The organism is Glutamicibacter sp. NPDC090743 (assembly GCF_044769125.1).
Taxonomy (GTDB): Bacteria; Actinomycetota; Actinomycetes; order Actinomycetales; family Micrococcaceae; genus Glutamicibacter.
This window is the reverse complement of record NZ_JBIVXE010000005.1, coordinates 56,591-170,183: the sequence shown is the minus strand read 5'-3', so window position 1 is coordinate 170,183 and position 113,593 is coordinate 56,591. Positions and strand designations below refer to the sequence as shown.

The window sequence follows — 113,593 nt, the reverse complement described above, 5'->3', positions numbered from 1 at the left end:
CGGCTACACCAAGGCGTTGGGCCAGGGACACCGAACCATCCGCATGGACCTGCGAGGGCATGGCAAGTCAGCCAAATCCCATGACGTAGCCGACTACACCATGGACAAGGTGGCCGGCGATATCCGCGCGGTGATGGATCACCTGGGCATCGGACGTATTCACATTGTCGGCTACTCTTTTGGCGCACGCACCGGGCTCCACCTGGCCATGCACCACCCAGAGGAGGTGATCTCGCTGATCATGCTCGGCGGCACCTACGAAATTACCCCCGGCGAAATCGGGAAGCTCTTCTTCCCCGGCTACCTCGAGGTCCTGCGCAATGGCGACATCGAAGGATTCGTCACCGGGCAGGAAAAGAATGGACGCCTGGATCCAGCTACCCGCATGGCCTTCAAGTCCAACGACCCGCTGGCCCTGGCTGCCTACTACGAGGCCGCCGAGACCCTGCAGAACATCAATCTGTCCGAGCTGGGCAAGATCAGAATCCCGACCTTGCTGCTGATCGGCACCCGGGACCAGCCGCGCTTCGACCAGAACAAGATCATGGTCCGCACCTTGCCCAATGCGCGCATGGTGGCCTTGCCGGGGCGAACCCACGGCAGCACCCTGTTCCCGATTGAGCCTGTGGTCAAGGCCATCGAGTCCTTCTGGGCTGGACGCCAAGCATGAGTTCGGCCCGCTTCGACCTGAACAGGATTGCTTCAGGGCTGGCTTTCGGTTCCAGCAGGGAGGAACTCCATGAATCCTTGGCGGCTAATCCTGCCCAGCCGTTGGTGATCCAGGCGCCACCGGGATCCGGCAAGACGACGATAGTTCCACCCACGGTAGCCAACGCCCTGGACCAGGCAGGACTGGCTGGCAAGATCATCGTGACCCAGCCACGTCGTGTCGCTGCCCGGGCTGCTGCCCGTCGCCTCGCCCAGCTTGATGGATCGGTTCTGGGGAAGAGCGTTGGCTTCGCCGTGCGCGGGGAACGGCAGTCTTCGGCGCAGACCCGCGTGGAATTCGTGACCGCAGGCCTGATGCTGCGCAGGTTGCTGGCCGATCCGGATCTTGCCGGTGTGAGCGCGGTGATCATTGATGAGGTCCACGAGCGGTCGATCGATACGGATTTGTTGCTGGCGATGGCCAACCAGGTCAGCGAATTGCGTGATGACCTGTCGCTGATCCTGATGAGTGCCACCTTGCACGCCGGGGAACTCTCGGCGCTGCTGGCCCGTGGCCATGCCGCTCCAGTGCTCAGCGCCCACACCGCGCAGTATGCCGTGCAAGAAGCTTTTGACAGCTTCGCCGGAATCCGGAATACCGAACGCGGACTGAATGATGACTACCTGCGCCACGTTGCCGCCGTCGCGGTACGCCACAGCGCGGAAGCCAACGCAGCAAGCGCAACCCCGGTGGACACCTTGGTGTTCGTCCCCGGGGTACGGGAAGTCGACCGCGTCTGCTCGCAGATTGCTGCCTCCGGAGTGCAAGCCCTGGCCTTGCACTCGCAGATCTCTTCCAAGGAACAAGACCGGATCCTCAGTGAGCCGGAGGCTGGCAGCGCCCCGCGGATCATCGTCTCCACCTCCATTGCCGAATCGTCGGTGACCGTGCCGCGCGTGCATCTGGTGGTGGACGCCGGCTACGCCCGCGAGCCGCGCCGAGACAGCTCGCGTGGTTTCTCGGGGTTGATGACCGTGGTGGCCAGCCGTTCCGCGGCCACCCAGCGGGCGGGCCGGGCAGGACGACTCGGGCCGGGCAAGGTGGTGCGGACCTTGGACCCCAAGTCCTTTGCCGCCGCCCCGGCGCACTCCACACCGGAAATCCGCACCGGCGACCTGGTCGCCGCCGGCTTGTCGCTCGCGGCATGGGGGACCCCGCGTGGCGAGGGGCTGGCCATGTGGGAAGCGCCGCCGGCTAGCGCCATGGCCAGCGACGAGCAGATCCTGCGCAGCCTGGACGCGGTTGACGGCACCGGGCAGATCACCGCCCTGGGCGAGCAGATGATGAAGGTTCCAGCAGACCCGCGTGCCGCCCGCGCGTTGCTCGAAGGCAGCCGGATTTTCGGCACCCGGGCTGCCTCGGATGCTGTCGCATTGCTGGCCAGCTCGGAACGCATTGCCAGTGCGGACCTGAATGAATTGCTTGCCGCGGTGCGCCGGAGTTCGCATCCGGCGCACCGTGCCTGGAAGCATGAAGCGCAGCGCCTGGAAAAGCTTCTGGGCAGTGCGGAAAACCGCACCGGGCGGCAGCCTGCACCGGCAGCTGCGGCCCTGGCAGGCGTGTGCGCTTTGGCCTACCCGCAATGGATTGCGCGCAAGGTCGGCCCGGAGGAATACCTGTTGGCTTCGGGGACCCGGGCAACCTTGCCGCGCGGCAGCCAGCTGATGCATGAGGAATTTCTTGCGGTCGCCGAGGTCTCCCGTGCCGGATCCAAGGCGGTGATCCGACGGGCCGTTGGCATCGAACTTGGCACTGCCGTCGACCTGTTGCCGCAGATGCACCAGAAGCGCGAAGTGGCGGAGCTGGTTGACGGCAGGATCACCGCTCGCCAGATCGAGAGCTTTGGCGAGATCGAGCTGGCGGCCCATCCGGTCAAGGCCACCGCAGAGCTGGGCATGCAGGCTGTTGCCAGCGCCATAGCTACGCAGGGGATAGCCTTCTTCGGCACCCATGAAAAGTTTGATGCCTTGCGCCGGCGGATGGCCGTGGCCCATCGCCTGCTGGGCGAACCCTTTGCCGCGGTGGATGACCAGGCCCTGATTGCCTCGGCGGGCAACTGGCTGCAGCCGGTCTTGCGGCAGGTAGCCGCCGGCAAGAACGCTGCCAAGGTTGACCTGTATTCGGCATTGCGGACCTTGCTGCCGTGGGAGCATGCCCATGATTTTGATTCGCTGGTGCCCGAACGGCTCCAGGTGCCTTCGGGATCAAGGATTTCCGTGGCCTATCCCGAGGTCGGTGAAACCGGTCCAGCGGTCGTCGCCGTGAAATTGCAAGAATGCTTCGGGCTCGATGAGTCGCCGCGGCTGGTCAAGGGCAAGCTTGCCGTCCAGTTCCACTTGCTTTCACCCGGTGGCAGGCCGCTGGCGGTGACCGATGACCTGGTCAGCTTCTTCAATGGGCCCTATGCCCAGGTGCGGTCTGAAATGCGCGGGCGCTACCCGAAGCATCCTTGGCCGGAGAATCCATGGGACCACGTGGCAACGGCAAAGACCAAGAACCGATTGGGCCGGCAGTAGGCAAAAGCACGCCGGGGCCGGGGCCCGGAAGAACGAGCCAGGTCCCGGCGTTCTTTCCGGCGCCCAGATTCTAGGCGAACGCTGAGAAGCCGGTGATGTCGCGGCCCATGATCAAGGCCTGCACGGTTTCGGTGCCTTCATAGGTGTGGATTGCTTCCACATCGGCGAAATGGCGGGCCACGCGGTTGCTGGTCAGGATGCCGTTGCCGCCGAGCAGGTCGCGGGCGTTCGCTGCGATGGCGCGTGCGGTGCGCGTAGCGGTGTACTTGGCCAGCGACGCCTGCGGGCCGGTCAGCTCACCGGAAGTTTCGCGCTTGGTCGCCTGCATGACCAGAACCTGGATAGTAGCCAGTTCGGACTGCATGCGGGCCAGGCGCTCCTGGACGATCTGGCTGGCGGCCAGCGGACGCCCGAACTGCACGCGCTGCTTGGCGTAGCTCACGGCCGACTCGTAGCAAGCGGTCGCGTGGCCCACGGCAGACCAGGCGACACCCAGCCGGGTGGCGAACAGGACCCGTGAGGTGTCCTTGAAGCTCTTGGCTTCGGGCATCACATCGTGGTCCGGAACGAAGACGTTCTCCATGCGGATATGCGCCTGCCAGATAGCGCGCAGGGAGAGCTTGTTTTCGATGGTGGTGGCCTTGTAGCCTTCGGCATCCTGGTGCACGATGAATCCGCGGACCTTGCCCTCGTCGTCGCGGGCCCAAACGATGCTCACGCCGCCGACCGAGCCGTTGCCGATCCATTTCTTTTCACCGCTCAGGCGGTATCCACCCTCGACCTTGGTGGCACGGGTTTCCAGCGAAACCGAATCGGAACCGTGAGTTGGTTCAGTCAGCGCGAAAGCGCCTGGAAGTTCGCCGCGCAGCATGGGGATGGCGTACTTCTGGATCTGCTGGGCATTGCCGCAGTACAGCACGGAGCGCAGAGCCAGACCGCCCTGGACGCCAACAATGGTGGAGACCGAACCGTCGCCACGGGCCATTTCCATGTTGACCAAGCCGGCAGCCAGCGGGCTCATTTCCTCGTAGCCTTCCAGGTTCAGGCCATCGCGCAGCAGATCCGCATCGCCGAGCTTCTTGAGCAGATGCAGCGGGTAGTCGGCCTTGTCCCAGTACTCGTGGATGTCGTCCTTGACCTCGTCGAGGATGAATGCGCGGGCCTTGGCTCGCCACGCGTTGTCCGCTTCGCCTACTTCGGCGAAGATTCCGGTCGGATCGATATTGACGTCTCCGGACCACAGGTCGTATTCGGGTTCGACAACGCCGGCGGGAAATTCAAAACCGGTCTCCAGCTGGGACATTTCAGATGCTCCTAATAGCTACGGTGAAAAAAGCTTCACTCCTAGACTAGTGGAACGCAGTGCCATGTCAAGAAACTTGGTTTCAGAAGTTGGGTGGAATCGATTATTTTCCGTGCTCTTTGAGCGCGCGGGAGACGGCCTGGAGAATCGCCTGCTCATCGGCGCCGGCATCCAGCACGGAAACCACCACGCTGGGGGCCGCCGGCTTGGGGGCAGCCGCTGCCTGTCCGGGGTCGAGCAGATCTGCGAAGCGGTTCAGGAACTGGCGCACATCGTTCGCCAGCTTAGTGCGGTCCGTGCTATGCGCGTCTTTCAGCCAGCTGCGCAAATGATCGTTGTGGATCGCAACCAGGCCAGCGCTAACGCCCAGGCACAGCGACTTCTCCGTGGCGCTCTTTGCCAAATCGCGACGGTTCAGGAACCCGTAAAACGCCCGTTCGTAACGGTGAGTGGAGACCAGCTCGCGCTCTCGCAGCGACGGCACCGAGGAGAGCAGCTTGTGGCGCAGCTGGGCACCTTCGGGGTTGACCGTGTACTGATCGAAAACCACATGCGCGGCATCGATGAGCGTAGTGATTGCATCAACCGACGAGGCGGCCAGCGTGGTCTCGACGTGTGTAATGATCATTTCCTGGTCGGCGAAGACCATATTCTCTTTCGACCCGAAACGGCGGAAGAAAGTGGAACGGGAAATGCCAGCGGCAGCTGCCAGCTCGTCGACGCTGGTGGCATCGAAGCCCTGGGTAATGAGTAGATCAAGGGCTGCTGGGGGTACTGCGGAAGAAGCGATCATGATTCACGAATTTAGCACGATTCAAGCTGGGAAATTCTTGGGTTCAGCTATGCGCGCCGCGCAAATGATTGTGAACTACTGCGCCCATGACTACGCTGAACATCAGGGCGTTCCATGCAGGAACGCCATTCTTGGACGAAATGAAAGAGAAGTGAGGGCCCATGGGAATCTCGATTGCAAACGCCGCGCTACGTTTGGTCAGTGGTGCGTTCATTCTCAACAGCGGCATCAACAAGTTGCGCATCGATGAAGCCAGCGCCGCAGGCCTGCAGCAGATGGCAGCCAACGGCGTGCCTCAGCTGGCCGAGCTGGAACCGGCAGTTTTCGGCAAGGCCGTATCCATCGGCGAGATCTCGCTGGGTAGCGCCTTGCTGCTGCCGCTGATCCCATCGCGGCTGGCCGGCTTAGGCCTGGGCGCATTCTCCGGTGTGCTGCTGGCTTCCTACCTGCGCACTCCGGGCATGACAGAATCCGACGGCATCCGCCCAACCGCGGATGGCACCGCCCTGGCCAAGGACGTATGGCTGGCAGGTATCGCTGTGGCATTGATTCTTGGCCGCAAGGGCGCCAAGAAGATCAAGAAAGCAAAATAAGCGGACGGAATCGTTTGAGCAAAACGTTCGGCAAGCCGTAAGTTGATCTTGGAGACTGCGGTTTTCAGCGGCCACATTTGAACTACAAGCTAAGAGGAGAACCAATGGGTTTCTTAGATGATGCAAAGAAGAAGCTGGGCGAGGCAGTCGAAAACGCGAAGGATTTCGCAGGCGACGCTACCGAGAACGTGAAGAACTTCGCAGCGGACGCCCAAGAAAAAATCGGCGAGAAGGTCGATGAATTCAAGAACGGCGATAGCAACGAAGAACCTGAAGACAAGGTCTAGCGACCACGAAGCCAGCGCCTGATCCAGCGACTTTCGAGTCCTGGACCAGGCGCTGGCTTCGTTAAGAGCTGCCTCTGGCTAGTGGCGCTGCGCCTTCTTGCCATCGCTGAGGAACGCTACAACGAGGACAGCAGCCACGCCGATGAAGCCTGGCAGCATCAGTGCCTGTCCCAGGCCAACAGACGTGGCTTCCATGATCACCGCAGGATCCTTGGAATCTGCCTGCGCGATCTGTGCCGAAATGCGGGCATCCATCATCACCGCGATCAGCGCAGAACCAAGCACTGAACCGATTTGCCGGGTGGTGTTGTAAATCCCTGAACCGGCACCCGCATCACGCGCGGTCAAGTCCTTGGTGGCTGCCAGCGATAGCGATGGCCAGATCATGGCTGAACCGATGCCTTGAACCGCTGAAGGAATCAGCAGCATCCACAGCGGGATATCGGCGTGCATCATGAAGGCGTAGACCACCGTGGCACCGCCAAACAGGAAGAACCCGGGCACGGCCAAGATCCGCGGGCTGAGCTGATTGACCTTCTTTCCCAGCTGCGGCGCGAGGAAGATCGCCACGAAAGCCATCGGAGAAATCATCAACGCGGATTCGGTGGGAGTCAGGCCGCGGACATTCTGCAAGAAGAACACCATCGGCAAGGCGATGGTCGCGATGGTCAGGCCCATGAAGGTGATCGCGACATTGGCCAAGGAGAAATTGCGGACCTTGAACAATCGAAGCGGAACCAGCGGTTCAGACGTGGTCTTGGACTGCCACCAGATGAAGGCTCCCATCAGCACCGCGCCGATGATAATCAGATGCCACGAATTCAGCGGGCCAATGAATGGTTCCCAATTGGTGGCATCGCCTTCCTGGATGCCGAAGACCAAGCAGAACATGGCTAAAGCCGAAAGGATGACGCCGAACCAGTCGAAGGAATGCGCTTGGGATTCAAGGGCTGGCACGAATTTGAAGACCATGGTCAAGCTGACTACCGCGATGGGCAAGTTGATGAAGAAGATCCATTCCCAGCCGATGGAGTCCACCAGCAGACCGCCGGCAATCGGACCGATCAGCGAAGCGATGCCCGCCACTGCACCCCATAGGCCCATGGCTGCACCGCGGTGCTGATAAGGGAAGAGGCGGGTAATGAGCGTCATCGCCTGAGGGGAAATCATCGAAGCGCCAAGGCCCTGGACGGCGCGCGCCGCCACCAGCGAGCCGAGGGAATCGGACAAGCCGCACCACAGCGAGGCCAGCGAGAAGACCACCATGCCGATGAGGTAGATATTGCGCGGACCGAAGCGGTCACCGAGGCGCCCGGTGACCAGCAGCGGCACCGCGAAGGTGAGCAGGTACGCGCTGTTGACCCACAAGATGCTGGAGATATCGGCGTCCAGCGACGTCATGATGGAGGGCATTGCGGTGGACACGATCGTGGTGTCCAGCAGGATCATGAAGAAGCCGATGACCAGTGCCCAGAGGGCACGCCAGGCGGCTTTCTTGTCGAAGTGTGTTTCGGGATTCGCAGTTTCAGGCACTGGTCAAGGCTAGTCCCTATCAGCCCCGTGCGGAACGGATAGCGAAACTATGCATAGGAAATCAGTCGAAACTCACATCGCCCGAGATGCGGGTGGCGACATCGCCACTGACCCAGACGCCTTTTTCGGTAGCTTCAATATGCAAGATCGCTTCGCGGCCCAAACGCGTGCCCTGGCGCACGGTATAGCGCTGGGGTGCATAACCGGTCTGCGTCAGCCAGATGCCGAACGCAGCATTCAGCGAACCGGTGGCAGGGTCTTCCGGAACAGCCTCGCCGGGAATGAAGGCACGGACCTCATAGTCCGCCGGAGGCTGCAGCACCACATTGCGGAAGCGCTCTTCGGAACGCTCAAAATCAGAGAAGTCCAGCGGACGCAGCTCTTCGCGGGTACCGGAAACGCGCGGCATGACCGATCCGCGCGGTTGCCACACGCTCTGCGAAACGCTGGCTGCGGTGTAGGGGCCGATGACGCCTACTTCCAATCCCTGCAGCGCCTCATAGTCAGGTTCGATGCCCAGCACGATATCGGCGTCACGCACCACCAGGCCCGCAGGATGCGGACCGTTGACCAGCCACTGGTGGTCCACCACGTCTTCTTCGCGAATGCCCAGCCCGGCAATCGCCCATTGCAGGACATCTGGTTCCAAAGGGCCCGACCTGGTCAGCGGGGGTGCGAGGAAGGCCAAGCGCCGCGAGTGGCGGTCGCTGCTTTCCCGTTCCACACGCACCGGAATCAGCCCGGCACCGCATTGCTGGATCAGATGGCCTGCGGGACCAGCCTCGCCACCGGACTCCAGCCAAGCATGAGCCGCGCCCAGCGTCGGATGGCCAGCAAAGGGCAGCTCGGTGCTCGGGGTGAAAATGCGAATGGCGTAGTCCGCTTCCTCATCAGTGGGCTCGACGAAGAATACAGTTTCCGCAAGATTCATCCACTGCGCAAAGTGCTGCATCTGGTCATCGCTCAGGCTGTCGGCATTGAACACGACTCCCAGGCCATTGCCGTTGAAAGCAGTGGGTGCAAAGACATCAACCTGCTGATAAGAGAATGTGCGCGACATACTTAGCATGGTGGCACATTAATCAGCAGGTTGACCCGGTGTTACGTGGTACGTCACGCAAAAAGTTGCGAACGCATCAAGGAAATGAACCTTCTTTACCAATGGTGCGCAACATCGATGACCAAGCGTGAACCGTCGCCAGGTCCAGGCAGTGCGAACACGCGCATGGGCAGCCGTGCCCTGGTCGAGAGCCCCACTTTGGTTTGGCCTTCAAAGCTGCCCAGCCACACCAATTGGCGGAACGTCGTGTAGCCCAGATTCTTCACTTCGGCGCCCGGGTTGAAATCCTCGGTTGCCGGGGCCTGCACCAGGATTTCCAGGTTGGCACCGCCAGTGGTGTCCACCTGCAGGCCGGAACCGATTCCGGTCAGTTCGCTGACATACCTGGCTGAATGGCTGGCAGCTGGTCCTGCGAGATCGATGACCAACCGGTCAAAGCACAGGTGCCGTCCGGTCCGAAGATTTTCCACTGCGGAATGCGTGGACAAGGAGCTGGTTTTGGCCAAGGATCCCCAATAAACCGTTGGGCAGGAAGCAGACGCGAGGGCGGCCGGAGCGGGGGCCGCCGCGGAAGCGGGCGTCACCACGAGCAAGGCTGCCGCCACCGTGCCTAGAACGATTCCAATTTTTCCGTGGCGCATATGGATCACCGTCTCTCTTGGTTTGCGCCCGCAGGCAGAGCGGACTGCCAGTGAGTCAACTAAAGGCCTGGAATGCGGCAAGCGCAAGGGCAGAAAAGAATTGGAACCACTCTGAGACGCTTCTGCAATGGAGCCGGAGAACTCCCGGGCCGTAGGGCGGAAGGCAGGTTCCACACAGCATTTATTTAGCGCCATATGACATGCTTTAAACATGTCACCTACCCCCGTTGAACCCATCGGCGAAACCGTCGAGGAAGTCATTACAGCCTCAAGCTTCCTCCCCGAATCGTTGCAATTTTGGGTTGTCCTGCTCATCGGTGCGCTCGTAGCCGCAATCCTGGCGTTTGTTTTCAGCGGCGTTTCCCGCCGCGTGCTGCGCCGGATCGGCGTGGACGAAGCCGACGTGAAAGCCACCAGATTCCCGTTCTTCGGCCTGGTTACCTCGATTATTGCCAAGTCGGCCTTCGCGGTCTTCTATCGAGAACGCACTTGGTACAACCCCTGGCAGTTCGCCATCCTGATCATTCTGGTCTTCTTCCTCACCTGGTTCATCATCAAGCTGGTGCGCGTGATTGAGACCGGCATGATGGCACGCTTCGAGGTGAGATTCGGTCCAGGGCGCAGGCTGGCCAAGGTCCAGACGCAGGTCGGCCTGATGCGACGGGTACTGGTTGCGGTGCTCTGCATCATTGCAATCGCCGCGGTGCTGCTGACGATCGAGCAAGTCAGGGCGCTGGGCGCCGGCCTGTTGGCCTCGGCTGGCCTGGCTTCGGTGGTCGTTGGCCTGGCCGTGCAGTCAACCTTGGCGAACGTATTTGCCGGCTTGCAAGTGGCCTTTACCGACTCGATTCGCGTGGACGACACGGTGGTAGTCGAGGGGGAACGCGGCACGGTAGAGGAGATCACCCTCTCCTACGTCGTGGTGCACCTGATCGACGGGCGCCGGATGATCCTGCCATCGACCTACTTCACCACGACGCCGTTTGAGAACTGGTCGCGGCGCAGCACGGAGATCTCCGGAAACGTAGCACTGCAGCTGAAGCTCAATGCGCCGATTTCCTACCTGCGCCAGCGCAGCAGCGAACTGCTTGAAGCCTCCGACTGGTGGGATGGCCGGGACAATGAGCTGCTCGTGACCGACGCGCAAAACGGCTTGCAAACAGTGACCATTTATTTATCCGCGCGCAACGCCGGGGACCTGTGGAACCTGCGCAATATGCTTCGGGAGAAGCTGCTGGCCGAGCTGGTGGAAAACTACCCTGATTGCCTGCCGGATCCCCGGATGATTCCAAGCAACCCGGTCTAGCGGCATAACGGAAGCCGCTGATCCCAGTACTGTGAACTGGGATCAGCGGCTTTTGCCGTTTCCGGGGACTTAGAGCCGCAACGCAGCGGGTCCGTAGTCGTTGTAGCGCTCCTGGCGGGCCGTCGCTTCGCGCAATGCGGATATGAGCGACTCGGCCTTGCCAATGAGATCCTGGATCAAATCATCGTCGCGTTCCACCCAAAGGTATTCGGGAACCGCGCGCACCGGCACGAAATTATCGTGCTCTTCCCAAACGAACAACGTGCGTTCGGCCCCGATCACATGCTGCTGCCAGAGCACCTGGCGCAGGTAGCTCTTGGGGATCTTCTTGAAGGGCTTGTTGGTGGTCTTGATTTCAGCCAAAACCGGAACTCCCGATGCATCGAAACCCAAGCCATCGGGAGTCGCCAGATGGAGTCTCGAATGCTGCGAGTGGAAGAGCTGGGAGGAGGGGAAAATATTGAAATTCTCTTGGACCCAGGCAGCGATGACCGGTTCGCGCTTGCGCCCGTGATCGGTGTAGGGATTGCCGGAGAAGCCATTGCCGTATAGCTTGTCCCATGCGGCGTTCTTGATGGACTTCTCGGTGGACAACTTGGCCACGTCCGTTGCGGTGATGCCCTGGGCCCGTGCGCGGAGCCACTCAATGCGGTTGGAAGAGTCGGCTAGAACACGTTCGAAGCATTCATGTTGGACGCCGGGCACAGTAATCACTTGACCTATTCTTCCCCATGAATGGGCAAGAACCGTGCACCTTGGGCTTCGAGCTGGCGTGAGACTAGTCGCTGGCTTCAGCGATAGCGCTCAACAGCTGATTGATAGTCGGTGTCTGGCTGGCACGGAATTTCTCCGTGCCTTCCTGCAATAGCCGAATGACCGGGGTGCTGGTGATTCCCATTTCCTCGCCGCGCTCCACCTGCTCCACGACATTGATCTCCTCGACCTCCAACGCGGGCAGCAGTTCCTGCACGCGGGCGACAGCCAGCCGCGTGCGCACGCACGGTGCGCAGAATGGTTGCGTATACAGTTCCAGCTTCATCTGTTGGCTACTGCTCCTGCTGTCGTCGTGAACTAGCTGCCGGCTGCTCCTACCGGGGGATGAGCCTGGCCGGAGGCTACTTGGAACCCTGCGCTGATGTGCGCGGGTGCCATTTGTTGAAAACATTGGGTCATGCTTGAAAATTCCCTTGGCCAACCTCCCGTACTCGCCGCTCACGGACTCTACCGCAGCTTCGGTTCCACCACTGCACTGAACGGCGTCGATCTGCAGATTTCACTGGGCCAGTCCCTTGCCATCATGGGCCCCTCGGGTTCCGGAAAATCCACGCTGCTGCACGCCTTGGCCGGTATTGAACTTCCCGACGCCGGCAGCATCATGCTGAACATCCCGGGCCGAGCACCGGTGGATATCCAAGGGCTCAAGGATAAGGCGCGCACCAGGCTGCGCCGTGAATCCTTCGGCTTCGTCTTCCAATCCGGACTGCTGATTCCCGAGCTCACTGCCGAAGAGAACGTGGCCATGGCCTTGATGATCAACGGGGTGCCACGCAACACCGCCATTTCCAGTGCCGGGGCCGCCTTGGCAGAACTGGGTCTGGCAGGAATGGAGCAACGCCGCATCGGCCAGCTCTCCGGCGGGCAGCAGCAACGAGTAGCCATTGCCCGCGCGCAGGTCACCGGGGCGATGGTGGTCTTTGCCGATGAACCTACCGGCGCGCTGGATTCAACCACGGGCTTCGAAGTGCTGGAGATCTTGCTGCAGTGCACGGTCGGTGCCGGAAAATCCCTGGTGATGGTGACCCATGATCCCAATGTCGCCGCGCGCTGCGACCGTGTAGTGCAACTGCAGGACGGCCAGCTGATCAGCGACAGCCTGCACCCATCGGCCACCGTGGATGGCGGTGCCCAGAAGTGAATATCCTGCACCTGTCATGGATGCTTGGCCGGCCGGCGAAGTCCCGGCTGGCGCCACTGGTCCTGACCGCCAGCGCCTACGCCATGGTCAGTGCGATCCTGCTGATCGTGCTGGGAGGCGCCTACTCCTTTACCAGTTTCGAATCCGCGGCCCAAGGCATGTACCTGCCATTGGCAGCGTTCGCCGTAGTGCTGCTGGTGGTCCCATTGCTGGTGCTGGGATCGGCCGCTGCCCGGCTCTCCGCGCGGTCAAATGACCGCGCCCTGTCGTCCTTGCGCTTGCTCGGCGCGACCGGGGCGCAGATCGGCCTCGTGGCCGTGCTGCAAGCCGCCGGCACGGCGTTGGCCGGCGCACTCGCCGGAATCGTACTCTACCTCCTGGCCGCACCATTGGCTTCGCTGATTCCGTTCCAAGGTGCGCCGATCGGTTCGGCCATCTATTTGCCGCTGTGGGTGCTGGCGATAGCAGTAGTCGCTGTCGTGCTCCTCTCGGCAGGCAGTGCAGCTGCCGGCTTGCGCAAATTGGTGATCACCCCGTTGGCGGTGGCAACCCGCAGCACGGTGCCCACCCCCAGCTGGCTGCGCGCGGTGATCACGCTTGCCGGCATTCTGGTGCTGTACATGGTGTTCTCCAACATGGGCCAATTCGTGCAGTCCATCGCCGCGATCATCGCAGTGGTGGTTGGCGGTTTCGGCTTCGGCTTGCTGGTGATGAACCTGGTCGGTCCGTATCTGGTGGCGAAGGTGGGCAAGGCCAAGCTGCGCAAGGCCAGAACTCCGCAAGAGCTGCTGGCAGCCCGCATGATCCTGGAAAGCCCTGCCGAATCCTGGCGCCAGGTATCCGGGGTTGCCATGGCTTCGTTCGTCGCTGTGGTGGGCGGCAGCGGGGCCGCCTTGATGGAGCTGACCGGAAGCGAACTCGATCAGGGCACCTGGCTGGAGCATGTGCCCGCCGATGTCACCACCGGCGTGCTGGTGACCTTGGCGATCAGCTTCATCTGCGTGGCCGCTTCGGCGGCGATCTCCCAAAGCGCCAGTACCCTGGATCGCGCTGAGCTGTATCGCGGGCTGAACCGGTTGGGCATGCCCTACGAAACGATGAACGCCGCGCGCACCAAGTCGATCATGATCCCGGCGCTGGCTGCCTCGATCGGTTTCGCCATCGCCTCCACGGTGCTCGTGCTGCCCCTGGCCGGGGCCGCCATCCTGCTCAAGCCGCTGACGGTCATCACGGTAATTGTCTCCGTGTTACTCGGCTTGCTGCTGGTGCGGGGAGCAATTTTGGTGGCTGATCCGCGGAAGCTGCTAGCAACTAGAGAATAAAGTCTCTGGTCAGCCCACCGAAAAAACCGCCCGATTTGGTTAGGGTCACTTCAGGGTCGGTGATTAGGGACGTTTCGTGTTGCGTAATGCGCAGAGAAACGCGTATCGTGGCATACGGCCCGGATAGGCTTGCCTAACCTAGCTAAACAAAACGTTGACAGAACCTCGCATAGTCTGGAATCACCGACCCATGAAAAATTCACGTCGCGCCGGAATTTTCGCCGCTTCAACTGCCATCCTCGCCTTGGGCCTGACCGCCTGCGGCGCGTCGAGCAACTCAGCGGATCCGTCGGCTGACACTTCAGCCAAGGCCGCAGAAGACTTCACTCCGGTCACCATCGAGAACATCTATGGTGAAACCACGATCGAAAAAGTCCCGGAACGCATTGCGACCATCTCGTGGGTCAACGCAGATACCCTGCTGGCTCTGGATACCGTGCCGGTCGGCATGGACACCGACACCTACGGCATGAACGAGAACAACTCCACCGCATGGAAGGACGCCGCTCTGGAAGAGCAGGGCGCTTCCATCGGCTCCGAGAAGGCGCCCGTGCAGTACAAGGTGGGCGATGACATCGACTACACCGGCATCGCCGCCAGCAAGCCCCAGGTCATCTTCGCTCCATACTCGGGGTTGAAGAAGGAGCAGTACGAGAAGCTGCAGGAAATCGCTCCGGTCGTTGGCCCCATCGAGCCTAACTACCTGACCAGCTGGGAACAGGTCACCGAAGTTGCCGGCCAGATGCTGGGCAAGGAAGAAGAAGCCGACGCCCTGATCGAAGAGATCGAAGGCAAGCTGGCCAAGGTCGGCGAAGACAACCCAGCGCTGAAGGACACCACCTTCATCGCAGCTGACCTCTCGGCGCCGGATACCGCCTACGTCTACTCCGAAGGCGACACCCGCCCGCGCTTCCTGAGCGCACTGGGCATGACCCAGGCCGAGTACGTGCAGAAGAACGCCGCCAAGGACACCTTCTTCTTCACTGTTTCCCCGGAAAAGGTCAACGAGTGGGATTCGGACATCGTCTTCGCCTCGGCTGTTGCGGACAACACCATGGAAGACGTCGTCAAGGGCCAGCCGCTCTACGGCCAGATCCCTGCCGCGAAGAACGATGCCGTGGCACTGCCAGGCACCGATGAAGCAACACTGGCGATCTCCGCGGCTTCGCCGCTGTCCATCGAATGGGCACTGGATAACGTAGTTCCCGGCATCGTGAAGGCTGCCGACAACGCAGCTGCCGCGAAGTAGATCCGGCTAGGGATTCACTGACAGATAGTGCAATTGGGCTTCCAGGGAATGGGTAGCTGCGCCCACCAAGCGCGCATCGAGGTCGGGGTAGACATGCTCCAGCAATTCAGCTGGCTGCGTGTGGACCCCGGCCTTGCCGAGTTTCTGCAAAGCCGCACGCACCTTGTCCAGCCGCGCATGCCGATGCTTGATGTACATCTGCAGCAGCGGATGCGAGGAATCATGCTGCTCGCCGTGCGCCGGATGCAAAGCCATATCGGGCAGCGCGAGCAGCCGCTGCAGGGAATCCAGGTAGTCGGCCAATGTGCCGTCCGGGTGTTCCAAGATGGTGGTGCCCCGGCCCAGCACCGTATCCCCGGTGAACAAGTGGGCAGCCCCGCCCTGGCGGATGAAGCACACCGAGTCCGAGGTGTGGCCAGGGGTGAAGACCACCTGGATGCTGGCACCGGCGGCGCTGATCGTTTCGCCATCGGTGAAGACCGGGGCATCCCGGCAGTACTGCTCCAGCGTGGCACGCACCGGCGCACCGGTCATCCCGTAGAGCGCATCGATGCCTCCCGTGTGATCGGCATGCCGATGGGTAATGAGCACCAGCTGGATGTCGAAGGCCGCCAAGGCCTGCAGATGGTCCTCGAGCTCAGGGCCCGGATCAATCAGGACGACCGGAGTTCCAGGAAGAAGTTCGTCCACAGCAGGGTCGAACAGCAGATAGGAATTAGTCCCGTCCAACGTCATTTCAGAAGGGTTCTGCGCGCGAAGCAGGCCGATGCCTGGAGCGATAATAGTGGGCAAGGGAAGAAGAGCCATAGCAATGAGTGTAGGAACCAATGACCGCGACTGAAAGTATTACGCGCCAAGCACCGGGGGCCAAGTCGCCAAAAGCCGGCCGGAAGCTCGGCGCCTTGCTGCTCCTTGCCCTGTTGCTCGGGCTGGCGCTATTCGCTTCGCTGCTGCTGGGCGCGCGAAACGTCTCGATGGGCACCGTGATCGATGCCATCTGGAATTTCGACCCGTCCAATGGCGACCAGGGCGTGGTCGCGTCCCGCTTCGCCCGCACCATCGGAGCCATCGTGGTTGGCGCTGCCCTGGGTTTGGCTGGCGCCGGATTGCAGGGGCTGACCCGCAACCCGCTGGCCGATACCGGGATCCTGGGCTTGAATGCCGGATCCTCCATGGCCGTGGTGCTGGCGATCGCGTTCCTTGGCGTCAGCTCCCTGGCTGGAATCATGGTGGCCGCCTTCCTCGGCGCTGCTGGGGTGATGGCCCTGGTTTATCTCGTGGCCAACGTGGGCCGTGAAGGCGCCACGCCCATTAAGCTTGCGCTGGGCGGTGCCGCCATGGCTGTGGGCGTGGGCGCGATTACCAATGCGATCCTGATGATTTCCGATGCCACCATGGACCGTTTCCGCATGTGGCAGATCGGCACGTTATCCAGCAACGGCATCGACACCTTCCTCGGGGCCATTCCCGTGGTGGCCGCCGGCGCACTGATCGTGCTGTCCACCGCCAAGGTATCCAATGCCGTGTCCATGGGCGATGACACCGCGATCGCCTTGGGCTTCAACTTGAACCGCGCCCGGCTGATCGGCTCCATCGGGGTGGTCATTCTCGCTGGCACCGCCACCGCCGTGGCCGGGCCCATCGCCTTCGTCGGCCTGATGATCCCGCATGCCGTGCGCTTGCTGGTCGGTTCCGACTACCGCTGGCTGATGCCAGCGAGCCTGATCGCCGGGCCGATCCTGCTCTTGCTGGCTGATACGGTGGGACGAATCATTGCCCCGCCCAGCGAGATCCAAGTAGGCGTCATGTGCGCCATGCTGGGTGGACCGATCTTCATCATCATGATGCGCAGCGGCATGAAGTCGGTGAGCCTGTGAGCACGAGCGAAATGGCAGCAGCGAACATGACCCAGCCCCGCAGCACCACGGAAACGGCCGGACCGGCGACGGCCCCGGCCTCGAAAGCCGCACCGGCGCTGGCAGCCCGCCGCAGATCCCGGGTGCGCCGCACCGCCTTGTGGATGGCCCTGGCCCTGGTGCTCGCCGTGGCGGCCTACCTGTTCTGGGGGCGGGACCGCCTTCCAGCTGCCGAAGTCTTCCAGGTGCTCAGCGGTGAAAAGGTGCCGGGCACCAGCTTCATCATCATGTCCGACCGCCTGCCGCGCATCGCGGTGGGTGCCCTGGCCGGTGCCGGCTTGGGCATTTCCGGTGCCTTGTTCCAGCGCTGGCTGGGCAACCCGCTGGCCAGTCCCGACGTGATCGGCGTGGGCTACGGCGCATCGGCGGCCGCGGTTTTCGCGATGATCACCCTTGGCTATACCGACTGGAAGCTCAACGCCTTCGCACTGGCCGGCGGGCTGCTGGTCGCTGCATTGATCTACTGGCTCTCGGCCTCGGGCAAGCGGACCGGTCCCCGGCTGATCCTGGCGGGCCTGGCCATCGGCGCGATGCTCCAGGCGCTGATCCAGTACCTGCTGACCCAGGCGCAGGTGAATACGGCCAGCGATGTGATGCACTGGCTGACGGGTTCACTGGCCTCGAGCAACTGGGAAAATGCGCTGCTGCTTTTGGCGTCCCTTGGCGCCATCGGCATCCTGTTGCTGCCCCTGGTGCTTCGCCAACTGAAAATGCTGGAGCTGGGCGAGGACACCGCGGCGGCCCTGGGGCTGCACGTGGGCTGGGCCCGGGCGATCTTGGTCTTTGTTGCGGTGGCCATGGGCGCCTTGCCGATTGCGGTCACCGGGCCGATGGCGTTCGTTGCCTTCCTGGCCGGCCCGATTACTGCCGCGCTGACCCGCGGCCCGATCAACATCCTGCTTTCCGGCCTGACCGGGGCAACGCTGGTGACTGTTGCCAATTTCTTTGCCGCGAACCTGTTCGCGGATCTTTCGCTGCCGGTGGGCGTTATCACCGGCGCATTCGGTGCACCCTTCCTGATTTGGATTCTGGTGCGCGCAAACTCAACTGGAAGCGGGGCATAACCCATGGCCACTTTGCAGGCAAGCGATCTGACCCTGGCCTATGACAAGGTCACCATCGTCGACGAGCTGTCGCTGGATATCCCTGCCGGGCAGGTGAGCATCGTCGTCGGGGCCAACGGTTGCGGCAAGTCCACCCTGCTGCGCGCACTGTCGCGGTTGCTCAAACCAGCCGGGGGCCAGGTGCTCCTGGACGGCGCGGACATCCACTCCAAGCCGGCCAAGGAAGTCGCCAAGACCCTGGGCTTGCTGCCGCAATCGCCCACCGCTCCGGACGGCATCACCGCCCGCGAGCTGATCAGCCGCGGCCGCTACCCGCACCAGGGCCTGTTCAAGCGCTTCTCTGCCGAGGACGAGGCAGCGGTTAATCGCGCCATGGAGCTGACCGGCACCACCGAGCTGGCCGACCGCTCGGTGGACGAGCTCTCCGGCGGTCAGCGCCAGCGCGTCTGGATCGCCATGGCCCTGGCGCAGGAGACCGACCTGCTGCTGCTCGACGAGCCGACCACCTTCCTGGACGTGGCGCACCAGCTCGAAGTCCTGGATGTGGTCAGCGAGCTGAATCGCAGCCGCGGGATCACCGTCGTGATCGTGCTGCACGATTTGAACCTGGCCGCCCGCTACGCCGACTACCTGGTGGCGCTGCGCCACGGCAAGATCTACGCTGCCGGCCATCCCAACGATGTGGTCACCGAAAAGACCGTCAAGGATGTTTTCGGCATGCCCAGCCGCGTGATCCCCGACCCGGTGGGCGGCACTCCGCTGGTGCTTCCCATTGGCCGCCACCGGGTGCTGCGCACCGAGCAGGTGCTCGCTTCCCAGGGCATTTTCCGTACCGAAGCTTCTGCGAAGAAAACTGCGGTGAAGCAGGCGGCAAATGTGAAGCAAGCTGCCCAAGCAGCCGCCGCGCTTGATCCGCAATCGGAGCGCCCGGCCCATGAGCATGTGCCGACGTTGGCCTTTGATACCACTGTGGTCAATAGCCAGCAGCTCGCGCCATCCTTCCGCCGGGTGACCGTCAGCGGCGAGGACCTGGAGTACTTCGGCACCAACAGCCACCCGCTGGATATGCGCATCAAGCTCTTGCTGCCACCGGCCGGCGGTACTGCGTTGACCGACGAGATCGCCTCGATGCGACCCGGGGCGATGACCAGTCCTGCCGAGCAGCAGGGCTGGTACAAGCGCTGGTTGTCGATTGATCCCGATACCCGCGGCCACATGCGCACCTATACCGTGCGGGCCTTCCGCGAAGCCGGGCACCGGGACAATATCGGGGCCACAGCCGAGCTGGATATCGACTTCGTGATGCACGGGCACATGGTTGACGGCCAGCTCCAGGGCGGGCCGGCTACGGAGTTCGGCGACCGGGCCAAGGTGGGCGACCAGCTGTTGCTGCTGGGCCCGAACAAGACCCTGAACGACTCCAGCTACGGCGGCATCGAGTTCCGCCGCGGCGAGGCAACCCGCGTGGTGCTTGCCGGTGACGAAACCGCCGCCCCGGCGATTTGCGCCATCCTCGAAGCCTTGCCCTCCAACGTCACCGGCCATGCGCTGATCGAGGTCCCGGAGACCACGGATATCCTCGGTGCCTCCACCCGCTCCGGCGTCTCGGTGCAGTGGCTGACCCGTGGCAGCCATGAGCATGGTGAATTGCTGCAGTCGGCATTGCGCCAGGTAGTCGCGATTCCAGCAGCCGGCGTGGTCCATACCAACGCCGAGCCGGAAGATATCGATGTTGATGCGGACATCCTGTGGGAGACGGGCCAGGAAAATTCCGCACCGTTCTACGCCTGGATTGCCGGTGAAGCCGGCACGGTCAAGGAAATGCGCCGTTATCTGGTGCGCGATGCCGGCGTGGACCGCAAGCAGGTAGCCTTCATGGGCTACTGGCGCCGCGGGAAGACCGAGAACTAGCCAGCAGCGGCAACCAGCGCCCGAGGCCCCGGCACGCATATGCCGGGGCCTCGGGTTCTATCCGCTAGCTGGCGGCTAGTTCTCTTTCGCCGGGTTCTTGCAAGCGCCGCGCACCGGCCTCGGGTTCTCGCGGTCCAGGATTGCCAGCAGCCGGGTGAGCTCGGCGCGGTCCTCGTCGCCGAGCTTGTCGAAATAGCCGTCCATGCTCGAACGGCGCAGTTCGGCGAGCTCGCCGAGCTGGGCACGGCCCGTGGCACTGAGCGCAATCAACGTGGCGCGGCGATCGGCCGGATCGGGGGTGCGCACGACAAGCTCCTTGGCTTCCAGCTGGTCGACTACCTCGGTGGTCGAGCGCGCGGCGATGTGCAGCTGTTCTGCGAGCTGCGAGTTGCGCAGCCCGATCCTATCGGCCCGGGACAGCAAGGTCAGCACCCTCGATTGGTGCGGAGTGATGCCCAGGGGAGTCAAGCTGTCCCTCCACCTGCCGCGAAGCATGCGTGAAGCGTGGAGGAAAAGATCTGCCAAGTCAGGCTTGGGCTCTTCGTTCTGCATATGCTCAAGGATAGTGTGTTTCTCGGAACAATTTCAAGATGCAACCACATAGTGAGGTTCCCTCTGTTATTCTGGACTTGAGAAATCCAAAGGTAGAGGGGGAGCCCATGAGCGCAATGGGAATGCCGGGGCCGCATCCGGGCGGTGGCGGGCAAGGACGGTCCGGCAACGCCGCCCGGGACAAGCAGCGGCTCGCCGAGCATCCGGTGTCCCTGGCGCGCATCGCCGCGCTCTTCCGGCCCCATCTGGGGTCGGTGATTGCGGTCATGGCGCTGATCGTGGCAGCGTCGGTCATCGGCCTGGCCCAGCCGTTCATCATCCGCGAACTCATTGATGACGCGATTCCCAACAGCAATATCCGATTACTGCTCTTGGGTGCCGGGGGACTGGTGCTGATCTCCCTGGCTACCGCGATTCTGGAAGTCGTCCAGACCTGGCGGGCAACCCTGATGGGCCAACGCGTCATGCATGGCCTGCGGACCGGGCTGTTCACGCACCTGCAGAAGCAATCCCTGGGATTTTTCACCAACTCGCGCTCAGGGGACGTGCAGTCGCGCCTGGTCAATGACGTGGGGCAGATGCAATCGGTGATTACCAATTCGGCCACGAGCATTGCCTCGAACCTGACCACCGTTGTTGCCACCGCCTGCGCGATGGTGGCGATCTCGTGGAAACTGAGCCTGATCTCATTGGTCGTGCTGCCGCCAGCGGTGCTGCTCGCCAAGCAAACCGCGAAACTGCGCCGCGCCGTGACAGGAAAGCGCCAGCGCGAGATGTCGAATCTGGCTTCGCTGATCGACGAGCGCCTGAGCATCTCGGGGGTCCGCCTGGCCAAGATCATGGGCACTGGAGCCGCTGATGCGGCGGCCTTCGGAGAGTCCAGCCACAAGCTCATCGACCTGGAAATGAAAAGCGCTTTGGCCGGGCGTTGGCGCATGGCCACGATGAGCATCATTTTCGCGGCCATCCCCGCGGTGCTGTACATCGTGGCGGGGCTGCCCGCCACCGGGCAGGGAATGAGCATCGGCACCTTGGTGGCTTTTACCGGGCTGCAGGCCGGAATCTTCCGTCCGGTCATGGGCATGATGCAGATTTCGGTCCAGTGGGTCTCGGCCTTGGCCTTGTTCAGCCGCGTCTTCGAATACCTGGATGCGGACCAGGCGCTGCCGGTACCCCAGCGGCCGCGGGCGGTCGAACCCGGGAAGCTGCGTGGCGAAGTGCAATTGCGCAATGTCAGCTTCCGCTACCCCGAGGCGGACCGCGCCACCCTGGAACAGCTGGATTTGACTCTGGAGGCGGGAACCATGACCGCGGTCGTCGGTTCCACCGGTTCGGGAAAGTCCACCCTGGGGTCCTTGCTGCCCCGGCTGCTTGACCCCACCGAGGGCCAGGTATTGCTCGACGGCATTGACCTGAAGGAATTCGATCCTGAAGGCATCGCCCAGGCGGTCTCCGTCGTTGCCCAGGAAAGCTACCTGCTGCATGCTTCGATTCGGGAGAACCTCCTGTGGGCAGCGCCCCAAGCCACCGAGGAAGAGCTCTGGCAGGCGCTGGAAGCCGCGCAGATTGCACGGTTGGTCCGCAGCCTGCCACAGGGCCTGGAAACCCAGGTGGGGCAGCGCGGCCACCGTTTCTCCGGCGGCGAGCAGCAGCGGCTGGCTATTGCCCGCACCATGCTGCGCAAGCCCAAGGTCCTGGTGCTCGATGAGGCGACCAGTGCCCTGGACACGGTCACCGAGGCTTTGGTGCAGCGGGCGCTGGACGAGCTCGCACTGGGGCGAACCACCTTGCTGATCGCGCACCGGTTGAGCACCGTGATGCGAGCGGACCGCATCGTCGTGCTAGAAGCTGGCCGGATTGCTGAAGCGGGAACTTTTGACGAGCTGGTCCAGCTTGGCGGGCAATTCGCCCAGCTGGTAGCCAAGAGCGAACTGGCCGAACGAGCCAGCTAGCACTGGCCATCTTTCAGGCCCTGCTTTTCCAGCGAGGCCAGGATCTTCGGCAGCGCCGATTCCAATGCCGTGCGTTCGGAGGGGCTCAGGGAATCGAAGATGGTTTCACGCACGAAGCTCACGTGGGTTGGCGCGGCTTCCTCAATGGTCTTGCGCCCCTGGGCGGTGAGCGTAATCTGGTGCCCGCGGCGGTCGGTCTCATCTGAGCAGCGGCTGACCAGGCCCTTGGCTTCCATGCGGCGCAGCAGGTGGGAGAGGCGCGAACGGTCCCAGCGCAATGCGGTCGCCACGTCGGCCGGGCGTAGACTTGGTTCGGTTGTTTCCGAAAGGACAGCCAGCACCGAGTATTCACCGGAGAGCATGTTCGAATCGCGCAGCAGCTGGCGATCCATGCCGCTGGGGAACTGCCAGAGGAACTCGCGTATGGTGCGCCAGAGGTCCTGCTCGCTGTCGGTGAGCCAGCGGGTCTCTTCGCTCTTCATTCTCTTTCCTAACCATGTTGTCCCCAGAGGGGACATTCAAAATATTGTTGACGCATCAATCATCTCCTGTATAGTGGAATTTAGCAAGAGAAGATGACGTGTCAACTAAATTGTTGGCCGGAGAACTCCAAGGAGAGCAAGTTGTCGAAGATCGCTATCGTTACCGGTTCCACCCGTCCAGGACGTGTCAACCAGGGCGTCGCCCAATGGGTGCTGGCCAGGGCACAGGAGTTCGGCGGTGCCGACTACGAGCTGGTGGACATCGTTGATTTCAACCTGCCGATGCTCGACGAGCCGTTCCCGGCCGCCTACCAGAACTACCAGAACGGGCACACCAAGGCCTTCGCCGCCAAGATGAGCGAATTCGATGGATACATTTTCATTGTTGGCGAGTACAACCACTCCGTCCAGCCTGCATTGGCCAACGCACTGAGCTACCTGAATGCAGAGCTGAACAACAAGGCCGCCGGCATGGTCGGATATGGCTCCGCCATGGGCTCGCGTGCCGTGGAGCACCTGCGCGGGATCCTCTCGGAACTGCAGATCGCCCACGTGCAGAAGACCGGCATGTTCTCGCTATTCTCCGACTTCGAGAACTTCTCGGCTTTCGCTCCGACTGAACGGTCGGCCAACAGCGTGCAGCCCATGCTTGAACAGGTGCTCGCCTGGAGCAAGGCGATGCGCACCGTACGCGAAGACGCCTCGGTCAACGCCTAGACCGGGTCGAAATCGGCGGGGAGTGGAAAAGTGCATTGCGTCATTTCCATACCTGCCCAACTGCCATAGTCTCGAGGTGAATGGTTTATGCACGGGACTTCAAAATTCTTTGGAAGGAATGCGATGAGCGAGGAATATTCGACCAAGGGCGCCTACGTCACCGGCGGAGAATTCACCCGGGACACCAACTACATCCAGGACCGCATCGTCGCTGATGCCAGCGCCGAGCACTATGGCGAGGGAAACAGCCACAGCAAGATCGGGCATCCCAACGCGGGGCTTTCGGACGGGTCCCGGCTTTGGCCGGTGGAAGCTGGCCGCTACCATCTGGTCGCAGCCCGCGCGTGCCCCTGGGCCAACCGCACCCTGATCGTTCGCCGCCTGCTGGGCTTGGAAGACGCGCTGTCCGTCGGACTGCCCGGCCCAACCCACGACGCACGCAGCTGGACCTTTGACCTGGACCCCGGGGGCAAGGACCCTGTCCTGGGTACCGAGCGGGTCCAGGAGAACTACTTCAAGCGCTTTGCCGACTATCCACGCGGCATCACCGTGCCGGCAATCGTCGATATCCCCACCGGTGCGGTTGTCACCAATGACTACCCGCAGATCACCTGGGACATGTCCACGCAGTGGAAGGAGTTCCACCGGGAAGGCGCCCCGGACCTCATTGCGCAGGACCAGCTCGATGAGATGCTTCCGCTGATCAAGCGGATTTTCACCGAGGTCAACAACGGCGTCTACCGTGCCGGGTTCGCGGGGGACCAGCAGGCCTACAACGATGCCTACGACCGGTTATTCGCCACCTTGGACTATCTCGAAGACCGGCTGGGCACCCGACGCTTCCTGATGGGTGATTACATCACCGAGGCCGATGTCCGGCTGTTCACCACGCTGGTTCGATTCGACCCGGTCTACCATGGCCACTTCAAGGCCAACCGCAACAAGCTCATCGACATGCCGAACCTCTGGGGCTATGCGCGGGACTTGTTCCAGACCCCGGGTTTCGGCGACACCATCGACTTCGAGCAGATCAAGGCGCACTACTACGTGGTGCATGAGGACATCAACCCGACCAGGATCATCCCGAAGGGGCCGGAGTTGGCCAACTGGCTCGAAGCGCCGGGCCGAGATGAGCTGGCCGAGAGCGGTCCGTTCCTGAACGGTACGGCACCGGGCGAAGTCCGGGCTGACGAGCGGGTCCAAGCCGGGCACAACCCGTTGTACCCCGCCTAGGAGCGCTGGCGATCCGCCGCGGATCGGCTCAGGAGCCCGCTATTTCGAGGGGTCCTGGGCCGATCTGCCCTATTCGAAATCTAAGCCTTGCCCCTCGCAAGCTTCCTGGAAAGCGGCCAAGTCAATAATCCGGGGATCCCCCGATTCATCGGCGGCCACCGCAGCGCTGATCTGTTCGGTGGAAGCCTTCGCCCCATGATCAGCGGCTTTCTGCATATTCGTTGCGCCGATGCCCTCGGGGTCAACCAGGCCCCCGCCAAAATGCACGCAGGCGGTATGGCCCTGGGGATCGAGCTGGCGCAGCTCGTCGACCGAGGGGCCAGCGCATGCGGACAGGACCAGAACCAGAGTGGCCAGTACAGGCAGGATTTTCTTCACATCCCAATCCTAGGCATGGACCTGGCTGGATGCTGTGATCCATTGTGCAAGTATTCCCTGGCGACATGGCCCAATGCATGGAACCGAGTGCGGGCGTCAACGTGGCAGGATTAAAGCATGACGATCATTGCAGCTGCGGATGGATCAGCCCTAGGAAACCCCGGACCGGCAGGTTGGGCCTGGTACGTGGACCAGGACAACTGGGCCGCTGGCGGTTGGGACCACGGAACCAACAACATGGGGGAGCTCCAAGCGGTGCTCGAACTCTTCCGGGCCACCGAGCACCTGCCAGAAGAAGAACTCAGGATCCTGTGCGATTCGCAGTATGCGATCAACTGCATCAGCAAGTGGATGCCGGGTTGGAAGAAGAAGGGCTGGAAAAAGGCCGACGGCAAACCGGTCTTGAACCAGGACATCCTCAAGGAACTTGACCGGGCCATTGCCGGGCGCAAGTACACCTTCGAGTGGGTCAAGGGCCATGCCGGTCATGAGCTGAATGAAGCTGCTGACGGCCATGCGCGCGCGGCTGCCACCGCGCATCAGCAAGGCTCTGCGGTCGAGGCCGGGCCGGGCTACACCGCCGTCGGCGGCCCAGCGGCTTCCCATGCTCCAGCGGCGGAAGACGCAGTGCTGGCACCCGGCGGGCCACCCGCCGCCGCACCGGAACATGGCGTGGACATCGCGGCTACCGTCTTCGAACTGGAACAAGGTTTCCTCGACCCGCAGATCCGCACCAGCTTCGCGGAACTCAACGACTTCCTGCATCCGGGCTACCAGGAAGTGACGCGCCATGGCGGCCTGCTGGATGTGGCCACGGTCCGGACCATGTTGGAATCCGGGGCGAGCCTGCCCAGCACCGGTGCGGTGCAGGTCCTTGCGGCCCGGGAAGTGGATGCGCAAATGGTGCTGCTCGCTTACCGCATGAAGCCTGCAGAGGGCCCGGTGCTCGTCGTATCTTCCTGGTGGCAGCGCACCGAAGGCGGCCTGAAGCTTCGTTTCCGCCAGGAAACGGTCGAGCAGACCGCATAGAAAACACGCGTTAAAGCAGTGATGCCCGCCAAATGGCGGGCATCACTGCTTTAACGGTTTGGGATCAGTACTGTCCCGGGCGGGTTTCGATGACGCCCTTCTTGTAGTTGATCCGGTTGACCAACCAGGTCACGGCCCACAGCAGCACGCCGATGACCAGCAGCAGGCCGGCAATCTCGTACTGGACCCAGTCCTCGCGCGAACGAGCCCATGGGCCGGCAAGGAACAGGCAGAAGAACACGCCGAGGATCGGGATGATCGTTGGAGCGCGGAACGCATCGGGTTCCGGCTTGTCGCGGCGCAGCACCAGCAGGGCTACGTTGACTACGGCGAACACGCACAACAGCAGCAGCGCGGTCGTGCCGCCCAGCGAGCCGACAATGCTGCTTCCGTTGCTCAGGTTCACGTAGACCACCAAGGCGATGGCCAGCACGGTGCTGAACAGGATCGCAGCCCATGGCGAGCGTCGGGTCGAATGCACCTTGCCCAGGAACTGCGGCAGCACGCCTTGGCGGGCCATGCCGTAGAGCAGGCGGCTAGCCATCAGCATGTTCATCAGCGCGGTGTTGACCACGGCGAAGACGGTCAAGAACGGGAAGATCGCGTCAACTGGCAGGTTCGGCAGGCCGATGCGCACAACATCCAGCAGGATGCCGGCATCCGGGTTCTTCGGGTTCAGCAGATCGCCGGTCGGGATCACCATGATCACCGTGACGGCCACCAGCATGTAGATCAAGGCGCAGATGCCCAGGCCGATGAGCATGATCTTCGGGAAGGTCTTCTTGGGATTCTTGGTTTCCTCAACCAGGTTCACCGAATCCTCGAAGCCCACCATCGCGAAGAACGCAATGGCAGTACCCATGGTCACGGCGGCGAAGACGCTGCGGTCGGTGGGGGTCTCGAAGACCACCAGGCGGGAAATGTCACCCTGGCCCGAGGCGATCACCGCGAAGCCGATGCCGATGATCGCGGCCATGATGGCCAGCGAAACTATGGTCAGCACGAGGTTGAACTTCACGCTCTCGCCCACGCCGCGGAAGTTGATCACTGCGAGGATCACGATGATCGCAATAGCTGCCCACATGCCCGCTTCCGGGGTGTTGGGAACACCCTCGACAAACTGGCCAATGCCAATGAGCAGGTTGCGCCCCACCAAGGTGGCCGAGGTGGCGGCGCTGGTGATGCCCGAGCAAGCCACGGTGAACGCCACCAGGAAGGTGACGAAGTGGATGCCGAATGCCTTGTGGATGTACAAGGCGGCACCGGCCGCGCGCGGATATTTGGTCACCAGTTCGAGGTAGCTGAAGGCGGTGAGGGTCGCGATCGTGAAAGCGATCAGGAACGGCAGCCAAGCGGCTCCGCCCACCTGGCCGGCAACTTTGCCGGTGATGGCGAAAATTCCGGCGCCGATGATATCGCCCATGATGAGGAATAGCAGCAGCTTCGGGCCAATCACCCTGCGGAGTTCTGTTTCTTTGCCGTCGGTAACGGCCGTGTCACTGTTCACAGTCATGCGATCGAGATCATCTCCTTCAATTTTGTAGGCAAACATTACAACTTTAGGGTCAGCGCATGAAGTGGGCAAACCGGCTTCAAGGCTGGCTCACAGACCTCGGAGTCCAGCGGTAGTGAAATGTCGATTAGTGGCTAAAACAAGCTAATGCTGTGAGCTGACGTACCTATATGCTAGGTGTCGGGTCAGCGTGTGGAGCCACCGGGTCATGGGATCGAAGCGGTTAGGGTTAGTTGATGAGAGACAAGCACTTTAAAGGATTTAGATGCAATCGGTGATCACTGAATATTTCGCGCCCCTGGCGGAAGCACTAGAGGCGCGAGCCGCTGAGGAAGAAGGCTATTCGGCGCAGCTGGCCCTGTACCACCGCGGCGAATTGGTGCTCAGCCACAGCGTCGGCGAGCACCTCTCTGGTGACGCGCTGACCTGTGTCTTCTCCTGCACCAAGGGCCTAGGCGCGCTGGTCGTGGCACTGCTCGTGCAAGATGGGCTGATTGATCCGAACGCGCCAATGGCCACCTACTGGCCGGAATTCGGGGACAACGGGAAATCCCAGCTCACCGTCGGCGAGGTGCTCAGCCACCAAGCGGGAGTGCTCGGTGTGCCCGGGGGCGTGCCCAGCGAGATCCTCTTGAACTCCGCCGAATACGCCAAGGTGCTCGCTTCCATGCCAAGCGTCTGGCCGCTGGGCCAGAACATTGTCGGCTACCACGCGATCACCATGGGCGTGCTCATGGAAGAACTGGTACGCCGGGTCACCGGCAAGGAACTGAAAGAAGTCTTCGAGGAGCGCATCCGCAAGCCGCTGGGAGCCGAAGCCTACATCGGCCAGGACCCCGCGCTGGAATCGCGCTACCGCGATGTATTGCCGGGCGCTGACGCCGCACCGGAATTCTTCGATCCGTTCTCCCCGGCGGGGCTTTCGGTGAACTCGGCCTCCGGTTTCGCGCTGGAAAACGGCCCGGTCTACAACTGGCACGAACTGGCCAACGCGCCTCAGGTGCGCGAACTGGGCCCCGCATCCATGGGCGCGGTCGCCAATGCCCAAGGGCTGGCCGCAATCTATGCCGCTTCATTCGGTGCAGTGCCGGCACTGGGCACCACCCGCGGATTCCTCACCGCCGACACCTGGCCCCAGGTTTCCACCGAACTGGTCTACGGCCATGACCGGACCAATGGACTGCTGCAGGCCTTCGCCCTGGGGTTCATGAAGGCCACCGCGCGCAACAACTACGGATCGATTTTCGCCTACGGCCATGACGGTGCGAACTCCTCGCTGGCCTTTGCTGATCCAGCCCACCAGCTGGGCTTCGGATTCATCCCCTCGCGCAATGAAGGCGCCAAGGAGATCTCCACCGGAGTCAAGCTCAGCCAGCTGGCCCGCCAGCTGATCATGCAGAAGAACATGTCGGCCCAGGCTGCCGGCAGCAACGCGTAGTAAACCCATCGGGAATGGAACGAAGCAGGAGCGAAGTGAAGAAGTTTGTGGCACTAGGTGACTCGTTCACCGAAGGCGTTGGCGATGTGGATCCGACCCGGCCCAACCAGGTCCGCGGCTGGGCGGACCGGGTTTCGGAAGTGCTCTGCGCCGAAGGCGAATGGGAATACGCCAACCTGGCGGTGCGCGGCAAGAAGATCGGGCAGGTGATCAACCAGCAGCTGGACCAGGCGCTCGCACTGGCCCCGGACCTGGTCACCATCTATGCCGGCGGCAATGACATCCTGCGCCCGAAGGCGGACCTGGATGCGCTGATGCGCGGCTATGAAGGCATGGTGCGCCGCTTTGCCGAAGCCGGAAGCGCGGTCGTGCTGTTCACCGGTTTCGACACCGTGGAATCACCGTTGTTCTCCAAGACCCGTCCGCGCACGGCCATTTACAACGAGAAGGTTCGCGAAATCGCGGACGAGTACGGCGCGGTGATCGCCGATTACTGGCGGTGGCGCGAATTCTCCGATCTGCGCTACTGGGCGGTGGATCGGCTGCACATGAACGAGCTGGGCCACACGCTGATGGCCTCGAAGGTCCTTGACGTGCTCGGCACCCATCGGATCACCGAGGGAAACTGGTCCTCCAGGATCCAGCAGCCGTCCCTGCCGGAACTGGCCGTGAACTCGCGCGGCGAAAAGCTGAAGCAGGAATTGGGCTGGGCCAGGGAGCATTTGGCTCCGTGGGTCAAGCGCCGGATCACCGGCACCTCGTCGGGTGATTCCCTGTCAGCGAAATATCCTGATTACATCCGTTTAACTGCCGACGCCAACTGAACGCATTTATGACTTTTCCGGACCCCGCTCCTGTTTGACCTTGGGGGCGGGGCAGGTAACATGGTGGTGTGCTGCAGGTCTCCGGCCGGCAGCGCGCGCCATAGACGGATGGCGGGAGAGTCCCGTTCACACCATGGACGGGCGCCGTAGGAGCAATTCCTCCCCAGGAAACTCTCAGGCACCCGTACCGCCATCATGAGGCAACTCTGGAAAGAAACCGGCCCGTTCCGGTTCACCGAAGGTGCAAGTGCCCGGCTTGGTTTGCTGGATGCGTAAAACTCTCAGGTTATGCAACAGGGATGGGGAGGTAAAAAGACCTTCCTTTGGCATGCGCCAAGACAGATCCCATGGAGATACCAGCACCATGACCATCACGCAGACTTCGGCACGAGCGAATACTGAATTCGTTTCACGCCATATCGGCCCACGTCCTTCCGACGTCACCACCATGCTTCAGACCCTGGGCTACGACAGCCTGGAAGAACTGATCGACACCGCCGTTCCGGCAGACATCCGCCAGGACTCCGCACTGGATATCCCAGACGCCCTGAGCGAAACCGAAGCCCTAGCCCACCTGCGTGCGCTTGCCTCGAAGAACGTCATGAAGACCCAGATGATCGGCCAGGGCTTCTACGACACCATCACCCCAGCTGTGATCCGCCGCAACATCGTGGAAAACCCAGCCTGGTACACCGCTTACACCCCGTACCAGCCGGAAATCTCCCAGGGCCGCCTCGAAGCCCTGCTGAACTTCCAGACCATGGTCATGGACCTGACCGGCCTGCCCATCGCCAACGCGTCGCTGCTGGACGAATCCTCCGCTGCCGCCGAAGCCGTGCTGATGATGCGCCGCGCCAACAAGAAGAAGTCCAAGGGCAAGACCGTGCTGGACTCCAACATCTTCCCGCAGACCCTCAAAGTCGTGCAGGGCCGCGCTGACGCACTGGGCTTCGAAGTCGAGGTTGCCGACCTTTCCGCAGGCTTGCCAGAGGGCGAGATCTCCGGCATTGTCCTGCAGCAGCCTGGCAACGACGGCTCGATCGCGGACCACGCTTCGATCATCGCCGCCGCCAAGGAAGCCGGCGCCATGGTTACCGTGATTGCCGACCTGCTGGCCCTGACCATGATCACCCCTCCGGGCGAGCAGGGTGCCGATATCGCCGTGGGCAACACCCAGCGATTCGGCGTGCCGCTGTTCTTCGGCGGACCGCACGCTGCCTACATGGCCGTGGCCGATGGCCTGACCCGCTCCATGCCAGGACGCCTGGTGGGCGTTTCGGCCGACGACGCCGGAGTCCCTGCCTACCGCTTGGCCCTGCAGACCCGCGAGCAGCACATCCGCCGCGAAAAGGCCACATCCAACATCTGCACCGCACAGGCCCTGCTGGCCATCTGCGCTTCGATGTACGCCGTCTACCACGGCCCAGCCGGCCTGAAGCAGATCGCCTCGCGCGCCAACAACCACGCCCGGGTCATCGCCAGCTCGCTGGTTTCCGGCGGCTACACCCTGGCTTCGGACTCCTTCTTCGACACCGTTGTGGTGAACGTCGAGAACGCCGATGCCATCATTGCCAAGGCCATCGAAGCAGGCATCAACCTGCGCAAGGTGGGCGAGACCCAGGTGGGCATCTCCACCGACGAGGCCACCACCTCGGGCGTAGTCAAGACCCTGCTTGAGGTCTTCGGCGCAGAGCTCTCGGCTCCGGAAGGCTTCGAGATCCCGGCAGGGCAGGTGCGCACCAGCGACTTCATGACCCACCCGATCTTCAACACCATCTCCTCCGAAACCCAGATGATGCGCTACCTGCGCCGGCTCTCGGACCGCGACCTGGCCCTGGACCGCACCATGATCCCGCTGGGTTCGTGCACCATGAAGCTGAACTCGGCCGCCGAAATGGAATCCATCACCTGGCCGGAATTCGCCTCGATCCACCCCTACGCGCCTGCAGCGCAGACCGAGGGCTGGCGCGAGCTGATCACCGACCTGGAAGGGCGCCTGACCGCAATCACCGGCTACGCTGGCGTTTCGATCCAGCCCAACGCCGGCTCGCAGGGCGAATACGCGGGCCTGCTGGCCATCTCGGACTACCACCGTTCGCGCGGCGAAGGCCAGCGCGATCTGTGCCTGATTCCGGCTTCGGCCCACGGCACCAATGCCGCGTCGGCAGTGCTGGCCGGGATGCGCGTGGTGGTCGTGAAGACCGCAGCCGATGGCACCATCGACGCGAATGACCTGGATGCCAAGATCGAGGCCAACAAGGACGTCCTTGCAGCCATCATGATCACCTACCCATCCACCCACGGCGTCTACGACGCGGACGTGCGCGAGGTCTGCGACAAGGTCCACGCCGCCGGCGGCCAGGTGTACATCGATGGCGCGAACATGAACGCCATGGTTGGCTTGGCCCAGCCAGGCAAGTTCGGCGGCGACGTGTCGCACCTGAACCTGCACAAGACCTTCTGCATCCCGCACGGCGGTGGCGGTCCAGGCGTAGGCCCAATCGGCGTTGGCGAGCACCTGCTGCCATTCCTGCCAGGCGATGCTTCGGGCACCTACTCCGAGCGTGACGGCGTGCCGGTGGTGGCGACCGCTTTCGGCTCGGCCGGCGTCCTGCCGATCTCCTGGGCCTACATCGCGATGATGGGCGGGGACGGCTTGACCGAAGCCACCAAGCACGCGATCCTGAACGCGAACTACATTGCCAAGCGCCTGAACGAGCACTTCCCGGTACTGTTCACCGGCAACAAGGACCTGGTTGCCCACGAGTGCATCCTGGACCTGCGCGAACTGACCGCCAAGACCGGGGTCACCGCCGAGGACGTGGCCAAGCGCCTGATCGACTTCGGTTTCCACGCGCCGACCCTGTCCTTCCCTGTGGCAGGCACCCTGATGGTGGAGCCCACCGAATCCGAGGACCTGGCCGAGATCGAGCGCTTCATTGAAGCGATGATCACCATCCGCCAGGAAATGGACGAGGTCCTCTCCGGTGCCTACAGCATCGAGGAGTCCCCATTGCGCAACGCTCCGCACACGGTCTCCGCTGTGGTCAACAGCAAGTGGGACCGCAAGTACTCGGTCGAGCAGGCGGCCTTCCCGGTCCCGGCGCTGAAGTTCGACAAGTACTTCCCAACCGTGGGCCGCATCGACGGCGCCGGTGGCGACCGCAACCTGATCTGCTCCTGCCCGGCTCCCGAAGCCTTCGAAGACTAAGGAAGAGTTAGAGATGACTGAGACTACCCAAGCACTCAAGCACACCGCGCTGCACGCGCAGCACGAAGCTCTCGGCGCCAACTTCACCGACTTCGGCGGCTGGGACATGCCGTTGAAGTACGGATCGGAACTGGCAGAGCACAAGGCCGTGCGCTCCACCGCTGGCCTGTTCGACCTGTCCCACATGGGCGAGGTCTACCTCTCCGGCCCGGAAGCCGGCAACGCGCTGAACACCGCCCTGGCAGGGAACCTGAGCATCATGAAGGTCGGCAAGGCGAAGTACTCGCTGATACTTGACGCCGAGGGCAAGATCATCGATGACCTGATCGTCTACCGCCTGGAAGAGGAGAAGTTCCTCGTCGTGCCCAACGCCGGCAACGCCCCGGTGGTTGCCGCCGAGCTGGCTGCCCGCGCCGCCGGCTTCGACGTCGTCGTGGACGACGCTTCGGGCCGCCAGTCGCTGATCGCCGTCCAGGGACCGAACGCCGAGGCGATTGTGCGCAAGCTGGCCGCCGACGAGGCAACCGCCCAGGCTGTCACCGAGCTGAAGTACTACGCTGCGGTGAAGGTGGTGCTCGGCGGCATCGACGTGCTGCTGGCCCGCACCGGCTACACCGGCGAAGACGGCTTCGAGCTGATCATCGAAAACGAGGATGCGGCAGCACTCTGGGAAAAGAGTGTTGAAGCCGGCAAGGACCACGAGCTGGTTCCTTGCGGCTTGGCTGCCCGCGACTCGCTGCGCCTTGAAGCCGGCATGCCTCTGTACGGCAACGAGCTGTCCCTGGAACGCACCCCGTTCGATGCCGGATTCGGTCCGGTGGTCTCCTTCAAGAAGGAAGAGGACTTCGTGGGCCGCGAAGCCCTGGAAGCGTTGCGCGGTGCGACCCCGCCACGCAAGCTCGTCGGCCTCAAGGGCCTGGGCAAGCGCGCCGGCCGCGGCGGCTACGCCATCGTGAAGGACGGCGCAACCATCGGTGAAATCACCTCCGGCCAGCCTTCGCCAACCCTGGGCTACCCGGTTGCACTGGGTTATGTCGACGCCGAATTCGGTGCAGTGGGAACCGAGCTGGAGGTAGACCTGCGTGGTAAGACTTTGCCTTTTGTCGTAGTCGAACTGCCGTTCTACACCCGAGCCAAGTAACGTTAAACATCAGTAGGGCTAAGCAAATCGCCCGCTAATTCCCTTGGGAGAGGAAATACCGTGAGTAAAGTTCTTTCGTCATTGCGCTACTCGGCCGAACACGAGTGGATCGATGCATCGTCCCCAGCAAAGATCGGCATCACCCAGGTTGCCGCCGACGCCCTGGGCGACGTGGTCTACGTCGACCTGCCAGAGGTCGGCGACTCCGTTACCGCAGGCGAGACCTGTGGCGAAGTCGAGTCCACCAAGTCGGTTTCCGACCTGTACTCGCCAGTGACCGGCACCATCGTTGCCATCAACGACGAGGCAGTGGACAACCCAGGCATCCTGAACGAAGACCCATACGGTGCCGGCTGGCTGTTCACCGTTGAGGTCGCCGAAGAGGGTCCGCTGCTTTCGGCAGCTGACTACGCAAGCGCGAACGGTGGAAACGTCGAGTAATGAGCAACCAGACTTTTGAATCCGTTGCCGCTGCAACGTTGACCCAGTCGCTGGCTTCGCTGGACCCGGAGATCGCGCAGCGTATTGACGCTGAGCTGGCTCGCCAGCAGCGCGGCCTGGAAATGATCGCTTCTGAGAACCACACTGCGCAGGCAATCATGCAGGCGCAGGGTTCGGTACTGACCAACAAGTATGCCGAGGGCTACCCGGGCCGCCGCTACTACGGCGGTTGCGAGGAAGTTGATGTCATCGAGACGCTGGCGATCGAGCGGCTCAAGGACCTGTTCGGGGCGAAGTTCGCTAATGTGCAGCCTCACTCCGGTGCGCAGGCCAACGCGTCGGTGTACCACGCGCTGGTGCGTCCGGGCGATACCGTGCTGGGGCTGAACCTGAACCACGGTGGCCACCTGACCCACGGCATGAAGCTGAACTTCTCGGGCCGCTTGTTCAACATCGTTCCTTACGGTGTGGACGAGGAAACCTATGAAGTGGACATGGACGAGGTGGAGCGCCTTGCCATCGAGAACCAGCCGAAGATGATTGTTGCTGGCTGGTCGGCGTACCCGCGCCAGCTGGATTTCCAGCGTTTCCGCGAAATCGCGGACAAGGTCGGCGCGTACCTGTTCGTGGATATGGCGCACTTCGCTGGCCTGGTGGCTACCGGGTTGCATCCTTCGCCGGTCCCGCACGCTCACGTGGTGACTTCCACGACGCATAAGACGCTTGCTGGTCCTCGTGGCGGCATTATTCTCTCGAATGATGCGGAGATCGCGAAGAAGCTGAACTCGGCGGTGTTCCCTGGCCAGCAGGGTGGTCCGTTGGAGCACGTGATTGCTGGCAAGGCGGTGGCGTTCAAGATTGCTGCGTCGCCGGAGTTCAAGGAGCGCCAGGAGCGGACCTTGGCTGGTGCGCGTATTTTGGCTGAGCGCTTGACCCAGGAAGATGTTGTTGCCAAGGGCATCAGCGTTTTGACTGGTGGCACGGATGTTCACATGGTGCTCGTTGACTTGCGTAATAGCGAGTTGGATGGGCAGCAGGGTGAGGATCTTTTGGCTCAGGTGGAGATCACGGTGAACCGCAATTCGGTGCCGTTTGATCCTCGTCCGCCGATGGTGACTTCGGGGTTGCGTATTGGTACCCCGGCGTTGGCTACCCGTGGTTTCTCGGAGGCTGCGTTCGCTGAGGTTGCGGAGATCATTGCACAGACGTTGATTGCTGGTGCTGAGGGTAATGCGGCGGTGTTGCCGGAGCTGAAGGATCGTGTTCTGAAGCTTGCCGCGGCCCACCCGCTGTACCCGGAACTGGCTAAGGTTTCCGAGTAGCATCATCTGATTAGGATGTGGGCCCGGAAGGTGGAAATACTCGCTTTTCGGGCCCGCGGTCTTTCAACATCCAGAGGTCCAGGCGCTGCACGGTACGTGCGGTGGCCGCACGCCTCTGGAACCACACTCCACAGATCCGGGGCAGAAGCTCTCGGATTACCCAAGTTCTAAGGATGTGACCCGCTATGGCGGTTAGCGTATTCGATCTTTTCTCGGTTGGCATCGGACCGTCTTCCAGCCATACCGTGGGACCAATGCGTGCAGCACACGCATTCATTGCCCAAGTAATCCGAGAAGGCCAACTGGACGCACTGGAAAATATCCGTGTTGATGTCTACGGATCCCTGGCCGCTACCGGACGCGGCCACGGCACCTTCACTGCCATCATGCTGGGGCTTGAAGGCTTCGAACCTGAAACCGTGCTGCCATCACAGGTCGATGACCGCCTGGCGGACATGGAAGCCACTGGAATCCTCCACCTGGCCGAACAGCTTGATCAGCGCAAGGACCTGAACTACAAGGTCGAAGACATGATCCAGCATCCGCTCACCGTACTGCCACGCCACACCAACGGCGTGAAGTTCATTGCCCTCGACGCTGACGGCAACGAAATCGCCAACGAGACCTTCTTCTCCGTAGGCGGCGGCTTCATCGTGCGCGAAGGCGCCGAAGACCGCATCGAGAAGAACCTCGAAGAGAAGCTGAACAAGCAGCCCTATCCCTTCACCACGGCAGCCAAGCTGCTGGAACATGTGAAGGAAACCGGCCTGTCCATTGCCGACATCATGATGGCCAACGAAATGGCCTACCGGTCCCGCGACGAGATCCGCAACGGCCTGGTCCACATCTACGAAGTGATGGAAGACTGCAAGGATTCCGCGCTGGAACGCACCGGTGTGCTGCCCGGCGGCCTGAAGGTTCGCCGCCGTGCGCCCGAATGGCATGAACGCCTGCGCAAGGAAGACAAGGACCGGGATCCGGTCTACTGGCAGGAATGGATCAACCTCGTTGCGCTGGCCGTCAATGAGGAGAACGCCTCCGGCGGACGCGTGGTCACCGCTCCAACCAACGGCGCAGCGGGCATCATCCCGGCCGTGCTGTTCTACGCCACCCACTACGCACCGGGCGCAAAGTACTGGAATGAGGAGGAAAAGCACGACGCTGTCGTACGCTTCCTGCTCACCGCTGGTGCCGTCGGCGTGCTGTATAAGGAGCAGGCATCGATCTCCGGCGCCGAAGTCGGCTGCCAGGGCGAAGTCGGTTCGGCATCATCGATGGCTGCTGGCGGCCTGGCCGAAATTCTTGGCGGCACCCCAGCGCAGGTAGAGAACGCAGCGGAAATCGCCATGGAACACAACCTTGGCCTGACCTGCGACCCGATCGGCGGACTGGTCCAGATCCCTTGCATCGAACGCAACGCCATCGCTGCTTCCAAGGCAGTGAACGCGGCGAAGATGGCGCTGATGGGCGACGGCGAACATCACGTCACCTTGGATGAAGTCATTATCACCATGCGCGAAACCGGCAAGGACATGAGCGACAAGTACAAGGAAACTGCGATGGGCGGCCTGGCCGTCAACGTGGTGGAATGCTGATTTCCCAGTAACGCATGACCCAGTTCGGGAGGCCTGCACTGCAGGTCTCCCGAACTTTTTAAATGTGATCTTGGCCCCCAAGTCCGGCAATTCCCAGCCATAGCTGATAGAACTGGGACTAGGCCCAAAGCGCGCTAGCGCAAACCAGTTTCGAGGAGGTGAGTGTCGTGGAAGACAGTTCTAGTCGATCTATGCACACGAACTCACCCGGACGCTCGTAGCCGAATCAGCCGAATCTGGCAGCATCCTGCCATGGGATCCCAACGAGTTCGTGACTCTTGTACATGTCACCGGCGCCTGGTCCTGCACGCAAATACTGACTGATTTATCTCCCTGTATTCATGGGGTGATTGAGCGGTGAGAAGTTGCTGGCAGGCTTGTATTCACGCGCCAAATGAACCATTTGGACCAAAATCATGTTTTCTCCAGAAAAGGTAGACTTCTCTACTATTTCGCGAGCCTTGCGCTCCCATCTCAATCACGCAGAATTCCAGCTCGCGGCAGGGTTGCTGGGCGGTCTGCACATCGCCCAGACCATTGAGCACCTCGAAGCACTGGATGCCACGGAGGCTGCCCTGGCCTACCGGCTGCTGGACAAGCAGGCCGCGGTACTGGTTTTCCGGGAACTCGACGCCCCGGTGCAAGCCGACCTGGTGCGGGCGCTGCAGTCGCAGACCGTCATCGATGCCTTCGCCCAGCTCCCCGCCGCGGGACGGGTAGCGCTGTTCGATGAACTGCCAGCGATCGTGGCCACGAAACTGCTGTCAGGGCTGCCGAAGGCCAAGCGCCAGGAAACCGGAATCCTGCTGGGCTATCCGGAAGCAAGCGCCGGCAGGGCGATGTCCCCGGATTTCATCGCCACCCATCCGCAGCTGTCTGTGGCCGAAACCCTGGAACGCATCAGCGCACGCCTCGGGAACTGCGAGAACGCGCAGCTCATCCTGGTGATCGATGATGAACGCCGGCTGCTTGGCACCATCAAGCTCAGCGAGCTGCTCACCGAGCCGGCCGGGACAACGATCGGAGAACTGTGCACCCAGAGCCCGGTCGTCCAGGCCTGCGAGCCGGAGACGAGCGCGGCACGGGTGGTGGTGGATCGGAAGGCAGGGATGCTCCCGGTGCTTGATCGGGAAGATCGCCTGCTGGGAGTGCTGACCTTGCCCATGGCGATCGGGATCCTTGAGGATGCCGAAGAGCGCCGCTCCGCGTACGGCTCCGGAACGGATCCGCTCTTCCGCCCTTACTTGGGGACGCCATTGCGCCACCTGGTGAAGGCGCGCATCATCTGGCTGCTGGTCCTGGCTATCGGCGCCACCTTGACGGTCAAGGTGCTGTCCAGTTTCGAGCAGACACTGGAGTCGATGGTGGTGCTCAGCTTGTTCATCCCCTTGATCGTGGGCATTGGCGGGAACACCGGCAACCAGGCGGCGACCACTGTCACCCGTGCGCTGGCCATGGGGGATGTGCGGGGAAGCGACTTCTGGCGGGTGCTGATGCGCGAGGTGCGAATCGGAGCGGTCCTGGGACTGTGCCTGGGCGCCATAGCGCTGGTGGTGGCCGGGAGCATTTTCGAACTGCGTATCGGATTGGTGATAGGCATCAGCCTGGTGGCGCTGTGCAGCATTGCTGCCGCTGTCGGCGGGGTGATGCCGATCATCGGTAAATTCTTCAAGGTTGATCCTGCGGTATTTTCCAACCCCTTCATTTCAACCTTCGTGGATGCCGCCGGGCTGATCGTCTACCTGTCGGTGGCCGTGCTGATTCTTGGATAGCCTGCAGCTGCACTGGGGTGCGCGGAATAAATTCGCGCATCCCAGCGTCGTAACAGGTATGCCTCATAGCAAGCTCTTTACTGAATTTACTGTCCCGGCCAGAAGCGGAGAAGGCCTGAAGCTTCGCAACCGCGTCGTGCTTCCGCCGATGTGCCAGTATTCCGTGGAAAAACGCGACGGCGTTCCAACGACCTGGCACTTGGCTCACCTGGGTTCCATGGCCCATGGCGGATACTCCTTGGTGATCGCCGAAGCAACTGCGGTGGCAGCTGAAGGCAGGATCTCGGATCGCGATACCGGCCTGTGGAATGACGAGCAGGCCGAAGCCTGGAAACCGATTGCCCGATACATCCGCGCCCATGGGGCAGCCGCCGGCGTGCAGCTGGCGCACGCCGGAGCCAAGGCATCGACCTATGGCTGGCTCAAGGATCTTGAAGAAGCTGGAAAATCCGGCAGCATCAGCGCGGAAGATGGCGGCTGGGAAACCTTCACTTCCTCGCCCAGCGAGCTCTACGGGCTGAAGCCAGCTACCGCGATGAGCGTGGAACAGATCGAGGCATCGGTGCAGGACTGGGCTGATGCGGCCAAGCGTGCCGACGCGGCCGGATTCGACCTGATCCAGATCCATGCCGCGCATGGCTACCTGGTGCACCAATTCCTGTCGCCGCTGACCAATAAGCGCACCGACGAATACGGTGGCAGCTTCGAGAACCGCACTCGATACCTGCGTGAAGTCATCGAGGCAGTGGCTGCCGTGTGGCCGGAAAACAAGGCCCTGGGCATTCGCTTCTCCGGAGAAGACTGGGTGGACGATGGATGGAGCATTGCTGACACCGTTCGGATCGCCAAGGAACTCTACGGCTACGGTGTGCGCCACTTCGACCTCTCCAGTGCAGGAATTGGCAAGTTCAACGGACCGTCTGGTCCGGGCTACCAAGTGCCGTTGGCTCAGGCAGTGAAGGAAGCGCTGCCCCAGGATGCCTTCGTTACCGCGGTCGGCGTCATCACCGAGCCGATGCAGGCAGAGCAGATCGTCGTGACCGGGCAAGCGGACGGCGTCTGCGTTGGGCGCGCTGCACTGGGCGATCCGCAGTGGGCTAACCGTTCGGCGCAGGAATTGGGTGCACCGATGGCATTCCCCGCCCAATACTGGCGCGGCCGCTGGTAAACGCAAGTTGCCATGCTGATTTCATCCAAACAACGACATAGTTTCTGGTTACCTCTTCCAGCCACTGAATAGTGATGTTAGGTTAGTGCCACGGATCTAGTCGCACCGCGGCCAAGGGTCGCGTGCGGAAGGGAGTCAGCATGGCACTACGCGCGGATTCTAATGGAATCGACGCTTCGCTCTATCGGAGAAACGGCTCGTGGAGCACAGCTCTCGTGGATGCATCGTTGGGAACCACTGCTGCCCAGGAAGCAGCAGACCGGCTTCCGGACGAGGTAGCCAAGCTGCTCAAGAGCCAGCAGGCGCAGCCCAGCGATGTCCAAGCACTGATCGGCGCACTGGAGCCAGCCCAGGGACTGCGAGCACCAGTAGCACGGTTCGTAGCTGTTCATGACGGCGAAATCGTCCTGAACGAAGTCATCCCAGGCCTCAAGGTCCAAACTTCATCGGTTGATGTGGGTCCGTTCCCGAACTTCACGGCGCTGGCCCGCGCCCGTGGCGGATCGTTCTCCTACCTCGTAGCTGAAGTCAGCAAGGACGGAGGCGAGGTGCACCTCTACAATACGGCGTCACCTGAACGCCTGGGCAGCCGTGGCATCGTCGGGTTGCCCGAGGAAATCCACCATGCACGCAAGGTGCCCGGGGAATACGACCAGCCCAAGGCGCAGGCCGCCGCCGATGAGATGGCTCGTCGAAACGCTGACGAAGTTGCCGAGCTGATCAGTGAAATGTCCAACGAGAACTACGTCCGCCTGATCATTCTTTCGGGCGACATCAAGGCTCGTGAACTGGTGCTCGGGGCAGTACCCGTGGCGCTCAAAGACTATGTAGAAGTCATCGACTCGCATACGCGCACCGGGGGTGCGGACACCAAGCAAGTCGATGCCCAAATCACCAAGCTTGTTGAGGAAGTGAAAGCCAAGTCCCTGGCTGAATTGGAATCGAAGATCGCTGCGCAGTCCGGCAACGGCAAAGCGCAGCTTGCTGTCGGACTCGATGAAGTTGTCACTGCGCTCCAATCGGCGCAAGCCGAAATGGTGCTGGTTGGACAGTACCAAAGCGAGCATACCCTTCGCGCCTTGAGCGCCGAACCATGGATTGCCCATCAGGACGGAGATGACCATGCAGAGCTGGTCGTCGGGGAATGGCCGGCGCCAGAAGTGCTCCTGCGGGCCACCGCGCTGACCGATGCCAGCATTCGCTATGTACCGGATTCGGTGATTCCTGGCGGTGCAGGAATCGCAGCCTTGCTGCGCTGGGCCAAATCCTGAACAGTTCACTAAATGAAACGATCCGCACAGGAAATCCTGCGCGGATCGTTTTTTGCGTTCCAGCTATCTGGTGCCTAGCGATCTGACGAGCCGGCTGCCGGGGGAGCCGGTGGGGAAACATCTGAACCGTGATCGGAGTTCTGCTGCTGTCCAGGCTGATAGGCCGGAGGAGCCCAGTAGGCCTGGTTAGGGTGAACCGGTGGCTGGTTCATCTGCCAAGGCTGCAGCATCGGACGGCGCTCTGCTGCTGGAATCGGGCCTGCCGTACGCGCAATGCCTTGCCTGTCTGCCAGCTTCACCAGCACGAAGGTCAATAGGGCCATGAAGCACACCGAGAAGACCAGCGAGAGCGGGTTGGATTCCGTGGCGTTCAGATCAACTACGCCCATTGCACCGAGCAGGAACAAGAAGGTGTTGTTGATGATGTGCATCGCCATCGCTGCTTCAAGGCCACCGGTGCGCCAGGTCAGATAGCCTGCCGCGATAGCGAACGCCGCCACATCGAGAAGCCCCCAGACATCGTAGAGATGGCCGATGGTGAAGAAGGGAACTGGGAGCAGGATGGCGAACAGTGGATGCTTCAGCCAGCTGCCGATGACCTGCATGAACGCGCCACGGAAAACAAGCTCTTCAGCTGCGCACTGGAAGGGCGTCAAGAGGATCACCAGCAGGGCATAGAACAGCGGATCGGCCGGCAGGCTGCTCGCCGGCACGGGTTCGGACTCGTCAATGCCCAAGGCGCCCAACCCGAAACTCAGCCCGAAATACACTGCGAACAAGATGGCGCTGGCACCCAACGTCAGGCCGAACCAGCGCCAGCGCAATTTGCCGGCGACCGATATCAGCAAGCCGACAGGCTTGGGCCCGATGAGCAAGTAGGCGAGGTAGACCGCCGGGATCATGATGATCAGGGAGACCATGGTCATCGAGAAGTCCGTCGCCGTGGCCATGTTCAGGGTTGGATCCATGAGGAACTGATCGGGAGCCTCATCTGGATTCTCCGCAGCCCACGTCAGCGGGTTCATGATCAGTGCAATGAACATCGCCAGTATGGCGATGAGCAATGCCGCGCCGTAGAAGCCAATGCCGATGCCGGTGAACGCCAGCGGTCTCCACCAGCGGTAGTTCTCACTGCGTCTCATTAGGCGATGGAACGAATAGTTCATCTCACCCTCGGCGCCTTGCGGCAAGGGTGGCTGGTTCATTGGCAAGCTCATGGCTCAATTCTCCCGTTCCGCAGTGTTTGAAGGTATGAACCTTACGGAGGATTTATCGGGTCATCCTTTTGAATATCCAGGACCAGCTCTTCGCAACGCGGTCGGCATCCAAGGCAAACTCCAAGGGGCTAGCTCTTACACTTGGAAAGAACGATTCGCCTTCTTTGATTTGGAGCAGCACCACGTGGGCCATCATCACCATGACGAACCGATTTTGCAGGATCCCCGGCGCCGGCGGCGTGCCTCGATCATCTTGTGGGCGCTGCTTGCGCCTATCGGCGCCCTGGCCCTGGTCATGGTCATCTTGTTGTGGCCGCAAGGCAACTACGACAAGTTTGCCCTGAACGGAGCCATGGACACTACCGGTGGCGCAACGATGGAAGTGGGCACTGTCACGCGCAGCACAGTCCAGGACTGCCCGTCTTCCCAAGGGTTGGAAGAAGTTGGTGGCAAGGTTCTCGAATGCCAAGTCACCTACGTGATGCCCGAATCCGGTGGCGCGGAGATCCAATTGGAAATCCCACCGGAAATGCTGCAATCACGTGATGCGCGCGCGGGCGACAGCATTCGATACCTTGATCTCTCCGCGGTGGACACCACCAGCGGCAGCCCGTACGTATTCGTTGACTTCGTGCGCACTTTGCCCATGGCACTGCTGGCCATCGCCTATGGCGTGGTCGTGGTGCTGGTCGCCGGATGGCGCGGCACGCGGGCGATGATCGGCTTGGTCGGTGGCATCGCCTTCATGATCATCTTCATGGTTCCGGCCTTGCTTGAAGGCGGCAATCCGGTCCTGGTGGGACTCACCGGTTCTACCGCCATCATGTTTGTCGCGTTGTATTTCGCCCATGGGCTGAACGCGAAAACATCCACAGCGCTGCTGGGAACGCTCTTTGGCCTAGCGGTGACCGCGGCGATGGTGCTTTGGTTGACCGATGCGGCCGCTTTGACTGGAGCCAACGATGAATCGGCAATCACCCTATCGACGGTGGCCCCGCAAATTTCCCTGCCCGGCTTGCTGATCTGCGGCGTGCTGGTTGGCGGCATGGGTGTGCTCAATGACGTGACAATTACGCAGTCGGCAACCGTCTGGGAACTGGCAGAGAGCACGCCCAAGGCCTCGGCCAGGGAACTGTTCTTCCGCGGCATGCGCATCGGCCGGGACCATATCGCTTCGACCGTATACACCATCGCCTTCGCCTACGCCGGTGCGGCCCTGCCGGTGCTGGCCATTGCGGCGCTGAGCAACCAGAGCTTCGGGGTCACCCTCGGCTCCGGCGCCATGGCTGAAGAGGTCATCCGAATCCTGATTGGTTCCATCGGATTGGTATTGGCGATCCCGGTAACCACCGCCATTGCAGTGATGGTGGTGAAAGCTACCGGCACCGGCGGTGCCCACGGCAAGCGGGCTTTGCAGAGTGTAAGCTCCGACTCCTAGGTGCGAACCATTCTCATATGTAATGTAGAATAGTTCTCAATAGCGATCCGATTTAGATGGAGACCACCATGAAGAACTACCGCTCGCTGCTCGCAGCTGCCGTCGCCCTGCCCGCTGCCGGACTGATCCTTGCCGGATGCGGTAGCGCCACAGGAAGCGAATCGAACGAAGCGGAATCTGCAGAGATCAGCGTAGTGGCCACGACGAACGTCTACGGACAGATCGCCCGTGCCATTGGCGGAGATAGCGTGGAGGTCAGCGAGATCATCACTTCGGCCGCACAGGATCCGCACTCCTATGAGCCAACCGCACGCGACAAGCTTGCGATCTCCAGCGCGGACCTGGTCCTTGCCAATGGCGGCGGATATGACCAATTCATGGACTCTCTCGTTTCTTCGCTACCGGAAGGCAAGTCTGGAGAGATCACGCTCATTCACGCTGTGGACTCCTCGCCGGTAGCTGCGGAATCCGAAGAGGCCGGGCATGAGGGCGAAAGCGCCGAGGAGCATGCGCAGCACGCTGATGAGGGCGGCCATGAGGGCCACGACCACGCGGGCTACAACGAGCACATCTGGTACGACCTGGATTCCATGGGTGAACTTGCTGATGCACTGGCCGAGTCCTTCGCCAAGGTCGATACCGCCAACGCGGATCAGTACAAGCAGAACGCAGCAGCCTTCAACGAAGGGATCGGGAAACTCGAAGCCCAGCTCGAAACCGCCAAGCTGGATGGCAAGAGCTTCATGATGACCGAGCCGGTTCCATTCCACTTGCTGGAAGCAGCCGGCATGGAGAACACCACTCCTGAAGGGCTGAGCGAAGCCATCGAAGAGGGCGAGGGCATTGCGCCGATGACCATGAAGAAGGCTGAAGACAAGCTCGTTGCTGGCGACGCTGACATGCTTGCCTACAACGTGCAGACCGAAGGCAGCGAAACCAAGGCGCTGAAGAAGAACGCTGAGCGGGGACAGGTACCTGTAGTCGACTTTGCAGAAACCATTCAGGATGATTCCAGCTACCTCGAATGGATGGAATCCAACATTTCCGACTTGGCTTCCGCAATCAACGGCTAAACCTACGTAAACTAAATGCATGGCATTGTTCTCTTCCCAGATAACGCAAGCGACAGGTAAAGCACGCTCCCTCATTGCGGAGCGGTCTGTTCGAGCGGAGATCGCTCACTCGGACCGGGGAATCGAGCAAGCCGACCATGTGCTTTTCTTCGCCGAGGGGCCCGGGCAGTTCTACCAGCTCGGAGTCTGGCTGGGTACCTTCGAGCGCCTGGCTGCCCAGGGGCTCAACGTCGGCGTGGTGCTCATGGACGCACTAAGCGCACGACACGCGCTGGCAGAATCGAACCTGCCGATATTGTTCTCGCGTTCCATGGAGCAGATCGAGAATAAGCTGCGCGAGTGGAATACCAAATCCATCAACTACGTGAACAACGCCCAGCGGAACTTCACAATGCTGCGCTTCAACGGACCGGCGCATATCCACCTGAACCACGGTGAGAGCGAAAAGGCCTCCATGGTCTCCAACCAGCTCAAAGCCTACGATTTCGCCTGCGTGGCTGGTGCTGCCGCGGTAGAGCGCATCACCGAGAACATCTCTCGTTTCGACCCATCGCATCTGGTGCAGATCGGACGCCCGCAGCTCGATGACCTGGAATTGCCCGGCCCTTCGGAGAAGATCCGGGTTCTCTACGCACCGACTTGGGAGGGCGACTCGCAAGCCATGGCGTACTCCTCGGTGGCTACTTTGGGCGAGAGAATTCTGGCCCAGCTGAGCAACGATGAGCGTTTCGAAGTGCGTTTCCGTCCTCATCCGAAGACCGGTGATGTGTCCGCAGAGGCAAAAAAGGCCGTGGTCAGCCTGAAAAGCAACTACGCTGCCACCGTGGATGCGCTCAGCGACGCGGCGCAGTCCTTGGTCTGGGCGGATGTGGCCATCTGCGACACCTCGGCGATGGCCTATGACGCGGTAGCGCTCAACATCCCGCTGTTGCTGGCCGGAGACCCCCAAAGCAAGCTCCATTCAGGGTTGCCATTGGACCAGCGGCTGGGCAACGCCAACGGGCTGGCGCAGCGGGTTGCGGATCTTGCCGCGTCCTCGGTTGCCGGGGCGCAAAAACAGCTGGCCCAGTACTTCTTTGCCACCACAGAACCCGGGGTGGCTACGAAGAAACTGAGCCAGCTGCTTTCGAGCCTCTAGCCTTCTGGGCCTAGCGCTGCTTGAAGACCGTATCCTGCCATTCGCGATGGGCCGCGGGATCATGGGAGATCATCACATGCTTGACATTGGTGTACTCATCGAAGGAATACTGGCTCATGTCCTTGCCCATCCCCGAAGCCTTGTAGCCTCCATGCGGCATGTCGGAAACGATCAGGATATGCTCGTTGATCCACACGCAACCGGCCTGGATTTCGGCGCTGGCACGCATCGCGCGGTCAACGTTCTTGGTCCATGCGCTCGCCGCCAGGCCATACGGGGTGTCATTGGCCAATTCGATGGCCTCGTCATCGGTATCGAACGCCAACGCCACCAGGACCGGGCCGAAGACTTCCTGCTGCACGATCTCTGAATCCTGGGCAGCTCCCACCACCAGGGTAGGGCGGTAGAACCAGCCATCGCCCGGAAGCTGCTTGCCTCCGGCAAGCACCGTTGCTCCGGCATCCTTGGCACGCTCAACCATCGAGGAAACCTTCTGCAGGTGGGCCTCGCTGATCATCGAACCCATGTCGGTATCGGGATCGGTTGGATCTCCCACCACCATGGCCTCCATCAGTTCGGCCACCTTGCTGGTGAACTTCTCGAAGACCGAGGAATGCACGTACGCGCGCGTGGCGGCGGTGCAATCCTGTCCGGAATTGATCGTCGAGCCGGCCACCGCACCATGTGCGGCAGCTTCGATATCGGCATCATCGAAGACCACCATCGGCGCCTTGCCGCCGAGTTCAAGATGAACCCGGGTACCGGTCTCGGCCGCCATGGACATGATCTTCAGGCCCACGGCGGTAGAACCGGTGAACGAAGTCATCTTCACCAGCTTGTGGCGCACTAGGGGCGAACCAACGCTGGGCCCGTCGCCAACGACAATATTGATCACGCCGTCCGGCAAACCGGCATCCTTGGCGGCCTGGGCAAAGAGCACCGAGGTGCCCGGGGTCAGCTCGCTGGGCTTGAGCACAATCGTATTGCCGGCGGCAATCGCTGGCAGGACCTTCCACGCAGCCATCTGCAGCGGGTAGTTCCACGGGCTGATCGAACCGATCACGCCGATAGCTTCACGGCGAACCATCGAGGTGGTGTTGCCCGCATAGTCCCCGGCGGCCAATCCCTGCAAATTGCGTGCAGCGCCAGCAAAGAAATTCACGTTGTCGATGGAACCGGGCACATCGAATTGGGTCGACATGCGGATGCTCTTGCCGGTCTGAGCGGTTTCCAGGACGGCGATTTCATCGGCATGCTTTTCCAGTTCGCGAGCGAATGCCAGCAGGTGGTCGGCCCGTTCGCCCGGGGTCAGCCTGGACCAGGCCTTGAAGGCGCCGGCGGCCGCCTGCACCGCCTGGTCAACCTGCTCGCCGGTCGCGGTATCCACGTCCAGCAGCTTCTTTCCGGTGGCTGGATTCGCGCGCTCCAGCACCGGGCCGTGCCCGCGGACCTGCTGGCCATTGATGAACTGGTGTCCAAGGGAACTATCGTAGTAGGCCATGTGAATTCTCCTAGGGGGATTCAGAGGGTGAAATAGATCTTGCGCAGGGTTTCGGTGACGATCCAACGGGTTCTCATGCCCGCATGAAGCCGGACAACGCTGCCTGGAACCAGCACCAGTTCTTGGGCGCCGAAACCGTCGGCTTCCAGAATCTGCACCGTCGCGCACCCGGCAAGCACCACGAAGTACTCGTCCGCTTCAATATCCTGCATGGCGCCGCGGGACATCTCCCAGACGCCGATTCCTGCATCCCCGAGGGTGCCCAGCTCGCGGTAGCCTGCGGTTGCGGATGCCTGACCGGCGACCACCTGCTCGTCGCCGATGGCAACATGCTTGACCTCAAGGGCATCGGCTTGGACGATGCCGGCTTGAAGTATTCTTCCAGGCATCAGGAATCGAACCCCATTCCGATCTTATCCATCAGCTTCAAGAAGGCCGAGCGCTCGCCTCGATTGCGATCGGCCTTGACCAGCTGGCTTGTCATCAGGTTCACGCCCACCCATGCGGCAGGTTCCGGCGGGAATGGGATCGGCTTGGTACGCACCAGTTCCAATTCGGTCAGCTCGGTCTTCTGGCCCGAGAGCAGATCCAGCATGACCCTTGCACCGAAACGGGTCGCGCCGACACCGAGGCCGGTGAAGCCTGCACAGTAGGCCACCTTGCCGCCGTAGGCCAGATCGAAGAAGGAGAAGAAGCGGGAGCAGGTATCAATGGCGCCACCCCATGCATGGGAGAACTTCACCTGTGAGAGGTCCGGGAAGCTGCCGAAGAAATGCGCGGCGAGCTTCTCGAAGGTCTGCTGGTTGGTGTCGTAGCTGGAGCGGACCTTGCCCCCGAAGTGGTAGACCGCGTCGTAGCCGCCGTAGAGAATGCGGAAGTTCCCTTCGGCGTCGGTGGTTGGGCGGGCATAGTGGAACCGGTTGTTCAGGTCGGCCAAGCCCACCATGCCATCCCAGCCGATGGCCGCGCGCTGCTGCGCAGTGAGCGGTTCAGTCATCAGCGCGTAGTCGTATACCGGCACAATGCGGGAGCGGTGGCGCTTGAGCAGAGACGGGAAAACATTGGTTGCCAGGGCCACGTGCTTGGCGGTGATCTGCCCGTCGGCGGTCAGCACCTGCACCTGCGTGCCGGCATTGTTCATCTCCACGGCGTGGGTATGCTCGTAGAATTCGACGCCTAATTCGCTGCAGACGCGGGAAAGCTCCCAGACCAGCTTGGCGGGGTGGACCAGCGCGGTTGAATCATGGTCACGGGCGCCGGCCAGGAAGTCTGGCGAATTGACCAGTTGCCTTACCGCGCCGGCATCGAGGTAGTCGACACCCGGTGCCTCAGCTTCCTCGGCCACCCACGCAATCTGATGCTGTTCGGTGGCCACGCTGAGCGCGCCCTCGCGGACGAAGTCCACGTCCATCGCATAGCGGCGCACCGTCGCTTCGAACTCGTCGAGGTTCTTCCTGCCCAATTCCGCAAGCAGCGCATTTTCCTTGGGCAGATGGTTTTCTCCGTTGGCCTCGCCGTGGACCAGGGAGGCTTCGCAGAAGCCGCCATTGCGCCCGGAAGCAGCCCAGCCCAAGCGCTGGCCCTCGATCAGTACAACTTTTCGGCCGGGGTTCTGTTCCTTGGCTTGGAGCGCGGTCCACAATCCGGTGTAGCCGCCGCCGATAATCAGCAAGTCGGCGGTGAGTGAGCCATGCAGCGCCGGGTGGGGTGCGGGGCGGTGCTCATGATCCAGCCAGTAGCTGGTGCGCTTGGCGCCGGCCAATGCTCGGGAGATCAGGGTGGGGGAGACTTCGGCTTCATGCCTGTCAAAAGTCAGGTCATTGGTGCTGTTCATTAGTTCTTTCCTCGAAGGTAGCGGGTTCGGCAGGCGCTATCGAGGCAGGGGAACGACCAGTGGTCCGTGCGGCTTTGCCGTCTGCTGGGCACCGGGGATGCCAGTTGAGTGCCAATCGGCGGCCAAGGCTATCCCTCTTCTCGGAAAGATGAATACAAATTGAATGTGATTCATTACTCATCTAAGCCTGCGCCGCTCGGGGTTGTCAAGGTCCCGAAGCCAAGCCGAAACCCGGCCTTCGAAACAGCAAAGCACTGCTTCGAAGACCGGGCCTGGTCATGCGGGAACCGCGACCGGTTTACCGCTAGTGAATTGATGCGCCCGTCCCGGGAAATGGCGGCTGAGCCAAGCCGCGCCGAACATCAGGAGGAATTCGGCGGCCGCAACTGCCAGCATCACAGGTGCATGCTGGGCGCCGTGCGCAGCGTGGGACGCGTGATGGCCGCCAAACCACGGCATGCCGATCACCATCGCCACATGGGCGGTGCCCATGAGCGCGCTCATCACCAGCAGGCGCAGGGGAGAACCGCCGCGCAGCACGCACCAGGAGCATTTGATGCACCACAAGGTCATGGCAAGCAATGCCAGGTTCCACCACAGGGAGTGCGGCATCAGAACCAGAACCAGCAGGTGGGTTGCGGCCAGGCCCAGCGACGCGGCTCCCAGGGCAATGTGTCCGGCCGGCACCTTGGCCGCATGGCTAGTCGCCGCTGCCACAGCAACCGTCTGATTCCTTGGTGGCGCAGCAGCCGTGCTGGACCGGGGCTGGAACATCAAGGACAGGGGAGCGGTCGAAGAAGCCCTCGGGGCGGATGGTGAAGCCAACGGTGTCCACAGGCATCATCGGCCAGTCCTCGGTCCGCGGGAAGTGGGTCAACGCGAAGGTGTGCCACAGGCTGATCTGCTCGCCGTCGATGTTCTTGTCGTCCTTGATCCACGAGCCAATGCCGTCAACGCCCGGGTTCTGGTTCACGAAGTCACCGGTTGGATAGCGGTGGCCGTCCTCCCGCTTGGTCACCCACAGGGCCTTGGAGGCGAATTCTGCGCGACGATGGATGGAGGATCCTTCGGCGGCCAGCAGGGTCGGCAGTCCCTGGGACATCAGCTTGTAGCCCACCGGCTTGCCGAGGTAGTTCTTCGAATCCGGGTTGGTCACCACCCAAGTGCGGCCGGCGGTCGGATTGCTATCGCGTACCGCCTGCTTCTCGGTAGCCAGCACCGTGTGGCTGCGGGTGAAGGCGTTGCCCCGGGGGTTCTCCTTGCTGATGGGCAGGCGCACGGCTTCTTCTTCGATGACGCGGCTGGGTCCGCCGTCCAGGGCGAAGTCCAGCCGGGCGCCGAAGATGTGCTGGTGGAAGGGCGCGCCCAGGCCAGGCGCCATTTCCGAGGAGTAGCGCTCGTCGAGCATGGCCGAGGTGAACACGATGCCGGTGGCCTTGGCCTCGAATTCGATGGTGCCGTCCAGGTACAGGTACCAGTAGAAGCCGTAGTCGTAGTTGCCCACGGTCGTGAAGAAGCTGATCACCAGGCGGCGGTTGCGGCGCGTGTACTTCACGCCTGACCAGTCATCGGCGTGCTTGGAGAGGATCGAGGCGTCTTCCTCGTGCATGCAGATGCCGTTGGTGATCTTCTGCGCGTTGCCATCGGCGTCGATGACCACAGGGGAGATGTAGTGGATTTCGCCCAGGCAGTCGCAGCCCAGCTCCAGCGAGTTGGCCAGGCGCCCGATCAGGTACTCGCCGGTGTCGAAGTAGTTCTGCCAGCTGCGCACCGGGGAAGGGTCCCCGTAGGGGACTACCATTTCCGCGATGGACGCACGATCCAGGATGCGGCGTTCGGTGCCCCGATCGTTGAAGGCGATCTTGTAGAGCACCAGCCCTTCGCGCATGTCGAAACCGATATCCAGCGACCATTTCTCCCACTCGACGTGGTTGCCTGCGCTGACCGTGAAGCTGGCGCCCTCAGGCTGGGTGATCTCGATGGGCTTCTGGGTGGTGCGCACCGGGCCAGTGAGTTCCGGATCCGTGTAGTTGCCGTGGGTTTCGGGCACCGGGATGACTTCCAGGTCCAGCAGCTGGTCGATCTTTCCGGCGATGGTGTCAATGTAAACCACCAGTCCATCAACGGGATGGGCCCAGGCGGAGTCTTCGGCGAAATCCTGGCGGAAGGCCAGGCCGCGCAGGATGCGGCGCCCGGCTTCTTGCGGGTACTCGTCCTCATAGACTCCTGCGGAGAGCGGGGCAACGCGCACCTGTTCTGGCGTCAGGTTGCGCTTGGCCAGAGCGGCCGCCCACTGCGGATCGGCAACCAGGATGGCCTCCACCATTTCGAATTCCTCCAGCAGCACGGGCATCTGCCCCACCTTGGCCGGATCCAGGTCGATGCGGGAGTGCACGGCCTGCCCGACCAAGTCCAGGACGACGTCCTTGGGTGAGTTGGCCAGCTTGTCCATGAGCATGACGCGGACAAAACGTCCGGGGCGGTCAGCGCGTGGATCCTCCAGGCCCATGTAGGCGATGCGGGTGTTCTCGGTGAAAAGCTGGTGGCTGACCAGCAATTCCTTGGCGGTGGCAATCTCTGCTTCGCTGAGCAGGGTGAAATCCGTGGTGGTGGTGATTGGCATGGGATTGGCTCCTTCGGCACTGAAGTGTGATCTGCGACATTTATTATTCTCTAGTTGTAGAGAATACGGACGGGGTCAATGTGACGCAAGCCCTTGCCTGAAATAAATTGTTTTTCGCTAATCTTGAACCATGCCGAAAATCGTGGACCATGATCAGCGTCGCCGGGAGATTGTCGAAGTCACTTGGCGATTCATTGCCCGCGAAGGCATCGAGAAGCTGAATCTGCGTGACTTGGCGGCCGCAGCCGGCTATTCGAATGGCGCCTTCAAGCCCTACTTCCCGACGCGCGATTCGCTGCTGGTTGCCACGTTCCGCTACGTGGCCGAGGCTACCGACCGGCGCATCGCCCGCATGTGCCAGGGGCAAGCCGGGCTGGGTGCGCTGGAGGCGTTCTCGCGCGAAGTGCTCCCGCTTGATGAGCTGCGGCGCAATGAAGCCCGCATTGCTGTGCACTTCTGGCATCTGGCCCTCGGGGACCGTGCGCTGGCTGCGGTCAATGCGCAAACCATGGACCGGTGGCGCGAGCTCATCGACCAGTGGCTTGGGCAGCTGCTGGGTCCGGAGCATCCCGCGGCGCGTGTTGCCCGCGACTCGATGATCAATTTCCTGATGGGCGCTCAGGCCAGCAGCGTGCTCGATGAAGCTGTCAACACTGCCGAGTCGCTCGAAGCGCAGCTGCAATACCGCCTGGATGCGTTGCGCCGCCTGCACCCCCAGAGCTAGGCGGATATTCTCCGCGCGAAGAAAATAGTGACTTTTCGCTTCGCTCGGCGTACTCTCATTCGTGATGCCCGACACAGTTGATGGGCTTCAATGGGGAGGCAAGCATGTACCAACTTCAGCACGTCGATTCGTTCACCGCGTGGTCGCGGCTCATTTCCGACGCCTTCGTCAGGCTGCAAAGCGAGCAGATTTCCAGCGGCCACTTCACCGCCACGCTGGGTGCCAATATGCTCGGCGATATCGGTTTGATGCGCATACATGCCAAACCCCACGCAGTGCAACGAACCGAGAACCTGACTTCCAGCGGCGACGGGGATTTCTACAAGGTCTCCTACCAGCTCGATGGCTACGGGCTGCTGATCCAAGACGGTCGCGAGACCCTGCTGGCGCCAGGGGACCTGGCGATCTATGACACGCAGCGCCCCTACACCCTGGCCTTTGAAAAGCCGGCGTCGGTGCTCGTCGCATTGGTTCCCCATGGTCTGTTCCGCCTGTCCCAGCAGCAGGTCGGCCAGCTCACCGCCGTCGCCCTGAGGCAAACCCACCCGCTATCGGGAACCGTCGCCCCGCTGCTGCGCCATCTTGGCGCCAATCTGTCCCAATGGGATGAATTCGGCGGCTACCAGCTGGCGCGCAATACCGTGGACCTGCTGGCAACTGCCCTGGGCGGGGCGCTGGGCGCCGAGTGCCATGGCGATGCCAAGGAGCGGCAGCGCGAATTGGCCACCAGCTACATCGGCGCGCACCTGGATGATCCCGACCTGGGACCTGCACGCATCGCTGCCGCCCACTTCATGTCCGTGCGCAGCCTGCACGCGCTTTTCGAGAACCAGCCGCTCAGTGTTGCCGCCCTGATCCGCCATCTGCGGATGCGCGAGGCCGCGCGCCTGCTGCGCGACCCGCTGCTGGCCGAACTGCCCGTCCAAGCCATCGGGTCCCGGGTCGGGATTGCCGATGCGGCCGGATTCAGCCGCATGTTCTCCAAGGAATTCGGTTCCACCCCGGGCAAATACCGCTGCGCCGGCTGAGGCGCAGGACACTCTTGTGCACGCGGAGCCAATGGTCCTGCACTCAATGCCAAGGACAAGCCCGAGCACTTGGGCGATGCTGATATCCAAGCACTCGGCAAATGGGGGATCGAATGGGACTCGAACAACGCACACTCACGGTGCCGGCTCTGGTCGTGATGATCATTGCCGCCAGCGCACCGCTCACCGCCGTGGCTGGCGGCGTGACTACCAACTACGCGGTGACCGGCATGGAATCCGTGCCGCTGTCCTTCCTCATGGTCGGTGCCATCCTGCTGGTTTTCAGCATCGGCTACACCGCGATGAGCCGCTACATCCCGAACGCCGGCGCCTTCTACGCCTACATTGCCCAGGGGCTGGGGCGGGCATTGGGCGTGGGAGCGGCAATGGTCGCCCTGGTCAGCTACAACCTCATGCAGATCGGCATCTACGGCATGTTCGGATTCGCCGCGGCATCCTTTGCCAATGCGTCCTTCGGCACCGCCATCCCATGGTGGGCCATGGCCCTGGCCGCCTGGGCAGTTGTCGGCTTCCTGGGCATGAACCGGGTCGACTTCTCCGTCAAGATCCTGGGCATCGTCGTGGCCGCAGAATTCCTCGTCGTCATCATCTACAACATCATGGCCTTCGTGCTGGCTCCCGAAGCGCCGCAGCCGGCCGCATCCTTCAACATGGCCGACGCCATCGCACCGGGCATGGGCGCCGTCATGGCCTTCACCATCGCCGCTTTCATGGGCTTCGAATCCGGAACCATCTACAACGAAGAGGTCAAGGATCCAGCACGCACCGCCCGGCGTGCCACGATGATCGCGGTCGTCATCATCGCCTGCTTCTACGCGTTTTCGGCCTTCGCCGTAGCTGTCGGCGAAGGCGCCTCGAACGTCATCGGCGCTTCGGCAGAATTCGGCCCCGACCTGATTTTCGCGTTCTTCGGCGCCAACGCGCCAGCCTGGTTCGTCGATCTGGCCAACATCCTGTTCATCACCAGCCTGTTCGCCGCGCTGCTGGCCTTCCACAACGTCATTGCCCGCTACTTCTACTCCATGGGCCGCGGCGGGGCGCTGCCGAAGTTCCTTGCCGCAACTTCGCGCACCACCCACGCCCCCGTTGCAGGTTCGCTGGCGCAGTCCACCCTCGGACTGGCGGTTATCGCCGTCTTCGCGGTGATCTCGCATGGCAAGGATCCGATGTATGTCGTGTTCACGATGTTCACCTGGATGACCAACTCGGCGGCCTACGGGCTGGTGCTGCTCATGGCACTGACCTCTTTTGCCGTCATCGGATACTTCAAGGCGAACCGCAGCGGAGAATCCCTGATAACCCGGGTGATCGCTCCGCTGGTCTCGGGCATCGCCCTGGTCTATGTCTTCGCCCAAATCGTCATCAACTTCGAAATCTTGCTTGGCATGGCAGAACCGGGAATGCTCGGTTATGTGCTGCAAGGCATCGTGATCCTGCCTGGCCTCATCGCATGGGTGCTGGCACTGGTCATCCGCTCGTCCAAACGGCGTGCACCGATGGCCGAAAAACTTCCCGTCACCTAACAACTCATTACCAAGGAGCTCAAAGATGGCTTACGCAAACGCCCAAGAACTGCTGGATGCGATCCAGCCAGCAACCGGTGGCACCGAAATCCTGGACCCGGCAACCGGTGAACTGGTTGGCCGTGTTGCCGAGCAGAGTGCCGCCGATCTCGACGCGGCCGTTGCCGCCGCAAAGTCCGCCCAGCCGGCCTGGGATGCCTTGGGCCACGACGAGCGCAAGCGCGTGCTTAATGCGGCCGCGGACAATATCGAAGCCAACGCGGAAGCGCTCGCCGAGCTGCTCTCCCGTGAGCAGGGCAAGCCGCTGAACGGGCCGAATGCGCGCTTCGAGGTCGGGGGAGCAGCCGCCTGGCTGCGCGCCGCCACCGCTTATGAAATCGAACCGGAAGTGGTCGTGGACGACGGCGAAACCTATGCCGCCAAGCACTTCCGCGCACTGGGCGTAGTGGGCGCCATCGGCCCGTGGAACTGGCCAATGATGATCTCCATCTGGCAGCTGGCCCCGAGCTTGCGCATGGGCAACACGGTGGTGATGAAGCCCAGCGAATACACCCCGCTCTCGGTCCTGGCCCTGGTCCACGTGCTCAACGAAGTGCTGCCAGCAGACGTGCTGAAGATCGTGGCTGGCGGACGCGAGGTCGGCGAGAGGCTCTCGGGCCATCCGGATATCGCCAAGATCATGTTCACCGGCTCCACCCGCACCGGCAAGGCCATCATCCGCTCCTCGGCCGATACCGTGAAGCGCCTGACCATGGAACTGGGCGGCAACGACGCCGGCATCGTGCTCGGAGACGCCGATCCGCAGGCCATCGCCGAAGACCTGTTCTGGGGTGCCTTCATCAACACCGGCCAGACCTGTGCCGCGCTCAAGCGCCTGTACGTGCCCGAATCGATCTACGACGCGGTGTGCGATGCACTGGCCGGCGTCGCCGCGCAGATGCCCATGGGTGTCGGCCTCGACGAGAACAACGTGCTCGGCCCGCTGCAGAACAAGGCCCAGTACGACATTGTCGCTTCCCTGGTCAAGGATGCCGTGGATTCCGGTGCCAAGGTGCTGCTCGGTGCCAACCCCGATGAAAACGCGGCCGGCTACTTCTACCCGACCACGCTCATTGCCGACATCGACCCGGGCAACCCGCTGGTGGTCGAGGAGCAATTCGGCCCGGCCCTGCCGATCATCAAGGTCAAGGACACGGCCGAAGCGATCAAGCACGCCAATGCCCTGGAAGTCGGGCTCGGAGCCTCGGTATGGAGCAGCAACCGGGAGAAGGCACTGGAAGTCGCGGCGCAGATCCAGGCAGGCACCGTGTGGATCAACACGCACGGCACCATCGACCCGCGCATTCCATTTGGCGGCGCCAAGCAGTCCGGTTACGGCCTGGAATTCGGTATTGACGGCTTGAAGTCCCTGGCCCAGCCGCAGATCATCAAGGGCTGACGGAGACTGCGTTCTCCAGCATTCCCCGGCGGTGCCCGGTGCCTATCCAGGCATCGGGCACCGCCTATTTGCGTGCGAAGGCTAGTTGATGATCTCGGCAGTGGGGTCATCGGCGATCCTTGCGATGCGTACACGCCAGCTTTGCAAGGCTTCGGGCGACAGCCGGGTCCAATCGTGGACTTCACGGATCACCCGTACGGGGTGCGCACTGCGGTAGGAGCGTGTGGGGTTGCCCGGGAATTTCTTGTCGGTGACATTCGGGTCATTTTCATACGCCCCGGTCGGTTCCACTTCATAGACATGGGCGGTCCCCTCCAGGGCCGCAATTTCGGCGGCCAACCCCGCGCCATCGGCAAATGCGGTGAAGTAGATGTGGTTCATGATGATTTCCGGACGATAATTCGACGGGAATCCGGCAGTCAAGACTTCTCCTGGCTGCAGTTCGGCTTTCGTGCCGTGGAAGAACGGGCCGTCATCAAGTTCGTTGTTCATAGGCCAAGACGCTAGTCGCCATTGCCGGTTCATGAAAGGATCCGCCGCGTATCGCCACGTATATTGGGAAGTGAACCGACGACAGTATTTGGAGAGCAACGCGTGCCTATTTTGAACAAGGACATGACCCTATGCATTTCGTTATCTGGTCGACCATCTAATATCGGCACCCGGTTCCATAATTACCTGTATGAAGAACTCGGGCTGAACTTCATCTACAAGGCCTTCTCGACCGAAAACCTCGCTGGTGCCATCGCTGGGGTCCGGGCCTTGGGCATTCGTGGCTGTTCGGTATCCATGCCGTTCAAGGAAGGCGTGATGAACATGGTCGATGAGATTGAGCCTTCGGCCAAGGCAATCGACTCGGTGAACACCATCGTGAATACCAACGGGCGACTGGTTGCTTCAAATACCGACTTCGAGGCGATCGCGACGCTCATCGAACGCCACCAGCTGGATCCTGAAAGTTCCGTGCTTGTCCGAGGCTCCGGAGGAATGGCCAAGGCCGTCGTGGCCGCCTTCCGCGAAGCCGGATTCAACGACCTGACGGTGCTGGCACGTAACGAAGTTTCCGGCCAAGCCTTAGCTGACAAATACGGTTACCGATTTACCAGTGCTGACCCGGCTCCAGGACACGAGATTCTTGTGAACGTAACGCCGCTGGGCATGGACGGAGCCCAGTCTGAGGAGCACGCATTTAGCACCCAGCAGATTGAAGCCGCACGAACCGTCTTCGACGTGGTGGCTTTCCCAAGTGAAACACCATTGATCCGCGCAACACGAACTGCTGGCAAGCAGGTGATTACCGGGGCAGAAGTCATCGCCCTGCAGGCCGCGGCGCAGTTTCAGAAGTACACCGGCCACGCACTAAGTGAAGAGCAGGTATTGCGTGCCTCAGAATTCTCCCGGGAATCCTGAAGCCCCGAATATCAGTACGCGCCCTAGTTGGCGGTATGCACCTGGCTTATGATGTTCTTTCCACGAAAAAATACCATCAGCAGGACGAAGAACGCGATCGGCAAGAGCACGATCAATCCCATGGATAGCAACTGGAAGAATTGCGTGTTCAATGCAATTCCATTCGTGATCGGTACACCGTTCTCGGGCATGTAGTCGGCGTACCTTGCAGGCCTGGATGTCGCCCACAAGATAAAGAACCGGAAGATGAATGCACCTGCCGCGGTGATGGCGAGCGAGGGAAGCAGAAGTGACTGGTTGTCGGCACTTGTGCGCCTTATTTGGCATATACGGGCGAAGACCGATATTAGTGCCGAAGCGCCTAGACCCAGCGTGATGATCTGCAATAACCACGAATGAGCCATGACGAAAGACAAAGCCATCATCGCAATGCTCAGCGCAGTCAGGATTCTGATCGTCGACAGGAAAGTTCTAGACATGAACCGAACCTACCTTGTTAAATGAAGAAAACCAGCCCCGGCAACTGAACACGGGTGATAGATATGCCAAGGGCCCGGCACTTTCGTGCCGGGCCCTCTTGCTGGTGAGCTGCTAACCGCGCAGCACGACCTCGACTTCTTCCATCTGCTGGCCGGCAGGGTACTGGCCGTTGAACAGCTTCGAACCTGCCTCGGTGAGCACCGCCGAGAAGCGGGTCTTGACCAAGCCGAAAGCGTTCGAAACGCTGGTTTCGGTGAGCTCGGCAATGGCAACGCGTTCGCCGGCTTCGTCGATCGTGAGGCTGATGTTCTCGTCATGGTTCACGATGCGCGGTTCAAAGAGATCCAGCTTCATCATGCCGCCGTGCCCGGAGAAGGACACACGCCCGTTGAACCAGATTTCGTTTTCCGGTACCCCTGCAGCGGGGGAGACGGGGAACGCCAACGCGTTGCCTGCCTGCCATACCCCGTTGGCAGCTTCAATGCGTCCGTCGGCGAGGGAAGAAATATAGCTCACGAACGAGGTTTTCAGACCCCATTCAAGATGCGGCTGGAACGGATCGCCTGCTGGCGCACCACTTCCGGTCATTGTCTTTTCCCTCCACAGGATATCGGCGTGAAAATATGCTGTGGCCAGTATTTCATACTGGAGTTGGATCATGGCGACAGTTCTCTGCCAGCTAATCCTGCGTCATCTTCGGTTCAACTAGTGGACGGTAGGCAGACTGCATTGAGATCTGGGCATCCACGTAGCTGGTGCCATCGGCAAAGGCGATATCTGCTGTTGCCCACGACCCGTTCCAGTACTTGATCTCCAACTCGGTCGGCGAATATTCCTTCTGGACGTTCGCCACGAGGTTGCTCATCGCGGTGTTGTAGCCGGTGATGCCCATGACCAGACAGATGGCCGTTGCCACCACAGCAATTCCGGCAGAAATGAACTCGGTGCGGATGGATGCGCGTCGCGCATAAGTCTGCTCCCCGTCACGCAGGCGGGTGAAGCCGTTGCGTCGGATCAGGGCGTGGATGATCAAGGGCAACCCGATCAGCAAGAAGATCACAGAAGCCGCCAGCGACACGAGAGGAAGGCTGAAGTCCACCGGTAGATACTCATCCATGTATTTACCCTACCCATGTCAGCGGATGACTTCTAGGGTTAAATCGCCTTGCCCGGGTTCAAGATGCCCTGTGGATCGAACACCGCGCGCACCCGTCGCTGCAGCGCAAGCGAGGTTTCCCCCAGCTCCTGGGCCAGCCAATCCTGCTTGAGCAAACCGATGCCGTGCTCGCCGGTGAGCGTGCCGCCCAGGAACTTGGCGAGGTGGAACATGTCTCCCAGCGCGGCCTTCGGCGCGCCGCTGGTGATGGATTGGCCTTCAGGCACCACGATGATCGGATGCAGGTTGCCATCGGCGGCATGGGCGATAGTGAAGATCGATACTCCGCGTTCATCCTCGATGCGCTGCAGGCCGGCGAAGGCTTCGGCTAAGCGATTGCGCGGCACGCCGATATCGCAGATCGAGGCGGTGCCCAGCAGCTCCATGCTCGGGATCGCCTGGCGACGGGCTTCGATCAGCGCCTGTGCTTGCTCCTGGTCCGTGGCGATCTCGATGTGCGCGGCCAGCGGGGCGATCGCATCCTGCAGCGCCTGCATTTCCAGCTGCGCGCCGTAGCCGTCGGTCTGCGCGAGCAGCAAAGCACCGCCGCGTGATCCATGGCCAGTTCCGAGCGCCGCATCCACTGCCTTCAGGGTCTTGCCGCACATCAGCTCCAGCACCGAGGGGGCCAGCCGTTCGGCGATCACCGCCGAGGCGGCCTTTGCCGCGGTATCCTCATCGGGGAAGTAGGCGACCAAGGTGGAGGTGTGCTTGGGCTTCGGGCGCAGGCGCAGCAGTGCTTCAACCACAATGCCCAAGGTGCCTTCCGAACCGATCATCAGCGCATTCATGTCATAGCCGGCCACGCCCTTGATGGTCCGCCGTCCGGTACGCAGCAGCTGCCCGTCGGGCAGCACCACCAGCAAGCTGAGCACCGACTCGCGGGTCACCCCGTACTTGGCGCACCACATGCCGCCGGCGTTGGTGGCGATATTGCCGCCGATCGAGCAGATCGCGGTACTGGCAGGATCCGGGGCGTAGAACAGCCCGTGCTCGCCGGCGGCCTGGTTCACCGCCGCATTGAGCACGCCGGGCTGCACCACCGCGGTGGCTTCCACCGGATCGATTTCCAGGATCTTGTCCATCCGGGACAAGTCGAGCACGATCTGCCCGGCCTCGGCGCTGGCCCCTGCCGCCAGCCCGGTGCCGGCCCCGCGCGGGACGATCGTGGCGCCATGCTTGTGGGCCAACTGCATCGCCAGCACCACATCATCGATGTCCTGCGCGAAGATCACCCCGTCGGCAAAGGTCGGGGGCACATAGCCGGAGCGGTCCACGCTGGCCTGCTTGCGGTCCTGCTCATCGAGCGAGGCCCGGGGATGGGCGCATAGCACTGGACTGGTCGCCACGGTAGTCATCTCGATCTCCTTTGAATGCAGATCTGGCAGGACAGCTGCGCTGTCCTGCCAGATCGGTGCTATTGAACGAACGTGTCGGCGACGGCCAAGGCCTGCTCGAGGCGATCCAGCGCCTGAATGAGCACCTCATCCTCGATGTTCATCGCCGGCACCACATGCAGCCGGTTGAAGTTCGCGAAGGGCAGCAGCCCTGCGGCCTTCGCGGCGGCAACCACCTGGTTCATCTCCGGGCTGCTGCCTCCATAGGCGGCCAGCGGCTCGCGGGTTTCCCGGTTCTTCACCAGCTCGATCGCCCAGAACACGCCGGTTCCGCGCACCTCGCCCACGCTCGGGTGCTCGGTCGCGAACTGCGCCAGGCGCGGCCCGATGATTTCCTCGCCCAAGCGCTGGGCGTTCTCCACCATGGCCTCGTCCTCCATCGCGGTGATGGTGGCTACCGCCGCCGCGCAGGCCAGCGGGTGGCCCGAATAGGTCAACCCGCCCGGGTAGACCCGCTCGCGGAAAGTCTCGAAGATCTCCGGGCTGATCGCCACCCCGCCCAGCGGCACGTAGCCGGAATTCACGCCCTTGGCGAAGGTCAGCAGGTCCGGCACCACCCCGGCATGGTCCACCGCGAACCATTGCCCGCTGCGCCCGAATCCGGCCATCACCTCATCGGCGATGTACACGATGCCGTGCTTCTTAGTCAGCTCGCGCACGCCCTGCAGGTACCCCGGGGGCGGCAGGTAGATGCCGGCGGTACCCGGAATGCTCTCCAGGATGATCGCGGCAATAGTGCCCGGGCCTTCGAGCAGGATTGTGTCCTCCAGGTGCTTCAGCGCCCGGGCCGTCTCCTCCTCGGGGGTGCTCGAATTGAAGTAGGAGCGGTACGGGTAGGCCGGGAAGAAGCGCACCACCCCATCGGTGGCGTGGTCCGAGGCGAAGCGCCGCGGATCCCCGGTGAGGTTCACCGCCAGGTGGGTGCCGCCGTGGTAGGAACGGTACGCGGAGAGCACCTTGTGCTTGCCGGTATGCAGCCGCGCCATGCGCACCGCATGCTCCACTGCATCGGCACCGCCGTTGGTGAAGAAGATCTTGTCCAGCTGCCCGGGGGTGTGCTTGGCGATCAGCCGGGCCGCCTCAGAGCGCGCATCATTCACATGCTGCGGGGCGATGGTGGCCAGCTTGCCGGCCTGCTCCTGGATCGCGGCGATCACCTTCGGGTGCTGGTGCCCGATGTTCGTGTTCACCAGCTGGCTGGAGAGGTCGATCAGCGCGTTGCCCTCGCCGTCCCATACCCAGGAGCCTTCGGCCTTCAGGATGGTCATCGGGGCGAACGGCCCCTGGGCCTGCCAGGAGTGGAAGACGTGCTTGCGGTCCAGCTCGTAGGCGTGCTGGCCAGCGGCGATATCCGCTGCGGAAACGCCCTGCGTCAGTGGCTGTGTCAGTGGTTCAGTCATGGGTATCAGTCATTCTGCGGGAAGCCGAGGTTGATGCCGCCATGGCTGGGATCCAGCCAGCGCTTGGTGATCACCTTGTTGCGGGTGAAGAACTTGAAGCCCTCCGGGCCGTAGGCGTGCTGGTCGCCGAACAGCGAGGCCTTCCAGCCGCCGAAGGAGTGGTAGCCCACCGGTACCGGGATCGGCACGTTGACCCCGACCATGCCCACCTGGATCTCGTCCTCGAAGCGGCGGGCCGCGCCGCCGTCGTTGGTGAAGATCGCGGTGCCATTGCCGTACGGCGAGGAGTTGATCAGCTCGATGCCCTCGTTGAAGCTCTCCACGCGCACCACCGAGAGCACCGGACCGAAGATTTCCTCGGTGTAGATGGACATGTCCGTGCCCACGCGGTCGAACATCGTCGGGTGCAGGAAGAAGCCCTCGCCATCGGCGTCCACGGTGCCGGTGCGGCCATCGAGCACCAGGTCCGCGCCGGCGGAGATGCCGGCCTCGATGTATCCGGCCACCTTCGCCTTGTGCTCGCCGGTAATCAGCGGGCCCATGTCGCAGCCGCGGGTGCCATCGCCCACGCGCAGCGTCTTGGCGCGTTCGGCGATCTTGGCCACCAGCTCATCGGCAATGGTGTCGATCGCGACGACTACGGAGATCGCCATGCAGCGCTCGCCGGCCGCGCCGAAGCCTGCGTTGACCGCCATGTCGGCGGCCAGGTCCAGGTCGGCATCCGGAAGCACCAGCATGTGGTTCTTCGCGCCGCCAAAGGCCTGCACCCGCTTGTTGTGCGCGGTGCCGGTGGAGTAGACGTACTGTGCGATCGGGGTGGAACCCACGAAGGACACGGAGTTCACGCGCGGATCGGTCAGCAGGGTGTCCACCGCCTCCTTGTCGCCGTGCACCACGTTCAGCACGCCCTCGGGCAGGCCGGCCTCGGTGAACAGCTCGGCCAGCCAGTTGGCGGCCGACGGGTCCTTCTCCGATGGCTTGAGCACCACCGCGTTGCCGGCGGCGATCGCTACCGGGAAGAACCACAGCGGCACCATGGCCGGGAAGTTGAAGGGGGAGATGATGGCCGAGACGCCGACCGGCTGGCGCATGGACTGCACGTCGATGCCGGTGGAGGCGTTCTGCGAGAACTCGCCCTTGAGCAGGTAGGGGGCGTTGCAGCACAGCTCGACGACTTCCAGGCCGCGGGCCACTTCGCCCAGCGCGTCGTCCAGCACCTTGCCGTGCTCGGCGGTGATGATCGCGGCCAGCTCGCCCTTGCGCTCGGCCAGCAGCTGGCGGAAGTTGAACATGATCGCGGTGCGGCGGGCCAGCGAGGTGTCGCGCCACTTCGGGAAAGCCTCGGCGGCTGCGGCGATCGCATGCTCGGTGGTCGCCTTGGAGGCCAGCGCAACCTGGCCGGTGACCTCGCCGGTGGCAGGGTTGTAGATCTTGCCGGTGCGGTCGTCGGCGGAGTAATTGGCGTTGTTGATCCAGTGCTGCAGGGTGCCGGTCAGCGTTGCGGTCATCGTATCGGCCTTTCGAAGTTGGGTGCCTGCCTTCATCATGGGTCATGGATGTGAGGGACGACACCATCACTGTGTCATGATTTAAGCACTAGTGCTGACGGAGTGTAAAAAATGCTGACGGTAGACGAGGTACTGCACCTGCCGGTGGTCCAAGCCGCCGACCCCCAGGTGCTCTGCGGAACAGGGATGGACGCGCCGCTTCGCTGGGTGCACGTGACCGAATCCACCGAGAACATCGACCTGCTGCTGGGCCGCGAGCTGATCCTCACGACCCTGCGCAACGTGAGCGACGTGCGCGCCTTCATCACCGCGCTGCGCGAGGCCGGGGCCGTCGGGGTCATCATCGAGGACCTTTCCGGCGCACCGCTGGACGTCGCCGACCTCGGCCTGCCGGTCATCGCCCTGCGCACCACCACCCGCTTCGTGTCCATCACCGAGGTCATCCACCAGAAACTCGTCGCCGAGCAGCTCGAGGCCGTCCAGTTCTCCCGCACGGTGCACGAAATCTACACCGGGCTCTCGCTGACCGAGGCCGACGAAGCGCAGATCGTGGACCGCACCGCGCAGCTGCTCTCGGCCCCCGTGGTCCTGGAAGATGTCCGCCACCACGTGCTCGCCCAGTCCGGCGCGCAACTGGAACACTGGATCACCCGTTCGCGCTTCGTCGGGTTTCTGGAGCACACTGGACGCGCCACCGGCACCGAGAACTGGCTGCAGACCCCGGTCGGCGCGGTCCGCAGCCGCTGGGGGCGGCTGATCGTCCCGGCCGTCCTGGAGGACGACGACCGCGCGGCCCTGGTGCTGGAACGGGCCGGCCAGGCGCTGACCATCGCCCGCCTGTCCGGGCGCGACCAGCGCGAGCTGCTCTACCAGGCGCGCACCTCCACGCTGCACGAACTGCAGGCCGGGCACAGCTACAGCGACAAGGACATCGCCATCCGCACCCAGGCCCTGGGCCTGGCCGCCGCCCCCTACTATGTCCCGGTGGTCATCTCCCTGGCCGGTTCCGGCACGCCGACCGAAACCCAGCTGGCCGACCGCGCCCTGCTCGAAGTGCTCGACCAGCTGGCCGACACCCTGCACCTGGGCATCCTGGCAGGCTCGCTCAAGCCCGGGTACCTGGGGCTGATTCTGCCGCTGCGCGCCCGCGAGCTGCTGGACTCCACCCTGCAGGGCTTCACTCGCCGGCTGGCCGAGCAGCTCACCGCGCCGGTGGCCATCGGCGTGGGGCCCGAAGGCACCCTGGCCACCAGCATCGCCGGGCTGGAGGAAGCCGCGCAGGTCGCGCAGATCGTCCCGCACCTGCCCACCCGCGCCCAGCCCTACTACCGCTTCGCCGACCTGCGCCTGCGCGGGGTGCTCTCGGCCAGGGGCAGCGACCCGAAGCTGCGCACCTTCGCGCTGGCCGAGCTCTCCGGCCTGCTCAACCCGCTCGACCTGGCCGCCCTTGACCTGCTCGATCTCTACCTGGCCCACGGCGGGAACAAAACCGCGCTGGCCAAGGCCGGCTACCTCTCGCGGCCCACCCTCTACTCCCGGCTGGCCAAGCTCGAAGCCAAGCTCGGGGTGCAGCTGGACTCCGCCGAATCCCGCGCCTCGCTGCAGGTGGCGCTGCTCTGGTACCGCATGCACGGCTGAGTTATCCACACTTGGCTCCCGGTGAGAAAACCCCGCAGGACGCCACAGGCATCATGGGGGCATGAGCACAGAGCAGGCACAGGCGCTAAAGGACCTGGCCGACGCGGAAGAACTCATCGCATCGGCCACCGCGGTCCTTGCCGGCGGGCCATTGAGCCCCGGCCACGCGGCCTGCTTTGCGCAGCTTGCTGTCAAGCTCGCCCGCCGCCAGAGCCGCACCCAGCTGCACGCCGCCCATGCGCTGCGCCGCACCGGTGCCCACAAGCTCGACCAGGAATCCTTCCAGGCCGTCACCGAGGCAGGCGAGCACCCGAGCCTCGCCGCATTCCAGGCGGCCGCCGGGCGCACCACCACTGCCCGCACGCATTTCAAGAACACGGCCGGGCTGCTGCACGGCTGGCTGGACATCCCGCGCAGCACGGTCCGCGACCGGCTGGCCCTGGTGGATTGCTTGCTGGGCGGTGTCGACGAGGCAGGGCAACCGCTGCCCGCCTGGTTGCCGGAACTGGCCGGGCAATTCGCCGACCCCGACGTGGATCCCCGGCTGGTGTCCTCGGCCGCGCTGAAACTGCATTCGGCCCGCAAGGACTTCGGCGAAGGCCAGGCCGGGCAGGCCAAGAAGGACCAGCTGCAAGCCGAATCGGCCGCCTTCATCCGCAGCGAACCCAAGGCCGCCCGCAGGCACATCAACGCACTGGTGGCGCAGGTGAAGTCCGGCCAGCGCCCGTTGCAAGCCCTGCTGGATGGGATCGGGATCTTCAAGAAGGGCATGCGCCAGGGCCTGGTCGAATACGTCCTGCGCGTCCTGCCCGCCCATGCGGCGATGATCGAAGCGTATTTCAACGCGCTGGACAACCCGGCCACCGTGGCCGGGAACCGCGAAGCCCTGGCGCACGCCGAGGCGCAGTTCACCGGTGCCCAGGGCAGCGGCTGGGATGACGAGGAATCGATGCCCGACTGGGCCAAAGACGGGGAACCTGCCGGATCGGCACCCGAGGGATCCGCCGAACCTGAAGAACCCGAAGAACCTGACAAACCTGACGAACCTGGAGAACCCGAGGAACCTGACGAACCCGAAGAACCTGAAGAGCCCGAGGAACCTGCCGGCCCGGCCGCCACCCAGTTCGAGGAGCTCAAGCCAGAACGACGCCGGCTCGTAGGATTCCTGGCCTTGCTGATGACCGACCGCAACCAGAGCGGTTCGCCAGGGAAACAACCCGGGTTGGCGGTACCGCAGGTGAGCATCATCCTGGATTACGAGAAGATGAGACGCGACGGCAAGGAATTCGCGGTCACTTCCACCGGGATCCAGCTATCCCCGGGCGAAACCAGAGCGGCATTGTGCACGGCCGGAATCTATCCGCTGGTGCTGAACGGCCAGAGCCTGCCCCTGGATCTGGGCCGCACCCAGCGGCTGTATAGCAAGGCGCAGGGCCGCGCCATCCGGGCGGCCTATCGAGGGTGCCTGTATCCGGGATGCAGCATGCCCGCCGAACGATGCGAACTGGATCATCTCGACGCGTGGGAAAAGGGCGGCAACACGGACATCGAGTCCGCGGCCTTGGGATGCATGATCCACCATATCGGCAGGCATTGCGGGTTGTTCCACGCGGTGAAGATCCCTGGATGCCGGCCGATGGCCCTGCTGTCCAAGGAACTCGACCCGCAGCAGAAACTCCGGGTGAACACCTACTGGATGACCCCGCAGGAAGCCCTGGCGGCCGATGCCCTCGCCGAGCGCATGACCGCGAAGTGGCGTGCCGGGGAACTGGACATCGAGATCGTGGAGCCCTAGGCATCCTCCGGGTAGGGCCACCGCACGTCTTTGCGAACTCCATCGGACCACTGGGCGATCCACTCTCCGGTGCCTTCGGAGACATCGCGGACCCCTGCCTCCAGCCACTGGAACTTCCCGTCCAGCAGGTCCGCGGCGATCCGTCCATCGGTACGGGTGGTGTTTTTCCAGAGCCTGTCGAAATGCTCCTCGCAGCGTTGCGCGGCCTGTTCGCAGAAGGCCAGGGCAAGATCCTGCGCCGAGTTGCGCTGGCCAGCCGGGGACTGCGGCAGCGCAGTGGTTTTGGCGATCACCGCGGACATGGCGAACAGCTCCGCGCCGATATCCACGATATGGCCCAGGAAGACCTGCTGCTTTTCCAGGCCGGCCTGCCAGCGCGCCATCCCGGCGAACGTCTGGCGTGCCAGCCGCCGCGAGGTCCGCTCCACATAGCGCAGGTGCTTGGCCAATGGGCCGTGCTCGGCATAGGAGTTCGGAAGCGAGCCTGCGCCCATCGCAAGCTTGGGCAGCCACCGGGCATAGAACCCCGAGGCATCCACCGCCGCTCGGGCCTTGTCCTGGATGCTCGACCCGGCACGCGCCAGGTCCCCGGCCGCCTGCAGGTGCGCATCCACGGCCTCGCGGGCAATCAGCAGGTGCATGATTTCGGTGGAGCCTTCGAAGATGCGATTGATCCGCAGGTCGCGCAGCATCTGTTCGACCGGCACCGCCCGCTCGCCGCGCGCTGCCTGCGACTGCGCGGTCTCGAATCCGCGCCCGCCGCGGATCTGCAGCAGCTCATCGGCGATCGTGCAGGCAGCCTCCGAAGCCCAGAGCTTGGCCAGGGCCGCCTCGATGCGAATATCCTTCATGCCGGCATCGGCCAGCCGGGCGGACACCTCGAACACCGCTTCCAGCGCATAGCTGCTGGCCGCGATGCAGGCGAGCTTGCCGGCGACGGCTTGGTGCTTGCCGACCGGGTGGCCCCACTGCACGCGGGCCGCGGACCATTCACGGGCGATCTTCGTGGACCATTTGCCGGCCCCGGCGCACATGGCCGGGATGGACAAGCGCCCGGTGTTCAGGGTGCTCAGCGCGATCTTCAGCCCCGAGCCTTCCTTGCCCAGGCGGTTGGCCGCCGGCACGCGCACCGAGCGGAACCGGGTCACCCCGTTCTCGATTCCGCGCAGGCCCATGAACTGGTTGCGGTTCTCGACGGTGATGCCCGCGGTATCGGCCTCGACGATGAAGGCGGTGATTCCGCCGCGACCTGCAGGCTCTTGGCCGAGGGCCTCATGCGGCTGCACCGCGGCCATCACCACGAGCAGCTCGGCGACCACCCCGTTGGTGGTCCACAGCTTCGCGCCATCCAGGATGTAGTGGCTGCCGTCGTGACTGAGCCGGGCTTCGGTGCCCAACCGTGCAGGGTCGGAACCGACATCGTTCTCGGTGAGCAGGAAGGCGCTGATGGCTCCTGCCGCGCAGCGCGGCAGGTACTCGCGTTTTTGCTCCTCGGTGCCGAAGGCCTTCACCGGTTCGGGGACGCCGATGGACTGGTGGGCCGAGAGCAGCGCGCCGATGGCCGGGGAAACCACGCCGACGCGCATCAGCGCCCGGCCGTAGTCCAGCAGGCTCAGCCCCAGTCCGCCGTATTCGACCGGGATCTTCATGCCGAAGGCGCCGATGCGGCGAAGCTGGGCAATATATTCGCCGGGGACGCGCGCCTGGGCTTCGATGCGCTCCGGGTCGATGCCATCGAGGACCGCTTCGAGCTGCGGCAGGAATTCCTGTCCGCGTTCTGGATGCAGGGCGCTGGGCAATGGTTCGATCAGGGAGAAGTCCACGGCCCCCATGTACAGGCCCTTGGCGAAGCTGGGCCGGTCGAACTGCTCGCGGGACTCCTCGGCGACTTGCCGGGATTTGTCGGCGTTGATTTGCATGGCGATCCCCTTTGGCTCGGCGATCGGCCGCGGCGCCATCGCCTGGTGGCACCAGCGTAGCTGCCAAACCCCGGGGTTGCTAGAGCGCGTGCAGGTGGCCGCGGGTCGCCTGGCCGGCGTCGTGCAGGTTCTCTCCTTCGAGCAGCACGAACGCCTGCCCGAAGGTCAGCTCATGGATCTGCGATGCGGTTTGCCCTAATTCGCGGGCGATCCGTGCGGTGCTGGCCCGATGGTCGCGCTGCAGGGAGGGGAAGACCAGGGAGAAGACCCGGGAGACCAGCTGCTGGTGCTCCTGGGCCGGTTCCAGCGCCAGCTCCTGGGACAACCACTGGTAGGCGCCTTCGCCCAGCAAGCCGCGGGCACGCGAATGCGCGAGGATCACCTGGGCCGGTGCACCGAACTGCTCTTCGAGTGCCAGCAGCTGCGGGATCTGCAGGGAATCGGAGACCCGAACCTGCAGGGACAGGGAGGGCAGGAGCAAGCGTGCCGCGAATTCGTCGGCTTCGCGTTCCGCGGCGGCCACCTGCTCGCGGTTCTCGCCCAGCGAGGAGTGCATCAGCAGATGCCCCAGCTCGTGGGCCATCGCCAGGCGCTGTGCATTGCGGCTGCCGGCGGCCAGGAAGATGAAGGCCTGCCCGTCTTCCCAGAAGCTGAAGGTCTTGACCGCTTCGAGCGAGGCCGGCAGGCTCAGCACCCGCACCCCGCGGGCTTCGAGCAGATGCAGCAGATCGGGCAACGCGCCGCATCCCAGATCCCATTCGGTGCGCAGATGCGCGGCGGCATCTTCCGGGGTGAAGCCGCACAGCTCGGGGATCCCGGTGTGCGGGAGCCGGAAGTTCCGCGTGATCAGGTTGTAGAGTTCCACGCCGTTGCGGCCCAGCGCGGCCGCGGCGACTTTCTGCGCGGTGCTGGTGCGGCGCGGGGAGCGGAAGAAGATCCGCTCGGTGTCGATGCCCTGGGCCGCGGGAAGCCGGAAGAACTGCGGCGCGCAGCCCAGCGCATCGGCCAGCGCAAGGGAAAGATCCTCGGGAGCATGGGCGAGTTCGCGCTCGCAAATACCCAGCGAGGCGGCCAAGGCGGACCGGCTCAGCGCTGCACGTTCGCGTGCCAACCTGATTCTGGTCGGTTCCAAAGTCATGAGGTTCCTGCAATCTTCCAAAAGGCGATCTTGATCGTCTAATGACCTCAGACTAGTGGCCTATGCCACAAAGCACCAATTGCGTGCAGCTTCGTGAAGTAACACGCTCTGACTTGCGAAAAGGCTCGCAGGCGATGCCTGCGAGCCTTCGTGGCGCTAGATCTTGCTGGCCGCTTCCTTCAGCACGGTGCGCAGGATGGATTCGATCTGGTCGAACTCCGGCTGCCCGATCGTGATGGGCGGAGCCAACTGGATGACCGGGTCGCCGCGATCGTCGGCGCGGCAATACAGTCCCGCCTCCCACAGGGCCGGGGAGAGGTACCCGCGCAGCAGGCGTTCGGACTCCGCGTCGCTGAAGGTCTCCTTGGTCGCCTTGTCCTTGACCAGCTCGATCCCGTAGAAGTAGCCGGCGCCGCGCACATCGCCAACGATGTCCAGATCGGTGAGCTTGGACAGCGTGGATTTGAACGCGTCGGCATTGTTCTTGACGTTCTCGTTCAATCCTTCCCGCTCGAAGATGTCCAGGTTCGCCATCGCCACCGCGGCTGCCACCGGATGCCCGCCAAAGGTGTAGCCGTGGTAGAAGGTGGTATCGCCCTTGGTGAAAGGCTCGAACAGCTTGTCGGAAACGACCATCACGCCCAGCGGGACATAGCCACTGGTCAGCGCCTTTGCCGAGGTGATGATGTCCGGGACGTAGCCGAAGTCGTTGCAGGCGAACATCGAGCCGATGCGGCCGAACGCGCAGATGGTTTCGTCGGAAACCAGCAGCACGTCGTATTCGTCGCAGATCTCGCGGACCCGGTCGAAGTACCCCGGTGGTGGCGGGAAGCAGCCGCCGGAGTTCTGCACCGGTTCCAGGAAGACCGCCGCCACGGTGTCGGCGCCTTCGAATTCGATGGCTTCGCGGATGCGCTCCGCGGCCCACAGCCCGAAGTCCTTCTCGTTGTCCGCGAACATCTGCGGTGCGCGGTAGAAGTTGGTGTTCGGCACGCGGAAGGTGCCGGGGACCAAAGGCTCGAACGGGGTCTTCATATCCGGCAGCGAGGTGATGGCCAAGGCTCCCTGAGGGGTGCCGTGGTAGGCCAGGGCGCGCGAAATGACCTTGGTTTTGCCCGGCTTGCCCTTCATCTTGAAATGCTGCTTGGCCAGCTTGAAGGCGGATTCGACCGCCTCGCCGCCGCCGGTGGTGAAGAAGACGCGGTTCAAGTCGCCTGGTGCATAGCTGGCCAGGCGCTCAGCCAGGTCGATCGCCGGTTCGTGGGCGTAGGACCACAGCGGCATGAAGGCCAGCTTCTCGGCCTGCTTGGCCATGGCTTCGGCCAATTCGGCGCGCCCGTGCCCCGCGTTGACCACGAACAGCCCGGCCAAGCCGTCGATGTATTCGCGCCCGGCATCGTCGTAGATCTTGTGCCCCTCGCCGCGCGAGATGATCGGAACGTGCGCGCCGTTGGAAATTCCGGAGTGCCGGGCCATGTGCATCCAAAGGTGATCGCGAGCGGCTTGCTGGCGATCGGTACCACGTGGTGTGTTCATCGTGTTCCCCAGTTGTATTCCTGTTTTTTGAGTGAAAGGTAGGTGTACGTATTGGTGCTGACCACGCCTTCGAGCCCGCGGATCGTTCCGATCACGCGCAGCAGGTCCTCATCGTTCGAGCAGATGACCTCCGCGAGTATGTCCGAGCTGCCGGCAGTGACCACGCAGTAGTCGACTTCCGGAAGTTCGGCGATCCGGTCGGCGGTGCCGCTGATGTCGCTGGCGGCGACGACGCCGATCATGGCCTGGCGGGTGAAGCCCAACTCCAGCGGGTTGGTGACTGCGACGATTTGCACGACGCGGCTCTCGACCAGCTTCTGCACGCGCTGGCGCACAGCCGCTTCGCTCAGGCCCACTGCCTTGCCGATGGCGGCATAGGAGCGCCGGCCATCTTCCTGCAGCTGCTCGATGATCTCCTTGGAAATTTCATCAATGGCCTGTGCCGTATGCGAGGGCAGCGTCATATCGACCTCCTAGGTCTAAGGGACTTTCCACAGACCCTACCGTCACTGATTCAGTTGCGAAAGGGGTATTTTTGAAAGTTTTCAGTTTTCGTAACGTAATTTTTACAAGGAAACTTGCGTTCGGGTCTTGTTGGACCTGTGCATTGCTGGCAGGATGAACGACAACACTTTCATGTGTGGCCGATCACATTCGTCGTTAGGATTCCAGCCATGTCGCACTCGCAACGCCGACTTCCGCAAGACCCCCAAGTCCGCGCACTGGTCCAGGCCATGAGCCAGCGCAGCTACTCCCGCCGCAGCGTGCTTTCCGCGGCCGGCGCATTGGGCCTGACCGGGCTGCTCGCAGCCTGCGGCACCGGAGGAAGCAGCACCAAAGCCGCACCGTCGATCGAGGACATTTCCGCAAATGACCCCACCGTGAACTGGGCCAACTGGACCCTGTACCTGGATTACGACGACGAGAAGAAGACCTACCCGACACTGGATGCGTTCACCAAGCAGACCGGCATCAAGGTGAACTACCGCGAGGATATCGACGGCAACGACACCTACTACGGCAAGGTGCAGGGCCAGCTCAAGGCAGGCCAGGACATCGGCCAGGACATCATCACGATGACCGACTGGATGGCCGGCCGCATGATCCGCCAGGGCTACGCCCAGGAGCTGGACCTGGCGAACATCCCCAACTCGGCCAACCTGCTGCCCAATCTGAAGGACGTGGACTTCGACCCGGGACGCAAGCACTCGCTGACCTGGCAGTCCGGCTACGCCGGCATCGCCTGGAATAAGAAGGCATTCCCCAAGGGCCTGAAATCCGTCGAGGACCTCTGGGATCCAAAGCTCAAGGGCCGTATCACCGTGCTCGATGAAATGCGCGACACCATCGGCCTGCTGATGCTGCACAACGGCGTGGACATCGCCGGCCAATGGGGCGAAAGCGAATTCGGCGCCGCCGCCGACGTGCTGCGCGAGAACATCGGAAATGGCCAGATCCGCCAGGTCAAGGGCAACTCCTACAAGGAGGACTTCGTCTCGGGCGATGCGATCGCCGGCATCGTCTGGTCCGGCGATATCGTGCAGATGAACTTCGAGAACGATGACCAGTGGGAGTTCGTGATCCCCGAGGCCGGCGGCACCCTGTGGAGCGACAACCTGATGGTCCCGGTGGCCTCGCCACGCAAGGCCAACTCCGAGAAGCTCATGGACTTCTACTACGACCCGGCCGTGGCCGCGCAGGTCGCAGCCTACGTGAACTTCATCTGCCCGGTGGTCGGCGCCCAGGAAGAAATGGAAAAGATCGACCCGGACCTGGTCGGCAACCCGCTGATCTTCCCGACCGATGAGGATCTGGCCAAGGCGCATGTCTTCCGCTCGCTGGAAGCGGATGAAGAGACCGCGTTGAACTCTGAATTCCAGAGTGCAATCGGCGCCTAGAAAGCGGGGAACACCATGACTCGCCAACGAGCCATCAACTGCCAGCGCCTGTCCAAAGGCCGCGGTCCGGGCCCGGCCCGCGCCAGGGACGTCGTCAACCGGGCAACCTCCGCACGTGCTGTACCGGCAGCAGAAACCGATTTCCACAACCAGTTCCAGGAAGTGATAGGGGCATGACAACCTTGGCAACGCGTACCGAAACCACTGCCACCGGCGCGGATCTGCACCTCTCGGGCATCACCAAGCGCTTTTCCAGCTTCGTGGCGGTCAAGGACCTGGATTTGGTGGTCCCTTCGGGCACCTTCTTCGCCCTGCTCGGACCCTCCGGTTGCGGCAAGTCGACCACCCTGCGCATGATCGCGGGCCTTGAGGCCCCCAGCGAGGGCAGCATCTCGATCGGCGGCCAGGACGTCACCGCGCTGGCCAGCCACCAGCGTCCGGTGAACACCGTGTTCCAGTCCTATGCGCTGTTCCCGCACATGAGCGTGCTGGAAAACGTGGCCTTCGGGCTCAAGCGCAAGAAGGACAAGCAGGCGATGGAGAAAGCCAGGGCCGGGCTGGACCTGGTGGAGCTCGGGCACCTTGCCAATCGCAAGCCGATCCAGCTCTCCGGCGGGCAGCAGCAGCGCGTGGCCCTGGCCCGGGCGCTGGTCAATCGCCCGCAGGTGCTGCTGCTCGATGAGCCCCTCGGGGCACTGGATATGAAGCTGCGCCGCCAAATGCAGCTGGAGCTGAAGAACATCCAGACCGAAGTCGGCCTGACCTTCATCCACGTCACCCACGACCAGGAAGAGGCCATGACCATGGCCGACGTGGTCGCGGTGATGAACGGCGGACGGATCGAGCAGATGGGCCCGCCGCGCGAACTCTACGAACTGCCCAAGACCGCGTTCGTCGCGAACTTCCTGGGCAAGTCGAACCTGATGCGCGGCACGGTCAGCGGCAATGACGCCGGCATGCTCAGCGTCATGGTCAACGGCCAAACCATCTTGCTGCCGGCCGACCGCGCCGTGCAGGCTTCAGGGGAGGTGGTCGTCGGGGTGCGCCCGGAGAAGATCACGATCTCGCGCGAGGGCTATGCGGGGGAGAACCGCTTGTCCGGCACCGTGGTCGACGTGTCCTTCACCGGCACCACCACCGAGTACCTGGTCGAGGTGGACGGGATCGGCACGCTCGGGACCTTCACGCAGAATCGCGGCCAGCAGCCGGCTGCCGAAGGCGACACCGTGTACCTGTCCTGGGAGGCGCAGCATTCCTTCGGCCTGGCCGGTGCCGAGCACGAGGATGCCGGAGTTGACCAGCCATGACGGTCATGACCAAGAAGGGCATCGTCGACCTGCGCAGCCCCGAGGAGATCCGGGCGGAGCGGCGCAAGGGCCGCACCGGCGTCTACCTGATCGCCCCGGGCATGCTGGTGCTCGCCCTGTTCTTCGCGCTTCCGGTGGTTGTCCTGCTGGCAATGAGCCTGTACGTGAAGCCCGAGGGCGGGGAAATCGGCGAATTCGTGCCGGGTTTCGAAATCGGCAACTACGCCACGGTGCTCGCCGCCTACTGGCCCGAGCTGCTGCGCTCCTTCGGGTTCGCGCTGATCGCCACCGTCCTGGCCTTGCTCATCGGCTTCCCGATGGCCTACTTGGTGGCAGTCCGCTTGCGCGAGAAGACGCTGCTGCAGGGCATCTTGCTGGTGCTGCTGATCGCCCCGTTCTTCTCCAGCTTCATTCTGCGCACCCAGGCCTGGAAGCAGATACTGGCCGACGAGGGGTTCATCGCCCAAACGCTGAAATTCCTGGCGATCCTGCCAGCCGACGGGCACCTGACCGCCACGCCGTTCGCGGTCGTCGCGGGCCTGACCTATAACTTCCTGCCGTTCATGGTGCTGCCGATCTACGCTAACCTGGGCCGGCTGGACACACGCCTGCTCGAGGCCTCGGGGGATCTCTATGCCAGCCCGATGACCTCCTTCTTCAAGGTGACGCTGCCGATGAGCGCCCCGGGCGTCTTCGCCGGCACCCTGCTGACATTCATCCCGGCCGCCGGCGACTACGTGAACGCGGCCCTGCTGGGCAATAACCGCAATACTACGATGATCGGCCAGATCATCGATTCCAGATTCTTCAAGGTCATCGATTACCCGGGCGCCTCGGCGTTGAGCTTCGTGCTGATGGTCTCGATCCTGGTCCTGGTCACGATCTATATCCGCCGCTTCGGGACCAAGGAGCTGATGTAGCATGAAGCAGAAAATCGGACGCTGGTTCATCCCTGCTGTCGGCGGGCTGGCTTTCATCTACCTCCTGGTCCCGATCGCGTACATCTTCGTGTTCTCCTTCAACGATGCCGGCCGCACCAACCTGGACTGGCGCGGCTTCACCCTGGAGAACTGGCAGAACCCCTGCGGCGCTCCGGCGGTCTGCGAATCGCTGGTGCACTCGCTGCAGGTCGGCACGGTGGCCACGATTGCCGCTACCGCCTTGGGCACGCTGATCGCCATCGGCCTGGTCCGCTACAAGTTCCGGTTCCGCAAGCTCACCGATGTGCTGATCATTTTGCCGTTGGCTACGCCGGAGGTCGTGCTCGGTGCTTCGCTGCTGGCACAGTTCCTGAACCTCGGTTGGGAACTGGGCTACGCCACCATCGTGATCGCCCACATCGTGTTCTGCATGTCCTTCGTGATCGTCACCGTCAGGGCTCGTGTCTCCTCGCTGGATACGCGATTGGAAGAAGCGGCCGCCGATCTCTACGCCTCGCCGCGTGCGGCCTTCTGGAAGGTGACGTTCCCGCTGCTGCTGCCAGGCATTGTGGCCGCCGCGCTGTTGTCCTTCGCGATGAGTTTCGATGATTTCATCATCACGAATTTCAACTCCGGCACCTTCCAGACCTTCCCGAAGTTCATCTATGTGGCAGCTACCCGCGGCATCCCGGCCCAGGCGAATGTCATTGGTTCGGCGATGTTCATCCTTGCCCTGCTCGTGGTGGTCATCGGACAGGTGATCAGCTACCGGAAGAAGAAACAGCTGGAGAATTCCTAGGTTCCAAAGGCCCGCGCTCTTCAGCGCGGGCCTTTGGCTTGCCAGCTGGTCAAAAAGCAGGGATCGTCACTAGCATGAGCGTTACCCAGCTCGCTCCTTGCGCCCTCTGGGACCTGCACGTTTTTGGACTGGCGCTAGGCCTCCGGCCGCTTGCTGCTCTTGCGGTGATTTGCAGGACCATTGCCTGCAGGATGCAGCCGGGCCCAAAGGCCATTAGGGTGGCTGGCGGAACGAAATATTGGCAGAGAGCCGAAATGCGGGCATCTGACATATAGTAAATACTTAGCTTTACAATATATGGTCTACAGGTTGATACCTTGCTGGCCTGTAGGTGCAGGTCTATGAACGATTGGAAACTTCATGAGCGATAAGCCAGTTTGGCTCTCCGGGCCTGAACGCGACGCCTGGCTTGGACTGCATGCTGTCATGACTTTGCTTCCGGCGGCCTTGGATTCCGATCTGCAGGGCCTGGAAGGCATCACGCTTTTCGACTACCACATGCTCGCCATGCTCTCCGAGGCCAAGGACCATCAGCTGACCATGACGACGCTGGCTTCGCACACCAGTGCTTCGCTTTCGCGACTGTCGCATGTGGTCAAGAAGCTGGAGAAGCGCGGCTGGGTTACCCGCGAGCAGTCCGCAGAGGATGCCCGTGTGAAAATCGCCTCATTAACTCAGGTCGGATGGGAAGCCGTGCAGCAGATGGCGCCTCACCACGTTGCCTCGGTGCGCGGACTTCTCTTCGATACCCTTGATGACAAGGACGTTAACGATCTCACGCGGATCGCACGCAAAATTACAACTTCGCTTGATGCGGATCATTGGATCCTGAATTCGGAAAACCTCGATTTGGAACACTGAGGAATTCTCGATAAGCTAATCAGGCGTTAATCGCGTGTGTTGTTATGCCGTCTAACAGCAGAACAACTGCGCGTTGCCCGTAATACCGAATATCGTGGCCGACTGAGTACGGGGAAATTGCTCGACCGGTTGCGAAGTTCACCGACTTACATACTTTAAGGCTCTTCGGTTGGTTCTCACCCAGCCTGGTTACCTTCCTAGTGTGCAGTATTAACGGTGTTTCACTGGTTGGCGGGACTCATAACGCAGAAGCGGTGTCGATATTTTGGTATGGGCACTGTGCGCGAGTACCGCCGAATTTTACTACTAACTAACTGAGGAGTGATCATGGCAGCTGTTTGCCAGGTAACCGGTACTACTCCGGCCTTCGGACATAGCATCTCCCACTCGCACCGTCGCAACAAGCGTCGTTTCGATCCGAACATCCAGAAGAAGACCTACTACGTGCCTTCACTGCGCCGTAAGGTGACCCTGACCCTGTCGGTCAAGGGCATCAAGGTCATCGATGCTCGCGGTATCGACGCTGTAATTGCTGACCTGATTGCGAAGGGTGTGAAGCTCTAAAAATGGCAAAGAAGGATAAGGACGTACGTCCGATCATCAAGCTGAAGTCCACCGCTGGAACCGGTTTCACTTACGTAACCCGTAAGAACCGTCGTAACAACCCTGACCGCATGGTCATGAAGAAGTACGACCCAGTCGTCCGTAAGCACGTTGAATTCCGAGAGGAGCGCTAAGACATGGCCAAGAAGTCCAAGATCGCAAAGAACGAACAGCGCAAGGTCATTGTCGAGCGTTACGCTGCAAAGCGTCTCGAATTGAAGAAGACCCTGGTTGATCCAAACGCAACCGACGAAGCTCGCGAAGCTGCACGCGTAGGCCTGCAGAAGCTTCCACGCGATGCTTCCCCGATTCGCGTTCGCAACCGCGACGCAATCGACGGTCGCCCACGCGGCACCTTCCAGAAGTTCGGTATCTCCCGTGTTCGCTTCCGCGACATGGCGCACCGTGGTGAGCTTCCGGGCATCACCAAGTCTTCCTGGTAAGACCTGCAAGTCTTTTGACTTAGCAAGCCGCCTTCCCTTTCGGGAAGGCGGCTTCGCCTTTTAACGTCGCCACCACCGGCGTTTCACCGGTGCCTTCTCTGCCACCGGTGCAGGTTCTGCCGCCCGGCGTTCCTGCCAACCAAGCACCTCTGCGGTGGAATCGCGCAAAGCGGTGATCACCGGCGGGCCGCCAAGCAGCTGCCGCCGCGCCTCGATAATGCGGGCATTGAAATCCTCGATATGCTCACGCACGGCCCGCTCGGAGGGCAAGCGGTCCAAGGTCTGCTCCATCTGCTCATCTTCCACGCGCAAAGTCAGCGCTGGTGGGCCCAGCCCGGTAAGCTGCTCTCGGCGCATCATGGACTTCAGCCACCAGTCGGGATCGTCATTGCTGGTGATATGGACGATCTTCTGGCCCGAGAGGGCAAGATTGTCGAAGTCCCCGCGGGCGAAAGCCTCATCGAGCACGGAGTTGGCCACTTCCCATGCCTCGTCCTCGGCATGCAGCTGCAGCGGCGTCTTCTGCTTCTCGACGGGTGCCATCCCGGTGGCCTGCGCATACTCGTCCACCGGCAACGGCTCGCTGTCCTGCTTCATCTTGTACCGGGCCGCATTAAGTGCGGCATCCTCGCTGTGCTCCATCTTCCAATGATCCCACCGTGTGCCTGAGCCCGGCAACGGCACTGGGACTTTCCGAAGCAATTGATGGGGGAGCTGGGAAGATAAAATCATTCCCTTCGGGTTCGGGCGCTTCGCCAAGGATCCAGTGCCCAGCAAGCGGCTGCGAGGTGGCTGGAGATCGCTATAAGCGGCCATGTCCCACCCGCAATCGAGCATTATCCCTGTAGTAGCGTGTATTCCATGAAGCCAGCGACGCGCTATCCGAGACCCGCAACTGACATCTACGCGAACCGGCAGCGGTGGGCGCCGCTGGGCCAAGGCAAGACCGTTGTGGTGACCGGCGCGAATAGCGGCCTTGGCTTCTTCGCGAGCCTCGGCTTGGCGCGAGCCGGTGCGCAAGTCATCCTGGCCTGCCGCAACCAGAGCCGTGCGGAGCATGCCATGGAGCAGATCCGGCTGCGCGTACCGGCGGCTAGCGTGGAATTCATGCAGTTCGACTCCTCGCGCATGGAATCCGCAATGGGACTGGCAGCTGAACTGCGCAATCGGCCATTGGATGCGCTGATCGCCAATGCCGGGGTCATCCGGGCGCCGCAGAGCCGCGTCGAGGGCCTGCTGGGCCATGAGCTGACCATGAGCACGAATTTCATCGGGCATGCGCGGCTAGTCGGCGAGCTGGCCGAACGCTTCGCCCAGCCGCTGCGGTTCATCGGGCTGGGATCGATGTCCACCCGGATGCTAGCTACCGATCCGCAAAACCTGGCCTTGACCCGCGACTACCATCCATACCGTGCCTATGCGCAGTCCAAGGCGGCAGTGCAAGCCTTCACCTTGGCCCTGGACCACCGGCTGCGCCAGCTGGACCTGCCTGCTCGCGCGCTGGCCATCCACCCGGGGTATTCGCTTTCCGGGCTGACCTCGCAGGTGCCCAACATCAACGAACCGGACTTTGCCAAGCGGCTGATTGGCCAATTGCAGTCCAGTTTCGCGCAGGGCAAACATGAAGGTGCGGTGGGATTGGTCGAAGCGGCATTGGCGCCGGAACTCGAAGACGCGCCCCGAGGCAGCTACTTGGGGCCGAAATACCTCACGAAGGGTCCAACGGCACTGGCCAGCCCGGCGAAAGCGACCCGCGGCAAGGAGCTGCAAAGCAAAGCCTGGGAACTTTTCGTGGAGGCAAACGAAGGCCTCGATCCGTTCGCGCTGTAGGTCCCGGGTGAACTTTCACACCCTTGATTTGGCGAAAATTCAGCAGAATCCGCAAGATGATGCACTTTTTGTCGCTTTCAGCTGGTAAGTTCAACTCTTGATAAGTCCGTGCGACCGTGCGGCGTTCGGGGCCCGGAAGAGGGCTTTGGATCACTAGTCCAGGAGGACCATACATTGGCTATGAACCGTAGCGAACTTGTTGCTGCTGTTGCAGCGAAGACCGAAAACTCCCAGGTTGCCGTTAATGGTGTTCTGGATGCAGTCTTCGAGGTTTTCGTCGACCAGATTTCCAAGGGTGAGAAGGTGTCGATCCCAGGTTGGTTGGCTGTAGAGCGCACCGATCGTGCAGCTCGCACCGGCCGCAACCCACAGACCGGTGAAGCAATCCAGATTCCTGCTGGCCACTCGGTCAAGCTGACCGCTGGGTCGAAGCTGAAGGCTGCTGTAGCCAAGAAGTAAGCTTCCGCTAGAGCTTTGCGCAAGGCCCGCTATCCGTTCCCGGATTGGCGGGCCTTGCGGCGTTAAGGAACGTTGCAAAAGCCTTCATTGAACCCAAAAATGCTGCCGTTGAGCCAAGAAATCTGCAATTAGTTGAAAAAATCCCGGTTTTCCGCCTGTTTTCCGCAGTTCTGGGGCAAAACGTTTGATATGTTCTCACTGGTAAGACCGTGCGACCGTGCGGCGTTCGGGGCCCGGAAGAGGGCTTTGGATCACTAGTCCAGGAGGACCATACATTGGCTATGAACCGTAGCGAACTTGTTGCTGCTGTTGCAGCGAAGACCGAAAACTCCCAGGTTGCCGTTAATGGTGTTCTGGATGCAGTCTTCGAGGTTTTCGTCGACCAGATTTCCAAGGGTGAGAAGGTGTCGATCCCAGGTTGGTTGGCTGTAGAGCGCACCGATCGTGCAGCTCGCACCGGCCGCAACCCACAGACCGGTGAAGCAATCCAGATTCCTGCTGGCCACTCGGTCAAGCTGACCGCTGGGTCGAAGCTGAAGGCTGCTGTAGCCAAGAAGTAAGCTTCCGCTAGAGCTTTGCGCAAGGCCCGACCCGCTCCGGAGAAATCCAGGAGGCAGGGTCGGGCCTTCTGCTTTATCGGAACACCGTTTGAGGCGCTCTTCTACTTCGCGTAGAATCAGCTTCGATCGTAGAACTCCGCGAAGAATGGCTGCCCATCGTGTCACAGAAACCCGCAACCCGCGTTATCCGCGGCTGGTTGGCGGCAAGCGTGTGCACCTGGACAGCCTTTGCCGCGCACGCCCACAGTGCGCCTACAGCGCTATCGGTGGTGGCCATGGTGCTCATTACCTGCGTCTCTGCGGCAATCGGCGTCGTGCTGGTGGGCCGGAAGTTCTCCTTGTGGGCGACCAGCCTGGTCGTGCTGCTCAGCCAGGGGCTCTACCACCTGAGCTTGTCGGTGATGAGCCACCAGGGCGGCGATCTTTCCGGACTGGAACACGCGCACCATGCGGGGCGCAATCCAGCGCTGGCGCAGGACATCACCGCGCAGTACGCCAACGTGCATACCGAATCGATGCTCTACGCCCACGTGCTGGCCGCGATCGCCAGCGTTCTGGTGCTCTACGGCGGTGAACGCCTGCTCAAGGCCTTGGCCGGCTGGCTCACCCTTTCAACGGCCCGGCGGATCCTCTCGCGCATTCGCGTGCAGGTACCTGCTGCCCGGCCGCTTCGTGCCTACTTCCCCTTGCGTTTCCAACTCAAGCTGGCGCAATTGGGAAGACTGCCGGAGCGCCGCGGTCCGCCCTGCTTCATTCTTGCTGCCTGAGTAAAGAATCGAAGCGCCCCGCAAGGGGCTTGGAAGGAACATCATGAGCGTAGTAACCAAGAACATCACCCGGCTGGTCGCAGTACTGGCATTCTCCTTGCTGGCTTTCGCCGGCTCGATCGGTGCCGCCAACGCGCACGACCAGTTGATCGGCTCCACCCCGGAGGCCGGGGCCACCATCCAGGAAGTGCCCGAGGACATCACCCTCGAATTCTCCGGCGTGCTCCAGAGCCTATCCGGCGTGGACTCCACGGTGGTCTCGCTGACCCTCGATGGGGAAAAGATCGACACCGAGGCCAAGACCAAGGGCACCAAGGTCACCGTCACCCCGGCCAAGGAGCTGGGCAACGGCGAGTACCAGCTGGCCTACCGCGTGGTCTCGTCTGACGGCCACCCGATCGAGAACAAGATCGGCTTCAGCGTCGACGCGCCACAGGCCGCCCCCACCCTGGTCAGCTCGAGCGCGCCAGCGGCGCCTAGCGACTCCGCAGGGTCCGCCGACCTTGATCCAGGCGCTAACCCGGTCCAGGACCTGGGCAGCTCGATGAGCCCGGTGGTCTGGGTCATCATCGGCGTGGTCATCCTTGGCGGCGCGCTGGGCGTGCTGGCCAAGTTCATGCGCCAGTCCAAGTAGCCCCCACCCTTCCGGTGCGCCCGAGGCCACCGCTGCCTTTGGCGCGCCTGCACACCGAACCCGAAAGCTTGAGAACATGAATTTCCGCAAAACCACTGCACTGGCCCTGGGCCTTGGACTGCTGCTCACCGGCTGCGCGCAGAGCGCCGACGGGCAGCAGCCCGCACCGGCCGCCGAACAGGAAACCGCCGGGCAAGCCGAAGCGCTGGCCACCAGCGAAACCTGGGCCAAGGCCGCCGAGTCGGGCATGAGCGCGGCCTTCGGCATCCTGCACAATCATTCTGGCACCCCGATTGCGCTGCGCAAGATCAGCAATGCCCAGGGCGATCAGATCCAGATCCACGAAATGCGCGGCACCGGCGACGGGATGACGATGGCGCAGCTCGAAGGGGATCTGGTGATCGAACCCGGCAAGGACGCGGTGCTGGCACCGGGCGGCCACCACCTGATGTTCATGGACCTGCAGGAACCGCTGGTGGCGGCCCAGACGGCGAGGCTGAAGCTGGAATTCGCCGACGGGTCGAGCACCCAGGTGGACTTTCCGATCCGCAACTTCGACGGGGCCAACGAAAGCTACGACGAGCATGCCGGGGATGCGCATGCCGGGCACTAGCGTCGACCGCCGGCTGCTGCTGGGTACCACCGCGGCCGCCGCGCTGGGCGGAATGCTCACCGGGTTCGGCACCGGAAAGCTGAGCGCTCCAGCCCCAGCGGCCACCGCCAACCCGCAGGGGTACCGCCCGTTCTACGGGAAGTACCAGTCGGGGATCCTCGACGGCCAGCAGGCCCACGCGGTCTTCGCCGGGTGGGATCTGCACTGGCGCGAGGGCTCCAAGAAGGAGCAGCTGCGCGCGGTGCTGCAGATGATCACCGATGATGCGGCCCGGCTGGCCAGCGGCCGCGGAGTGCTGGCCGACACCGAACCGGAAATGGCGCAGCCCGGAGGCGAGCTGACGCTGACCGTGGGGCTGGGCCAGAGCCTGCTGGATGTGGCCGGGCGCGGGCAGATCGGCACGCTGCCGCGCTTCGCCGGGGACCAGCTCGATGAGCAGTACGGGCAGTGCGATCTGCTGATCCAGTTCTGCGCGCAGGAGCAGACCGTGCTGCACCATGCGGTGCGGGCGGTGTCCAAGAACCTGCGCGGGCTGGGCGCCAGGCGCTTCGCCCAGACCGGGTTCATCAACCCCGGCGGGCGCGGGTTCCGCAACCTGTTCGGCCAGCTCGACGGGATCAACAACCCCGGCGGAGAACTGCGCGAGAGCGCGGTGTTCGGCCAGCCGGGCTGGATCGAGAACGGGACCACCCTGGCGCTGCGCAGGTTCGAGATGGACCTGGCTGGCTGGGACGAGGTGGACGGCGCCGGACGGGACCATGCCCTGGGCCGCCGGCAGTCCGACGGCGCGCCGCTGTCGGGCACCAGCGTGGATGACCCGGTGGACCTGGCCGCGGCCAATGAGCTGGGGCTGCCGGCGATCGCGGCCAACGCCCACGTGGCGTTGGCCAAGCCGGCCAGCGCGGACGAGACCATGCACCGGCGGGGCTACAACTTCGACGGGGCGGCTTCCGGGTTGCTGTTCGCCAGCTACCAGCGCGACCCGGCCACCAGCTTCATCCCGGTGCAGCACCGGCTGGCGGCCGCAGATGCGCTGAACACCTGGCTGAAGCCGGTGGGATCGGGCCTGTACGCGATCCTTCCCGGGGTGCGCGAAGGCGGCTACCTGGGGGAGGCGTTGCTGGGCCAGGTGTGAGATGCGCCCAAAGCGGGCTGCCGCGCGGTGACCGGCCGGGCGAAAAATGAGATGATGAGAAGGTTATGGATACAGCACAGCGCACGGTTTCAGTCACCCGCTTCATCCTGCCCGGAATCCTCGCTGCGGCGGTGGCCTTCCTGGCGGCGGTGTTGTTCACCGGGATCGCCCGGCCGGCGGATTTGGCCGATCCCGGGGCTTTCGTGCGCTGGTCGCTGCCCATCTCCCGGGCCATCCACCATGCCTCGATGTCGCTGAGCATCGCCGCACTGGTTTTCGGTGCGGCGATCATCCCGCGGTCCGCCAAGGTGACCGGCGATGCCGAAGGCCAGGCCCATCCGGCGTTCGCCCGCACGATGAATATCGCCGCCGGGGCCGCGGTGGTGTGGACCCTGTCCGCGGCCACCGTCATGCTGCTGACCTTCTGGGATTTGGCCGGCATCCCGATGAGCCTGGATCCGCAGTATTCGGCCGCGATCCTGGACTACATCCTGTCGATCACCAGCGGGCGGGCCTGGGCCTGGATGGTGGTGATCGCCGCGATCACCAGTTCGCTGGCCCTTGCCGCGCGCTCCAGGACCACGGTGGGGCTCAGCGCATTCTTCTCGCTGTTCGGCATCCTGCCGCTGGCCTTCATCGGCCACGCGGCCGGGGGAGACGACCACTTCGCCGCGGTGAACTCCATCGGCCTGCACCTGCTGGCCGTGGTGCTCTGGTTTGGCGGCATCATGGTGCTGGCCCTGCTCGCTCCGACGCTGGCCGGCGAAGCGCCGGGACGCAAACGCGGGCAGGTGCTGGCCGGGGTGGTGCTCAAGCGCTATTCCGCGCTGGCCACCTTCGCGGTGTTCCTGATGATCGGCTCGGGCCTGGCTTCGGCGGTGATCCGCATTACCGGCTGGGACCAGTGGCTGACCCCGTACGGCATCCTGGTGATCGTGAAGATCCTGATCACCCTGGGGCTGGGCGCACTGGGCCTGTGGCACCGGCGCATGGTGATCCCGCGGCTGCTGGAGGGCAAGTTCACGGCGCTGCGCGCGGCCTGGCAGGTCGTGGCCGGCGAGGTCATCCTGATGGCTGCGGTGATGTCGGTGGCCACCGTGCTGGCGCGCACCGCTCCGCCGACTTCCGATGAGCCTCCGGTGCAAGCGACCCCGGCCCGCCTGCTCACCGGCTACGACCTGCCGCCGGCCCCGGATACCGCCGCGTGGTTCACCACCTGGCGCATGGACTGGATCTGGGTGGCCGTGTGCCTCTTCGGCCTGGCCGTGTACCTGTGGGCCTTCATCAAGCTGGCCCGCCGCGGCGACAAGCCCAGCGTGCTGCGCCTGGCCAGCTGGATCGTGGGCCTTTTCGCGCTGTTCTACGTGACCAGCGGCGCGGTGGCCGTGTACGGCAAGATCCAGTTCTCCACCCACATGGTCGATCACATGTCGCTGACCATGATCGTGCCGATTTTCCTGGTCCTGGGCACCCCGGTCACGCTGCTGCTCAAGGTGCTGGGATCGCGCGTCGACGGCACCCGCGGCCCGCGCGAATGGATCCTCTACCTGGTGCACTCGCGCTACTCGAAGGTCATCACCCACCCGATTTTTGCCGCGGTGAACTTCGCCGGCTCGATCGTCGTCTTCTACTTCACTCCGTTGCTGGAACCGGCCATGCGCTACCACGCGGGCCACGAGCTGATGAACCTGCACTTCCTGCTCACCGGATACCTGTTCGCGCTGTCGCTGGTGGACGCCGACCCGGTCCCCAAGCGCTACCCGTACCCGATGCGCCTGGTGGTGCTGCTGGCCACCGTCGCCTTCCACGCCTTCTTCGGGGTGGCGCTGATGAGCACCGAAACCCTGCTGGCCCCGGATTACTTCGGGAACATGGGCCGCACCTGGGGCGGCACCGCACTGGAGGACCAGGTGGTGGGTGCCGGGGCGATGTGGGCGATCGGCGAAGTGCCGACCCTGGTCCTGGCCATTTTCGTGGTCATCTCGTGGCTGCGCCAGGACAAGAAGGACACCAAGCGCTACGACCGCCAGGCCGAGCGCGACAACGACGCCGAGCTGGCTGCCTACAACGAAATGTTCGCCCGCTTCAAGCAAGCCGACCGAAGGGACCCACGTGCCTAGCACCCAGAAAATCCTCGCCGCCTCCCTGGCGGTGTGCGCGCTGCTGGCCGCAAGCGCCTGCTCCGCGCAATCCGAAATGCCGCAGGACGAAACGCACAAGATCGCCGTGCAGGGCACCGCGACGCCCAGCGCATCGCAAGAGCCGCAAGAGCCTGCCCAGCCGGAAGAAATGACCACCGCGCAGGTGGCCACCACGGCCGGCGCAGTGATGGCCGCCGAGCTCGGCTTCCCCTCCAGTGCCAAGATCCAGGGCGAGGACCTCGAATCCCTGGCCACGCCGCCCACCGATACGCTCAAGGACCTGGTGGTCCTGCCGTCCCAATGCTCGGCTCCGATCGAGGACTTGAACTGGTCGCCGGTGCAGCTGGGCACCGAGGCGGCGCGCACCGACTTCACCAACGAGAACCAGTCGATCACCGGGTCGGTGGAGGTGGCCAAGCTCGGCGACGGGGCGGCGAAGGTGGCGGCGCACAATGCGAACGTGGCCACCATCCTGGAGGAATGCAAGAGCGTGAAGCTCAACGGGCTGGACTACCGCGAGACCCTGGCGTTCTCCGATCCGGGCGTGCAGGATGCGGATTCGGCCCTGTACTACAGCCGTGATGGGCAGTATGCGCAGGATTCGCTGGTGCTGATCAAGAGCACCGGGGAGTATGCGGTGATGGTCTCCTTCCTCTCGGCGACCTCGCTGCAGGATGCCGCCTTCAACCAGGTGGCCACCGGCATCATGGACACCGTGCTCGCGCAGCTGCCCTAGCTCGCCGCCCCGGCAGGGAATAGAAGGCGTGGGCCTGCGGTTACACCAGCAGACCGTGAGCGAGTTTCACACTTTTCTCAATGTTGCTTAACACCGTTAGCCCCAGCGGGCCGCGGTGGCAGATAATTGAGGTTCGAATTGCCGCAGCCGCGGCGACAGCGAAAGGATCACCATGAGCACTTCCGAATCCGTCCGCGCCAATTACAAGGTGCGCGCCAGCGAACTGCTGGGCCGCAACTGGCTGAATACCGGCGGCAAGCAACTGGATCTGGACGCATTGCGCGGCAAGATCGTGCTCCTGGACTTCTGGACCTTCTGCTGCATCAACTGCCTGCACGTGCTCGACGAGCTGCGCCCGCTGGAGGAGCAGTACAAGGACGTGCTGGTCACCGTCGGCGTGCACTCCCCGAAGTTCGAGCACGAAGCGGATCCGGATGCGCTGGCCGCCGCCGTGGAGCGCTATGAAATCCACCACCCGGTGCTCGACGACCCGGATTTGGTCACCTGGCAGGCCTACGGCGCCCGCGCCTGGCCTACCCTGGTGGTATTGGATCCCGAAGGCTACATCGTCGCGCATCTGTCCGGCGAGGGCCACGCCCAGGGCCTGGGCTCGCTGGTCGAGGAACTGGTAGCCGAGCACGAAGCCAAGGGAACGCTGCACCGCGGCAACGGGCCGTACGTGGCACCGGCAGCCCGCGAAGGCGACCTGCGCTTCCCGGGCAAGGCCATCGCCCTGGCCAACGGCAATTTCCTGGTGGGCGATTCGGGCCACCACCGCCTGGTCGAACTGGCCGGCGACCTGTCCACCGTGGTGCGCACCATCGGCGCCGGGGTCAAGGGCTATGCTGACGGGGACGCTGCCACCGCGCAGTTCAACGAACTGCAGGGGCTGGCCGCCTTGCCGGCGGAACTGGCCGCCGAAGTCGGCTACGACGTGATCGTGGCCGACACCGTCAACCACCGCCTGCGCTCGGTGAACCTGGCCACCGGCGCCGTGGGCACCCTGGCCGGCAACGGCGTGCAGCGCCTGCTGGATTCGGAGAACGCCCGCCAAGAAGTCCAGCCCACCGAGCTGGGCACCGATGCGCTGAATATTTCGCTCTCGTCCCCATGGGATGTGCTCTACCACCCATCGGGGCAGGTCATCGTCGCGATGGCCGGAACCCACCAGATCTTCGCCTTCGATCCGCGCACCGGCGCCGTGTCGGTCTTCGCCGGCACCGGGCTGGAAGGCCTAACCGATGGCGCGCCGGATGAGGCCTGGTTCGCCCAGTCCTCGGGCCTAGCGCTGGATGGCGAGAACGTGTGGATCGCCGACTCGGAAACCAGCGCCCTGCGCTGGATCGAGGTCGAGGACGGCAAGGCGAGCTCCGTGCATACCGCGGTGGGCACCGGCCTGTTCGACTTCGGCTTCCGCGACGGCCAGGCGCAGCAGGCGCGCCTGCAGCACCCGCTGGGCGTGGCCGTGCTGCCGGACCACTCGATTGCGATTGCCGACTCCTACAACGGCGCGGTGCGCCGCTTCGATCCGGCCACCAAGACCGTGTCCACCCTGGCCAAGGGCCTGAAGGAACCGGCCGACGTGCTGGTGGACACCACCGTGGACGGCGATCCGGTGCTGCTGGTCGTGGAGACCAACTCCCACCAGCTGGTGCGCATCCCGATCCCTGCCGAAGCACTGGTGGTCGACCAGGGCGCCAGCCAGACCCAGCGCCCCAAGACCCGGGTGCAGGCCGGCAAGCACGGGATCCTGGTCCGCTTCGCCGCACCCAAGGGGCAGAAGCTCGATGACCGCTGGGGCGATCCGACCCAGCTGAAGATCTCGGCCAGCCCGGAGGAACTGATCCTCGACGGCGCCGGCACCTCGGTGGGCCTGTCCCGCACCCTGGAACTGAACCCGGAGGTGGCCGAGGGCGTGCTGCACATTACCGCCCGCGCGGCGGCCTGCGATGGCGAACCGGGCGGCGAGATTCCCGATCACGCGGCCTGCCACCTGTACCAGCAGGACTGGGGCATCCCGGTGGTGCTGGACGCAGAGGGCGAGGACGAACTGCTCCTTGACCTGCGTGGCGTGAACTAGCCCCGGCCCGAAGCATGCATCAGGCGCACCAGCGATGGTGCGCCTTTTGCGTGCCCGGCGGCGAACGCCCGGGCAGCGCCACAGCAAGAATCTGAGGAAACCTCAGCATTTTCCTGCCCGGGTGGCTAGACTGGAGGGCGGGAGGAGCCGGAGGGATCTGGCGGTAGCTATGGCGTCGAAAATGTTCCGTGCACTGGAAGTACCAAATTACCGGTTGTGGGTGATCGGTGCGCTGGTCTCCAATATCGGAACCTGGATGCAGCGCGTGGCCCAGGACTGGCTGGTGCTCACCGAGCTCACCGACCACGATGCAGTGGCCACCGGCATCACCACCGGCCTGCAGTTCCTGCCCGTGCTGCTGCTGGGCCCCTACGCCGGACTGATCGCCGACCGCTTCGACAAGCGCCGGTTGCTGATCCTCACGCAGAGCTTCATGGGAGTCTGCGCCCTGGTCCTGGGCCTGCTGGTGGTTACCGGCACGGCGCAGCTGTGGCATGTCTACGTGCTGGCCACGATGCTGGGCATCGGCGCCTCCTTCGACGCCCCGGCACGCCAGGCGTTCGTCTCCGAGGTGGTTCCCGGCACCCACCTGGCCAACGCGGTGGCGTTGAACAGTGCCAACTTCAACCTGGCCCGGCTGGCCGGACCCGGCGTGGCCGGTGCGGTCATCGCGCTGGTGGGCACCGGACCGGCGTTCCTGCTCAACGGCGCCTCATTCCTCGCGGTGATTTTCTCGCTGGTGTTCATGCGCAAGGACGCGCTGAACCCCTCCAAGCCGGTCGCGCGCGCCAAGGGGCAGGTGCGCGAGGGCTTGGCCTACGTGAAGAACCGCAAGGACCTGGTGCTGATCTTCTTCCTGGCTGGCGTAATCGGCACCTTCGGGCTGAACTTCCAGATGACCAACGCGCTGATGGCCACCGAGGTCTACGGGGTAGGAGCAGGGGAGTACGGGATCCTGGGCTCGATCATGGCCGTGGGCACCTTTGGCGGGGCGCTGTTCGCTGCCCGGCGTTCGGCTCCGCGCTGGCGCTTCCTGATCGGCGGCGGCGTGTTCTTCGGCATCGCCGGGATTGCCAGTGCGTGGATGCCCAACTACATCGCGTTCGCGCTGGTGCTGATCCCGGTGGGACTGGGGTCGCTGACCTTCTTGAACAGCTGCAACACCATGGTGCAGACCTCGGTGCCCCCGGAGTACCGGGCGCGCGTGCTGGCGCTGTACCTGATGGTGGTGATGGGCGGTACGCCCATCGGCTCGCCGCTGATCGGCTGGTTCGCTGAACTGTTCGGGATCCAGATCGCCGTGACCATTGGCGCCGGGTTGTCGCTGGCCGCCAGCTTGGCAGCGCTGGTGGTCTGGCAGAAGTTCAAGACCAACGCGGTGCCGCTGCGCAGCCAGTTCCGCGAACTGCTCGGACGCTAGCCGGCCACCTGTTCGCCGCCGGCCACCGGAACCACGGAAACTTCGGTGGTGCTGGTGGTCAGCTGCGCGGTGAAGGAGTAGTCATCCTTGACGGTCTTCTTGGCCTTGGCGCCGGTGCGCAGATCCTGCTCGGTCAGGGTCAAGGTGGCGGTGGCCTTCAGCGGGGACAGCACCCAGGCACCGTTGTAGTAGTTCACTTCAATGGTGGGGTACTTCGCGATGGACCAGTCGATGGTTGCCGGGTCCACGCGCGCCGAGGTGCTGTAGGCGAACGGGCATCCGGCAGGCATCAGCACCTGCTCGCTGGCGCACTCGTTGAGGTAGTTCTTCACCTTGGCATTGATGGCAGCGATGAATTCCTTGGTCGGTTCGGTCTTCAGCGCGATCTCCACCGGCTCCTTGGCAGGCTTGGTGACCACCATCCCGCGGGTGTCGGCCGCAAAGTTCTTGGTGCTGAAGCTCGCGTCGAGGATCGAGGGGTAGAACACCGGAAGGGTGCTCACGCCAGCCGATAACGGGATCTTCTGCTCGTTGACCGTGACCTCGTTGACGGTGTTGGCCTTGATCTTCACGCTGGGCAGCGTGCTTGGCTCGAAGGCCCACTTGTCGAACAGCAGCCAGGATTTGCCGGCATGGCGCAGCGTGTAGGTCGATTCCTTGTCCACGCCGTGGGCCTTGTAATGCGCGGTGACGGTGCGCAATTGCTCATCGCCCTCTACCGCCTGGGCCTTGTCGGTGGTGAAATCCGTAATTCCGGCCTGGGTGCGCTTGAGCACGTCCCCGTCCAGGGCAACAGCATCGCCCTGCGGGACCTGGGCCTGCATCAGGCCCAGGGCTTCGGCGCCTTCGCCCCTGGCCAGATGCTGCTGCAGTGCCTGCACCTGGTGCTGGGGGGAGAAGAGCGTACGGTTGGCGGCGATCGTTCCGGCAATGACCAGAACGACGACAGCCGCTGCAGCCAATGCCCAGCGAAGAGCCAGGCGGGCAGCGGAGATCGGCGTGGAATTACGAGTGTTCATCAGTAGCTAGGCTATCTGGTTTCCGGGCCCAGACCGAAAACGGCGTGCTGGAAGAGCCAGGTATTACTAACGGCGGCGCTTGCGGTTGCCGAAGAAGCCGCGGATCAGCTCGCGGCCAAGCACCTTGGCGGCCCCCATGGCCATGTCCATCATCGGGTTCCCTTCTTGGCGCGGTTGGCTCTGGCGTGGGGCGCTTTCCCGTCGTGGCTCCTTCGCCGGCTCGGGAGCAGTCGCTGGCGCCGGCGCCGCGGCCCGGGTTTTGGCCTCGAGCATTTCGCGGGCAGAATCACGATCCACTGCGGCGCTGTACTGCGCAGCCAGCGTCGAAGTGCCACGGACCTGGGCCATCACCTCAGGTGAGGCCGGGCCGATGTTGGACCCCGGCGAGGACATCTTGGTCCACGCTACCGGGGTCGGTGCACCTTGCTCGCCCAGCACGGTGACCACAGCCTCGCCGACACCGGCCTGGGTCAGCGCCTCCTGCAGGTCCAGCTCACCGGTTGGGAAGGTCTTGATGATCTGCTTGAGCGCGCCCTGGTCCTTGGCGGTGAACACGCGCACCGCATGCTGGATGCGGTTACCCAGCTGGCCGAGCACCTCATCGGGCAGGTCGGTCGGGGACTGGGTGATGAAGAACAGGCCCACGCCCTTGGAGCGGATCAGGCGCACGGTGTTGATGATCGCATCGGTGAACGCCTTGGTAGCATCCTTGAAGAGCAGGTGGGCCTCGTCGAGGAAGAACACCAGCTTGGGCTTCTCCAGGTCCCCGGCTTCTGGCAGGTCCTCGAACATGTCGGCCAGGAGCCACATGAGGAACGTGGAGAAAAGCATTGGCTGGGAGCTGACCGAGGGCAGTTCCAGGATGTTGATGACGCCCGCGCCGTCGCGCACCTGCAAGAAGTCCGCGGTATCGAACTCCGGCTGCCCGAAGAACTGGTCCAGTCCCTGGGTCTGCATGATCGTGATGCCGCGCAGGATCACCGATGCGGTGGATGAGGAGACGCCGCCCAGGGCGGCCAGCGCCGGGGCGCCGTCGTCGCTGAGCAGGAAGCTGATGACAGCTTTCAGGTCGCTGAGGTCATCCAGCGGCAGCTTATTGGAATCGGCGTAATGGAAGATCAGCTGCAGGCATTCTTCCTGGGTTTCGTTCAGTTCCAGGACACGGGCCAGCAAAATCGGGCCGAAGGCGTCCACGCTGGCGCGTACCGGGACGCCCTGCCCATTGCCACCCAGGCTGAGGAACTCGACCGGGTTGGTGCGCGCAACGAATTCGTGGCCGAGCTCGGCCAGTCGGGCACTGAGCTTCTCCGACGGTTCGGCAGGCTGCGCCAGGCCGCTCAGATCGCCTTTGACATCGGCGAGGAAAACCGGAACCCCGGCCACGGAGAGCTGTTCTGCCATGGTCTGCAAGGTGACGGTCTTGCCGGTGCCGGTGGCACCAGCGATCAGGCCGTGGCGGTTGAGCATTTTCAACGGCAGGCGGACCTGCGCGGTTGGCTCGGCTTTGCCGCCGATCAGTGCAGCCCCGAGCTCCAAGCAATCGGATTCGAAGTTGTAGCCTTCAACGAGGCTGGTCAGCAAAGTATTCGTTTCCTGGGTCATGGCTTCACTCTATTGCTTTTAGAACGGGTGCAACAGACGCTGGACGAAAGTTTGGGTGCGGGGGTTGGCAGGCGTGCCGAGCACCTGGGCCGCCGGACCGGTCTCCACGACCACCCCGCCATCCATGAACACCACGGTGTCGGCCACATCCCGGGCGAAGGCCAGCTCGTGGGTCACCAGCACCATGGACCAGCCCTCCTGGGCCAATTCCTTGATGACCGTGAGCACCTCGCCGACCAGCTCCGGATCCAGTGCGCTGGTGGGTTCGTCGAAGAGCAGCAGATCCGGCTGCTGCATCAGCGCGCGGACAATGCCCACGCGCTGCTGCTGGCCGCCGGACAGGGAGTTCGGGTAGGCGTCGGCCTTGGCTTCAAGGCCCACGCGGGCCAGCAGCTTCTTCGCCTGCGCCAGGACCTGGTCCTTGGGACGCTTTTGCACCTCGATCGGCCCGATGCTCACGTTCTGCAGCACCGTCAGATGGGGGAACAGGTGATGTCCCTGGAACACCATCGCCGAACGCTTGCGCAGGATCTGTGCGGCCTTGGGTTTCATCCCGGCGCTGAAGGAAACTTCCGGCCCGCCGGCGAATCCGACGGTGCCGGCATCGGCGATTTCCAGGCCGTTCAGGCAACGCAGGGCGGTGGTCTTGCCAGAGCCCGACGGGCCAATCAGTGCCAGCACTTCACCGGAATGCACGGTGAAGTCGATGCCTTCGAGCACCTGGTTCTCGCCGAAGGCCTTATGCAGGGCGGTGACGGAGAGCAGGGCGGAATTACTTGGCGACATACTTTTCAAGCCTTCCTTCAACAGAGTTTTGCAGGGCCGAAAGTACCAGGCAGATGACCCAGTAGATGGCTGCGGCCTCGCAATAGAGCAGCAGGAACTCGTAGGTGGAGGCCGTGATTTCCTGGGCCTTGCGGAACATTTCGGTGACCAGGATGGTGGAGGCCAGCGAGGTGTCCTTGACCAGGGAAATGAAGGAGTTCGACAGCGGCGGCACAGCCACCCGGGTGGCCTGCGGCAAGATCAGCCGGTACAGGGTGCGCGTGCGCGACATGCCCAGGGTGTAGCCGGCTTCCCATTGGCCCTGGGGGACCGAGAGGATCGCGGCACGAATGATTTCAGCGGCGTAACCGCCGATGTTCAGGCTGAAGGCGATGATGGCACTAGGCCACGGGTCGATGGTCAGGCCCACCGAAGGCATGCCGTAGAAGATGACGAACAGCTGCACCAGCAGCGGCGTGCCGCGAATGATGGAGATGTAGATCCGGGCAATCGAGGAGATGACCCGGTTCTTGCTGATCCGCATCAGCGCCATCAGCAAGGCGATGACCAGGCCCAAGGCCATGCTGATCAGGGCCAGCGGAATGGTTGCCGTGATCGCCCCGAGGGCTAACGGCCCGAGCGAGTCGAGGAATAACTGCCATTTCGAATCCATGGGCTACCTTTTGCGCAAATGAGACTGGCTCCACGCGTTCTTACGTGTGGAGCCAGTCTACTTATAGTGTTTGCTACTTGCTGACGTCTTCGCCGAAGTACTTCTCGGAGATCTTTGCCAGTTCCCCCTCGGCGCGCAGCTCCTCGAGCGCGGTGTCAATGGCCTGGGCCAGTTCAGTGGAATCCTTGCGCAGGGCTACAGCGGATTCGCTCTTCTCCTCGGATTCGGCAGCGATCTTGATGCTGTCATCCGGGTTGGTCTTCTGCGCATCCAGGAACGTCAGCTTGTCGTTCACGGTGGCATCGACACGGCCCTGCTTGAGCAGGGTGATCGACTGGGCCCAGCCTTCCACCGGCTCGACGTTCGCGCCGGCGGCCTTGGCGGTCTCGTAGAAGTTGCTGGTCAGCGACTGCGCGGTGGTCTTGCCTTCCAACGTCTCGAAGGAGGTGATCTCGCTGTTATCGCTCTTGGTCACCACCACGCCGGTGGAGACGGTGTAAGGCTCGGTGAACAGGTACTTCTCTTCGCGTTCCGGGTTGATCGAGACCTGGTTGGCGATGGCATCAAAACGCCCGGCATCCAGTCCGGCGAAGATCGCGTCCCACTGGGTTTCCTGGAACTTGACCTCGACGCCCATCTTCTCGCCGACGGCTTCGATGACCTCGACGTCGTAGCCGGTCAGCTCGTTGCCCTCGTGGTAGGAGAACGGGCGGTAGGTGCCTTCGGTGCCCACGGTCAGCACGCCCGAATCCTGGACCTTCTTCAAGGTGGCTCCGGTGTCCGCCGAGGACTTGGCGCCACCGGATTCGCTTGCGGAGGTCGATGGGCCTGCCGAGCCGCAGGCGCTCAGTGACAGGGCGATAATTGCGGCAGTAGCCAGCAGTGGTGCAGTGCGCTTCATGGTGACCTCGCTAGGGGAGTGGATAAAAGCTGTTGTCCTACTGAACACTCTAGTGATGATCGCTTATTCCTGCAGGTGGAAGTTACGCTAAATTCCGAGGACGATCGCCAGCAGCATCATCAGCGGGATCGCGCAGATGGTGGTGACCAGGACCGTGTCCTTCGCGATTACCACCCCGTGGTCATAGCGCATGGCCGTCACGAAAATGTTCTGCGCAGTTGGCAGGCCGGCCATGATGACCGACGCCACCAGCAGCTCGCCACGCAGATTGAATACCCAGTAGGCCAGTGCCCAGGCCAGGAACGGGTGGAGCAGCAGCTTGGCTCCGGCGGCGATCAGCACATCGGCGCGGCGGCCCGACTTCTTTTCCAGCGGCTTGGAACCCACCAAGGAGATGCCGAAAGCCATAAGCATGGCGGGAATCGAGGCGCCGGCAATCAGGTCGATCGGTTCGAGCACGATGGAGGGCAATTCGATGCCGGTCAGCGCGACGGCCAAGCCGAGCAGCGACCCGATGATCATCGGGTTCTTCGCGGTGGCCAGCAGCAAAGCGATCGGGGTGGTGCGGTGCCGCGAGGTGGTGGCATCCAGCATCGCCAGATTGATCGGCTGGTAGAGGGCCAGCTGGAAGAGGATGATCGGGGCCGCGTAGGACATGTCGCCGAGCACGTACAACGCGATGGGCAGGCCCAAGTTGGCGGAGTTCACCGTGGAGGCGGACATTGCCGCGATGATGTTTTCCGAGGCCGGGCGCTTGAGCATCCGGGCCGTTGCCAGGTAGTAGAGCACCGCGGTCAGCGCCGCGGACAGGGCGGCAACCCAGAGCAGCGGCCCGAGCACGGAAACCGGATCGGACTCGGCCAGGGTGGTGAACAGCAGGGCGGGGCTGGCCACGAAGAAGGTGACCCGGCTGAGCACGTGGCGGCCTTGCTCGCCCAGCACCCCGGTGCGGCCCACCAAGTAGCCGACGAGAATGACAACCCAAATGATGGAGAAGCCTTCGAGGACTCCGGTCATCGTGCTCCTTCGCTGGCTATCAGCAGACCAACAACGCCGGAGCACCATTGGTGCCCCGGCGTTCGCTTGAGCGGGCGACGGGAATCGAACCCGCGTATCGAGCTTGGGAAGCTAGCGCTCTACCATTGAGCTACGCCCGCAGTGCACCGAGCGGCCTATTGACGGCCCGGGCATCAAAAGCATATCCCACGAATCCCGCGCACCGGAAAACGGCACGGAAAATCGTGGCCAAAGTTACGCAATGCCTATTCGGAGGGCTTCTCGTTGAGCAGCTGCTCGCGCAGGATCGCCACCCCATCGGCCGGGACCTCGAAGCTGAGCTCGTCGCCGGGGTTCACCACGAAGCCGGTATTGTCCAATGCGCGCACCACGGTGGCGCCCTGGACCTTCACGCCGTAGGGCGCCATGTCGATGTACGAGGAGGGGATGCGCTCCAAGGTGGTGAAGACCGCAACCACGGCCTCGCCGGAAGGGTTGGTCAGCATCATCGGCTGGGCATTCTTGTTCTCGCCGGTGACCTCGTCACGGGAGAGGAAATACACCTCGGCGCTCATGAAAGCGCCGATGACCGAGCCGGACAGCTCAGGTTTATTGAGCCCGGCCTGCAGCATCATTTCGAAATGCGTCTTGGGCTGTGCCCGCTGCTTGTCCATTGGCGTTTCGATGATCGCATCCGGGACCTGGTCTGGTTCTTGGCCTTCAGCGGCGGCGGAGGTGTTCTCGTTGCTCATGTACTACAGCATGTCGCGATAAACCCCCAGGTGCAAACGCCGAATGCGGTTAATTCGGGGTAAAGGCCTAAAATGGCAGATGAGCACACACGATTGAATCAAGGACTGAGCATGCCTGAATTCCGTTACGAGGATCTTCTGCCAATTGGCGAAGATACCACCCCGTACCGCAAGATTTCCTCCGAAGGTGTCGAAGTTGTCGCCGGCCCGGATGGAAAGAACTTCCTGAAGGTCGCGCCGCAGGCACTGGAGCAGCTGGCCGAGACCGCGCTGCACGACATCTCGCACTACCTTCGCCCGGCCCACCTGCAGCAGCTGCGCAATATCCTCGACGACGAGGATGCCAGCCCGAACGACAAGTTCGTCGCCCTGGACCTGCTGAAGAACGCCAACATCGCCGCCGGCGGCATCCTGCCGATGTGCCAGGACACCGGTACCGCGATCGTCATGGGCAAGCGCGGCCAGCGCGTGCTGACCGAAGAGCAGGACGAGATCTCGCTCTCGCGCGGCATCTACAACGCCTACACCCGCCTGAACCTGCGCTACTCGCAGCTGGCTCCGATCACCACCTGGGAAGAGAAGGCCACCGGCAACAACCTCCCGGCGCAGATCGACCTCTACGCGAACACCAAGGACGGCGCTGACACCAGCTACAAGTTCCTGTTCATGGCCAAGGGCGGCGGATCGGCCAACAAGTCCTTCCTGTACCAGGAGACCAAGGCGATCCTCAACGAGAACTCGATGCTGAAGTTCCTCGATGAGAAGCTGCGCTCGCTGGGCACCGCCGCGTGCCCTCCGTACCACCTGTCCATCGTCATCGGCGGCACCTCGGCCGAGATGGCGTTGAAGACCGCGAAGTACGGTTCGGCCAAGTACCTGGATTCGCTGCCGACCGAAGGCGCGATGACCGGCCGCGGCTTCCGCGACACCGAGCTGGAAGACAAGGTCCTTGAGCTGACCCGCCACTTCGGCATTGGCGCGCAGTTCGGCGGCAAGTACTTCTGCCACGATGTGCGCGTGGTGCGCCTGCCTCGCCACGGCGCCTCGCTGCCGGTGGCCATCGCAGTATCCTGCTCGGCTGACCGCCAGATGCTGGCCAAGGTTACCGAAGAGGGACTGTTCGTCGAGCAGCTGGAAACCGATCCAGCCCGCTTCATGCCGGCGGAGGACCACCCGGCCCTGGCCGCGCACGACGACGAGACCGATGGCGTCACCGGCACCGGTGGCTCTTCGGTGGTCAAGATCGACCTGAACAAGCCGATGAGCGAAATCCTGGCCGAACTGACCAAGTTCCCGGTCAAGACCCGCTTGTCGCTGTCCGGTCCATTGGTTGTGGCCCGCGATATCGCACACGCCAAGGTCAAGGAACGCTTGGACGCTGGCGAGGAAATGCCGCAGTACCTTAAGGACCACCCGGTCTACTACGCAGGTCCTGCCAAGACCCCTGAAGGCATGCCTTCGGGTTCCTTCGGCCCGACCACCGCAGGCCGCATGGACTCCTACGTGGACCAGTTCCAGGCTGCCGGCGGCTCGATGGTCATGCTGGCCAAGGGCAACCGCTCCAAGCAGGTCACCGACGCATGCAACACCCACGGCGGCTTCTACCTTGGTTCCATCGGCGGCCCGGCGGCACGCCTGGCCCAGGATTGCATCAAGAAGGTCGAGGTGCTCGAATACGAGGAACTGGGCATGGAAGCGATCTGGAAGATCGAGGTCGAGGACTTCCCGGCCTTCATCGTTGTCGATGACAAGGGCGAGGACTTCTTCGCCGAGACCTTGAAGCCGACCTTCACCGGCATTCCGGTGCGCGCGAAGTAATTCTCCAGCGCTCTGGGCAGGAACCACCTGCCATGAACTGCTCCCCAAAATTTGGACTGTAGAAGCCAGCAACTTTTGGGGAGCATTTTCACGCCACCTGGCGCCACGCAACCTGGAAAGCCGTTCCCGGGATTGCTCGCGGTGCGGAGGGCAGATTCCAGGATGCTCCCGCAAAAGGGAAGCCCCTTGCGCGAAGCGCAGAGGGGCAGGGTGCTGACGAGGCTACTTCGTGTGAACTTGCTGCTTCGCGTCCCGGGCACTAGTTAATATTGGACGCTAGTACTGGATGCCCCGCTGCACCCTGATTCGGGCACCGCCCAACGCCCAGCGGATTCGGGCAGAGCCGCGAAATGGCGACTCGCAGCAACAATGTTCGTGGTTCCGGCGGTTCTAGTGGAGCTGGCAGCGGCCTGTTCCAGACCGGACTACTGCGTGAAGCCGAAGCCCCAGTCGCGGTACGGCGGAAGGAAACGCAGGACCATCAAGTCCTCGTCCACGACCACATCTTCGCCCACCTTCTTGGATTTTTCCTGCGGCTCTTCGTCTTTGGCTTTCGCGGGTTCTTTCTCGATAGCTGCCTTTGCTTCGCTTTGCTCGGCCTCCGCTATCGAGGCAGCCAGCATCTGGTGGTACTCTTCGAAAGTTTCCGCTCCGGAAGCAAGCATCGCTTCGGCATGCTCGACGCCGACATAGCGCACATGCCACGGCTCGTACTTGTAGCCGGTGATCTCTTCCTTGCCCTGGGGGTAGCGGATGATCAGGCCGTATTCCGCCGCGTGCTCGGCAATCCACAGGCCAGCCGGGGTCTGGCCGAATTCGGCTTTCAATTCGGCGCGGCTATCGGTGTAGCCCAGGTCTGCCGCCAAACCAAGCTGGTGCTCGCTGGTTCCGGGGCGCGCAGAAATCCGTTCGGCATAAGCGGTGCCGTACTTGGCTTGGTACTGGTTGAACAAGACCGCCTGGCGCTGGTACGAACGGTATGCGCTCAGCAGCTTGATCGAATGGCCGGCAGCGCGCGCATCAGCAATGAACGCTTCAACGGCCTCTGCCGCCTCAGGACGCAGGGTCATCGAGCTGCCGGCAACACCAACGAGCTTGCCGGGAACGTAGTCCTCCGGCGAAAGCTTCGTGGTGGGGTTGATCAAGGCCAAGGGGCTCGATGCCTTCGACAGCTGCGAGCTCTGGACAGCAGGCAGATCCTCGGCCGGCGCAGCGAGTGCGGCGGTGCCGGAGAGCAGCAATGCCGATGCGAGTACGGTGCCAGTCAGCGCGGAGGCTAGGCGCATGTTGAATAAACCCTTGAGTTGCGGAGCGATGATGGGAAATCCCACCTTAACGATAGCTGGAAACGCTGGGTAATTGGTGGGAAATCTGCGACCAGCTGGTGAACAGGATGCGGCCAGTGATCTCGACTCACTGTACATAATTGGCCTAATAGTTCGGCTGCCGGGGAAAGTCAGGATAAATTTATACGCGTGTTGTATTCAGATGGTGACATTCGTCGAGAAATAGCGTCCGGTGAGATTGGGCTAGAGCCCTTTGACCCGCAGATGGTCCAGCCCGCATCCGTGGATGTTCGACTTGACCGGTTCTTCCGGCTTTTCGATAACCACAAGTATGCGCACATCGATCCTTCGGTGGAGCAAGATGAACTGACGCGCCTGGTCGAGGTCGACCCCGATGAGCCATTCATCCTGCACCCGGGCGAATTCGTGCTCGGCTCGACCTACGAAGTGGTGACCTTGGGCCACGGCGTGGCCGCGCGGCTGGAAGGCAAGAGCTCCTTGGGCCGCCTTGGCCTGCTGACCCACTCCACCGCAGGGTTCATCGATCCAGGGTTCTCCGGCCACGTGACCTTGGAACTGTCCAACATGGCTACTTTGCCCATTAAGCTGTGGCCGGGATCGAAGATCGGCCAGCTGTGCTTCTTCAAGCTGACGTCGGACACCGAGCATCCATACGGTTCGGGACCCTACGGCAACCGCTACCAGGGCCAGCGTGGCCCCACGGCTTCGCGCAGCCACCTGAACTTCCACCGGACCATCATCGAGAACTAAGCGGCAGTACCGCTCAGGATCCCGCAAACGGCGCTGGCCCCCAACACTTGTTGGGGGCCAGCGCCGTTTGCGGCTGGAAGCTACGCGGTGACCTTCTTGGGCGACCGGATTGGCAGGAGCAGGAGCAGGCCGAGCGCCAAGACCACCAGGATGCCCAGGATGCCGTAACGCTGGGCTTGGCCGGATGCCACCAGCGGGGTAGCGATGGCGATGGCCCCGGCAAACAGCGCCGGTGCCAGGAAGGACACGGCGCGACCGGTGGTCGCGTACAACCCGAAGAGCTCTCCTTCGCGTCCTTCGGGAATCAAGCGCGAGAGGTAGGAGCGGGAAGCTGCCTGTGCCGGTCCGACGAACAAGCACAGCAGCAGGCCGAAGATCCAGAAGCCCGCGGCTTCGGGGGAGAAGAAGACTCCGGCGCCGGCAACCAGCAGGCCAATCAGCGAACCGACAATGACCGCTTTCGGGCCCGCCACGTCATCGATGCGGCCGCCAAGCACCGCGCCCAGGGCCGCAACGACGTTGCCGACGATCGCGAAGATGATCACTTCGGTCAGTTCGAAACCGAAGGTGCCCGCGGCAATGACGCCGCCGAAGGTGAAGATGGCGGCCAGCCCGTCGCGGAAGACGGCTGAGGAGCAGAGGAAGAAGAGCAGGTTGCGGTCGCTGCACCACAGTTCCCTGATGTTGTTGAACAGCACCTTGTAGGTAAGCATCAGCGGGATTTTCTTCGAGGTGCTCGGTGGCGCTTCGGGAATCACGAAGAACAGCGGCAGCGCGAAGAGCAAGCACCAAACGGCAGAGAACACTGCCACCCAGCGCAAGTTCAACGATTCTTCGGTGCTGGCACCTGGCCAGTCCACGATTGGCTGCACGAACAGGAAGAGCACCAGGGCGAGGGCGAGGATTCCGCCGACATAGCCCATGCCCCAGCCGAAACCAGAGACCTTGCCGACCGTTGCCCTGGTGGAAATCTGGTTCAGCACCGCGTTGTAGTTCACGCCGGCGAATTCGCCGAAGACCGACATGGCCGCGACCAGGATCGCGCCGAACCAGAGGTAGGAAGGGTCGGGGTAGACGAAGAAGCAGGTCGCGCAGATGGCGACGAGAACCAGCGTGTTGACCACGATCCACAGCTTGCGCCGCCCGGCAACATCGGCGCGAAGCCCGGTGACGGGCACCAGCAGGGCGATGGCCAGTCCGCCGGTGGCCAGTGCCTGCGAGAGGACCAGCGACGCATGGTCGGTGTCGCCGAATAGCTCGCTGGTGAGATAGACGGTGAACACGAAAGTGATCATGACAGCGTTGATCGCGGCTTGTCCCCAATCCCAGCTGGCCCACGCCCAGGTGTACTTATTAAGCCACTTTTCACGAATCGCCGACGGTTCGACCTGATTGATTCCCATGCTGGCATCGTACCTGCAACAGGTAATCAGGCGATGAATAGGAACGACCTTTTGGAGAATAGCGGCTAGCTTGGAAAATCAGCTGGTCGCGGAAAACGCAGGGAATATTCCTTAAAGGGCACATTCGTGCGATTGCAGGCAGGTCACGGCTGATAAAATTACAGATGCAGGCGCTTTTCGAAGTGCTCTGGATACTCTGCCCACCACCAGCCGACAGAGGAAAAGCGTGCTAATAATTCTCACTGCGCTGTTTGCCACCGCTGTTTTATGCCCATTAATATTCCGGGCCTTGAAACGAAACGGTTTTTACGTTGTGGCGGCCGTGCCCGCAGTGGGATTCATCTGGTTGCTGACCCGCATGCCGGCGGTGCTTTCTGCCGATAATTCCCTGGCCAATGGTGCGCCAAATGCGCCGCCATCGGTTCAAATGGAATGGATTCCCGGGCTGAATATCGCCCTGAATTTCCGCATGGATTCTTTGGCCGCGACAATCTTGCTGCTGATCCTCGGCGTGGGCGCGCTGGTGCTGTTCTATTGCGCCCGCTATTTCAAGAATGATGATCCGCAGATCGGCAGCTTCGCGGCGAAGATGGTCGCTTTCGCCGGAGCCATGACCGGCTTGGTCACGGCCGATGACATCATCATCATGTTCATCTTCTGGGAAATCACCAGCGTGCTTTCCTACCTGCTCATCGGTTTCAGCCAGGCCCTGATCACCGCGCGCCGTTCAGCCATGAACGCCCTGATCATCACGACCCTTGGCGGACTGGTGATGCTCGCCGGCATCTTGATGCTCGGCGCGGCGGCCGGCAGCTACCAGCTCTCGGAGATCATGGCATCGGCCGATGAACTGGTGGCCTTGGGGGCCTTCACCGATGTTGCGGTGGCGCTGATTATTGTCGGGGCGATCTCCAAATCGGCCCTGGTGCCTTTCCACTTCTGGCTGCCCGGTGCGATGGCCGCTCCGACTCCGGTGTCCGCGTACCTGCACGCGGCAGCCATGGTCAAGGCCGGCGTCTACCTGATCGCCCGCCTGGCCCCGGGCTTCGCCGAGACCACCCTGTGGGTCCCCATGACCGTAGGCATCGGTATTCTCACCATGCTCATCGGCGGCTACCGGGCGCTCAAGCAATACGACCTGAAGCTGATCCTGGCCTTCGGCACGGTCTCGCAGCTGGGCTTCATCATCGCGGTCTTCGGCTTCGGCACCCCCGAAGCGGCTTTTGCCGCACTGGCCATGACGCTGGCCCACGGACTGTTCAAGGCGACGCTGTTCCTGAGCGTGGGCATCATCGACCACAACACCGGTACCCGCGATATCCGCAAGCTCAGCGGCTTGCGCCGTGCCATGCCGATCCTGGCCACGACCACCGGCATCGCCGCGGCGTCCATGGCCGGCGTGCCGCTGCTGTTCGGCTTCGTTGCCAAGGAAGCGGTCTACGAATCGGCCCTGCACCTGGAAACCGGGTGGGGAATGGCCGCGCTCATCGGCATCCTGATGGGTGCGGCGCTGACCATGGCCTACTCGCTGCGCTTCTTCCTCGGGGCTTTCGGCGTGAAGAAAAAGAAGCTGCCTGCATTGCAGTGCAAGGCCCCGACACTGATCTTCCTGGCGCCCTTGCTGGTTCTTTCGGCGGCGACGCTGTTCCTGGGCCTGTACCCGCAGCTGGTGGAGCCGCTGGCCATCCACTGGTCGGCCGCGCAGGGCGGACCGGGCAAAATGCACCTGCTGCCATTTGCCGGCTTCAACGCGGCACTGGGACTGAGCGCCATATCGGTGGGCCTGGGCCTGTGCTTCTTCTGGCTGCGTCACCGCACCGACACCGGCGCACCGCTGCGCCGCATGGTCACCTCGGCCGAGGAAATCTACCGCATGTCGGTGAACGTGCTGGACAAGGTGGCCATCTGGATCACCGGTCGCACCCAGCGTGGTTCGCTCTCCTTCTACCTGGGCGTCATCCTGGTCGTGGTGCTGGTGATCCCGCTGGCCATCGCGCTGACCGTCTACACCCCGTGGCCAACGAACTGGATCATCGCCGACCACCCGGCCCAGCTGCTGATCGGTGCGGTGATCATCGCCGGTGCCGTGGTCTCCATTACCGCGCCGAAGCGTTTCATGGCGGTGCTGATGGTTTCGGTGACCGGCTACGGCATGGTCGCGATCTTCGCCCTGCAAGGTGCCCCGGACCTGGCGCTGACCCAGCTGCTGGTGGAAACCATCGTGCTGGTTTCCTTCGTGCTCGCCTTGCGCGCCCTGCCCAAGCGACTGTGGGTGGGCCTGACCCGGATCAAGTGGGGCCGGGCCATCCTGTCGATCGCCTTGGCCGTGATGGTCGTCTACATTGCCATCGCGATGATGGCCGCCCGCAACGAGGCCCGCATTTCCCTGGCTTGGCCGGATCTGGCCTACTACGAGGGCTACGGCAAGAACATCGTCAACGTGGCCCTGGTGGACCTGCGCGTGTGGGATACCTTCGGCGAGATCACCGTGCTGGCAGCGGCTGCCACCGGTGTGGCTTCGCTGATCTTCGCCGGGCGCAGCTTCGGCAACCGGGTGCGGGCCCACCAGGTGGCACCGGGCAGCATCGACGCGGGTTCCGAAGCCATGGGCAGCAAGGACTCCAAGGAAACCGAGCTGCGCATTGCCCGCCGCTTTGCCTCCAGCTCCAACCAGGACTGGTTGATGGCTGGCAGCACCCTGGTCGCCGAGCGCCGCTCGATCATCTTTGAAGTGGTCACCCGGCTGATTTTCCACACGGTGCTGATCATGTCGGTGTACACGCTGCTGACCGGGCACAATACCCCGGGCGGCGGCTTCGCTGGCGGGCTGATCGCCGGCTTGGCGCTGACCATCCGCTACCTGGCCGGCGGCCGCGTGGAACTTTCCGAGTCGATGCGCATCGCTCCGGGCATGCTGATCGGCGGCGGCATAGCGCTGGCCGGATTGGCGGGCATCGTGCCGCTGCTGCTGGGTGATGGCATCTTCACCACCTATGCCCTGGAATTCTGGTTCTTCGGCGAGCACAAGTTCGTTTCCTCAACGATTTTCGACATTGGAGTGTATCTGGTGGTCCTTGGCCTCGTGCAGGACGTGCTGCGTTCTTTGGGCAGTGAGATTGATTCGCTCTCCGAGGGCCGCAGCCCGGTGGAGCGCCACGACGAGATCCAGGCCTCCCGGACTGGAGTTGGCCGATGAGCGTGAACATCACTTTCCTCGTAGTCACCGGCGTGCTGCTGGCGGCCGGCTTCTACCTGGTGCTCGAACGCACCCTGACCCGGGTGCTGCTGGGCATCATGCTGCTGGGCAACGGCATCAACCTGCTGATCCTCACCAGCGGCGGGCGCAAGGGCGCGGCGCCGTTGTTCAAGCCGGATGCGGCGGCCGACTCGTACTCGGACCCGCTGCCGCAGGCCCTGATCCTCACCGCCATTGTGATCACCTTCGCGGTGACCGCCTTCCTGCTGGCGATGATCTACCGGTCCTGGACCCTGACCAGCGCTGATGAGCTCACAGATGACACCGAAGATATCAAGGTGTCCCAGAAGACCGCCTACGACGAGGAAGAAGACTCGCCAGTGGCCGAGGATACGACCGAATTCGTCGATGAAGAAGGACGCCCAGTGCGCGAGGGGGAAGAGTGAATTTCCTGGATCTAGCCCCTTTGGCCGTGGTGCTGCCGATCTTCGGCGCCGGGGCAGCCTTCCTGGCCCGCCGCCAGGTCCGCCTGCAGCGCCTGATCACCATCGGCATCCTGTGCCTGACCCTGGTGCTCGAAGCGGGAATGCTCGCCGCCGTATGGGGCGGGGAAAGCTATGCCATCCATATTGGCGGCTGGGAGTCGCCCTTCGGCATCGCCCTGATGGTCGACGGGTTCAGCGCCTTCATGCTGCTGGTCTCCACCGTCGTCTCGCTGGCCGTGCTGCTCTTCGCCACCAGCCAGGGCCTGGCCGACGGGGACGAGCCCGGACCGGTGTCAATATTCCACCCGGCGTACCTGATCCTGCTGGCCGGAGTGTCCAACGCCTTCCTGGCCGCTGACCTTTTCAACCTGTACGTCGGATTCGAAATCCTGCTCACCGCCAGCTACGTGCTGCTGACCTTGGGCGGTACCGCCGAGCGCATCCGCGCCGGTACCACCTATGTGGTGGTTTCCGTGGTTTCCTCGGTGATCTTCCTGATGGCCATCGCGATGACCTATGCGGCCACCGGCACGGTGAACATGGCTGACCTGGCGGTGAAGCTGCCCGAACTGGGCCAGGGCCCGCAGCTGATCTTGCATGTGCTGCTGCTGATCGCTTTCGGCATCAAGGCCGCGGTCTTCCCGCTGTCCCTGTGGCTGCCGGACTCCTACCCGACCGCACCGGCCCCGGTGACCGCGGTGTTCGCCGGGTTGCTGACCAAGGTGGGCGTCTACGCGATCGTCCGCACCGAAACCCTGCTCTTCCCGGGCGGCTCGGTCAACGCCGGACTGCTGGTGGTGGCCGCGCTGACCATGGTCATCGGTATCCTCGGTGCACTGGCGCAGACGGACTTCAAGCGCATGCTTTCCTTCACGCTCACCAGCCACATCGGCTACCTGATCTTCGGCGTGGCCGTGGGCGGGCCGCTGGCCATCGCCGCGACCATCTACTACGTGGGCCACCACATCATCGTGCAGACTTCGCTGTTCATGGTAGCGGGACTGATCGAACGCCGTGCCGGCAGCTCGAATGTCACCCGGCTCGGCTCGCTGGCCAAGCTTTCCCCGGCATTGGCCCTGCTCTTCTTCATCCCGGCCATCAATCTGGGCGGCATCCCGCCGTTCTCCGGATTCCTGGGCAAATTCGGGCTATTGCATGCGGCCGCGCAGGATGCCGATCCGCTGACCTGGGTCGTGATCGGCGCCGGATTGCTGACCAGCCTGCTGACCTTGATGGCGATCATCCGCGTGTGGGCCCGTGTGTTCTGGCGCCGTGCCGCTGATGCCGAGGTGCCCAACCAGGACCTGGTGGCCGAAGCGACGCAGGTCGCCGACGAGACGTTGGCCGGCGGCGCGCAGAACCCCCGCTTGGGGTTGAAACTGGCCAAGCAGCTGGAAGCCGACTCCTTGCCGTGGGGCATGCGCTACGCCACCGGTTCGCTGGTGCTTGCGGGCATCGCCCTGACCGTCTTTGCCGGGCCGATCTTCGAATTCTGCGAGCGGGTGGCTGCGGAACTGATCGCCCGCGAACCGTATATCAGCTCGATCTTGCCATTCTGATTGGAGGGATGATGCCGAACAAGAACTTTGAACCGCGTGACCAGCGCATTGACGATGCGCTGGATACCTCCGGCGTGCGCCACCGCGCGACACTCAAGCAGGAATGGCCGCTGCTTCTGCTGCTGCTCTTCGTCTGGGGTGCTCTCTGGCAGGACTTCTCCCTGGGGAACATGGTCTTCGGCGTGATCATCGCGCTGCTGATCGTGAACCTGTTCCCGCTGCCGCCGGTGGTCCTTTCGGGCCGGATCAATGCCTGGTACTGCCTGAAGCTGTTCATCTGGTTCCTCGGACAGGTCTTCGCGGCCAGCGTCCACGTGGCCTGGCTGGCGCTGGTCCGCGGGAAGCGCACCCGCAGCGCGGTCATTGCGGTCCCGCTGCGCACCGACTCGGACCTGATCGTGATGACCGTGGGCCACGTGCTCACGCTGATCCCGGGCTCCTTCGTGATCGACGTGGACCGCAGCTCGTCGACGCTGTACCTGCACTACATCGACATCGAGTCGCCTGCGGACGTGGAGAAGGCGCGTTCCGGCATCCGGGACATCGAACGCCGGCTGATCATGGCTATCGGCAGCCGAGACGAGTACGAAGCGATCAAGAGCGAATGCGGACCGAACTTTGATGCGAGGAAGGGGTAACATGCTGGATATCGTCATTTGGATCTGCGGCATCATGCTCGGGCTCGGTGCTGTCGCCTGCCTGGTCCGTGTTGCCAAGGGACCGTCAATCCTTGACCGGGTGCTGGCCCTGGACGTGATGCTGCTGATCATCTCCGCCGCGCTGTGCCTGGAAATGGTGCTGCACAAGCACACCGACTACTTGCTGTTCGTCGTGGCCGCCTGCATGCTCGGGTTCATCGGTTCGGTGACCGTCTCGCGCTTCGTTTCGGATCAGAGGAACGCCTAATGGAAATCTTCCTTGATGTCCTCGTTGCCGTCCTGCTGATCCTTGGCTGCCTGATGTCATTGATCGCAGGCATCGGCTTGCTGACCTTCCCGGACATGCTCACCCGCATGCATGCAGCGACCAAACCGCAGGTACTCGGCTTCCTGCTGATTTTCGCTGGACTGGCCATTTACCTGCGCAGCTGGGCTGTGGTCCCGGTACTCGTGCTGGCCTGGGGAATGCAGCTATTGACCGCACCGGTTTCGGCCCACATGATTGGCCGTTCCGGCTACCGGACCAAGCACGCTGCCAAGGAAACCCTGTTCTCCGATGAGCTGAGCCACGTGGTCAACAAGGTCAACGGAACACCGCCGACCGGAACCACCCCGGTTTCCAAGACCGGATCGCCAGACGAACAAGATTGAGAAAAAGCGGGAGCCGCCCCTCTGGGCGGCTCCCGCTTTTGGCTCAACGCCGAAGCTTACTTGGTGAACTTGGCAACAACCTTGTTGGCGCTGCGATCAGCCACGGTCTGCAGGATTGCTGCGACCAGGGCCGAAACGACTGCGAAGCCCAAGGCACGGCGGAAAGAAGCTTCCGCTGCTTCCTCAGTGCCCTTGCGTGGTGCTTTGCTGCCGGTTGCCTTCAACCAAAGGAAATCAACCAGCTTGCCGCCGAGCATGCCAGCGCCAACGGTGATACCGGTAGTGGCAAGTTTCTGCACTTTATCCATTTTTTCCTCGCGATCAAGCTCTTGACATATCGTTCCTCTGCCCAGCATACCTGCGGTATGGTGGGGGAGCAGTAATTATTCCGACAGGGGAGCGTCAGACTTTTAAAAAAAGTCGCAAGACGCTGAGAGTGCGATAGATCGCAGACCCTCGAACCTGCCCCGGCTAGTACCGGCGAAGGAAGTCGAGCATCTCGGATGCGGATAGGCGCGGCAGTATGCCCTCATTCCGTCCATCTCCCCTCCTTTCCACAGGAGGACCAGCAATGAACGAAACAGTTTCGAAGCAGCGTACCGGCTGGCGTGTAGTTGATATCGTCGTCGCCTCGGTGATCGCCGTCGCTTCAGGGGTCATTTTCTGGGCGTGGAGTGCCGGCTATGGCCTGTTCTCACTCGCCTTTGCGGCTTTCCCGCCAGCCACCGCGCTGCTCACCGGCATGTGGCTCTTCCCGGCGGTGCTCGGCGCACTGATCATCCGCAAGCCAGGCGCCGCAATCTACTGCGAGCTGCTGGCCGCCGTAGTTGAAGCGCTGCTGGGCTCGCACTACGGCTTGACCGTACTGATCTCCGGCCTGGTCCAGGGCCTGGGTGCAGAGCTGGTCTTCGCAGCATTCCGCTACCGCAAGTGGAACCTGGGCGTGGCGCTGCTGGCCGGCTTGTTCGCCGGCTTGTTCGCCGGCATTTCCGAGGCCTACATCCTGGCCTACTACGTTGAGTACACCGCCGGAATGAAGATCTTCCACGTGATCGCCACCGGCATTTCCGGCGTAGTCGTCGCAGGGCTGCTGTCCTGGTTGGCCACGCGCGGACTGGCGAAGACCGGTGCATTGAGCGCCCTGCCGAGCCGGCGTGCGCACCTGGAAAGCGCAAAATGAGTTCCTTTGCCAATTCCGGCGCAGCCTCGCTGACCCAGCGCGGTGCCGCCATCACCGCAACGGGGTTCGGCTGGCAGCACTCCGAGAGGAAGAATCCTGCCATCTCGGGACTGGACCTTGCGATCCACGCCGGTGAGAAGGTGCTGCTGGTCGGTCCATCGGGCGCCGGCAAGTCAACCTTGCTGCACGCGATGGCCGGGTTGCTGGAAGCGGATGAGGACGATCAGGTCGCTGGCCGGCTGCTCATAGATGGCAGCGATGCCTTCATCCGGAGCCACCCGGTGGGCTTGATGCAGCAAGACCCGGAAACCCAGGTAGTGCAAAGCAGGGTCGCCGATGATGTGGCCTTTGGCGCGGAGAACCTCGGAATGGATCCCGAACTGATCCGCCAGCGGATCCCCGAAGTGCTGGACGCTGTGGGTCTGGGTGCGCTGTCCTTCGAGCACCGCACCCAGCAACTTTCCGGCGGACAGAAACAGCGGTTGGCCTTGGCCGGCATTCTGGCCATGGAACCCAGGGTCATGCTGCTCGATGAACCGACTGCCAATGTGGACCCGCAGAGCATTGAGCTCTTGCGCGATGCGGTGCTGAACGCCGCCCGGCTTTCCGGTGCCACGCTGGTCGTCGTGGAACACCGGATTGAAGCCTGGGCGCAGCATGTGGACCGGGTTATCGTGCTGCAGCCCGGTGGGGGAGTCGCGCACGATCTGGACCCGCAGCAGCTGTACACCGATGAAACGGTGCGCGAGGAGCTGGCTGCTGCCGGGGTGTGGATTCCAGGCTACTTCCCGCAGGTGGCCCGGGCAACGAACGGTGCCGGTGCCATGCTGCTGGAAGCGCAGCAGCTGGTATCCGCCCGCACCGCCACGGCACCGCGCACCCAAGCGGTGGACGTGAATGTGCAAGCGGGCACCGCGACGGTGATTCGCGGCGAGAATGGCGCTGGAAAGTCGACGCTGGCCTTGACCTTGGGCGGATTGCTCGTCCCGGCCGACGGCGGGTTGACGGCCACCGCGCAACTGGCCGACGGTCTGGTCAACTCCCCGTTTGCCTGGAAGGCCGGTGCAATGATTGGGCGGATCGGTTCGGTGTTCCAGGAACCCGAACACCAATTCGTGACCCAGAGCGTTCGGGAAGAGCTGGCTTTCGCTCCCAGCCGCGCGCAGGCCAGCAGCGCCGATGCGCCGAAGTACGAGCCGGCCCAGGTCCAAGCGCGCGTGGACGCGTTGCTGGAACGCTTGGGCCTGGCGCATTTGGCAGACGCGAACCCGTTCACTCTCTCCGGGGGCGAGAAGCGGCGCTTGTCCGTGGCCACTGTTCTGGCCGCATCCCCCCAGGTGCTGATCCTCGACGAACCGACCTTCGGGCAGGATGCGAATACGTGGAGGGAACTGGCCGGGCTGCTGGTTGAGGAATTGCAGCAGGGCACCGCGATCATTGCTGTGACCCACGACGATCACTTTGCCTCGGTGCTCAAAGCAAGGGACCTGGTGGTCACTGCCGGCACCCCGGAAGCTGGTACCCCGCGACAGGGGCCGGTGCTTGATGCGCCGGTAGGGCATAGCTGGTTGGCGAAGAT

Annotated in this window: 105 protein-coding genes, 1 tRNA gene and 2 riboswitches (2 of these 108 cut by a window edge); of the genes, 65 read left to right on the top strand and 41 right to left on the bottom strand. The window is 62.9% G+C overall.

Going from position 1 to position 113,593, the window contains the following annotated elements:
- Both ACIQTS_RS11720 and hrpB read left to right on the top strand, forming a co-directional pair.
- Positions 1 to 670, top strand: partial view of an alpha/beta fold hydrolase gene (locus ACIQTS_RS11720; protein WP_402473476.1) — the 3' portion only. Its footprint begins 116 nt before the window's first position; the window shows 670 of its 786 coding nt (coding positions 117-786); its start codon lies off the left edge, out of view; it ends in the stop codon at positions 668 to 670.
- Positions 667 to 3,225, top strand: a complete 2,559-nt coding sequence (hrpB, locus tag ACIQTS_RS11715; protein WP_402473474.1) for an ATP-dependent helicase HrpB — start codon at positions 667 to 669, stop codon at positions 3,223 to 3,225. The genes ACIQTS_RS11720 and hrpB overlap by 4 nt, the downstream gene beginning before the upstream one ends.
- A 70-nt stretch (positions 3,226 to 3,295) precedes the next feature.
- Here hrpB and ACIQTS_RS11710 read toward each other — a convergent pair whose 3' ends face one another.
- Together ACIQTS_RS11710 and ACIQTS_RS11705 are read right to left on the bottom strand one after the other, a co-directional pair.
- Positions 3,296 to 4,528, bottom strand: a complete 1,233-nt coding sequence (locus ACIQTS_RS11710) for an acyl-CoA dehydrogenase family protein (protein ID WP_365943118.1) — start codon at positions 4,526 to 4,528, stop codon at positions 3,296 to 3,298.
- A 103-nt stretch (positions 4,529 to 4,631) separates the two neighbouring features.
- Positions 4,632 to 5,321 carry a TetR family transcriptional regulator gene (locus ACIQTS_RS11705; RefSeq protein WP_332730863.1) on the bottom strand — a complete coding sequence of 230 codons (690 nt, stop codon included), beginning with the start codon at positions 5,319 to 5,321 and terminating at the stop codon, positions 4,632 to 4,634.
- A gap of 161 nt (positions 5,322 to 5,482) precedes the next feature.
- Between ACIQTS_RS11705 and ACIQTS_RS11700 the strand changes: the two genes are divergently transcribed.
- Positions 5,483 to 5,914 (top strand): DoxX family membrane protein, encoded by a 432-nt coding sequence (locus ACIQTS_RS11700; protein ID WP_105659096.1) that lies wholly within the window; start codon positions 5,483 to 5,485, stop codon positions 5,912 to 5,914.
- A 104-nt stretch (positions 5,915 to 6,018) separates the two neighbouring features.
- Positions 6,019 to 6,201, top strand: coding sequence for a hypothetical protein (locus ACIQTS_RS11695; RefSeq protein ID WP_105662724.1), 183 nt, complete (start codon positions 6,019 to 6,021; stop codon positions 6,199 to 6,201).
- 78 nt (positions 6,202 to 6,279) lie between these two features.
- On the opposite strand, the gene ACIQTS_RS11690 is transcribed toward ACIQTS_RS11695, so the two are convergent.
- The 3 genes from ACIQTS_RS11690 to ACIQTS_RS11680 form a co-directional block, all read right to left on the bottom strand.
- Positions 6,280 to 7,734, bottom strand: a complete 1,455-nt coding sequence (locus ACIQTS_RS11690; protein ID WP_105659094.1) for a DHA2 family efflux MFS transporter permease subunit — start codon at positions 7,732 to 7,734, stop codon at positions 6,280 to 6,282.
- A 61-nt stretch (positions 7,735 to 7,795) separates the two neighbouring features.
- Complete coding sequence (locus ACIQTS_RS11685) at positions 7,796 to 8,794, bottom strand: PhzF family phenazine biosynthesis protein (RefSeq protein ID WP_402473471.1); 999 nt, start codon at positions 8,792 to 8,794, stop codon at positions 7,796 to 7,798.
- A gap of 95 nt (positions 8,795 to 8,889) precedes the next feature.
- On the bottom strand, positions 8,890 to 9,264 hold the full coding sequence (locus ACIQTS_RS11680) for a hypothetical protein (RefSeq protein WP_332489112.1): 375 nt from the start codon (positions 9,262 to 9,264) through the stop codon (positions 8,890 to 8,892).
- A gap of 382 nt (positions 9,265 to 9,646) precedes the next feature.
- On the opposite strand from ACIQTS_RS11680, the gene ACIQTS_RS11675 reads away from it, so the two are divergent.
- The gene (locus ACIQTS_RS11675) at positions 9,647 to 10,741 is read left to right on the top strand and encodes a mechanosensitive ion channel domain-containing protein (protein WP_365943121.1); all 1,095 of its coding nucleotides are present in this window, start codon (positions 9,647 to 9,649) and stop codon (positions 10,739 to 10,741) included.
- A gap of 69 nt (positions 10,742 to 10,810) precedes the next feature.
- Here the strand turns inward: ACIQTS_RS11675 and ACIQTS_RS11670 are convergent, their stop codons facing one another.
- Together ACIQTS_RS11670 and ACIQTS_RS11665 are read right to left on the bottom strand one after the other, a co-directional pair.
- Complete coding sequence (locus tag ACIQTS_RS11670; protein ID WP_286134416.1) at positions 10,811 to 11,455, bottom strand: YqaJ viral recombinase family protein; 645 nt, start codon at positions 11,453 to 11,455, stop codon at positions 10,811 to 10,813.
- 64 nt (positions 11,456 to 11,519) lie between these two features.
- Positions 11,520 to 11,780, bottom strand: a complete 261-nt coding sequence (locus ACIQTS_RS11665) for a thioredoxin (protein WP_105659091.1) — start codon at positions 11,778 to 11,780, stop codon at positions 11,520 to 11,522.
- Positions 11,781 to 11,912: 132 nt separating this feature from the next.
- On the opposite strand from ACIQTS_RS11665, the gene ACIQTS_RS11660 reads away from it, so the two are divergent.
- The 3 genes from ACIQTS_RS11660 (at position 11,913) to ACIQTS_RS11650 (ending at position 15,227) form a co-directional block, all read left to right on the top strand.
- Positions 11,913 to 12,656 carry an ABC transporter ATP-binding protein gene (locus ACIQTS_RS11660; protein ID WP_365943122.1) on the top strand — a complete coding sequence of 248 codons (744 nt, stop codon included), beginning with the start codon at positions 11,913 to 11,915 and terminating at the stop codon, positions 12,654 to 12,656.
- The gene (locus ACIQTS_RS11655; protein WP_332595053.1) at positions 12,653 to 13,978 is read left to right on the top strand and encodes an FtsX-like permease family protein; all 1,326 of its coding nucleotides are present in this window, start codon (positions 12,653 to 12,655) and stop codon (positions 13,976 to 13,978) included. The genes ACIQTS_RS11660 and ACIQTS_RS11655 overlap by 4 nt, the downstream gene beginning before the upstream one ends.
- A 190-nt stretch (positions 13,979 to 14,168) precedes the next feature.
- Entirely contained in the window at positions 14,169 to 15,227 is a 1,059-nt protein-coding gene (locus ACIQTS_RS11650; protein WP_365943124.1) for an ABC transporter substrate-binding protein, read from the top strand.
- A 6-nt stretch (positions 15,228 to 15,233) separates the two neighbouring features.
- Here the strand turns inward: ACIQTS_RS11650 and ACIQTS_RS11645 are convergent, their stop codons facing one another.
- A complete protein-coding gene (locus ACIQTS_RS11645) occupies positions 15,234 to 16,034 on the bottom strand; it encodes an MBL fold metallo-hydrolase (RefSeq protein WP_402473468.1) in 801 nt (266 codons plus the stop codon).
- A gap of 20 nt (positions 16,035 to 16,054) precedes the next feature.
- Here ACIQTS_RS11645 and ACIQTS_RS11640 point away from each other — a divergent pair, with 20 nt between their 5' ends.
- Genes ACIQTS_RS11640 through ACIQTS_RS11630 form a run of 3 tightly spaced genes read left to right on the top strand, consistent with a single transcriptional unit; the run spans position 16,055 to position 20,118 of the window.
- On the top strand, positions 16,055 to 17,104 hold the full coding sequence (locus ACIQTS_RS11640) for an iron ABC transporter permease (RefSeq protein ID WP_365943126.1): 1,050 nt from the start codon (positions 16,055 to 16,057) through the stop codon (positions 17,102 to 17,104).
- Positions 17,101 to 18,207: an iron ABC transporter permease gene (locus ACIQTS_RS11635; protein ID WP_359195781.1), complete on the top strand. Its 1,107-nt coding sequence runs from the start codon at positions 17,101 to 17,103 to the stop codon at positions 18,205 to 18,207. Before ACIQTS_RS11640 ends, ACIQTS_RS11635 begins: the two co-directional genes overlap by 4 nt.
- A gap of 3 nt (positions 18,208 to 18,210) precedes the next feature.
- On the top strand, positions 18,211 to 20,118 hold the full coding sequence (locus ACIQTS_RS11630) for an SIP domain-containing protein (protein ID WP_105659085.1): 1,908 nt from the start codon (positions 18,211 to 18,213) through the stop codon (positions 20,116 to 20,118).
- Positions 20,119 to 20,193: 75 nt separating this feature from the next.
- Here ACIQTS_RS11630 and ACIQTS_RS11625 read toward each other — a convergent pair whose 3' ends face one another.
- Positions 20,194 to 20,670 (bottom strand): MarR family transcriptional regulator, encoded by a 477-nt coding sequence (locus ACIQTS_RS11625; protein WP_365943128.1) that lies wholly within the window; start codon positions 20,668 to 20,670, stop codon positions 20,194 to 20,196.
- A 107-nt stretch (positions 20,671 to 20,777) separates the two neighbouring features.
- Here ACIQTS_RS11625 and ACIQTS_RS11620 point away from each other — a divergent pair, with 107 nt between their 5' ends.
- Entirely contained in the window at positions 20,778 to 22,622 is a 1,845-nt protein-coding gene (locus ACIQTS_RS11620) for an ABC transporter ATP-binding protein (protein WP_402473466.1), read from the top strand.
- Here ACIQTS_RS11620 and ACIQTS_RS11615 read toward each other — a convergent pair.
- Positions 22,619 to 23,104: a MarR family winged helix-turn-helix transcriptional regulator gene (locus ACIQTS_RS11615; RefSeq protein ID WP_105659082.1), complete on the bottom strand. Its 486-nt coding sequence runs from the start codon at positions 23,102 to 23,104 to the stop codon at positions 22,619 to 22,621. The genes ACIQTS_RS11620 and ACIQTS_RS11615 overlap by 4 nt on opposite strands.
- A 141-nt stretch (positions 23,105 to 23,245) precedes the next feature.
- On the opposite strand from ACIQTS_RS11615, the gene ACIQTS_RS11610 reads away from it, so the two are divergent.
- Entirely contained in the window at positions 23,246 to 23,821 is a 576-nt protein-coding gene (locus tag ACIQTS_RS11610) for an NADPH-dependent FMN reductase (RefSeq protein ID WP_365943131.1), read from the top strand.
- Between the two features lie 123 nt (positions 23,822 to 23,944).
- A complete protein-coding gene (locus ACIQTS_RS11605) occupies positions 23,945 to 25,054 on the top strand; it encodes a glutathione S-transferase C-terminal domain-containing protein (protein ID WP_402473464.1) in 1,110 nt (369 codons plus the stop codon).
- A 69-nt stretch (positions 25,055 to 25,123) separates the two neighbouring features.
- Here ACIQTS_RS11605 and ACIQTS_RS11600 read toward each other — a convergent pair whose 3' ends face one another.
- Positions 25,124 to 25,432 (bottom strand): hypothetical protein, encoded by a 309-nt coding sequence (locus ACIQTS_RS11600; RefSeq protein ID WP_402473462.1) that lies wholly within the window; start codon positions 25,430 to 25,432, stop codon positions 25,124 to 25,126.
- A gap of 117 nt (positions 25,433 to 25,549) precedes the next feature.
- On the opposite strand from ACIQTS_RS11600, the gene ACIQTS_RS11595 reads away from it, so the two are divergent.
- On the top strand, positions 25,550 to 26,461 hold the full coding sequence (locus ACIQTS_RS11595) for an RNase H family protein (protein WP_365943133.1): 912 nt from the start codon (positions 25,550 to 25,552) through the stop codon (positions 26,459 to 26,461).
- 64 nt (positions 26,462 to 26,525) lie between these two features.
- Here ACIQTS_RS11595 and ACIQTS_RS11590 read toward each other — a convergent pair whose 3' ends face one another.
- Positions 26,526 to 27,974 (bottom strand): APC family permease, encoded by a 1,449-nt coding sequence (locus tag ACIQTS_RS11590; protein WP_400288721.1) that lies wholly within the window; start codon positions 27,972 to 27,974, stop codon positions 26,526 to 26,528.
- A gap of 274 nt (positions 27,975 to 28,248) precedes the next feature.
- Between ACIQTS_RS11590 and ACIQTS_RS11585 the strand changes: the two genes are divergently transcribed.
- From ACIQTS_RS11585 to ACIQTS_RS11540, 10 genes are all read left to right on the top strand, one after another.
- A complete protein-coding gene (locus ACIQTS_RS11585; protein ID WP_400288719.1) occupies positions 28,249 to 29,412 on the top strand; it encodes a serine hydrolase domain-containing protein in 1,164 nt (387 codons plus the stop codon).
- Between the two features lie 35 nt (positions 29,413 to 29,447).
- Positions 29,448 to 30,236, top strand: a complete 789-nt coding sequence (locus tag ACIQTS_RS11580) for an SGNH/GDSL hydrolase family protein (protein WP_365943138.1) — start codon at positions 29,448 to 29,450, stop codon at positions 30,234 to 30,236.
- A 102-nt stretch (positions 30,237 to 30,338) separates the two neighbouring features.
- Positions 30,339 to 30,436, top strand: a riboswitch (glycine riboswitch).
- A gap of 164 nt (positions 30,437 to 30,600) precedes the next feature.
- Positions 30,601 to 33,447 (top strand): aminomethyl-transferring glycine dehydrogenase, encoded by a 2,847-nt coding sequence (gene gcvP / locus ACIQTS_RS11575; protein WP_402473458.1) that lies wholly within the window; start codon positions 30,601 to 30,603, stop codon positions 33,445 to 33,447.
- A gap of 13 nt (positions 33,448 to 33,460) precedes the next feature.
- Positions 33,461 to 34,588, top strand: coding sequence for a glycine cleavage system aminomethyltransferase GcvT (gene gcvT / locus ACIQTS_RS11570; RefSeq protein WP_402473456.1), 1,128 nt, complete (start codon positions 33,461 to 33,463; stop codon positions 34,586 to 34,588).
- Positions 34,589 to 34,648: 60 nt separating this feature from the next.
- On the top strand, positions 34,649 to 35,029 hold the full coding sequence (gene gcvH / locus ACIQTS_RS11565) for a glycine cleavage system protein GcvH (RefSeq protein ID WP_105659073.1): 381 nt from the start codon (positions 34,649 to 34,651) through the stop codon (positions 35,027 to 35,029).
- Positions 35,029 to 36,351, top strand: a complete 1,323-nt coding sequence (gene glyA / locus ACIQTS_RS11560) for a serine hydroxymethyltransferase (RefSeq protein WP_402473454.1) — start codon at positions 35,029 to 35,031, stop codon at positions 36,349 to 36,351. The genes gcvH and glyA overlap by 1 nt, the downstream gene beginning before the upstream one ends.
- A 185-nt stretch (positions 36,352 to 36,536) precedes the next feature.
- Positions 36,537 to 37,946, top strand: a complete 1,410-nt coding sequence (locus ACIQTS_RS11555) for an L-serine ammonia-lyase (RefSeq protein WP_105657073.1) — start codon at positions 36,537 to 36,539, stop codon at positions 37,944 to 37,946.
- A 416-nt stretch (positions 37,947 to 38,362) separates the two neighbouring features.
- Complete coding sequence (gene mgtE / locus ACIQTS_RS11550) at positions 38,363 to 39,718, top strand: magnesium transporter (RefSeq protein WP_402473451.1); 1,356 nt, start codon at positions 38,363 to 38,365, stop codon at positions 39,716 to 39,718.
- A 58-nt stretch (positions 39,719 to 39,776) separates the two neighbouring features.
- Positions 39,777 to 40,886 carry an NADH:flavin oxidoreductase/NADH oxidase gene (locus ACIQTS_RS11545; protein ID WP_402473450.1) on the top strand — a complete coding sequence of 370 codons (1,110 nt, stop codon included), beginning with the start codon at positions 39,777 to 39,779 and terminating at the stop codon, positions 40,884 to 40,886.
- A gap of 140 nt (positions 40,887 to 41,026) precedes the next feature.
- Positions 41,027 to 42,157: a hypothetical protein gene (locus tag ACIQTS_RS11540; protein WP_286134138.1), complete on the top strand. Its 1,131-nt coding sequence runs from the start codon at positions 41,027 to 41,029 to the stop codon at positions 42,155 to 42,157.
- A 74-nt stretch (positions 42,158 to 42,231) separates the two neighbouring features.
- Here the strand turns inward: ACIQTS_RS11540 and ACIQTS_RS11535 are convergent, their stop codons facing one another.
- The gene (locus ACIQTS_RS11535) at positions 42,232 to 43,299 is read right to left on the bottom strand and encodes a lysostaphin resistance A-like protein (protein WP_402473448.1); all 1,068 of its coding nucleotides are present in this window, start codon (positions 43,297 to 43,299) and stop codon (positions 42,232 to 42,234) included.
- Between the two features lie 259 nt (positions 43,300 to 43,558).
- Between ACIQTS_RS11535 and ACIQTS_RS11530 the strand changes: the two genes are divergently transcribed.
- From ACIQTS_RS11530 to ACIQTS_RS11520, 3 genes are all read left to right on the top strand, one after another.
- Complete coding sequence (locus ACIQTS_RS11530; protein WP_332485868.1) at positions 43,559 to 44,812, top strand: YibE/F family protein; 1,254 nt, start codon at positions 43,559 to 43,561, stop codon at positions 44,810 to 44,812.
- A gap of 68 nt (positions 44,813 to 44,880) precedes the next feature.
- Entirely contained in the window at positions 44,881 to 45,885 is a 1,005-nt protein-coding gene (locus ACIQTS_RS11525; protein ID WP_402473446.1) for a metal ABC transporter solute-binding protein, Zn/Mn family, read from the top strand.
- A 19-nt stretch (positions 45,886 to 45,904) separates the two neighbouring features.
- Positions 45,905 to 47,023, top strand: a complete 1,119-nt coding sequence (locus ACIQTS_RS11520; RefSeq protein ID WP_402473444.1) for a CDP-glycerol glycerophosphotransferase family protein — start codon at positions 45,905 to 45,907, stop codon at positions 47,021 to 47,023.
- A gap of 10 nt (positions 47,024 to 47,033) precedes the next feature.
- Here ACIQTS_RS11520 and ACIQTS_RS11515 read toward each other — a convergent pair whose 3' ends face one another.
- The 5 genes from ACIQTS_RS11515 to ACIQTS_RS11495 all read right to left on the bottom strand — a co-directional run bounded on the left by ACIQTS_RS11515 (position 47,034) and on the right by ACIQTS_RS11495 (position 52,981).
- Complete coding sequence (locus tag ACIQTS_RS11515; RefSeq protein WP_365943149.1) at positions 47,034 to 48,524, bottom strand: gamma-aminobutyraldehyde dehydrogenase; 1,491 nt, start codon at positions 48,522 to 48,524, stop codon at positions 47,034 to 47,036.
- 20 nt (positions 48,525 to 48,544) lie between these two features.
- A complete protein-coding gene (locus tag ACIQTS_RS11510) occupies positions 48,545 to 48,913 on the bottom strand; it encodes a cupin domain-containing protein (RefSeq protein ID WP_365943150.1) in 369 nt (122 codons plus the stop codon).
- Positions 48,913 to 50,358, bottom strand: a complete 1,446-nt coding sequence (locus ACIQTS_RS11505; RefSeq protein WP_402473442.1) for an NAD(P)/FAD-dependent oxidoreductase — start codon at positions 50,356 to 50,358, stop codon at positions 48,913 to 48,915. The genes ACIQTS_RS11510 and ACIQTS_RS11505 overlap by 1 nt, the downstream gene beginning before the upstream one ends.
- Before the next feature lie 276 nt (positions 50,359 to 50,634).
- A complete protein-coding gene (locus ACIQTS_RS11500) occupies positions 50,635 to 51,075 on the bottom strand; it encodes a hypothetical protein (protein WP_402473440.1) in 441 nt (146 codons plus the stop codon).
- Positions 51,059 to 52,981 carry a primary-amine oxidase gene (locus ACIQTS_RS11495; protein ID WP_402473438.1) on the bottom strand — a complete coding sequence of 641 codons (1,923 nt, stop codon included), beginning with the start codon at positions 52,979 to 52,981 and terminating at the stop codon, positions 51,059 to 51,061. Before ACIQTS_RS11495 ends, ACIQTS_RS11500 begins: the two co-directional genes overlap by 17 nt.
- Positions 52,982 to 53,111: 130 nt before the next feature.
- Here ACIQTS_RS11495 and ACIQTS_RS11490 point away from each other — a divergent pair, with 130 nt between their 5' ends.
- From ACIQTS_RS11490 to ACIQTS_RS11475, 4 genes are all read left to right on the top strand, one after another.
- On the top strand, positions 53,112 to 53,705 hold the full coding sequence (locus ACIQTS_RS11490) for a TetR/AcrR family transcriptional regulator (protein WP_105657060.1): 594 nt from the start codon (positions 53,112 to 53,114) through the stop codon (positions 53,703 to 53,705).
- Between the two features lie 104 nt (positions 53,706 to 53,809).
- Positions 53,810 to 54,733 (top strand): helix-turn-helix domain-containing protein, encoded by a 924-nt coding sequence (locus ACIQTS_RS11485; RefSeq protein WP_332503671.1) that lies wholly within the window; start codon positions 53,810 to 53,812, stop codon positions 54,731 to 54,733.
- A 113-nt stretch (positions 54,734 to 54,846) separates the two neighbouring features.
- Positions 54,847 to 56,277 (top strand): APC family permease, encoded by a 1,431-nt coding sequence (locus ACIQTS_RS11480; protein ID WP_365943153.1) that lies wholly within the window; start codon positions 54,847 to 54,849, stop codon positions 56,275 to 56,277.
- Between the two features lie 25 nt (positions 56,278 to 56,302).
- The gene (locus ACIQTS_RS11475; RefSeq protein WP_402473436.1) at positions 56,303 to 57,715 is read left to right on the top strand and encodes an aldehyde dehydrogenase family protein; all 1,413 of its coding nucleotides are present in this window, start codon (positions 56,303 to 56,305) and stop codon (positions 57,713 to 57,715) included.
- Between the two features lie 81 nt (positions 57,716 to 57,796).
- Here ACIQTS_RS11475 and arr read toward each other — a convergent pair whose 3' ends face one another.
- A complete protein-coding gene (arr, locus tag ACIQTS_RS11470; RefSeq protein ID WP_402473434.1) occupies positions 57,797 to 58,207 on the bottom strand; it encodes an NAD(+)--rifampin ADP-ribosyltransferase in 411 nt (136 codons plus the stop codon).
- Between the two features lie 102 nt (positions 58,208 to 58,309).
- Between arr and ACIQTS_RS11465 the strand changes: the two genes are divergently transcribed.
- Positions 58,310 to 59,125 (top strand): shikimate 5-dehydrogenase, encoded by an 816-nt coding sequence (locus ACIQTS_RS11465; protein ID WP_402473432.1) that lies wholly within the window; start codon positions 58,310 to 58,312, stop codon positions 59,123 to 59,125.
- A 23-nt stretch (positions 59,126 to 59,148) separates the two neighbouring features.
- On the opposite strand, the gene ACIQTS_RS11460 is transcribed toward ACIQTS_RS11465, so the two are convergent.
- The 6 genes from ACIQTS_RS11460 to ACIQTS_RS11435 all read right to left on the bottom strand — a co-directional run bounded on the left by ACIQTS_RS11460 (position 59,149) and on the right by ACIQTS_RS11435 (position 65,066).
- Complete coding sequence (locus ACIQTS_RS11460) at positions 59,149 to 59,604, bottom strand: hypothetical protein (RefSeq protein ID WP_402473430.1); 456 nt, start codon at positions 59,602 to 59,604, stop codon at positions 59,149 to 59,151.
- A gap of 112 nt (positions 59,605 to 59,716) precedes the next feature.
- Complete coding sequence (locus ACIQTS_RS11455; RefSeq protein WP_402473429.1) at positions 59,717 to 60,193, bottom strand: HtaA domain-containing protein; 477 nt, start codon at positions 60,191 to 60,193, stop codon at positions 59,717 to 59,719.
- Positions 60,194 to 60,284: 91 nt separating this feature from the next.
- Complete coding sequence (locus ACIQTS_RS11450) at positions 60,285 to 60,722, bottom strand: hypothetical protein (protein WP_365943158.1); 438 nt, start codon at positions 60,720 to 60,722, stop codon at positions 60,285 to 60,287.
- Between the two features lie 38 nt (positions 60,723 to 60,760).
- A complete protein-coding gene (locus ACIQTS_RS11445) occupies positions 60,761 to 62,119 on the bottom strand; it encodes an FAD-binding oxidoreductase (RefSeq protein WP_402473428.1) in 1,359 nt (452 codons plus the stop codon).
- Between the two features lie 59 nt (positions 62,120 to 62,178).
- Positions 62,179 to 63,558 (bottom strand): aspartate aminotransferase family protein, encoded by a 1,380-nt coding sequence (locus ACIQTS_RS11440; protein ID WP_365943160.1) that lies wholly within the window; start codon positions 63,556 to 63,558, stop codon positions 62,179 to 62,181.
- 5 nt (positions 63,559 to 63,563) lie between these two features.
- Positions 63,564 to 65,066 carry a CoA-acylating methylmalonate-semialdehyde dehydrogenase gene (locus ACIQTS_RS11435; RefSeq protein WP_402473427.1) on the bottom strand — a complete coding sequence of 501 codons (1,503 nt, stop codon included), beginning with the start codon at positions 65,064 to 65,066 and terminating at the stop codon, positions 63,564 to 63,566.
- A 111-nt stretch (positions 65,067 to 65,177) separates the two neighbouring features.
- Here ACIQTS_RS11435 and ACIQTS_RS11430 point away from each other — a divergent pair, with 111 nt between their 5' ends.
- Complete coding sequence (locus ACIQTS_RS11430; RefSeq protein WP_402473425.1) at positions 65,178 to 66,704, top strand: PucR family transcriptional regulator; 1,527 nt, start codon at positions 65,178 to 65,180, stop codon at positions 66,702 to 66,704.
- 61 nt (positions 66,705 to 66,765) lie between these two features.
- A complete protein-coding gene (locus ACIQTS_RS11425; RefSeq protein WP_402473424.1) occupies positions 66,766 to 68,499 on the top strand; it encodes an HNH endonuclease signature motif containing protein in 1,734 nt (577 codons plus the stop codon).
- Here the strand turns inward: ACIQTS_RS11425 and ACIQTS_RS11420 are convergent.
- The 4 genes from ACIQTS_RS11420 to ACIQTS_RS11405 all read right to left on the bottom strand — a co-directional run bounded on the left by ACIQTS_RS11420 (position 68,496) and on the right by ACIQTS_RS11405 (position 73,556).
- The gene (locus tag ACIQTS_RS11420) at positions 68,496 to 70,418 is read right to left on the bottom strand and encodes an acyl-CoA dehydrogenase family protein (protein WP_402473422.1); all 1,923 of its coding nucleotides are present in this window, start codon (positions 70,416 to 70,418) and stop codon (positions 68,496 to 68,498) included. The genes ACIQTS_RS11425 and ACIQTS_RS11420 overlap by 4 nt on opposite strands.
- A gap of 79 nt (positions 70,419 to 70,497) precedes the next feature.
- Positions 70,498 to 71,556 (bottom strand): ImmA/IrrE family metallo-endopeptidase, encoded by a 1,059-nt coding sequence (locus tag ACIQTS_RS11415; protein WP_105657046.1) that lies wholly within the window; start codon positions 71,554 to 71,556, stop codon positions 70,498 to 70,500.
- Between the two features lie 156 nt (positions 71,557 to 71,712).
- Positions 71,713 to 73,092 carry an aspartate aminotransferase family protein gene (locus tag ACIQTS_RS11410; protein ID WP_105657045.1) on the bottom strand — a complete coding sequence of 460 codons (1,380 nt, stop codon included), beginning with the start codon at positions 73,090 to 73,092 and terminating at the stop codon, positions 71,713 to 71,715.
- Positions 73,089 to 73,556, bottom strand: a complete 468-nt coding sequence (locus ACIQTS_RS11405) for an Lrp/AsnC family transcriptional regulator (RefSeq protein WP_105657044.1) — start codon at positions 73,554 to 73,556, stop codon at positions 73,089 to 73,091. The genes ACIQTS_RS11410 and ACIQTS_RS11405 overlap by 4 nt, the downstream gene beginning before the upstream one ends.
- 210 nt (positions 73,557 to 73,766) lie before the next feature.
- On the opposite strand from ACIQTS_RS11405, the gene ACIQTS_RS11400 reads away from it, so the two are divergent.
- The 9 genes from ACIQTS_RS11400 (at position 73,767) to rpsN (ending at position 79,923) form a co-directional block, all read left to right on the top strand.
- On the top strand, positions 73,767 to 74,990 hold the full coding sequence (locus ACIQTS_RS11400) for a PotD/PotF family extracellular solute-binding protein (RefSeq protein WP_105657043.1): 1,224 nt from the start codon (positions 73,767 to 73,769) through the stop codon (positions 74,988 to 74,990).
- Between the two features lie 15 nt (positions 74,991 to 75,005).
- A complete protein-coding gene (locus ACIQTS_RS11395) occupies positions 75,006 to 75,167 on the top strand; it encodes a hypothetical protein (protein WP_181148813.1) in 162 nt (53 codons plus the stop codon).
- Positions 75,164 to 76,297: an ABC transporter ATP-binding protein gene (locus ACIQTS_RS11390; protein ID WP_332727292.1), complete on the top strand. Its 1,134-nt coding sequence runs from the start codon at positions 75,164 to 75,166 to the stop codon at positions 76,295 to 76,297. Before ACIQTS_RS11395 ends, ACIQTS_RS11390 begins: the two co-directional genes overlap by 4 nt.
- Complete coding sequence (locus tag ACIQTS_RS11385) at positions 76,294 to 77,217, top strand: ABC transporter permease (protein WP_105657041.1); 924 nt, start codon at positions 76,294 to 76,296, stop codon at positions 77,215 to 77,217. Before ACIQTS_RS11390 ends, ACIQTS_RS11385 begins: the two co-directional genes overlap by 4 nt.
- A 1-nt stretch (position 77,218) precedes the next feature.
- Positions 77,219 to 78,016, top strand: coding sequence for an ABC transporter permease (locus ACIQTS_RS11380; protein ID WP_402473419.1), 798 nt, complete (start codon positions 77,219 to 77,221; stop codon positions 78,014 to 78,016).
- Between the two features lie 360 nt (positions 78,017 to 78,376).
- Positions 78,377 to 78,877 (top strand): MarR family winged helix-turn-helix transcriptional regulator, encoded by a 501-nt coding sequence (locus ACIQTS_RS11375; protein ID WP_402473417.1) that lies wholly within the window; start codon positions 78,377 to 78,379, stop codon positions 78,875 to 78,877.
- Positions 78,878 to 79,204: 327 nt separating this feature from the next.
- Positions 79,205 to 79,441, top strand: coding sequence for a 50S ribosomal protein L28 (rpmB, locus tag ACIQTS_RS11370; protein WP_013349911.1), 237 nt, complete (start codon positions 79,205 to 79,207; stop codon positions 79,439 to 79,441).
- A gap of 2 nt (positions 79,442 to 79,443) precedes the next feature.
- On the top strand, positions 79,444 to 79,614 hold the full coding sequence (rpmG, locus tag ACIQTS_RS11365; RefSeq protein ID WP_013349910.1) for a 50S ribosomal protein L33: 171 nt from the start codon (positions 79,444 to 79,446) through the stop codon (positions 79,612 to 79,614).
- A 3-nt stretch (positions 79,615 to 79,617) separates the two neighbouring features.
- Positions 79,618 to 79,923 carry a 30S ribosomal protein S14 gene (rpsN, locus tag ACIQTS_RS11360; RefSeq protein ID WP_013349909.1) on the top strand — a complete coding sequence of 102 codons (306 nt, stop codon included), beginning with the start codon at positions 79,618 to 79,620 and terminating at the stop codon, positions 79,921 to 79,923.
- Positions 79,924 to 79,983: 60 nt separating this feature from the next.
- On the opposite strand, the gene ACIQTS_RS11355 is transcribed toward rpsN, so the two are convergent.
- Positions 79,984 to 80,565: a DnaJ family domain-containing protein gene (locus tag ACIQTS_RS11355; RefSeq protein WP_402473416.1), complete on the bottom strand. Its 582-nt coding sequence runs from the start codon at positions 80,563 to 80,565 to the stop codon at positions 79,984 to 79,986.
- Between the two features lie 219 nt (positions 80,566 to 80,784).
- On the opposite strand from ACIQTS_RS11355, the gene ACIQTS_RS11350 reads away from it, so the two are divergent.
- The 11 genes from ACIQTS_RS11350 to ACIQTS_RS11300 all read left to right on the top strand — a co-directional run bounded on the left by ACIQTS_RS11350 (position 80,785) and on the right by ACIQTS_RS11300 (position 92,298).
- Complete coding sequence (locus tag ACIQTS_RS11350; RefSeq protein WP_402473415.1) at positions 80,785 to 81,753, top strand: SDR family NAD(P)-dependent oxidoreductase; 969 nt, start codon at positions 80,785 to 80,787, stop codon at positions 81,751 to 81,753.
- Positions 81,754 to 81,927: 174 nt separating this feature from the next.
- A complete protein-coding gene (locus ACIQTS_RS11345; protein ID WP_013349906.1) occupies positions 81,928 to 82,212 on the top strand; it encodes an HU family DNA-binding protein in 285 nt (94 codons plus the stop codon).
- A 275-nt stretch (positions 82,213 to 82,487) separates the two neighbouring features.
- Positions 82,488 to 82,772: an HU family DNA-binding protein gene (locus tag ACIQTS_RS11340; protein ID WP_013349906.1), complete on the top strand. Its 285-nt coding sequence runs from the start codon at positions 82,488 to 82,490 to the stop codon at positions 82,770 to 82,772.
- 158 nt (positions 82,773 to 82,930) lie between these two features.
- On the top strand, positions 82,931 to 83,539 hold the full coding sequence (locus tag ACIQTS_RS11335) for a hypothetical protein (RefSeq protein ID WP_332730598.1): 609 nt from the start codon (positions 82,931 to 82,933) through the stop codon (positions 83,537 to 83,539).
- A gap of 43 nt (positions 83,540 to 83,582) precedes the next feature.
- Positions 83,583 to 84,173: a copper resistance CopC family protein gene (locus ACIQTS_RS11330; protein ID WP_105657035.1), complete on the top strand. Its 591-nt coding sequence runs from the start codon at positions 83,583 to 83,585 to the stop codon at positions 84,171 to 84,173.
- A 76-nt stretch (positions 84,174 to 84,249) separates the two neighbouring features.
- A complete protein-coding gene (locus ACIQTS_RS11325; protein WP_402473413.1) occupies positions 84,250 to 84,786 on the top strand; it encodes a copper chaperone PCu(A)C in 537 nt (178 codons plus the stop codon).
- The gene (locus tag ACIQTS_RS11320) at positions 84,773 to 85,921 is read left to right on the top strand and encodes a Dyp-type peroxidase (protein WP_402473411.1); all 1,149 of its coding nucleotides are present in this window, start codon (positions 84,773 to 84,775) and stop codon (positions 85,919 to 85,921) included. Before ACIQTS_RS11325 ends, ACIQTS_RS11320 begins: the two co-directional genes overlap by 14 nt.
- Positions 85,922 to 85,986: 65 nt before the next feature.
- Complete coding sequence (locus ACIQTS_RS11315) at positions 85,987 to 88,041, top strand: cytochrome c oxidase assembly protein (protein WP_332728376.1); 2,055 nt, start codon at positions 85,987 to 85,989, stop codon at positions 88,039 to 88,041.
- Entirely contained in the window at positions 88,034 to 88,798 is a 765-nt protein-coding gene (locus tag ACIQTS_RS11310; protein WP_332498521.1) for a hypothetical protein, read from the top strand. Before ACIQTS_RS11315 ends, ACIQTS_RS11310 begins: the two co-directional genes overlap by 8 nt.
- A 172-nt stretch (positions 88,799 to 88,970) precedes the next feature.
- Positions 88,971 to 90,878: an NHL domain-containing thioredoxin family protein gene (locus ACIQTS_RS11305; protein WP_402473409.1), complete on the top strand. Its 1,908-nt coding sequence runs from the start codon at positions 88,971 to 88,973 to the stop codon at positions 90,876 to 90,878.
- A gap of 181 nt (positions 90,879 to 91,059) precedes the next feature.
- Positions 91,060 to 92,298, top strand: a complete 1,239-nt coding sequence (locus ACIQTS_RS11300) for an MFS transporter (RefSeq protein ID WP_332594843.1) — start codon at positions 91,060 to 91,062, stop codon at positions 92,296 to 92,298.
- Here the strand turns inward: ACIQTS_RS11300 and ACIQTS_RS11295 are convergent.
- From ACIQTS_RS11295 to ACIQTS_RS11260, 8 genes are all read right to left on the bottom strand, one after another.
- A complete protein-coding gene (locus tag ACIQTS_RS11295) occupies positions 92,295 to 93,317 on the bottom strand; it encodes a hypothetical protein (RefSeq protein WP_365943172.1) in 1,023 nt (340 codons plus the stop codon). The genes ACIQTS_RS11300 and ACIQTS_RS11295 overlap by 4 nt on opposite strands.
- A 66-nt stretch (positions 93,318 to 93,383) precedes the next feature.
- Entirely contained in the window at positions 93,384 to 94,919 is a 1,536-nt protein-coding gene (locus ACIQTS_RS11290; protein ID WP_402473408.1) for a helicase HerA-like domain-containing protein, read from the bottom strand.
- Between the two features lie 18 nt (positions 94,920 to 94,937).
- Positions 94,938 to 95,705 carry an amino acid ABC transporter ATP-binding protein gene (locus ACIQTS_RS11285; RefSeq protein WP_332498525.1) on the bottom strand — a complete coding sequence of 256 codons (768 nt, stop codon included), beginning with the start codon at positions 95,703 to 95,705 and terminating at the stop codon, positions 94,938 to 94,940.
- Positions 95,692 to 96,357: an amino acid ABC transporter permease gene (locus ACIQTS_RS11280; RefSeq protein WP_105657025.1), complete on the bottom strand. Its 666-nt coding sequence runs from the start codon at positions 96,355 to 96,357 to the stop codon at positions 95,692 to 95,694. Before ACIQTS_RS11280 ends, ACIQTS_RS11285 begins: the two co-directional genes overlap by 14 nt.
- 73 nt (positions 96,358 to 96,430) lie before the next feature.
- Entirely contained in the window at positions 96,431 to 97,258 is an 828-nt protein-coding gene (locus tag ACIQTS_RS11275; protein ID WP_105657024.1) for an amino acid ABC transporter substrate-binding protein, read from the bottom strand.
- Between the two features lie 87 nt (positions 97,259 to 97,345).
- Entirely contained in the window at positions 97,346 to 98,275 is a 930-nt protein-coding gene (locus ACIQTS_RS11270) for an AEC family transporter (protein ID WP_332728374.1), read from the bottom strand.
- 69 nt (positions 98,276 to 98,344) lie between these two features.
- A tRNA-Gly gene (locus ACIQTS_RS11265) sits at positions 98,345 to 98,415 on the bottom strand.
- 105 nt (positions 98,416 to 98,520) lie between these two features.
- Positions 98,521 to 99,006, bottom strand: coding sequence for an SseB family protein (locus ACIQTS_RS11260; protein WP_332485899.1), 486 nt, complete (start codon positions 99,004 to 99,006; stop codon positions 98,521 to 98,523).
- A gap of 111 nt (positions 99,007 to 99,117) precedes the next feature.
- Between ACIQTS_RS11260 and ACIQTS_RS11255 the strand changes: the two genes are divergently transcribed.
- A complete protein-coding gene (locus ACIQTS_RS11255) occupies positions 99,118 to 100,824 on the top strand; it encodes a fumarate hydratase (RefSeq protein WP_332485900.1) in 1,707 nt (568 codons plus the stop codon).
- A 425-nt stretch (positions 100,825 to 101,249) separates the two neighbouring features.
- Here ACIQTS_RS11255 and ACIQTS_RS11250 read toward each other — a convergent pair whose 3' ends face one another.
- Positions 101,250 to 102,110 (bottom strand): M15 family metallopeptidase, encoded by an 861-nt coding sequence (locus tag ACIQTS_RS11250; protein WP_402473406.1) that lies wholly within the window; start codon positions 102,108 to 102,110, stop codon positions 101,250 to 101,252.
- Positions 102,111 to 102,299: 189 nt separating this feature from the next.
- On the opposite strand from ACIQTS_RS11250, the gene dcd reads away from it, so the two are divergent.
- A complete protein-coding gene (gene dcd, locus ACIQTS_RS11245; RefSeq protein WP_013349886.1) occupies positions 102,300 to 102,881 on the top strand; it encodes a dCTP deaminase in 582 nt (193 codons plus the stop codon).
- A gap of 80 nt (positions 102,882 to 102,961) precedes the next feature.
- Here dcd and ACIQTS_RS11240 read toward each other — a convergent pair whose 3' ends face one another.
- Complete coding sequence (locus ACIQTS_RS11240) at positions 102,962 to 104,284, bottom strand: MFS transporter (protein WP_402473404.1); 1,323 nt, start codon at positions 104,282 to 104,284, stop codon at positions 102,962 to 102,964.
- 226 nt (positions 104,285 to 104,510) lie between these two features.
- Between ACIQTS_RS11240 and ACIQTS_RS11235 the strand changes: the two genes are divergently transcribed.
- The 6 genes from ACIQTS_RS11235 to mnhG are packed head-to-tail and all read left to right on the top strand — an operon-like array spanning position 104,511 to position 110,834.
- On the top strand, positions 104,511 to 107,480 hold the full coding sequence (locus tag ACIQTS_RS11235; RefSeq protein WP_332485902.1) for a Na+/H+ antiporter subunit A: 2,970 nt from the start codon (positions 104,511 to 104,513) through the stop codon (positions 107,478 to 107,480).
- Positions 107,477 to 107,926: a Na(+)/H(+) antiporter subunit C gene (locus tag ACIQTS_RS11230; protein WP_105657017.1), complete on the top strand. Its 450-nt coding sequence runs from the start codon at positions 107,477 to 107,479 to the stop codon at positions 107,924 to 107,926. Before ACIQTS_RS11235 ends, ACIQTS_RS11230 begins: the two co-directional genes overlap by 4 nt.
- The gene (locus tag ACIQTS_RS11225; RefSeq protein WP_105657016.1) at positions 107,923 to 109,524 is read left to right on the top strand and encodes a Na+/H+ antiporter subunit D; all 1,602 of its coding nucleotides are present in this window, start codon (positions 107,923 to 107,925) and stop codon (positions 109,522 to 109,524) included. The genes ACIQTS_RS11230 and ACIQTS_RS11225 overlap by 4 nt, the downstream gene beginning before the upstream one ends.
- 8 nt (positions 109,525 to 109,532) lie before the next feature.
- The gene (locus tag ACIQTS_RS11220; protein WP_332504067.1) at positions 109,533 to 110,162 is read left to right on the top strand and encodes a Na+/H+ antiporter subunit E; all 630 of its coding nucleotides are present in this window, start codon (positions 109,533 to 109,535) and stop codon (positions 110,160 to 110,162) included.
- 1 nt (position 110,163) lies between these two features.
- The gene (locus tag ACIQTS_RS11215; protein ID WP_105657014.1) at positions 110,164 to 110,430 is read left to right on the top strand and encodes a monovalent cation/H+ antiporter complex subunit F; all 267 of its coding nucleotides are present in this window, start codon (positions 110,164 to 110,166) and stop codon (positions 110,428 to 110,430) included.
- The gene (mnhG, locus tag ACIQTS_RS11210; RefSeq protein WP_105657013.1) at positions 110,430 to 110,834 is read left to right on the top strand and encodes a monovalent cation/H(+) antiporter subunit G; all 405 of its coding nucleotides are present in this window, start codon (positions 110,430 to 110,432) and stop codon (positions 110,832 to 110,834) included. Before ACIQTS_RS11215 ends, mnhG begins: the two co-directional genes overlap by 1 nt.
- Before the next feature lie 56 nt (positions 110,835 to 110,890).
- Here the strand turns inward: mnhG and ACIQTS_RS11205 are convergent, their stop codons facing one another.
- Complete coding sequence (locus ACIQTS_RS11205) at positions 110,891 to 111,142, bottom strand: DUF4235 domain-containing protein (protein ID WP_286134132.1); 252 nt, start codon at positions 111,140 to 111,142, stop codon at positions 110,891 to 110,893.
- A 75-nt stretch (positions 111,143 to 111,217) separates the two neighbouring features.
- Positions 111,218 to 111,340, top strand: a riboswitch (TPP riboswitch).
- 65 nt (positions 111,341 to 111,405) lie between these two features.
- Between ACIQTS_RS11205 and ACIQTS_RS11200 the strand changes: the two genes are divergently transcribed.
- On the top strand, positions 111,406 to 112,014 hold the full coding sequence (locus ACIQTS_RS11200; protein ID WP_105657012.1) for an ECF transporter S component: 609 nt from the start codon (positions 111,406 to 111,408) through the stop codon (positions 112,012 to 112,014).
- Positions 112,011 to 113,593, top strand: partial view of an ATP-binding cassette domain-containing protein gene (locus tag ACIQTS_RS11195; RefSeq protein ID WP_402473401.1) — the 5' portion only. The gene runs 745 nt beyond the window's last position; only the first 1,583 of its 2,328 coding nucleotides appear in the window; its start codon is at positions 112,011 to 112,013; the stop codon falls past the right edge of the window. The genes ACIQTS_RS11200 and ACIQTS_RS11195 overlap by 4 nt, the downstream gene beginning before the upstream one ends.

Bases quoted from the DNA above. Each gene is read 5' to 3' on its own strand.
- gcvT (WP_402473456.1), top strand. From the start codon at position 33,461: ATGACTGAGACTACCCAAGCACTCAAGCACACCGCGCTGCACGCGCAG.
- ACIQTS_RS11605 (WP_402473464.1), top strand. From the start codon at position 23,945: ATGAGCGAGGAATATTCGACCAAGGGCGCCTACGTCACCGGCGGAGAA.
- ACIQTS_RS11700 (WP_105659096.1), top strand. From the start codon at position 5,483: ATGGGAATCTCGATTGCAAACGCCGCGCTACGTTTGGTCAGTGGTGCG.
- ACIQTS_RS11625 (WP_365943128.1), bottom strand. From the start codon at position 20,670: ATGCAGAACGAAGAGCCCAAGCCTGACTTGGCAGATCTTTTCCTCCAC.
- ACIQTS_RS11630 (WP_105659085.1), top strand. From the start codon at position 18,211: ATGGCCACTTTGCAGGCAAGCGATCTGACCCTGGCCTATGACAAGGTC.
- ACIQTS_RS11445 (WP_402473428.1), bottom strand. From the start codon at position 62,119: ATGACTACCGTGGCGACCAGTCCAGTGCTATGCGCCCATCCCCGGGCC.
- ACIQTS_RS11390 (WP_332727292.1), top strand. From the start codon at position 75,164: ATGACAACCTTGGCAACGCGTACCGAAACCACTGCCACCGGCGCGGAT.
- arr (WP_402473434.1), bottom strand. From the start codon at position 58,207: ATGAACAACGAACTTGATGACGGCCCGTTCTTCCACGGCACGAAAGCC.
- hrpB (WP_402473474.1), top strand. From the start codon at position 667: ATGAGTTCGGCCCGCTTCGACCTGAACAGGATTGCTTCAGGGCTGGCT.
- ACIQTS_RS11260 (WP_332485899.1), bottom strand. From the start codon at position 99,006: ATGAGCAACGAGAACACCTCCGCCGCCGCTGAAGGCCAAGAACCAGAC.
- ACIQTS_RS11660 (WP_365943122.1), top strand. From the start codon at position 11,913: ATGCTTGAAAATTCCCTTGGCCAACCTCCCGTACTCGCCGCTCACGGA.
- ACIQTS_RS11490 (WP_105657060.1), top strand. From the start codon at position 53,112: ATGCCGAAAATCGTGGACCATGATCAGCGTCGCCGGGAGATTGTCGAA.
- ACIQTS_RS11665 (WP_105659091.1), bottom strand. From the start codon at position 11,780: ATGAAGCTGGAACTGTATACGCAACCATTCTGCGCACCGTGCGTGCGC.
- ACIQTS_RS11480 (WP_365943153.1), top strand. From the start codon at position 54,847: ATGGGACTCGAACAACGCACACTCACGGTGCCGGCTCTGGTCGTGATG.
- ACIQTS_RS11430 (WP_402473425.1), top strand. From the start codon at position 65,178: ATGCTGACGGTAGACGAGGTACTGCACCTGCCGGTGGTCCAAGCCGCC.
- ACIQTS_RS11505 (WP_402473442.1), bottom strand. From the start codon at position 50,358: ATGAACAGCACCAATGACCTGACTTTTGACAGGCATGAAGCCGAAGTC.
- ACIQTS_RS11405 (WP_105657044.1), bottom strand. From the start codon at position 73,556: ATGACGCTGCCCTCGCATACGGCACAGGCCATTGATGAAATTTCCAAG.
- ACIQTS_RS11675 (WP_365943121.1), top strand. From the start codon at position 9,647: ATGTCACCTACCCCCGTTGAACCCATCGGCGAAACCGTCGAGGAAGTC.
- ACIQTS_RS11590 (WP_400288721.1), bottom strand. From the start codon at position 27,974: ATGACTGTGAACAGTGACACGGCCGTTACCGACGGCAAAGAAACAGAA.
- ACIQTS_RS11520 (WP_402473444.1), top strand. From the start codon at position 45,905: ATGGCATTGTTCTCTTCCCAGATAACGCAAGCGACAGGTAAAGCACGC.
- gcvP (WP_402473458.1), top strand. From the start codon at position 30,601: ATGACCATCACGCAGACTTCGGCACGAGCGAATACTGAATTCGTTTCA.
- ACIQTS_RS11330 (WP_105657035.1), top strand. From the start codon at position 83,583: ATGAGCGTAGTAACCAAGAACATCACCCGGCTGGTCGCAGTACTGGCA.
- ACIQTS_RS11620 (WP_402473466.1), top strand. From the start codon at position 20,778: ATGAGCGCAATGGGAATGCCGGGGCCGCATCCGGGCGGTGGCGGGCAA.
- ACIQTS_RS11250 (WP_402473406.1), bottom strand. From the start codon at position 102,110: ATGCGCCTAGCCTCCGCGCTGACTGGCACCGTACTCGCATCGGCATTG.
- ACIQTS_RS11595 (WP_365943133.1), top strand. From the start codon at position 25,550: ATGACGATCATTGCAGCTGCGGATGGATCAGCCCTAGGAAACCCCGGA.
- ACIQTS_RS11220 (WP_332504067.1), top strand. From the start codon at position 109,533: ATGATGCCGAACAAGAACTTTGAACCGCGTGACCAGCGCATTGACGAT.
- ACIQTS_RS11240 (WP_402473404.1), bottom strand. From the start codon at position 104,284: ATGGGAATCAATCAGGTCGAACCGTCGGCGATTCGTGAAAAGTGGCTT.
- ACIQTS_RS11305 (WP_402473409.1), top strand. From the start codon at position 88,971: ATGAGCACTTCCGAATCCGTCCGCGCCAATTACAAGGTGCGCGCCAGC.
- glyA (WP_402473454.1), top strand. From the start codon at position 35,029: ATGAGCAACCAGACTTTTGAATCCGTTGCCGCTGCAACGTTGACCCAG.
- ACIQTS_RS11515 (WP_365943149.1), bottom strand. From the start codon at position 48,524: ATGGCCTACTACGATAGTTCCCTTGGACACCAGTTCATCAATGGCCAG.
- ACIQTS_RS11255 (WP_332485900.1), top strand. From the start codon at position 99,118: ATGCCTGAATTCCGTTACGAGGATCTTCTGCCAATTGGCGAAGATACC.
- ACIQTS_RS11695 (WP_105662724.1), top strand. From the start codon at position 6,019: ATGGGTTTCTTAGATGATGCAAAGAAGAAGCTGGGCGAGGCAGTCGAA.
- ACIQTS_RS11230 (WP_105657017.1), top strand. From the start codon at position 107,477: ATGAGCGTGAACATCACTTTCCTCGTAGTCACCGGCGTGCTGCTGGCG.
- ACIQTS_RS11270 (WP_332728374.1), bottom strand. From the start codon at position 98,275: ATGACCGGAGTCCTCGAAGGCTTCTCCATCATTTGGGTTGTCATTCTC.
- ACIQTS_RS11410 (WP_105657045.1), bottom strand. From the start codon at position 73,092: ATGAACACACCACGTGGTACCGATCGCCAGCAAGCCGCTCGCGATCAC.
- ACIQTS_RS11400 (WP_105657043.1), top strand. From the start codon at position 73,767: ATGTCGCACTCGCAACGCCGACTTCCGCAAGACCCCCAAGTCCGCGCA.
- ACIQTS_RS11510 (WP_365943150.1), bottom strand. From the start codon at position 48,913: ATGCCTGGAAGAATACTTCAAGCCGGCATCGTCCAAGCCGATGCCCTT.
- ACIQTS_RS11415 (WP_105657046.1), bottom strand. From the start codon at position 71,556: ATGACTTTGGAACCGACCAGAATCAGGTTGGCACGCGAACGTGCAGCG.
- ACIQTS_RS11215 (WP_105657014.1), top strand. From the start codon at position 110,164: ATGCTGGATATCGTCATTTGGATCTGCGGCATCATGCTCGGGCTCGGT.
- ACIQTS_RS11420 (WP_402473422.1), bottom strand. From the start codon at position 70,418: ATGCAAATCAACGCCGACAAATCCCGGCAAGTCGCCGAGGAGTCCCGC.
- ACIQTS_RS11200 (WP_105657012.1), top strand. From the start codon at position 111,406: ATGAACGAAACAGTTTCGAAGCAGCGTACCGGCTGGCGTGTAGTTGAT.
- ACIQTS_RS11325 (WP_402473413.1), top strand. From the start codon at position 84,250: ATGAATTTCCGCAAAACCACTGCACTGGCCCTGGGCCTTGGACTGCTG.
- ACIQTS_RS11280 (WP_105657025.1), bottom strand. From the start codon at position 96,357: ATGGATTCGAAATGGCAGTTATTCCTCGACTCGCTCGGGCCGTTAGCC.
- rpsN (WP_013349909.1), top strand. From the start codon at position 79,618: ATGGCCAAGAAGTCCAAGATCGCAAAGAACGAACAGCGCAAGGTCATT.
- ACIQTS_RS11275 (WP_105657024.1), bottom strand. From the start codon at position 97,258: ATGAAGCGCACTGCACCACTGCTGGCTACTGCCGCAATTATCGCCCTG.
- ACIQTS_RS11555 (WP_105657073.1), top strand. From the start codon at position 36,537: ATGGCGGTTAGCGTATTCGATCTTTTCTCGGTTGGCATCGGACCGTCT.
- ACIQTS_RS11425 (WP_402473424.1), top strand. From the start codon at position 66,766: ATGAGCACAGAGCAGGCACAGGCGCTAAAGGACCTGGCCGACGCGGAA.
- ACIQTS_RS11685 (WP_402473471.1), bottom strand. From the start codon at position 8,794: ATGTCGCGCACATTCTCTTATCAGCAGGTTGATGTCTTTGCACCCACT.
- ACIQTS_RS11495 (WP_402473438.1), bottom strand. From the start codon at position 52,981: ATGCCAATCACCACCACCACGGATTTCACCCTGCTCAGCGAAGCAGAG.
- ACIQTS_RS11435 (WP_402473427.1), bottom strand. From the start codon at position 65,066: ATGACCGCAACGCTGACCGGCACCCTGCAGCACTGGATCAACAACGCC.
- ACIQTS_RS11300 (WP_332594843.1), top strand. From the start codon at position 91,060: ATGTTCCGTGCACTGGAAGTACCAAATTACCGGTTGTGGGTGATCGGT.
- ACIQTS_RS11290 (WP_402473408.1), bottom strand. From the start codon at position 94,919: ATGACCCAGGAAACGAATACTTTGCTGACCAGCCTCGTTGAAGGCTAC.
- rpmG (WP_013349910.1), top strand. From the start codon at position 79,444: ATGGCAAAGAAGGATAAGGACGTACGTCCGATCATCAAGCTGAAGTCC.
- ACIQTS_RS11705 (WP_332730863.1), bottom strand. From the start codon at position 5,321: ATGATCGCTTCTTCCGCAGTACCCCCAGCAGCCCTTGATCTACTCATT.
- ACIQTS_RS11455 (WP_402473429.1), bottom strand. From the start codon at position 60,193: ATGACCGGAAGTGGTGCGCCAGCAGGCGATCCGTTCCAGCCGCATCTT.
- ACIQTS_RS11485 (WP_332503671.1), top strand. From the start codon at position 53,810: ATGTACCAACTTCAGCACGTCGATTCGTTCACCGCGTGGTCGCGGCTC.
- ACIQTS_RS11450 (WP_365943158.1), bottom strand. From the start codon at position 60,722: ATGGATGAGTATCTACCGGTGGACTTCAGCCTTCCTCTCGTGTCGCTG.
- ACIQTS_RS11650 (WP_365943124.1), top strand. From the start codon at position 14,169: ATGAAAAATTCACGTCGCGCCGGAATTTTCGCCGCTTCAACTGCCATC.
- mgtE (WP_402473451.1), top strand. From the start codon at position 38,363: ATGTTTTCTCCAGAAAAGGTAGACTTCTCTACTATTTCGCGAGCCTTG.
- ACIQTS_RS11440 (WP_365943160.1), bottom strand. From the start codon at position 63,558: ATGACTGAACCACTGACACAGCCACTGACGCAGGGCGTTTCCGCAGCG.
- ACIQTS_RS11395 (WP_181148813.1), top strand. From the start codon at position 75,006: ATGACTCGCCAACGAGCCATCAACTGCCAGCGCCTGTCCAAAGGCCGC.
- ACIQTS_RS11385 (WP_105657041.1), top strand. From the start codon at position 76,294: ATGACGGTCATGACCAAGAAGGGCATCGTCGACCTGCGCAGCCCCGAG.
- ACIQTS_RS11205 (WP_286134132.1), bottom strand. From the start codon at position 111,142: ATGGATAAAGTGCAGAAACTTGCCACTACCGGTATCACCGTTGGCGCT.
- ACIQTS_RS11460 (WP_402473430.1), bottom strand. From the start codon at position 59,604: ATGTCTAGAACTTTCCTGTCGACGATCAGAATCCTGACTGCGCTGAGC.
- mnhG (WP_105657013.1), top strand. From the start codon at position 110,430: ATGGAAATCTTCCTTGATGTCCTCGTTGCCGTCCTGCTGATCCTTGGC.
- ACIQTS_RS11285 (WP_332498525.1), bottom strand. From the start codon at position 95,705: ATGTCGCCAAGTAATTCCGCCCTGCTCTCCGTCACCGCCCTGCATAAG.
- ACIQTS_RS11535 (WP_402473448.1), bottom strand. From the start codon at position 43,299: ATGAGACGCAGTGAGAACTACCGCTGGTGGAGACCGCTGGCGTTCACC.
- ACIQTS_RS11315 (WP_332728376.1), top strand. From the start codon at position 85,987: ATGGATACAGCACAGCGCACGGTTTCAGTCACCCGCTTCATCCTGCCC.
- ACIQTS_RS11320 (WP_402473411.1), top strand. From the start codon at position 84,773: ATGCCGGGCACTAGCGTCGACCGCCGGCTGCTGCTGGGTACCACCGCG.
- ACIQTS_RS11380 (WP_402473419.1), top strand. From the start codon at position 77,219: ATGAAGCAGAAAATCGGACGCTGGTTCATCCCTGCTGTCGGCGGGCTG.
- ACIQTS_RS11475 (WP_402473436.1), top strand. From the start codon at position 56,303: ATGGCTTACGCAAACGCCCAAGAACTGCTGGATGCGATCCAGCCAGCA.
- ACIQTS_RS11540 (WP_286134138.1), top strand. From the start codon at position 41,027: ATGGCACTACGCGCGGATTCTAATGGAATCGACGCTTCGCTCTATCGG.
- ACIQTS_RS11350 (WP_402473415.1), top strand. From the start codon at position 80,785: ATGAAGCCAGCGACGCGCTATCCGAGACCCGCAACTGACATCTACGCG.
- ACIQTS_RS11355 (WP_402473416.1), bottom strand. From the start codon at position 80,565: ATGGAGCACAGCGAGGATGCCGCACTTAATGCGGCCCGGTACAAGATG.
- ACIQTS_RS11710 (WP_365943118.1), bottom strand. From the start codon at position 4,528: ATGTCCCAGCTGGAGACCGGTTTTGAATTTCCCGCCGGCGTTGTCGAA.
- ACIQTS_RS11295 (WP_365943172.1), bottom strand. From the start codon at position 93,317: ATGAACACTCGTAATTCCACGCCGATCTCCGCTGCCCGCCTGGCTCTT.
- ACIQTS_RS11615 (WP_105659082.1), bottom strand. From the start codon at position 23,104: ATGAAGAGCGAAGAGACCCGCTGGCTCACCGACAGCGAGCAGGACCTC.
- ACIQTS_RS11645 (WP_402473468.1), bottom strand. From the start codon at position 16,034: ATGGCTCTTCTTCCCTTGCCCACTATTATCGCTCCAGGCATCGGCCTG.
- ACIQTS_RS11525 (WP_402473446.1), top strand. From the start codon at position 44,881: ATGAAGAACTACCGCTCGCTGCTCGCAGCTGCCGTCGCCCTGCCCGCT.
- rpmB (WP_013349911.1), top strand. From the start codon at position 79,205: ATGGCAGCTGTTTGCCAGGTAACCGGTACTACTCCGGCCTTCGGACAT.
- ACIQTS_RS11375 (WP_402473417.1), top strand. From the start codon at position 78,377: ATGAGCGATAAGCCAGTTTGGCTCTCCGGGCCTGAACGCGACGCCTGG.
- ACIQTS_RS11545 (WP_402473450.1), top strand. From the start codon at position 39,777: ATGCCTCATAGCAAGCTCTTTACTGAATTTACTGTCCCGGCCAGAAGC.
- ACIQTS_RS11640 (WP_365943126.1), top strand. From the start codon at position 16,055: ATGACCGCGACTGAAAGTATTACGCGCCAAGCACCGGGGGCCAAGTCG.